Annotated in this window: 104 protein-coding genes and 1 pseudogene (1 of these 105 only partly in view); 41 read left to right on the top strand and 64 right to left on the bottom strand. The window is 54.7% G+C overall.

Annotated elements, in window-relative coordinates:
• The 5 genes from LT85_RS00510 to alaC form a co-directional block, all read right to left on the bottom strand.
• Positions 1-399, bottom strand: partial view of a TssQ family T6SS-associated lipoprotein gene (locus tag LT85_RS00510; protein ID WP_052134448.1) — the 5' portion only. Its footprint begins 84 nt before the window's first position; the window shows 399 of its 483 coding nt (coding positions 1-399); it begins with the start codon at positions 397-399; the stop codon falls past the left edge of the window.
• Positions 400-420: 21 nt separating this feature from the next.
• Entirely contained in the window at positions 421-2,163 is a 1,743-nt protein-coding gene (locus LT85_RS00505) for a serine/threonine-protein kinase (RefSeq protein ID WP_081991861.1), read from the bottom strand.
• Between the two features lie 85 nt (positions 2,164-2,248).
• Entirely contained in the window at positions 2,249-3,034 is a 786-nt protein-coding gene (locus tag LT85_RS00500) for a PP2C family protein-serine/threonine phosphatase (protein ID WP_156117383.1), read from the bottom strand.
• A gap of 236 nt (positions 3,035-3,270) precedes the next feature.
• Positions 3,271-4,473, bottom strand: coding sequence for a type VI secretion system-associated FHA domain protein TagH (tagH, locus tag LT85_RS25740; protein WP_156117382.1), 1,203 nt, complete (start codon positions 4,471-4,473; stop codon positions 3,271-3,273).
• A gap of 561 nt (positions 4,474-5,034) precedes the next feature.
• Entirely contained in the window at positions 5,035-6,234 is a 1,200-nt protein-coding gene (gene alaC / locus LT85_RS00490) for an alanine transaminase (RefSeq protein ID WP_038484027.1), read from the bottom strand.
• Positions 6,235-6,623: 389 nt separating this feature from the next.
• Here alaC and LT85_RS00485 point away from each other — a divergent pair, with 389 nt between their 5' ends.
• Both LT85_RS00485 and LT85_RS00480 read left to right on the top strand, forming a co-directional pair.
• Positions 6,624-7,061, top strand: a complete 438-nt coding sequence (locus tag LT85_RS00485; RefSeq protein WP_038484024.1) for a universal stress protein — start codon at positions 6,624-6,626, stop codon at positions 7,059-7,061.
• Positions 7,062-7,142: 81 nt separating this feature from the next.
• Positions 7,143-7,805: a phosphoribosyltransferase gene (locus tag LT85_RS00480; protein WP_038494526.1), complete on the top strand. Its 663-nt coding sequence runs from the start codon at positions 7,143-7,145 to the stop codon at positions 7,803-7,805.
• Between the two features lie 47 nt (positions 7,806-7,852).
• Here the strand turns inward: LT85_RS00480 and LT85_RS00475 are convergent, their stop codons facing one another.
• The 3 genes from LT85_RS00475 to LT85_RS00465 form a co-directional block, all read right to left on the bottom strand.
• Complete coding sequence (locus LT85_RS00475) at positions 7,853-8,470, bottom strand: tRNA-uridine aminocarboxypropyltransferase (RefSeq protein ID WP_038484021.1); 618 nt, start codon at positions 8,468-8,470, stop codon at positions 7,853-7,855.
• Between the two features lie 215 nt (positions 8,471-8,685).
• Positions 8,686-8,958, bottom strand: coding sequence for a hypothetical protein (locus LT85_RS00470; RefSeq protein WP_038484018.1), 273 nt, complete (start codon positions 8,956-8,958; stop codon positions 8,686-8,688).
• A 115-nt stretch (positions 8,959-9,073) separates the two neighbouring features.
• Entirely contained in the window at positions 9,074-10,066 is a 993-nt protein-coding gene (locus LT85_RS00465) for a LysR substrate-binding domain-containing protein (RefSeq protein WP_038484015.1), read from the bottom strand.
• A gap of 112 nt (positions 10,067-10,178) precedes the next feature.
• On the opposite strand from LT85_RS00465, the gene LT85_RS00460 reads away from it, so the two are divergent.
• Positions 10,179-10,445, top strand: a complete 267-nt coding sequence (locus LT85_RS00460; protein WP_038484012.1) for a hypothetical protein — start codon at positions 10,179-10,181, stop codon at positions 10,443-10,445.
• Here the strand turns inward: LT85_RS00460 and LT85_RS00455 are convergent.
• Positions 10,432-11,346 carry a 1-aminocyclopropane-1-carboxylate deaminase/D-cysteine desulfhydrase gene (locus tag LT85_RS00455; RefSeq protein WP_038484009.1) on the bottom strand — a complete coding sequence of 305 codons (915 nt, stop codon included), beginning with the start codon at positions 11,344-11,346 and terminating at the stop codon, positions 10,432-10,434. The two genes, LT85_RS00460 and LT85_RS00455, sit on opposite strands and share 14 nt — an antisense overlap.
• Before the next feature lie 17 nt (positions 11,347-11,363).
• Positions 11,364-12,359, bottom strand: a complete 996-nt coding sequence (locus LT85_RS00450) for an LLM class flavin-dependent oxidoreductase (protein WP_038494523.1) — start codon at positions 12,357-12,359, stop codon at positions 11,364-11,366.
• Positions 12,360-12,561: 202 nt separating this feature from the next.
• Between LT85_RS00450 and LT85_RS00445 the strand changes: the two genes are divergently transcribed.
• Together LT85_RS00445 and LT85_RS00440 are read left to right on the top strand one after the other, a co-directional pair.
• Positions 12,562-13,041: an HAD domain-containing protein gene (locus tag LT85_RS00445; protein ID WP_038484006.1), complete on the top strand. Its 480-nt coding sequence runs from the start codon at positions 12,562-12,564 to the stop codon at positions 13,039-13,041.
• A gap of 62 nt (positions 13,042-13,103) precedes the next feature.
• Entirely contained in the window at positions 13,104-13,967 is an 864-nt protein-coding gene (locus LT85_RS00440) for a cysteine hydrolase (RefSeq protein ID WP_038484003.1), read from the top strand.
• 186 nt (positions 13,968-14,153) lie between these two features.
• Here LT85_RS00440 and LT85_RS00435 read toward each other — a convergent pair whose 3' ends face one another.
• Positions 14,154-14,438 (bottom strand): HU family DNA-binding protein, encoded by a 285-nt coding sequence (locus LT85_RS00435; RefSeq protein ID WP_014004094.1) that lies wholly within the window; start codon positions 14,436-14,438, stop codon positions 14,154-14,156.
• Positions 14,439-14,616: 178 nt separating this feature from the next.
• Between LT85_RS00435 and LT85_RS00430 the strand changes: the two genes are divergently transcribed.
• Positions 14,617-15,240, top strand: coding sequence for a glutathione S-transferase family protein (locus LT85_RS00430; protein WP_038483996.1), 624 nt, complete (start codon positions 14,617-14,619; stop codon positions 15,238-15,240).
• Positions 15,241-15,267: 27 nt separating this feature from the next.
• Here the strand turns inward: LT85_RS00430 and LT85_RS00425 are convergent, their stop codons facing one another.
• A complete protein-coding gene (locus LT85_RS00425) occupies positions 15,268-15,927 on the bottom strand; it encodes an epimerase (RefSeq protein WP_038483993.1) in 660 nt (219 codons plus the stop codon).
• A 125-nt stretch (positions 15,928-16,052) separates the two neighbouring features.
• Between LT85_RS00425 and LT85_RS00420 the strand changes: the two genes are divergently transcribed.
• Positions 16,053-16,673 (top strand): TetR/AcrR family transcriptional regulator, encoded by a 621-nt coding sequence (locus LT85_RS00420; protein ID WP_038483990.1) that lies wholly within the window; start codon positions 16,053-16,055, stop codon positions 16,671-16,673.
• An 18-nt stretch (positions 16,674-16,691) separates the two neighbouring features.
• Here LT85_RS00420 and LT85_RS00415 read toward each other — a convergent pair whose 3' ends face one another.
• From LT85_RS00415 to LT85_RS00405, 3 genes are all read right to left on the bottom strand, one after another.
• Entirely contained in the window at positions 16,692-17,096 is a 405-nt protein-coding gene (locus tag LT85_RS00415) for a hypothetical protein (protein ID WP_156117381.1), read from the bottom strand.
• Positions 17,097-17,192: 96 nt separating this feature from the next.
• Positions 17,193-17,732: a hypothetical protein gene (locus LT85_RS00410; RefSeq protein ID WP_038483984.1), complete on the bottom strand. Its 540-nt coding sequence runs from the start codon at positions 17,730-17,732 to the stop codon at positions 17,193-17,195.
• Between the two features lie 155 nt (positions 17,733-17,887).
• Positions 17,888-18,892, bottom strand: coding sequence for an SDR family NAD(P)-dependent oxidoreductase (locus tag LT85_RS00405; protein ID WP_052134447.1), 1,005 nt, complete (start codon positions 18,890-18,892; stop codon positions 17,888-17,890).
• Between the two features lie 96 nt (positions 18,893-18,988).
• On the opposite strand from LT85_RS00405, the gene LT85_RS00400 reads away from it, so the two are divergent.
• On the top strand, positions 18,989-19,882 hold the full coding sequence (locus tag LT85_RS00400) for a LysR family transcriptional regulator (RefSeq protein ID WP_038483981.1): 894 nt from the start codon (positions 18,989-18,991) through the stop codon (positions 19,880-19,882).
• Positions 19,879-20,748 (top strand): GNAT family N-acetyltransferase, encoded by an 870-nt coding sequence (locus LT85_RS00395; protein ID WP_038483978.1) that lies wholly within the window; start codon positions 19,879-19,881, stop codon positions 20,746-20,748. The genes LT85_RS00400 and LT85_RS00395 overlap by 4 nt, the downstream gene beginning before the upstream one ends.
• Before the next feature lie 23 nt (positions 20,749-20,771).
• Here the strand turns inward: LT85_RS00395 and LT85_RS00390 are convergent, their stop codons facing one another.
• The 5 genes from LT85_RS00390 to LT85_RS00370 all read right to left on the bottom strand — a co-directional run bounded on the left by LT85_RS00390 (position 20,772) and on the right by LT85_RS00370 (position 26,189).
• A complete protein-coding gene (locus LT85_RS00390; protein ID WP_038483975.1) occupies positions 20,772-21,533 on the bottom strand; it encodes an IclR family transcriptional regulator in 762 nt (253 codons plus the stop codon).
• A 21-nt stretch (positions 21,534-21,554) separates the two neighbouring features.
• Complete coding sequence (locus LT85_RS00385; protein ID WP_038483973.1) at positions 21,555-22,412, bottom strand: N-formylglutamate amidohydrolase; 858 nt, start codon at positions 22,410-22,412, stop codon at positions 21,555-21,557.
• A 37-nt stretch (positions 22,413-22,449) separates the two neighbouring features.
• Positions 22,450-23,868, bottom strand: a complete 1,419-nt coding sequence (locus LT85_RS00380; RefSeq protein ID WP_052134445.1) for a YfcC family protein — start codon at positions 23,866-23,868, stop codon at positions 22,450-22,452.
• A 96-nt stretch (positions 23,869-23,964) separates the two neighbouring features.
• Positions 23,965-25,176 (bottom strand): porin, encoded by a 1,212-nt coding sequence (locus LT85_RS00375; RefSeq protein WP_038483970.1) that lies wholly within the window; start codon positions 25,174-25,176, stop codon positions 23,965-23,967.
• Positions 25,177-25,571: 395 nt separating this feature from the next.
• A complete protein-coding gene (locus tag LT85_RS00370) occupies positions 25,572-26,189 on the bottom strand; it encodes a TetR/AcrR family transcriptional regulator (protein ID WP_038483968.1) in 618 nt (205 codons plus the stop codon).
• A gap of 601 nt (positions 26,190-26,790) precedes the next feature.
• Here LT85_RS00370 and LT85_RS00365 point away from each other — a divergent pair.
• From LT85_RS00365 to LT85_RS00355, 3 genes are all read left to right on the top strand, one after another.
• On the top strand, positions 26,791-27,219 hold the full coding sequence (locus tag LT85_RS00365) for a DUF4148 domain-containing protein (protein WP_038483965.1): 429 nt from the start codon (positions 26,791-26,793) through the stop codon (positions 27,217-27,219).
• A 321-nt stretch (positions 27,220-27,540) separates the two neighbouring features.
• Positions 27,541-27,789, top strand: a complete 249-nt coding sequence (locus LT85_RS00360) for a helix-turn-helix domain-containing protein (RefSeq protein WP_081991858.1) — start codon at positions 27,541-27,543, stop codon at positions 27,787-27,789.
• A gap of 41 nt (positions 27,790-27,830) precedes the next feature.
• Positions 27,831-29,123, top strand: a complete 1,293-nt coding sequence (locus tag LT85_RS00355) for a type II toxin-antitoxin system HipA family toxin (RefSeq protein WP_253273632.1) — start codon at positions 27,831-27,833, stop codon at positions 29,121-29,123.
• Between the two features lie 212 nt (positions 29,124-29,335).
• Here LT85_RS00355 and LT85_RS00350 read toward each other — a convergent pair whose 3' ends face one another.
• Complete coding sequence (locus tag LT85_RS00350) at positions 29,336-30,760, bottom strand: PLP-dependent aminotransferase family protein (RefSeq protein ID WP_038483960.1); 1,425 nt, start codon at positions 30,758-30,760, stop codon at positions 29,336-29,338.
• Between the two features lie 169 nt (positions 30,761-30,929).
• Here LT85_RS00350 and LT85_RS00345 point away from each other — a divergent pair, with 169 nt between their 5' ends.
• Complete coding sequence (locus tag LT85_RS00345) at positions 30,930-32,216, top strand: aspartate aminotransferase family protein (protein WP_052134443.1); 1,287 nt, start codon at positions 30,930-30,932, stop codon at positions 32,214-32,216.
• Between the two features lie 226 nt (positions 32,217-32,442).
• On the opposite strand, the gene cysS is transcribed toward LT85_RS00345, so the two are convergent.
• Positions 32,443-33,819: a cysteine--tRNA ligase gene (gene cysS, locus LT85_RS00340; RefSeq protein WP_038483954.1), complete on the bottom strand. Its 1,377-nt coding sequence runs from the start codon at positions 33,817-33,819 to the stop codon at positions 32,443-32,445.
• 243 nt (positions 33,820-34,062) lie between these two features.
• On the opposite strand from cysS, the gene LT85_RS00335 reads away from it, so the two are divergent.
• A complete protein-coding gene (locus LT85_RS00335; RefSeq protein ID WP_038483951.1) occupies positions 34,063-35,055 on the top strand; it encodes an aldo/keto reductase in 993 nt (330 codons plus the stop codon).
• 11 nt (positions 35,056-35,066) lie between these two features.
• Here LT85_RS00335 and LT85_RS00330 read toward each other — a convergent pair whose 3' ends face one another.
• Complete coding sequence (locus LT85_RS00330) at positions 35,067-35,759, bottom strand: right-handed parallel beta-helix repeat-containing protein (protein ID WP_038483948.1); 693 nt, start codon at positions 35,757-35,759, stop codon at positions 35,067-35,069.
• A 14-nt stretch (positions 35,760-35,773) separates the two neighbouring features.
• Positions 35,774-36,142 (bottom strand): DOPA 4,5-dioxygenase family protein, encoded by a 369-nt coding sequence (locus LT85_RS00325; RefSeq protein WP_038483945.1) that lies wholly within the window; start codon positions 36,140-36,142, stop codon positions 35,774-35,776.
• 337 nt (positions 36,143-36,479) lie between these two features.
• On the opposite strand from LT85_RS00325, the gene LT85_RS00320 reads away from it, so the two are divergent.
• On the top strand, positions 36,480-37,700 hold the full coding sequence (locus LT85_RS00320) for an AI-2E family transporter (protein ID WP_253273631.1): 1,221 nt from the start codon (positions 36,480-36,482) through the stop codon (positions 37,698-37,700).
• A gap of 115 nt (positions 37,701-37,815) precedes the next feature.
• Here the strand turns inward: LT85_RS00320 and LT85_RS00315 are convergent, their stop codons facing one another.
• A complete protein-coding gene (locus tag LT85_RS00315) occupies positions 37,816-38,406 on the bottom strand; it encodes a BPSL1445 family SYLF domain-containing lipoprotein (protein ID WP_038483942.1) in 591 nt (196 codons plus the stop codon).
• Between the two features lie 392 nt (positions 38,407-38,798).
• Here LT85_RS00315 and LT85_RS00310 point away from each other — a divergent pair, with 392 nt between their 5' ends.
• The 3 genes from LT85_RS00310 to LT85_RS00300 are packed head-to-tail and all read left to right on the top strand — an operon-like array spanning position 38,799 to position 40,631.
• Positions 38,799-39,269 (top strand): MaoC family dehydratase, encoded by a 471-nt coding sequence (locus tag LT85_RS00310; protein ID WP_038483939.1) that lies wholly within the window; start codon positions 38,799-38,801, stop codon positions 39,267-39,269.
• A 42-nt stretch (positions 39,270-39,311) separates the two neighbouring features.
• Complete coding sequence (locus LT85_RS00305) at positions 39,312-39,722, top strand: VOC family protein (RefSeq protein ID WP_038483937.1); 411 nt, start codon at positions 39,312-39,314, stop codon at positions 39,720-39,722.
• A gap of 27 nt (positions 39,723-39,749) precedes the next feature.
• A complete protein-coding gene (locus LT85_RS00300) occupies positions 39,750-40,631 on the top strand; it encodes a CPBP family intramembrane glutamic endopeptidase (protein ID WP_038483934.1) in 882 nt (293 codons plus the stop codon).
• Positions 40,632-40,667: 36 nt separating this feature from the next.
• On the opposite strand, the gene LT85_RS00295 is transcribed toward LT85_RS00300, so the two are convergent.
• A complete protein-coding gene (locus LT85_RS00295) occupies positions 40,668-42,074 on the bottom strand; it encodes a DUF3999 domain-containing protein (RefSeq protein ID WP_038483931.1) in 1,407 nt (468 codons plus the stop codon).
• Positions 42,071-44,965 carry a DUF2339 domain-containing protein gene (locus LT85_RS00290; protein WP_038483929.1) on the bottom strand — a complete coding sequence of 965 codons (2,895 nt, stop codon included), beginning with the start codon at positions 44,963-44,965 and terminating at the stop codon, positions 42,071-42,073. Before LT85_RS00290 ends, LT85_RS00295 begins: the two co-directional genes overlap by 4 nt.
• A gap of 224 nt (positions 44,966-45,189) precedes the next feature.
• Here LT85_RS00290 and LT85_RS00285 point away from each other — a divergent pair, with 224 nt between their 5' ends.
• The 3 genes from LT85_RS00285 (at position 45,190) to LT85_RS00275 (ending at position 47,504) form a co-directional block, all read left to right on the top strand.
• Complete coding sequence (locus LT85_RS00285) at positions 45,190-45,768, top strand: HNH endonuclease (RefSeq protein WP_253273630.1); 579 nt, start codon at positions 45,190-45,192, stop codon at positions 45,766-45,768.
• Between the two features lie 348 nt (positions 45,769-46,116).
• Positions 46,117-47,325, top strand: a complete 1,209-nt coding sequence (locus LT85_RS00280) for an RtcB family protein (protein ID WP_038483927.1) — start codon at positions 46,117-46,119, stop codon at positions 47,323-47,325.
• Between the two features lie 2 nt (positions 47,326-47,327).
• On the top strand, positions 47,328-47,504 hold the full coding sequence (locus LT85_RS00275) for a hypothetical protein (protein ID WP_253273629.1): 177 nt from the start codon (positions 47,328-47,330) through the stop codon (positions 47,502-47,504).
• A 51-nt stretch (positions 47,505-47,555) separates the two neighbouring features.
• On the opposite strand, the gene LT85_RS00270 is transcribed toward LT85_RS00275, so the two are convergent.
• The 4 genes from LT85_RS00270 to LT85_RS00255 form a co-directional block, all read right to left on the bottom strand.
• Positions 47,556-50,570, bottom strand: coding sequence for an FAD-binding and (Fe-S)-binding domain-containing protein (locus LT85_RS00270; RefSeq protein WP_038483921.1), 3,015 nt, complete (start codon positions 50,568-50,570; stop codon positions 47,556-47,558).
• A gap of 118 nt (positions 50,571-50,688) precedes the next feature.
• Positions 50,689-51,456 carry a 2-keto-4-pentenoate hydratase gene (locus LT85_RS00265; RefSeq protein ID WP_038483918.1) on the bottom strand — a complete coding sequence of 256 codons (768 nt, stop codon included), beginning with the start codon at positions 51,454-51,456 and terminating at the stop codon, positions 50,689-50,691.
• Positions 51,457-51,468: 12 nt separating this feature from the next.
• Positions 51,469-52,752, bottom strand: a complete 1,284-nt coding sequence (locus tag LT85_RS00260; RefSeq protein ID WP_038483916.1) for an MFS transporter — start codon at positions 52,750-52,752, stop codon at positions 51,469-51,471.
• Positions 52,753-52,922: 170 nt separating this feature from the next.
• Positions 52,923-54,140, bottom strand: a complete 1,218-nt coding sequence (locus LT85_RS00255; protein ID WP_038483913.1) for a pyridoxal-phosphate-dependent aminotransferase family protein — start codon at positions 54,138-54,140, stop codon at positions 52,923-52,925.
• 262 nt (positions 54,141-54,402) lie between these two features.
• Here LT85_RS00255 and LT85_RS00250 point away from each other — a divergent pair, with 262 nt between their 5' ends.
• On the top strand, positions 54,403-55,128 hold the full coding sequence (locus tag LT85_RS00250; RefSeq protein ID WP_038483910.1) for a GntR family transcriptional regulator: 726 nt from the start codon (positions 54,403-54,405) through the stop codon (positions 55,126-55,128).
• A gap of 156 nt (positions 55,129-55,284) precedes the next feature.
• Here LT85_RS00250 and LT85_RS00245 read toward each other — a convergent pair whose 3' ends face one another.
• The 3 genes from LT85_RS00245 to LT85_RS00240 form a co-directional block, all read right to left on the bottom strand.
• Positions 55,285-55,881 (bottom strand): SIS domain-containing protein, encoded by a 597-nt coding sequence (locus LT85_RS00245; RefSeq protein WP_038483907.1) that lies wholly within the window; start codon positions 55,879-55,881, stop codon positions 55,285-55,287.
• Positions 55,882-55,912: 31 nt separating this feature from the next.
• Complete coding sequence (locus LT85_RS26310) at positions 55,913-56,089, bottom strand: hypothetical protein (protein WP_156117380.1); 177 nt, start codon at positions 56,087-56,089, stop codon at positions 55,913-55,915.
• Between the two features lie 86 nt (positions 56,090-56,175).
• The gene (locus LT85_RS00240) at positions 56,176-56,538 is read right to left on the bottom strand and encodes a winged helix-turn-helix transcriptional regulator (protein WP_052134442.1); all 363 of its coding nucleotides are present in this window, start codon (positions 56,536-56,538) and stop codon (positions 56,176-56,178) included.
• 119 nt (positions 56,539-56,657) lie between these two features.
• Here LT85_RS00240 and gstA point away from each other — a divergent pair, with 119 nt between their 5' ends.
• Entirely contained in the window at positions 56,658-57,263 is a 606-nt protein-coding gene (gstA, locus tag LT85_RS00235) for a glutathione transferase GstA (RefSeq protein WP_038483904.1), read from the top strand.
• A gap of 63 nt (positions 57,264-57,326) precedes the next feature.
• On the opposite strand, the gene LT85_RS00230 is transcribed toward gstA, so the two are convergent.
• Entirely contained in the window at positions 57,327-58,037 is a 711-nt protein-coding gene (locus LT85_RS00230) for an alpha/beta fold hydrolase (protein ID WP_081991857.1), read from the bottom strand.
• Positions 58,038-58,226: 189 nt separating this feature from the next.
• Between LT85_RS00230 and LT85_RS00225 the strand changes: the two genes are divergently transcribed.
• Positions 58,227-58,553 (top strand): hypothetical protein, encoded by a 327-nt coding sequence (locus LT85_RS00225; RefSeq protein ID WP_038483897.1) that lies wholly within the window; start codon positions 58,227-58,229, stop codon positions 58,551-58,553.
• 205 nt (positions 58,554-58,758) lie between these two features.
• On the top strand, positions 58,759-59,790 hold the full coding sequence (locus tag LT85_RS00220; RefSeq protein ID WP_038494503.1) for an alpha/beta fold hydrolase: 1,032 nt from the start codon (positions 58,759-58,761) through the stop codon (positions 59,788-59,790).
• A 123-nt stretch (positions 59,791-59,913) separates the two neighbouring features.
• Here LT85_RS00220 and LT85_RS00215 read toward each other — a convergent pair whose 3' ends face one another.
• From LT85_RS00215 to LT85_RS00200, 4 genes are all read right to left on the bottom strand, one after another.
• Positions 59,914-60,108 (bottom strand): hypothetical protein, encoded by a 195-nt coding sequence (locus LT85_RS00215; protein ID WP_038483894.1) that lies wholly within the window; start codon positions 60,106-60,108, stop codon positions 59,914-59,916.
• Positions 60,109-60,277: 169 nt separating this feature from the next.
• A complete protein-coding gene (locus tag LT85_RS00210) occupies positions 60,278-60,586 on the bottom strand; it encodes a hypothetical protein (RefSeq protein WP_038483891.1) in 309 nt (102 codons plus the stop codon).
• Positions 60,587-60,718: 132 nt separating this feature from the next.
• Complete coding sequence (locus LT85_RS00205) at positions 60,719-61,111, bottom strand: RidA family protein (protein WP_038483888.1); 393 nt, start codon at positions 61,109-61,111, stop codon at positions 60,719-60,721.
• A gap of 15 nt (positions 61,112-61,126) precedes the next feature.
• Complete coding sequence (locus LT85_RS00200) at positions 61,127-62,092, bottom strand: threo-3-hydroxy-L-aspartate ammonia-lyase (protein WP_038483885.1); 966 nt, start codon at positions 62,090-62,092, stop codon at positions 61,127-61,129.
• Between the two features lie 99 nt (positions 62,093-62,191).
• Between LT85_RS00200 and LT85_RS00195 the strand changes: the two genes are divergently transcribed.
• Positions 62,192-63,226 (top strand): LysR family transcriptional regulator, encoded by a 1,035-nt coding sequence (locus tag LT85_RS00195; RefSeq protein WP_253273628.1) that lies wholly within the window; start codon positions 62,192-62,194, stop codon positions 63,224-63,226.
• A gap of 151 nt (positions 63,227-63,377) precedes the next feature.
• Here the strand turns inward: LT85_RS00195 and LT85_RS00190 are convergent, their stop codons facing one another.
• Positions 63,378-63,698, bottom strand: a complete 321-nt coding sequence (locus LT85_RS00190; RefSeq protein ID WP_052134441.1) for a hypothetical protein — start codon at positions 63,696-63,698, stop codon at positions 63,378-63,380.
• Between the two features lie 269 nt (positions 63,699-63,967).
• Entirely contained in the window at positions 63,968-64,201 is a 234-nt protein-coding gene (locus LT85_RS00185; protein ID WP_038483882.1) for a hypothetical protein, read from the bottom strand.
• Positions 64,202-64,828: 627 nt separating this feature from the next.
• On the opposite strand from LT85_RS00185, the gene LT85_RS00180 reads away from it, so the two are divergent.
• Positions 64,829-65,878, top strand: coding sequence for an aldo/keto reductase (locus LT85_RS00180; RefSeq protein ID WP_038483879.1), 1,050 nt, complete (start codon positions 64,829-64,831; stop codon positions 65,876-65,878).
• Here the strand turns inward: LT85_RS00180 and LT85_RS00175 are convergent.
• On the bottom strand, positions 65,865-67,307 hold the full coding sequence (locus LT85_RS00175) for an aldehyde dehydrogenase family protein (RefSeq protein ID WP_081991856.1): 1,443 nt from the start codon (positions 67,305-67,307) through the stop codon (positions 65,865-65,867). The two genes, LT85_RS00180 and LT85_RS00175, sit on opposite strands and share 14 nt — an antisense overlap.
• A 123-nt stretch (positions 67,308-67,430) precedes the next feature.
• A complete protein-coding gene (locus tag LT85_RS00170; RefSeq protein ID WP_038483876.1) occupies positions 67,431-68,036 on the bottom strand; it encodes a 2'-5' RNA ligase family protein in 606 nt (201 codons plus the stop codon).
• Between the two features lie 124 nt (positions 68,037-68,160).
• Between LT85_RS00170 and LT85_RS00165 the strand changes: the two genes are divergently transcribed.
• Together LT85_RS00165 and LT85_RS00160 are read left to right on the top strand one after the other, a co-directional pair.
• The gene (locus LT85_RS00165; protein WP_038483873.1) at positions 68,161-68,793 is read left to right on the top strand and encodes an ABC transporter ATP-binding protein; all 633 of its coding nucleotides are present in this window, start codon (positions 68,161-68,163) and stop codon (positions 68,791-68,793) included.
• Between the two features lie 669 nt (positions 68,794-69,462).
• Positions 69,463-70,518 (top strand): GSU2403 family nucleotidyltransferase fold protein, encoded by a 1,056-nt coding sequence (locus tag LT85_RS00160; RefSeq protein WP_052134440.1) that lies wholly within the window; start codon positions 69,463-69,465, stop codon positions 70,516-70,518.
• Positions 70,519-70,770: 252 nt separating this feature from the next.
• Here LT85_RS00160 and LT85_RS00155 read toward each other — a convergent pair whose 3' ends face one another.
• The 4 genes from LT85_RS00155 to LT85_RS00140 form a co-directional block, all read right to left on the bottom strand.
• Positions 70,771-72,141, bottom strand: a complete 1,371-nt coding sequence (locus tag LT85_RS00155; RefSeq protein ID WP_081991854.1) for an MFS transporter — start codon at positions 72,139-72,141, stop codon at positions 70,771-70,773.
• A 183-nt stretch (positions 72,142-72,324) separates the two neighbouring features.
• On the bottom strand, positions 72,325-73,011 hold the full coding sequence (locus tag LT85_RS00150; RefSeq protein WP_052134439.1) for a DUF4286 family protein: 687 nt from the start codon (positions 73,009-73,011) through the stop codon (positions 72,325-72,327).
• A gap of 85 nt (positions 73,012-73,096) precedes the next feature.
• On the bottom strand, positions 73,097-74,050 hold the full coding sequence (locus LT85_RS00145; RefSeq protein WP_301280514.1) for a LysR family transcriptional regulator: 954 nt from the start codon (positions 74,048-74,050) through the stop codon (positions 73,097-73,099).
• A 131-nt stretch (positions 74,051-74,181) separates the two neighbouring features.
• Positions 74,182-74,967, bottom strand: coding sequence for an SDR family NAD(P)-dependent oxidoreductase (locus tag LT85_RS00140; protein WP_038483868.1), 786 nt, complete (start codon positions 74,965-74,967; stop codon positions 74,182-74,184).
• Between the two features lie 228 nt (positions 74,968-75,195).
• Between LT85_RS00140 and LT85_RS00135 the strand changes: the two genes are divergently transcribed.
• On the top strand, positions 75,196-75,519 hold the full coding sequence (locus tag LT85_RS00135) for a helix-turn-helix domain-containing protein (protein WP_038483865.1): 324 nt from the start codon (positions 75,196-75,198) through the stop codon (positions 75,517-75,519).
• Between the two features lie 124 nt (positions 75,520-75,643).
• On the opposite strand, the gene LT85_RS25735 is transcribed toward LT85_RS00135, so the two are convergent.
• Positions 75,644-76,066: a very short patch repair endonuclease gene (locus LT85_RS25735; RefSeq protein WP_081991852.1), complete on the bottom strand. Its 423-nt coding sequence runs from the start codon at positions 76,064-76,066 to the stop codon at positions 75,644-75,646.
• Positions 76,067-76,129: 63 nt separating this feature from the next.
• Between LT85_RS25735 and LT85_RS00130 the strand changes: the two genes are divergently transcribed.
• Positions 76,130-77,659 (top strand): DNA cytosine methyltransferase, encoded by a 1,530-nt coding sequence (locus LT85_RS00130; RefSeq protein WP_038483862.1) that lies wholly within the window; start codon positions 76,130-76,132, stop codon positions 77,657-77,659.
• 30 nt (positions 77,660-77,689) lie between these two features.
• Here the strand turns inward: LT85_RS00130 and LT85_RS00125 are convergent, their stop codons facing one another.
• From LT85_RS00125 to LT85_RS00110, 4 genes are read right to left on the bottom strand one after another with little or no spacing between them, the layout of a single operon-like run.
• Positions 77,690-79,771 carry an AIPR family protein gene (locus LT85_RS00125; protein WP_038483848.1) on the bottom strand — a complete coding sequence of 694 codons (2,082 nt, stop codon included), beginning with the start codon at positions 79,769-79,771 and terminating at the stop codon, positions 77,690-77,692.
• Complete coding sequence (locus tag LT85_RS00120; protein ID WP_081991851.1) at positions 79,771-80,778, bottom strand: PD-(D/E)XK motif protein; 1,008 nt, start codon at positions 80,776-80,778, stop codon at positions 79,771-79,773. Before LT85_RS00120 ends, LT85_RS00125 begins: the two co-directional genes overlap by 1 nt.
• Entirely contained in the window at positions 80,723-83,458 is a 2,736-nt protein-coding gene (locus tag LT85_RS00115) for a Z1 domain-containing protein (protein ID WP_038483842.1), read from the bottom strand. The genes LT85_RS00120 and LT85_RS00115 overlap by 56 nt, the downstream gene beginning before the upstream one ends.
• Complete coding sequence (locus tag LT85_RS00110) at positions 83,451-84,875, bottom strand: ATP-binding protein (RefSeq protein WP_052134436.1); 1,425 nt, start codon at positions 84,873-84,875, stop codon at positions 83,451-83,453. Before LT85_RS00110 ends, LT85_RS00115 begins: the two co-directional genes overlap by 8 nt.
• A gap of 302 nt (positions 84,876-85,177) precedes the next feature.
• Between LT85_RS00110 and LT85_RS00105 the strand changes: the two genes are divergently transcribed.
• Together LT85_RS00105 and LT85_RS00100 are read left to right on the top strand one after the other, a co-directional pair.
• Complete coding sequence (locus tag LT85_RS00105; protein WP_156117379.1) at positions 85,178-87,175, top strand: SIR2 family protein; 1,998 nt, start codon at positions 85,178-85,180, stop codon at positions 87,173-87,175.
• A gap of 236 nt (positions 87,176-87,411) precedes the next feature.
• On the top strand, positions 87,412-88,005 hold the full coding sequence (locus LT85_RS00100; protein ID WP_038483836.1) for a hypothetical protein: 594 nt from the start codon (positions 87,412-87,414) through the stop codon (positions 88,003-88,005).
• A gap of 215 nt (positions 88,006-88,220) precedes the next feature.
• Here LT85_RS00100 and LT85_RS00095 read toward each other — a convergent pair whose 3' ends face one another.
• From LT85_RS00095 to gyrB (LT85_RS25730), 3 genes and pseudogenes are all read right to left on the bottom strand, one after another.
• A complete protein-coding gene (locus tag LT85_RS00095) occupies positions 88,221-90,200 on the bottom strand; it encodes an ATP-binding protein (protein WP_038483833.1) in 1,980 nt (659 codons plus the stop codon).
• A 280-nt stretch (positions 90,201-90,480) separates the two neighbouring features.
• Entirely contained in the window at positions 90,481-90,939 is a 459-nt protein-coding gene (locus LT85_RS00090) for a hypothetical protein (RefSeq protein WP_038483830.1), read from the bottom strand.
• A gap of 372 nt (positions 90,940-91,311) precedes the next feature.
• Positions 91,312-91,611 (bottom strand): annotated as a pseudogene (gene gyrB / locus LT85_RS25730) (DNA gyrase subunit B); the annotation flags it as partial.
• Positions 91,612-91,744: 133 nt separating this feature from the next.
• Here gyrB (LT85_RS25730) and LT85_RS00085 point away from each other — a divergent pair.
• On the top strand, positions 91,745-92,095 hold the full coding sequence (locus tag LT85_RS00085) for a hypothetical protein (RefSeq protein ID WP_156117378.1): 351 nt from the start codon (positions 91,745-91,747) through the stop codon (positions 92,093-92,095).
• A 364-nt stretch (positions 92,096-92,459) separates the two neighbouring features.
• On the opposite strand, the gene LT85_RS00080 is transcribed toward LT85_RS00085, so the two are convergent.
• Complete coding sequence (locus LT85_RS00080; protein WP_253273626.1) at positions 92,460-93,560, bottom strand: Fic family protein; 1,101 nt, start codon at positions 93,558-93,560, stop codon at positions 92,460-92,462.
• Positions 93,561-94,562: 1,002 nt separating this feature from the next.
• Between LT85_RS00080 and LT85_RS27015 the strand changes: the two genes are divergently transcribed.
• Positions 94,563-94,781 (top strand): DUF6434 domain-containing protein, encoded by a 219-nt coding sequence (locus LT85_RS27015; RefSeq protein ID WP_367379787.1) that lies wholly within the window; start codon positions 94,563-94,565, stop codon positions 94,779-94,781.
• Between the two features lie 101 nt (positions 94,782-94,882).
• Here the strand turns inward: LT85_RS27015 and LT85_RS00070 are convergent, their stop codons facing one another.
• Positions 94,883-95,131, bottom strand: a complete 249-nt coding sequence (locus tag LT85_RS00070) for a DUF3297 family protein (RefSeq protein WP_038483821.1) — start codon at positions 95,129-95,131, stop codon at positions 94,883-94,885.
• Positions 95,132-95,344: 213 nt separating this feature from the next.
• Here LT85_RS00070 and LT85_RS00065 point away from each other — a divergent pair, with 213 nt between their 5' ends.
• From LT85_RS00065 to LT85_RS00040, 6 genes are all read left to right on the top strand, one after another.
• Entirely contained in the window at positions 95,345-96,157 is an 813-nt protein-coding gene (locus tag LT85_RS00065; protein ID WP_038483818.1) for a crotonase/enoyl-CoA hydratase family protein, read from the top strand.
• A 120-nt stretch (positions 96,158-96,277) separates the two neighbouring features.
• Positions 96,278-96,715 (top strand): GNAT family N-acetyltransferase, encoded by a 438-nt coding sequence (locus LT85_RS00060; protein ID WP_038483815.1) that lies wholly within the window; start codon positions 96,278-96,280, stop codon positions 96,713-96,715.
• 171 nt (positions 96,716-96,886) lie between these two features.
• A complete protein-coding gene (locus LT85_RS00055; RefSeq protein ID WP_038494475.1) occupies positions 96,887-97,510 on the top strand; it encodes a LysE family translocator in 624 nt (207 codons plus the stop codon).
• 358 nt (positions 97,511-97,868) lie between these two features.
• Positions 97,869-98,138, top strand: coding sequence for a hypothetical protein (locus LT85_RS00050; RefSeq protein WP_038483812.1), 270 nt, complete (start codon positions 97,869-97,871; stop codon positions 98,136-98,138).
• A 509-nt stretch (positions 98,139-98,647) separates the two neighbouring features.
• Entirely contained in the window at positions 98,648-99,295 is a 648-nt protein-coding gene (locus LT85_RS25100; RefSeq protein ID WP_052134430.1) for a CPBP family intramembrane glutamic endopeptidase, read from the top strand.
• 348 nt (positions 99,296-99,643) lie between these two features.
• A complete protein-coding gene (locus LT85_RS00040) occupies positions 99,644-100,690 on the top strand; it encodes a restriction endonuclease (protein ID WP_253273625.1) in 1,047 nt (348 codons plus the stop codon).
• 64 nt (positions 100,691-100,754) lie between these two features.
• Here LT85_RS00040 and LT85_RS00035 read toward each other — a convergent pair whose 3' ends face one another.
• The 7 genes from LT85_RS00035 to dnaA form a co-directional block, all read right to left on the bottom strand.
• A complete protein-coding gene (locus tag LT85_RS00035) occupies positions 100,755-104,006 on the bottom strand; it encodes a type I restriction endonuclease subunit R (RefSeq protein ID WP_038483800.1) in 3,252 nt (1,083 codons plus the stop codon).
• Positions 104,007-104,044: 38 nt separating this feature from the next.
• On the bottom strand, positions 104,045-105,436 hold the full coding sequence (locus tag LT85_RS00030; protein ID WP_038483797.1) for a restriction endonuclease subunit S: 1,392 nt from the start codon (positions 105,434-105,436) through the stop codon (positions 104,045-104,047).
• Complete coding sequence (locus LT85_RS00025) at positions 105,433-106,458, bottom strand: PDDEXK nuclease domain-containing protein (RefSeq protein WP_052134428.1); 1,026 nt, start codon at positions 106,456-106,458, stop codon at positions 105,433-105,435. Before LT85_RS00025 ends, LT85_RS00030 begins: the two co-directional genes overlap by 4 nt.
• Positions 106,455-108,788, bottom strand: coding sequence for a type I restriction-modification system subunit M (locus tag LT85_RS00020; RefSeq protein ID WP_038483794.1), 2,334 nt, complete (start codon positions 108,786-108,788; stop codon positions 106,455-106,457). The genes LT85_RS00025 and LT85_RS00020 overlap by 4 nt, the downstream gene beginning before the upstream one ends.
• A 413-nt stretch (positions 108,789-109,201) precedes the next feature.
• Entirely contained in the window at positions 109,202-111,682 is a 2,481-nt protein-coding gene (gene gyrB / locus LT85_RS00015) for a DNA topoisomerase (ATP-hydrolyzing) subunit B (protein WP_038483791.1), read from the bottom strand.
• Positions 111,683-111,883: 201 nt separating this feature from the next.
• A complete protein-coding gene (gene dnaN / locus LT85_RS00010) occupies positions 111,884-112,990 on the bottom strand; it encodes a DNA polymerase III subunit beta (RefSeq protein WP_038483788.1) in 1,107 nt (368 codons plus the stop codon).
• Between the two features lie 305 nt (positions 112,991-113,295).
• Entirely contained in the window at positions 113,296-114,744 is a 1,449-nt protein-coding gene (gene dnaA, locus LT85_RS00005) for a chromosomal replication initiator protein DnaA (protein ID WP_038483785.1), read from the bottom strand.

The raw sequence follows: 114,744 nt of genomic DNA, 5'->3' as shown, positions 1-114,744 counted from the left end.
CAGGTCGAAATTCGGATCCAGTCTCAAGGCCTTTTCAAACTGCTGCCGGCACAGCTTCTTCCGGGAAGTGACGCAATAGCTGAACGCCATGTATTTCAAGGCTTCGGTCTGGAAACCAATATCCGCCGTCCAGATTTCCGGGGCATTGGCGAGACGCTTGACGGCAGCGCTGTAGCTGCCTTTGTTGTACAGGGCAATACCTTCATTGAGGGCCGTGGGCGGTGCCGGCGGTTCAGGCGCAATCACGGCCGCGACCGGTGCTGCCGCGCTTGGCGTCGCTGCCGGCGCTGCGGTTTTTTGCGCCGGGTCCATGCCGTCGCAACCGGCAAGCGCTAACAATGCAGCCATTGTGGCGGCGCTGCCGATGCGGTAGAAAAGTGTATTCAAAGATGTGGACATTCAGTGCTCTTGACGAAAATATTAGCGGGACGAAAAATCGTAGTCGATACTACGCGATTTTTTCTGGTTGACGTCAATTTCAAAGACACGATCCGGAAAACTCGGATTCACCACCTTGATCTGGTGCTTTCCTTCCGGCAGGACCAACTTCTTCAACGGCGGACTGGCGCCTTTCAAATTGCCATCCACCACAACGTTACCCCAGGGCTTGATCGTCAGCGTCACCACACCGGTAGCATCGACGGGTTTCACCTCAACCGCCTTGGCGTCGGCTGATTTGGCTTCCGCCGTTTTCACTTCGGCACCTTTCACTTCGGCCAGCTTGGCTGACGTATCGGCAGCGCTCTTTCCTTGCAACTCCGCCAGTCGGGCGCGGGCAACTTCAGCGTGCTTGCTGCCAGGGTATTTTTGCAGGAAAGCGGTAATTTGCTGCGCGGTGACGCCTTTCAGCTCTTTCAGGGTTTCCCAACTGATGGTTTCTTCATCCAGGATTTGCTCGCCGGCCACTGCGGCGTTTGGCGCCGGCTGCGGCGCGACAGTTGCGGGTAGCGCCAGACTCGCCGGCATATGAGACGCAACCAGCGATACCTCAGGCATCTGCGGCTGTGCCGGCCTGAGCCAAAAATAGGCGCTGGCGAGCACCACGCAAACCGCTCCCGCAATCCATAAGGCCGGCGCATGCAACGGCCGCTCCATCACGTTGACGACGGGTGGCGTCGCATGGCCATTTCCACCGTGCTTACCGGCAGCAGCGGCAGCGCCCGCGCCAGACCGCGATTTGCGTTTGCCAGCGCTGGAGATGACAAGCGGCACGACATCACTATCAGGCATTGGTATCGGCACCGACAGTTCCAGGTCGAGCAGTTTGCGGAATTCTTCAATCGATTGCGGCCGGTCGTCCGGCTTGACTGCCAGCCCCTTATCGATCGCAGCAAGGAATTCCTTGCTGAAACCGCTGTGCTGGCCGTTTTGCAGCAGCTCGATCGGGTCCTTGATCATGCGTGCGACGGACGTCGGCGGCGCCGTCTTGAGGATGGCGAAGTAAATCACCGCCGACAAGGAGTAGATATCGGTCCACGGCCCTTGCTTCATCATTGCATCGTCGGCGTATTGCTCGACCGGTGCATAACCCGGCTTCAGGATCACTGTTAGCGAATGCGTCATGTCGCCGATAATCTGGCGCGCCGCGCCGAAATCCAGCAGCACCGCTTCGCCGCTTTTCTGGATCATGATGTTGTCGGGTGAGATATCGCGATGCAAGATCTGCACACGGTACATGGCCGCCAGCGCTTCCAGCATCGGCTTGAGCATGCTTTTGAGCCATGCTTCGGTCACCTGGCCCGGTGTGTTCTGCACCACGCTCTTGAGCGTGCGGCCTTCGTAATAACGCATCGCCATGTAGGCGGTATTGTTCTGTTCCCAGAAGCGGTATACCTTGATCAGCGCCGGATGGTCGAATTGCGCCAGCAGGCGGGCTTCCTTGATAAAACTCTTGAGACCGATGGTAAAGGTTTCGCGATGGCGCTGCGAGCGCACCACCACTTTCTTGTCCGGCCCGCGCCCGGCGAATGCGCCCGGCATATATTCCTTGATGGCGACCATGCGCCGCAGCGAGCGGTCGAAGGCAAAATAGACGATGCCAAAACCGCCTTCGCCGATCACGCCGATGATTTCAAAATCGGCCAGGCGCGTACCTTTCGGCAGGCAGTTCTCGACAGCCGTTGCCGATGATTCTTGCGGTTCAACCGATTGGGCGTTTTGCATGTTCAGTTGGATTCGACGTTAGTCATATTATTCAATGTGTGATCAAGCCGTCTGTCATGGCCAGCTAATGATTGTTTGTTACCGGTTATGGGTTGCCGACGTAAATCGTGAATGCCGTACAGTTATCCAGCGGCACGCTGGAAGCCCGGCCATTTTGCTCCACCACCGTATGCATGATGGTGAGCCAGTCCTGGGCCGAGCCGGCCTGGGTCGCTGCGCGCACCATTTCCGCTTCGCTGATCCACTCCCAGAAACCGTCGGTACAGATCAGGAAGGCATCGCCGTCTTGTATCTGGATCGCGTTCTGCATGACCTCCGCCGGTCCACTACCCTCGACGCCGGCAGCCGCGCACAGGATGCTGCGGCGCGGATGGCGACGCAACTGGTCCGGCGAACAATGACCGGCATCGACGAATTGCTGGATCAGGCTGTGATCCTTGGTGTAGTTCAACAATTGGCCGCGGCGAAACTGGTAGATCCTGGTATCGCCCATATGCGCCCATAGCGCGCAGCGATTCTTTTGGTCGATCAGCAACGTCGCCACTGTCGCACTCATGTCTTTGAGGCGCGGGATCTGCGCCTGTCGCCGGTACAGTTGCGCGACGGCGTGATCGACATAGGATTGCAGCGCGCGCGGTCCGAAGGATGCTTCTTCGACAAATACTTCCATGATCGAATGGACCACGACATTCGATGCAATTTCACCGCCGTATTCACCGCCGACGCCGTCGGAAACAATGATGCAAGTCAGGTCGTCCTGCTGTGCGCTGCCCCAGGAATCCTGGTTGACTTGCCGCCCACCCGCATGACTCAGCTGCGCCAGGCTCAGCACCACCGGTACCGCAGTGTCGCTGAGCAGCCGAGAACTCATTTCACCCATAGCCGTGAGATGCGTTGTTGCCAGAAACGGCGCCGGCAAGGAGTGCAACGCGGCCAGCGCCGGTTCTGGCAACAACCCGGAGGGAACGGGCTATTTGGGCGTATTGCTGCGTTGCGTGGGGCGGCCATCCGTCGCTTGCCAAGAGAACCACCCTTGGCTGCGCGACGCGCCTTGCACTACCTCCCAAATAGCCGCGTTCGCACTCACGGCTATGGGTGAAATGAGTTCTATGCATTCTGAATGACCTTCTTCATCTTTTCGATTTTTCGTTCATAGGCTTGCAAAAAAGCTTTGCCGAACAAGGTCTGGAAATCGTCCTGCGACGATTCCGCAATGATGCGTTGATAACGCACGACATAGGCATCCCATAGCTTGGCTTTGCGCGTACCCGGCAGCAATTTATCCAGCACGCCGCCTTTTTTCGAACGTTTCTCCATCACTTCCGGACTGAAGCGCTGCAAGACCTCGTTCATGCTGGCGCGCATGCCCGACACCACGCCTAGCTGATGCACATGCAGATCTTCGTAAGCGTCCTGCATGGCTTCGGTGGCGGTCATGAAACCGGGCATTTTCTTGCGCAGCATCTGGCTCAGCACGGTTTGGCTGTCCGGGAAAAATTTCAGCGGATTATTGTTGCGCACCACCACCTTGGTGACATCGGCGTGCGCTTCGCGCTTTACCAATGAACGGGCGGCATTCAAATCAATCGTGCCTTGCACGGCAATCGCCAACAACTTGCCGACGGTTTCCATGAACTCGGGCGTCAGGTTTGACGGCAGCGTGTCAGGCGGCAGGCCTGCGCCTTTCATGAATGCCTGGACCAGTGCATCGCTGGAAGCGGCCGGTTCGGCCTGCTGCTGGCTGTCGTCGCTTTGGCTTGGCGCTGTGAGCGCATGGGCGGCCGGCGCCTGGTTGGCCAGGTTCGCAGAACGCGCTACCGCAGCTGCGGCAGCCGGAGAAGTCGGCAACGCCGCATTGGCGGTGGCGGCCAACTCCAGATTCAGTTGCGCCAGGGCCGCCAGGCGCGTCTCGGATACGCTAAGCAGCGGTTTGCTGGCATTGACTCGGCGCGCCGGATTGGTCGAGATCATGTCTGAGCTATCTTTCATTAAATTGAGCTGCGCTTCGGCACGCAGCAAATACAGTCCGATCTGCAGTTCATCGCCGATCTGCAAATCGTATTCACATTCGGCGTCGATCTCGCGACCGTTCAGCAATATCGGATTGGCACGACTAAGGTTAGTGATGGTCTGGCGGATGCCATCGCTTTTGATTTCGGCCTGGGTGCGCGAGACAAGATTGCGCGGATCCGCCAGCACGAAATAATTGTCTTCACTACGGCCCAGGGTTTTCGGCTCACGGCCGAACACAGCCGACATAGGCAGTTCGGGCGCAGTATTGTTGTAAGAAATAACACTAATTTTGATCATCGATACGGTCCAGGCCAAATTTTTTCAGACACAGTGCAAACACACAGAATTTGCGCAAATTTTGTGTGTCTATCATGTTTGCCTGACTGCAAGTTTCATGCCCAAGTCATGCCGCCGGAAATCGGCGCGAGAAGCCCGAAAAACCTGGTAATTGGCGGGATCGCGACCTGCAAAACTGCCCTCTCTTGTCAGCTTTGGTGACATTTTGTGTCAGCTTGAAACACAAGCCATATCCCAGAGACAACAAAGGATTTGCTTGCGATTTGTCTATGGGTGGATTTAGTTGGAAATACAGGGCGGGAAATGCGCCATTGTCCAAGTGCCGGCAAGGCGGAAGAGGAAAGGCAACGATGAAAGACAGGACACTTGGCGAAGCTATACCCGTCATGCGAGTCAAATGCTTGACAACATTCTCACGGATGGCGAGCAGAGCGATCTGCTGATCGCTCTGCGGCCAATGACCTTAGACCTTAGCTTTTAGGAAAGCCGGCGCTAGACATCATTGCCGGCTGAAGTGACGCTAGTAAATAACCCAAGTAACGGACGTGGATTTCCGTTTCCTCAGGCCTTAGGCTCTCGCAACATTGTCTTGATGCCACGAATCGCCTGCCGGATCCGGGCTTCGTTCTCAATCAAGGCAAAGCGCACATACTCGTCACCGTACTCGCCGAAGCCGATGCCGGGAGAGACGCAGACCTTGGCCTTTTCCAGCAACTGCTTGGAAAATTCCAGCGATCCCAGATGCCGGTACTGCTCCGGTATGCGGGCCCAGATGTACATCGACGCCTTCGGAATATCGACCATCCAGCCGGCTTCGTGCAAGCCCTTGGCCAGGACATCGCGCCGGCTCTGGTACTTGGCGCAAATATCCTCGACGCATTGCTGGTCGCCTTCCAGCGCGGCAATGGCAGCCACCTGCACCGGCGTGAAACTACCGTAGTCGTGATAGCTCTTGATGCGCGCCAAAGCCGCCACCAACTCCTTGTTGCCGACCATGAATCCGATGCGCCAGCCTGCCATGTTGTAGCTCTTGGAGAGCGTAAAGAACTCCACCGCAACATCGCGTGCGCCCGGCACCTGCATGATCGACGGCGCCTTCCAGCCATCGAAAACGATATCGGCGTACGCCAGGTCATGCACCACCAGGATGTTGTGCTCCTTCGCCAGCTTGACCACACGCTCGAAAAACTCCAGCTCGACGCATTGCGCGGTGGGGTTGGAGGGGAAACCCAGCACCATCATTTTCGGTTTGGGATAGCTTTCCCGTATCGCCCGCTCCAGTTCGGCGAAAAAATCGACGCCTGGACTCATGCGCACCGAACGGATATCGGCGCCGGCGATCACCGCGCCATAGATGTGGATCGGGTAGCTGGGATTTGGCACCAGCACCGTATCGCCGCGGTCCAGGGTCGCCAGCATCAGATGCGCCAGCCCTTCCTTGGAGCCGATGGTGACGATCGCTTCGGTGTCCGGATTGAACTCGACGTCGTAGCGTTTTTTATACCAGTGGGCGATCGCCCGCCGCAACCTGGGAATCCCTTTGGATGCCGAATAACCGTGGGTGTCGGGACGTTGCGATACCTCGATCAGTTTCTCGACAATGTGCGGCGGCGTGGCGCCGTCCGGATTGCCCATCGACATATCGACGATATCTTCGCCACGACGGCGTGCCGCCATCTTCAATTCGGCGGTGATGTTAAATACGTAGGGAGGGAGGCGTTCGATGCGAGAAAATTTACGCGGAGCTTGGGATTCAGACATGGATTTCTTTCACGTTAGCGCCCGGAACCGTCCGAGCGACGTTGGAACCTGGTTACCCTTGGCGGGCATGTTCCAGCGACGATTCTATTGGACATACGGCAACTGCGCAATGCTTTCACATGCGGCGAACGCAATTGAAACAACCGCTGGCGCCAATTCAAACAGCATGCGCTATCCAGCTTTGCAAGACATGCCATCCGGATAATGTTTTACATCTGCCAACGGCTGAATTGACGGCCCCGGCGGGGGATAAACTTCACTGGAATTCCTTCTATATTTTTCATATTCTTTAATGTGGAACCAGCCAGTTTCGTCATGGAACATCGCGATGAAACAAGGCTTTCCAGGCAACCTCGCTACACCGAGGGATTGAACTGAAGGAGAAGGAAATGTTCAAGCATCTGCTATTACCGACCGATGGTTCCGTAGCATCCGAAGCAGCGATCAAGCAATGCATGCAATTTGCCAAGGAAAACCATGCCCGGGTAACCGGCATGCATGTCATCCCCGAATATCACGTATTTAGCCGCCATTTGCATACGCTGGTCGATACCAAGGAGCAATTCGACAGCGTCGGCATCGCTCAGGCCGGCAGGTTCCTGCAGGCGATAGAACAGGCTGCAAAAGAAGCCGGCGTGGAGTGCGAAACGGAATATGTCATCAACGATCATCCTTATGAGGCAATCATCAAGGTGGCGGAAGACAAGCATTGCGACCTGATCGCCATGGCCTCGCATGGCAGGAGAGGCGTGAAAGGACTTTTTGGCGGCGGTGAAACGGAAAAAGTACTCACGCACAGCAAAAATCCGGTGCTGGTATTCCATTAGACAACATGTAGGTTTGAATCTTGCGCCTTCTTCAACGTACAAAATGGCGCTGCACCGCGATCAAATCAACATCTGATGAATATGCTGAAGATTTTTGCAAATCGGACGGAAGCAGCGCAAATGCTGGCGCATGATTTGCACGAATATAAAGGGCGAAACCCGTTGATCCTGGCGATTCCCCGTGGCGCAGTCCCCATGGGGAAGGTGCTGGCGCAGCGGCTGGATGGCGAGCTGGATATTGTCTTGGTGCATAAGCTCGGCGCACCCTTTCATCAAGAATGTGCGATCGGTGCGATCGACGAGACCGGTTGGGTCTATATCAACTCCTTTGCCGACGAGGCAGGTGGAACCGGCGCTTTTCTCGAAGAAGAAAAGCACCGGCAACTTCTGCTGCTCAGAGAGCGCCGGCTTCGCTTTACACCGCACCAGCAAGCCATCGATCCTCGCGGCCGTATCGCGATAGTAATAGATGACGGCATGGCAAGCGGCGCGACGATGATCGCCGCCTTGCATACGGTCCGCGCCAGACAGCCGGCTGAATTGATATGTGCGGTGCCTGTCGCGGCGCCGGAGAGCCTGGAGCAAGTCCGGCCGCTGGCCGACAGGATTTTCTGCCTCCTCGCGCCGACGGGCTTTTTCGCGGTGGGGCAGTTTTATCGGGATTTTCGGCAGGTCGAAGACGAGGAAGTGATTGCCCTATTGTCCCGGAATCACAAGGATGAGAAATCCGGTACGCATCCATGATACGGCTACGAATCGACGGATGAATCCACTTACACAATACTGTCCGCCTAGGCTTCTGCATAAGCAGATTGCTGCGCAACAAAGCCGGTAAACGCATTGAGCAAAGGCTGATATTTCTGCTCGCTTCTTTCCAATTGCGTCAAGGCATAACAAGTTGCTTCGAGCGTCGACAGCTGCCCCGGAGCCTGCGCCTTGCGAATCGCATATAGGGATGGCGGCGGATTGCGCAAAGGCAGGCGCGGCAACGTCTGTAGCAAAGGATTGAGATACAGCATTTTGCGGCTTTTGCGCCAAGTGCCATCCAGGACAACCAGGCGCAATCCTGTCGGATCCTGCAGCAACGTCGCATCTAAAACCGGTGGGATCGGCAGCTTGAGACCTTCATCTTCGGAGCTGTCCGGATACAGCAGGATCGACTGTTTTCCATCCTGCGCGAGCCGCAGCCTCAGTAGCGGTTCGGCAAACGTCTCGCCGACCAATACCTCGCTATGCGGTAAACTCAGGTTGAGCAGGCGTACGCTGCCTTTTGCGTTATGTACTTCCAGCGGGTGCTGCAGGATCAGCACTTCCACTGCATGCGGCGTGGGCGTAATGAAACCGCAGATGCAGGTCCGTTGCGGGCGCTGGCATCTGGCGCAGGTGAGGCGTTTGGTGTGCTCGGTCATGGCATGAATAAACTATTTCAGCCGCCATTCTAACCACCGTTTGCCGCCAGCGCGTCAACTCGCTCAGCACATGAGATTTCCTGAAACCATCTCCAGCAAGAAATCCGGCCGCAAATCATCCCGGTGGCAAAGGGACAGTAGTCCCAGCAACAGCAGCCATCCAAGCAGGATAGCCAGCCATTTCACAATGCGGGCGGATGATGGTTCAGGCATATTCAAGCGTGCGCCGGCCTGGCTTGCACCGCCCGGTCATCGATCGACAGGCTGATGATCGCGGCCACTGCGCTGAGGCCGATTGCGATCGCCCAGACCGCCTGGTAATTCCCGGTCATGTCGAACAGCACGCCACCCAGCCAGACGCCGAGAAAGCTGCCTAGCTGATGACTCAGGAACACGAAGCCGTACAGCGTGGAGATGTATTGATAACCGAAAATCTGCCCCACCACGCCATTCGACAGCGGCACGGTGCCCAGCCATATCAGCCCCATGACGGTGGCAAAGACATAGGTGGCAAGCGGTGTCGCCGGCAGCAGGACATATTGGAAGGCAGCATCGCAAACTGACCGAGCGAGCCGAAGGCGCCGACCATTCCCAGCGCTGACGCTATGGTTTCGGCTTTGCAGCTTTAACACGCGTCGCTTTTTTCGGCGGAGCAGCATCGACCGGCGCGATGACCGGCGCAGCCGGCGTCATGTTTTTCTGTAAATCGCATACTTCGTCATGCAGCCAGCAGCGCAAGGCTTGCAGCGGCGCCCAGTTACTCAGCGCGGGCGGATACACCAGAAAGTAAGAGGCATGATCGACCTCCGGCGCCAGCCGCTGTTCGGAAAGCTGCACCAGCAAGCCGTCGCGCAAAGCATCGGCCACCATGAATTCACGCCCCAGCGCGATCCCCAAACCCTGTTCCGCGGCTTGCAGCATCAAGCCGGCATCGTTGAAATTGGCCACAGGATTGCTGCGTATCTTCAATCCTGCTTCGCTGAACCAGCGGTCCCAGTATTCAGCAGCGCCGAGCAGCGGTTCGTCCGCTAGCGTGGCGAGACTGCCGCCTTGCAAGCGGCGCGCAGTGCCGGGTGAGGCCACCACCACCAACGGACTATCGATCAGGCGTTCGTCGCTCAAACCGGGCCAGCCGCCTTTCCCCTGGCGCAAGGCGGCATGAAAGCCGTCGCGCTGCAAATCCATCAATTGCTGCGACGAATGTAGTTCCAGCGCGATATCCGGATGACGCTCACGCCAACGCTGCATGCGCGGCAGCAGCCAGCGTTGCAGAAATGACGGCATCACTGTCAGCCGCAGGCGTTGCGCTGTACCGATCGCGGTGGCGGCAGCGGCCTGCACTCCCGCGTCGAGCTGCGCCAGCGCCGATTCGACGCTGCAGAGAAAGGTATGACCCGCTTCGTTGAGGACGATGCGTCGACCGCGCCGCTCGAACAGCGCAAAACCAAGCTGCTGTTCCAGCACGCCGATCTGCTGGCTGACGGCGCTGTGGGTCAGGTGCATTTCGACGGCGGTGGCGCGCAAATTCTGCAGCCGGGCGGCGCTGCGGAAGACGGGGAGGGTATGGAGTGGGAGTCGGCTCATACTGGTAAGCATAGCTGACCAAGATGGTTAGAACAAGTAGTTTCCCTAAGTGTCGTTGGTTGGATATTCTTACCAGTACTGAAGTTGCTTTTGAAAAACCCTTCAATTTACCTGTGAGGCCGCCATGAACTGCGCATCGACATCTTGCCAAACTGCTACAGCATTATCTGGTTCATCCTTCGCCGCGTTGCCTCGTGTGCCGGGCTCGCCATTGCAAAACCTGCCGTCGTTTTTGAAGCTGATTGGCGGCTGGTGGGCACAACGGCTGGAAACGCAGCCGGCCAGGCCGCTGATCACTCTGGACGATCTGAGCGATCATGTATTGCGTGATATCGGCTATCTCGATTCAGTGCCGCTACGCAAACACACCCATCGGACTAAAGACTATTGAGCGCGGCAAAACCGCGTGCTCCCTGCATGCCGCCGGTATGCACCGCAAGCACGCGTTCTGTCTCGCCAAACGCATGCGCCCGCTGCAGGTTTCTTAGCGCGTGGAATAGCTTGCCGGTGTAGACCGGTTCGATGGGCACATTCAATGCCTGCGAAAAATCGCGGCAAAACTGCAGCAGCTCAGACGGCGCCTTGCCATAACCGCCATGATGGGCGTCTGTCAGGAGCTGATAATTCTGGTAGGCGGGATAACCGGCTTGTTGCAGCAAGCGCGCAATCTCCTGATGCAGGTAGGCGGCGTTCTTCAGCACAGCGACGCCGACCACCCGGCCGCGGCCGCGCAAACCCGCCAATATTCCCGCAAGGGTCGCCCCCGTTCCGCAGGCAACCATGATGACTTCGGGAATGAACTGCAGCGCATCTTCGATTTCGTCGACCAGCTCGGCCACGCCGCGCAACGCTACCGGTGAACTGCCGCCTTCCGGCAGCCAGACATGGCTGTCGTCGACATTGTCGATATGCCGCCGCCAGGCTTGCGCGTCCTCCCGCAGTTGCCGATAGTCTTCCCGCGACACGAACCGGATCTGCATGCCAAGACGGCTACAGTCGTCAAGCGTAGCGGTTGTCATTCCCGGCGCGCCGCGCACCAGTCCCGTGCTCTGCCAGCCGCTCAGTGCAGCGGCATGGGCCAGCGCATGCAAATGGTTCGACCATGGGCCGCCCATGGTCACCAGGACCGGATGTTGTCCCTGCAACGCTAACAAGGGATATTTGAGCTTGCGGAATTTATTCCCGGATACTTCGGGATGCAGCAGATCGTCGCGCTTCAGCCACACCCTGCGTCCAAGGAAAGCCTCGCTTTCGATGAGCTGGCAGGGCGAGGGCAGGCGAGGAAAGCGCATCCGGCGAGGCAGATCGATCAGATACGTTCGACGCTGCGGGCCACATCGGCGATGATTTCATACGAATGCAGGCGGGCCTTGTGCTCAAATACATCCGAAACAATCATCAGTTCGTCGGCGCCGGTCAGCAGCAGGAATCGTTCGATTCCCTCACGCACGGTCTCGGGCGAACCGATGATCGAATGCGCCAGCATGTGTGAAGCCTGGGCTTTTTCCAGCGGCGTCCAATAGGTTTCGATATCGTCGATCGGCGGCTTGCTGAGGCCGCGCACGCCGCGGTGCATGTCGGTGAACGACATTTGCTGGGTAGTAGCCAGGCGACGCGCTTCGGCATCGGTATCGGCGGCGATGATGTTGACGCCGACCATGGCATGCGGCTTGGATTCCTGCCTGGAAGGCTTGAAGCGCGCGCGATACATCTGCAACGCCATTTCCAGCGAATCCGGCGCGAAGTGCGAGGCAAAGGCGTAGGGTAAGCCAAGCTCGGCCGCCAATTGCGCGCCAAAAGTGCTCGATCCCAGTATCCACAGCGGCACGTTGGTGCCGTGGCCCGGTACGGCGACGATGCGCTGGCCGGTCTCGGCCGGCGCCAGGAAAGCCTGCAGTTCCAGCACGTCTTGCGGAAACGATTCGGCGCTGGCCGGATCACGCCGCAACGCACGGGTGGTGACCTGATCGGTACCAGGTGCGCGTCCCAGGCCGAGATCGATACGTCCCGGGAACAGCGAGGCCAGCGTGCCGAACTGTTCGGCGATTACCAACGGCGAATGATTAGGCAACATGACGCCGCCGGCGCCGACGCGGATGCTGCTGGTGCCGGCAGCCACGTGGCAGATCGCCACGGCGGTGGCGGCGCTGGCGATGCCGCGCATATTGTGGTGCTCGGCCATCCAGAAACGGCGATAGTTCCAGCCTTCGGCATGCAGCGCCAGATCGCGTGCATGATCGAGCGCGACGCGGGCATCACTGCCTTCCCGGATGCGGACCAGGTCCAGAATAGAAATTGGGATCACGGGTACTTCCTTGTTCGACTGTTTGTGCGGCTTTCGAGTATAGCCGCAGCGCTTCAAGCCTGCTGGCGCGGCGCCGTTTTGGCGGGATCGCATTCCCTTGGAGTAAACTTGATGGTCTAATAGCGCCATTAGCAGCATTCCTGCAGATGCGATCTCTTTGCGCAGCACGCCCAACGGGCCAACCAACCAACAAAAAACCGCCATGAAAATCCTATATCTCGACTACAACGGCGTTTTGCACGACTCCAAGGTCATCCGTAATCGCAAGCGTGGCTTGTACATCGCCACGCCGGACCGCGACTTCTTTGAATGGATGCCGATCCTGGAAGAATTGCTGGCGCCGCACCCCGACGTCAAGATCGTCTTGTCCACCAGCTGGGTACGTGCACTCGGCTTCGACGATACTAGGCAAGAACTCAGCGAAACCTTGCGCGAGCGCGTGATCGGCTCGACCTTCCACCATCCAAAACTGACGCCGGCGGAATTCGACACCATGCCGCGCGGCATGCAAGTCTTGCGCGATGTCGAACGACGCAAGCCGACCAGCTGGCTGGCGCTGGACGACGATGCGTTCGGCTGGCCCGCCGCCTGCCGCGACCATCTGATCGAGACCAAGGGACATCTGGGATTGACCGAACCGGCCGTGCAGGATGCCATGCGCAAGATGCTGGCCGCGCTGTGACCAGGACATAATTCCGGCGGTGGCTGATAGTCGCCACCTCACCGACTGCAAAGGAAATGCCGATGCCGCCCAATGTGCACTTGTTGATCATCGATCCGCAAAATGATTTTTGCGATTTGCCAGACGCTTATCTGCCCGGCGGCGTCGATGCGGCAAGGCCATCGCTGGCGGTATCCGGGGCGCATGCGGACATGCTGCGCGTGGCGGAAATCATCGGGGCCGGCGGCGACGCCATCAACAATATCAGCGTCACGCTCGACTCCCATCATCGACTCGATATTGCGCATCCAGGCTTCTGGAGCAGCGCGGCGAACGCCGCAGTCGCACCCTTTACCCAGATCTCGGCAGCCGATGTGCGCGCCGGAAAATATCTCCCGCAGAACCCGCAAGCGCTGTCAAGAGTGCTGAACTATCTCGACCAGCTTGAAGCAGCGGGGCGCTACCAGCTGATGGTGTGGCCGGTGCATTGCGAGATCGGCTCCTGGGGCCAGAACGTGCATGCCGCAGTCAGGCATGCCTATAACCGCTGGGAAGAAAGCACGCTGCGCAGCGTGAACATGATCTGCAAGGGAGCCAATCCCTGGACCGAACACTATTCAGCAGTGCAGGCGGAGGTGCCGGATCCGGACGATGCCGCCACCATGCCGAACCGCGATTTTCTCGACAACCTGGCGCAAGCGGATTGCATCTACATCGCTGGCGAAGCATCCAGCCATTGCGTCAGGGCCACCGTGGAACATATCGTCGCCGATTTCGGCGCGGCCAATATGGCAAAGCTGGTGTTGATTACGGATTGCATGAGCCCGGTGAACGGCTTTGAACGACAGGCCAGGGACTTCATCGCCGCCATGACGGCAAACGGCGCACGCAGCGTCAGCGCAGCGCAGGTGATGGCGGAACTGCGGCATAAAGCAGCTGGCGGTTAATCGATTCCACAGAACATCGGGACTTATGCAAAATCGTCCTGGCAAGCTATATCGACGAAGACAGTACGAACGGCCAGCGAGGAGATGCAACGCGCTCAGGGCAGTTTTGCGTAAGCCCTAAAAGAAAAGCCCCTTGAATTGCTTCAAGGGGCTGGCACTCAGTCTGACTGAATGACGATTGTTACCTTATTTCTTCTTCTTGTTCACTGCATCTTTGAATGCTTTACCAGCCGTGAATTTCACGGTCTTGGCTGCAGCGATCTTGATTGCTTCGCCGGTACGTGGATTGCGGCCGGTGCGAGCAGCACGCTTGCCGGAAGAGAACGAACCAAAGCCAATCAATTGAACAGTACTGCCCTTAGTAACAGCCTTGATCACGTTGTCGACGACGGACTCCAACGCGCGCTGTGCAGCGGCCTTCGAGATTTCGCAGTCGGTAGCAATGGCGTCGATCAATTCGGTTTTGTTCATTTCGTTAAATCCTCAAAAAAAGTGGTGAGTTGCAAATTCTAGCACCGTATTTGCTTGGAATCGGCGATGTAGACTACCGCAATCGCGGGTTTCAGACAAATTGCTTTTAAAATTCCGCTTGCAGCGGTGTGTATCTTTAGCATAAAAACCGGTTGTGCGACAAAAAAAGAGAGTCCTCATGCTGAAAATTTTGGGAAAAGCCTCGTCCATCAATGTCCGCAAAGTGCTGTGGGCCTGTGATGAGCTGGGTTTGCCGTTCGAACGGGAAGACTGGGGCAGCGGCTTTCGCGCTACCGATACGGCAGATTACCTGGCCTTGAATCCGAACGCGATGGTGCCGGTTCTCTGCGATGGCGATTTCGTTTTATGGGAATCCAACGCCATCATCCGCTACCTGGCGGCGGCCTACGGCGACGGCCGACTGTTGCCCGTCGCGCCGCGCGAGCGGGCCAGAATCGAGCAATGGATGGACTGGCAGGCAACCGAACTGAACAACTCCTGGCGCTACGCCTTCGTGGCGCTGGTCCGGAAAAATCCCGACTATAGCGACGCCGCTGCGCTGGCGGCATCGGTGGCCAGCTGGACCAGACACATCGGCATTCTTGAACAGCAACTGGCGACTACCGGCGCATATGTAACAGGCAATTCGTTTTCGCTGGCTGACATCCCGCTCGGCTTGTCGGTCAACCGCTGGCTGATGACGCCGCTACAGCATGCGCACTATCCCGCCGTCGCCGCCTATTTCGACAGACTTAGCCAGCGTCCGGGATTTCTGCGGCATGGCCGCAACGGTTTGCCCTGAAGCTGGCATCTCCGCCGATATTGCCGCTTAAACGGCATTGATGTCGGCGGTCTCAAGCACCTGCCTGGGGCCGCCGTAGCGCGCCAGCTTGATCATCGCCCGGCCGATTTGCTCGGTGCTGGTGATGTATTTGGGGAAGATGCGCTTCAGCAACGGCAACAGTGGCCACGCGAACATATAGAACACGCGATAGGAGCGGGTCTTGGACACCACGCCATGCATCGGCTGGATGATCCCCGGACGGAACATGAAAGCCGCTTTGACCGGTAGCCGCAGCAGGGCATTCTCGGTACGTCCCTTCACCCTGGCCCACATGCTGCCGCCATGTTCGCTGGAATCGGTGCCCGCGCCCGACACGTAAGTCAGGGTCATGCCCGAATTGCACGCCGCCAGCGTCTTCGCGATCGTCAGCGTGAGGTCGTAAGTCAGCGCGCTATAGCATGCTTCCGACATGCCGGCCGAAGATACGCCGAGACAGAAAAAGCAGGCGTCATATCCTTGCAAGGCGTCGGTGTGACTAGCCAACGAACTCAAATCCGGCAAGATGATTTCACTCAGCTTGTCATGCGCGATGGCAATCGGCGCGCGTCCGATCACCAGTATTTTTTCAACGTCGCCGTCAAGCAGGCACTCGCGCAGCACGCCTTGTCCAACCATGCCGCTGGCCCCAAACAGTATTACTTTCATTGCGCATTCCGATGTAGTTAGCCGGTTGTCCGGCAAATTATTACACTGCACAGTGTAGTTTCTATTTTTCAGAAAGTATACTGTCTGGTGTAAAATTAAACGATCCGACATTCAGAAACAACACCATGGCCACGACGCAACGCCTCACCGACCGTAAACGGGAGGCCATCATCCGGGCAGCAATCGCCGAATTCCGCAGCAACGGCTTCGAAACCACCAGCATGGACAAGATCGCCGCCCGGGCCGAAGTATCCAAACGCACGGTCTACAACCATTTTCCGGGCAAGGAAGAATTGTTCGCTGAAATCCTGACGCAGTTATGGCAGACCAGCGCTGACCAGATGGCGCTCAGCTATCGTGCCGACCGGCCACTGCGCGAGCAGCTCTACGAGCTGATGCAATCCAAGATGCGCATGCTCAGCGACAACAATTTCCTCGACCTGGCGCGCGTGGCGATTGCCGCCACCATTCACTCGCCAGAACGAACGCAAGATATGGTCGCCAGGATGAACCAGCGGGAAGAAGGGGTTAACGTCTGGATCAGCGCGGCGCAAGCCGATGGCAAGCTGAAGCCGGTCGATCCGGCTTTCGCGGCGCATCAGTTGCAAAGCTTGTTGAAAACCTTCGCATTCTGGCCGCAGGTCACGATGGACCAGCCGCCGCTGTCGGAGGCGATGCAGCAGCAGGTGCTGGATTCGGCGGTAGATATGTTCCTGGGGTATTACCAGGTTGCAGCAAAACGCTGACGGCAGCAAAGCGCCGTCTTAGCTGGCAGCGCCCGCCGGCTGGCGCCGGGGTTGCGGCTGATGCCCGGGTTCAGTGGCGCAAGCGGCAAAACTGGCGGTCGGCAAGGCTACCGGACCATACCATTCATAGACGCCGGCGAAGCCGCCCGTGCGCAAAATCCAGACCCGCTTCTTGTCCTTGTTAATCAAGGCGCTATGAGAAAAACCGTCGCTTACCTGGCCGTTCTGGTTGGGCAGCGCCAGCGTAACCAAGGCGTCCGGCCCGCTTTGCTGTTCGGCAGGCAGGGCTACGCGTGGCAGTGCATGGGTAAAGCCGGAAAAAGAAATGCCGTACTGGCCGATCAATGCGTCGGCGACCGCGCAGCCGGCCCAGGCGGGAAAAGTAGCCGTGGCGGCAACAATCAAAAGAAGTGCTCGAACCATACTTGCCATCTTCATGCTTGCCATCTTTTTAGAAACTGCGATTTGATAAATACTGCTGCCCAAGATTAATCCTGGGCCGCAGCAACGGCAACGCAATCAGAAATGCCGTTTGATCACTTCGCCGAACGCATCCGCTGCCGAGCTGCCCTTGAGCATCAGTTCGGTGATTTCAGCGGAGTGTTCGCCGATGCCGTCCGGCATGATTTGACGGTTGCTTCTGAAATACTCATATCTTGCTGCGTCGATCAGGTCCTTGGCTTTCATCGCCACCGAACCGCCGCGCGGGCTGCCGCCACTGCTGGCGCTACGCGTGCCGCTTGAACTGCGAGTGCCGCTGGTGGAACGGAAACCGCCGGCGGCGATAGCTGCCTTGATCTGCTCCAAAGAAAATATCGGGGTGCTGTTGACGCCGACAAACTCATCTTCTTTCGGGTGCAACAAATGATTGTTGCCGTCAAAGGCCATTTTCTTTTCGGAACTATTGGTGAGCTGATAATACGGACGCGGGCCCGGGCTGGTCAGTCCGAACTGTACGCGGTCGCCGTACACTTCCATCTTGCCCATGACATCTTTCAGATAATCTGTTGTCAGGGAATCCATCTTGCCGGTCCAGCGCTTGGTTCTTGTCGTGTTCAAAATGCGTTACTTCCAATATTGATGGCCGCATCCGCCTGTCGCCTCCGGGGAGATGCATGCGGTTGCAGCCGATTGTGAATCAGGTTCAAGACGCATTATCCCCCGACATGAATTCCAGGGCACCAGTTGCAGCAAAATATATTGTTGCCTGCCAATCATTCTTTGATGCAGGCCATGCCCGCCAGCGTGCTGTGCACTGCCTGGTCCCAGCCGGTATGAGGCTCGTTGCCCAGCAGTTTGAGCAAGCGCCGGTTGTCCAGCCGCAACGGTTGGCGCCACAGATAGCCGACCTCGCGCAACTCGCGCATCAAAGGCAAAAAGGGCGCAGCCAGCGGCAGCAGCCACCAAGGGAAACCTTTCACTTTCAGATCCGCCTGTCCGGTAACGCGGCCGATGGCGGCTACCATTTGCGTGCCGTCGGCATCCCAGTGGCCGTTCATGTGAAAGGTGTCGAACGCGGCGAGGGCCTCTTCGCGCTCAATCAGTTGCATCATGGTCTCGGCCACGTCCGGCAGATAAGCCCATTGATGGCCGATGCCACGCTTGCCGGGATAGGTGACCGCAGTCACCGGCTGGCCCGGCTTCAGCATGCCTTGCGAGAACCAGGCATTAGCCATATGCGGCCCGAAAAAATCGCCGGCCCGCACCACCAGCGACCGCACGCCGCTCTGCGCCGCAGTGCGCAGCCGGTTTTCGAGCTGGACCCGGATTGCACCCTTGCGCGTGCTCGGATTCTGCGGTGAAGTCTCTTTCAGATCCGGAAAGGCGTCAGCGCCATAGTTATACACGGTGCCGGGCAGCACGATGCGGGCGCCACAAGCCCGCGCTGCCGCAATGCTGTTCTCTATCATCGGCACGACCAGTGTGGCCCAGTTGCGGTAGCCCGGCGGGTTGACTGCATGAACGATGATCGCGGCGCCCTCGGCGGCAGCGATTACGTCCGCCTCTTGCATGGCGTCGCCCTGACGCCAGACGATGCCGCTATTACTTCCATTGGCGCGCTCGGCTGCGAGCATCTGGTCGGCGCGCCGGTGCAAGGCGCGTACTTGCCAGCCACGCTGCAACAGTTTTTGCGCCACGGCATTGCCAATACCGCCAGTGACGCCGAGAACCAGGGCTATCTTTGGTTGCTGCTGCGTTTTCAGGGTTTGCTGTTCCATGATGAATCTCCTTGAAAAGAATGTAGGAGTCCAGCGTAACAGTGCCATCATTAGTTTAAAATTGGCTATCTCAACATAGCTGCTATACATATTTGTATGACTACCCAAGAACCCGACTGGGATCTATACCGTGCTTTCCTGGCCGTGCTGGAAGAAGGCTCGTTGTCCGGCGGCGCCCGTAGCCTGGGCCTGACCCAGCCAACGATCGGGCGCCAGATAGAAGCGCTGGAGCAGGCGCTGGGCGTAAAATTGTTTACGCGCTCGCAAACCGGGCTCTCGCCAACCGACACCGCGCTGACCTTGCGTCCTTTCGCCGACAACCTGCGCGTCACCGCCAATGCGCTGCGACGCGCATCGACTGCGGCCAGCCATCGCGGCACGGTGCGCATCACCGCATCCGACGTGGTCGGTGCTGAAATATTGCCGCCAATCCTGACTGCCTTGCGCGAAGCCCATCCGGATATCGTTATCGAACTGGTGCTGTCGAACCGCACCCAGGACCTGTTACAGCGCGACGCCGACATTGCCGTACGCATGGTGCAACCTAGCCAGGGTGCGCTGATTGCGCGCCGGATCGGTGCCATTCCGCTCGCGCTGTTTGCGCATCGCCGCTATCTGGAGCGAGCTGGAATGCCGGCCAGCGTGGCCGATCTCAGGCAGCACGCGCTGATCGGTTTCGACCAGGAAACCGGCTACATCCGCGCCATGCAACAGCGCGGCCTGGCGCTGTCGCGCGACATGTTTTCCCTGTGCACCGACAACCAACTGGCGCAGCTGGCCGCGATCCGCGCCGGCTATGGCATCGGCATGTGCCAGACGCCGCTGGCCATGCACAATCCCGATTTGCAGCCGGTACTGGCAAGCGCCGTCAGCAGCGAACTGGAAACCTGGATAGTGATGCATGAGGACTTGCGCTCCAGCGAACGCTGCCGAATTGCCTTCGATGCGCTGGTGACAGGGCTATCCGGCTATATTGGACAAACAGCATGAACAGTCCGACACTGAGGATCAGCACGCTGAGTCACCCCGCATTGCCTGCTCTGCAACAGCTATGGGACGCGCAACTGACGCCCTGTACCGGAAATCCGCTGGCGCATGATTTGCTGGGGCCGGCACGCGCACATGGAGAACAGGTCGCCATGATCTGGCGCGGTCAACAAGTTGTGGGATGCGTAGGCTGGGTTACCCTGGGCATTGCCGAATACGGCTGCGCCTATGCGTCGCCCTTGGTCGCCGCCGATATGGAAGCAGCGTCTGCCTTGATTGCGTTTGTCAGCGAGAAGGTTCGCGCAGCCGGCGCGCAACGGCTCCGGGGCAGCGTGCGGGCGGGTGAAATGGCAAAGCGCGACGGCTTGCAACAGGCTGGATTCAAGCCCTTGTTTGAATTTGTCAATTTTTCACGGGCCTTGCCATTCGCCGAGCCGGTCGGGTTGCCGGATGGCCTGCAGATCGTCCGCATCGGCAACCCAGACTGGGGCGAACTGCATCGATGCTATGCAGAATCATTCTCGGGCGTGCCGAATTCACCGATTCCCGATCTGGAAACCATGCGCGAAGAATGGGCTGCAGCCAATCAGGATGCCAGCCTGATATTGATGGACGCACACGGTAAATACCAGGCGTTCATCCTGGTTGACGGCTGCACCGTCGAGGCCGTCGGCGTGCTTGGCCAATGGCGAGGCAGAGGGCTGGCTGAAAAACTTTATCATCTGGCGGCCATGGAGCTGGCGGCAAAAGAGCAACCGGAAATGCGGGCCTTGGTAGCAAGCAGCAATGCAGCGTCCATGCGCTTGCATCAAAAACTCGGATTCACCGAATATGCCCCACGCTGGACCGTGTATGAACTGCACCTGTAAGAATTGACGCCAGGGATAGCCTTTTACCGGTACGCATATCCCAGCCCGAGCGACAGGTCGCGCGCGCGCTGTACCACCAGATCAATGAAACCCTGCAGGTTGTCGCTGGTGATGCGGCTGGCTGGGCCAGCGATGCTAAGCGAAGCGATTACTTCGCCATCGGCGTCCATGATCGGCGCGGCAATCGCCACTGCACCGCTGGATCTTTCGGCAAACGAGACGCTATAGCCCTGCGCCAGCACTTGCTGCAATTCTTTCTCCAGGGCGGTGCGATCGATGATCGTATTGTCGGTGAAGCGCGTCAGCGTACTTTCCAGCACCGCCTGTTGCACCTGCTGCGGCGCATGCGCCAGCAGCACCTTGCCGGACGCCCCCGCATACAGCGGCCGCCGGTTGCCGACATCGGTATGCACGCGGATTGCCTGGGTCGATTCCCAGCGCGCCACGCACACCATCTCCAGCCCATCGCGCACCCGCACCTGGACGTTTTCATTGCAAATGCCGCCGATGTCGCGCAGATGGCTGCGCGCCACCCGCACCAGGCTGACCTGCTCTTGCGCGGCAACGCCAAGGTAGAGCGCCTTGTAGCCGAGGTGATAGGTCGGCGTATCGCCCTCGCGATGCAGCAGGCCGCGCTGTTCAAGCGTGTAAAGCAGACGGAAGGTGCGAGCCTTGGTATTGCCGGAGCGAATTGACAATTCGGTCACGCCCAGTCCCGGGCTTTGCGCTACCAGCAAAAGCAGCGCCAATGCTTCATCTACTGCGGCAACGGTGTAATCGGCCATGCTGTCCAAATTCTAATCAAGTTAATTTCGGGTTAATTTGTCGCTAATATACCTCGACATCCCCTCTGCCAGTTGCGTCAGATTGTTCTGCAGTGTGGCGAAGCCAGCGCTGCGCTGCAGGCTCTGTTCATCCATGTACAGGGCACGGTTGATTTCTATCTGCATGCTGTTGCGGCCATGTTGCGGATCGCTATAGGCGCGCACCAGCTCGGCGCCGCGATAAGGATCGTTAATCTTGACCGTATAACCTTGCGCTTGCAGCTGTTGCGCAACCCATTGCGTGAAGGCCGGATCGGCGGCGCTGCCATCACGGTCGCCCAGCACAAAATCCGGACGCCGCGCGCCGTTATCGATATTCATCGCATTGCCGACCGATTTCATCGAATGGCAATCGATATGCCAAACCTGGCCGAAACGCGCGTGGGCGTTGTTGATCCACTGTTGTAGTTCGGCGTGGTAGGGATCGTAATAACGGCTTATGCGCTGCTGCACTTCCGCCACGCTCAGTTTGCGCTCGTACATCGGCACACCGGGCAAGGCATAGCGGCGGATCAGCCCCATGCCGGCCTTGCTCTTTTCCGACACCTGGATCGGTTCGGGCCATGGCTCGGCCATCAGCGCCGGATCGATGTCGCTACGGCTGCGGTTTAGATCGATGTAGCTGCGGTGTACGCGCGCCGCCAGCAAGGTTGCGCCAGATTGCCGCGCACCGCTCCATAGTTCATCGACATACGCGTCCCAGCCCGACATCAGCGCGGCTTCCGGCGCTACCGCCTGCATGTCCGGCGGGCAAAAGCGGCTGCTGTGAGGCGAATCAAATATCAGTGGAATCTGGCCGGCGGCATCCGGCCGGGTGAGAATATACGCGTCTTGCATCATCGTGTCCTTCGTACTTGGTAACTCTGTAAACCGTGGCTCAATAGCCGCTATACACCGCAAACGCCATGAAAATCATCGCCAGTAATGTGAAGACAGCGAACAGCGGCAAAATGAAACGCATCCACGTGCCATAACCAACCTTGCCGGTTGCCAGATAAGCCAGCAACATGCCGGAAGTAGGCGTCACCATATTGGTCAGGCCGTTGCCGAATAAAAACGCCAGCACCACGCTCTGGCCGCTGACGCCGGACAGGTGGCCGATCGGGCCAAGGATGGGCATGCTGATGGCCGCTTTGCCGGAGGTTGATGGAATCAGCACGTCAAGCAGCATCTGCACCAGGATCATGCCCTCGGCGGCAAAGATCTTGCTGCGCCCTTCGACGATGGACGCCAGGTGATAAATCACGGTATCCAGCACCAGGCTGTCGTGCAGGACGATTTCAATGGCTTTGGCGAGGCCGATCAGCAAGCCAGCCAGCATCATGCCTTTCATGCCTTCGACGAAAGCGTCGCAGGCAGCCCGCACCGACATGCCGGCGGCGATGGCGATGATGATGCCTTCGAAAATATAGAACGCGCCGAGCTGGATATCGCCCCATTTCCAGACGCTGGTGCCGATCACCAGCGCGACCACGCTGGCGCCGACCACCAGCAGCACGAAGCGGTGCGACAACGAAAGACGGCCATGGTTATCCAGTCCGGTCGGTACCGTGTAGCCCTGGCGCTTCACGTAGTACAGCAGATAGGCGATGCCGATTGCCAGGAACACCACGAATACCGCCAGCCGCAAACCCGCGCCGCTCAGCAGAGGCACTTGCACGATCGGCTGCGCGATCACCAGCGCCAGCGGATTGGTGACCGACGCCAGATAACCGACTTTTGCCGCGATCGCTACTAGCGCCGTAGCGTACAACGGGCCAAGGCTCAGGCGTTCAGCCAGAATCAGCATCATGGGAATGATCACCAGGTATTCCGAGATCAGGCCGAGAAAGGTGCTGCCGGCGGCGATCGCCAGCATCAGCACCGGCGTCAGCACGTAGACGTTGCCGCCGGTACGCGCCAGCAAGCGGTCGATGCCGGCATCCAGCGCGCCGCTCTTGCGCAGTACGCCGAACATGCCGCCGATGAACATGATCATGAATATCAACGGCGCACTTTTGGCCAGACCGGCCGGAATTGCCGCCATCGCCGAAAACAGGCTGGCGGGATAGGCGCGCTCGGCGTTGCCGGCCGGCAGACTGGCGGCGAGCAGCGATGTGAGATCGCGCTCTTTGGTGATCTGCTGGTAAGTACCGGGCACCACCAGCTTGGCATGGCGCTGAAACTCACCGGAATCCAGCACATAAGTCAGGCCGATCGCCACCAGCATGATCAGCAACATCATCGCCACCGGATGCAACATGCGGCTTTTGCCGTGCGCGTCTGGTTTTTCGCTGTCCGTCGTGCTGGCACTCATGCTGATCTCCGTCTACCGACTTGCAGAATAGTATCTTTTCGATACGCGGGCCGGAAAAGCTCCGCGCCTTTCCGGCCCGCCTTACGTTACAACGCTTTAGAACTTGTGACGTAAGCCGACGGTAAATGCGGTTTGCGCATTGTCCGCACCAGGCGCGCCGCCGGTAATTCCCGGGTTGTACATGTCAGATGCACGCAGATTCGCCACGTAGCTATACAGATCCGTGCGTTTCGAGAATGCATAGTCGATGCCCAGGTTGACCTGGTTCAAACGCCCTTTGGTACCTGTGCCGACAAAACTGTAGCGCGATTGCAGCACGCTGGCGACCAGGCGCAAGGTGTCTGATACGGCATAGTTCACGCCGAGGTCGAAGACATTGGTGCTGTTGTTGTTGGAGCCGCCGGCCGTGAACGGCGCCAAACCTGCCGCACCCGCAAACTTGCTTGCCAGCGGCGCATCGCTGCCCCCATACGTTGCCAGCGGTTGCAGCACTTTCGACCAGGCGCCGAAGAAGCGCCACGGCCCGGTCTTGTAGCTGGAGCCCAGCATCCAGGTTTTGATACAGGTATCGCCGGGATGGCCATAGCTTGGCGTGCAACCGGCGCCAAGCGTCGCACCCTGATCACTGGAGGTATTCACGCCGCCCGTCATGGTGCCGAGCTTGGATTGCCAGTAACCGATGCCGATGCCGAATGGGCCATTGGAATAGTTCGCTCCCAGTCCGATCGATTGGCCGGTGGAAGTCGAGCCGGCAGTCTCGCCGAAACCGTAGGTTGCATTCAGTACCAGTCCCTTCATCAAAGGCGTATCGTAGCGAATCTGGTTGTTGGCGCGGTTGCCGCCGACGCGGTCGAGGTTGTTGTCGTGGACGCCATTGATGAATACGCCAAAGTCGTAGACGCTTGAATAGTAAGTAGCCACTTCGTCGATGAAGTCCTTGCGGCGACCCAATTGCACCGTACCGAAGTTACCCGACAAGCCTACTATCGAGGTGCGGCCGAACGTCAGGCCACCCTGGCCGGAAGCGCCGGTATCCACCGCAAAGCCCCCCTCCAGATTAAACAAGGCTTTCATGCCGCCGCCCAGGTCCTCGGTCCCCTTGAAGCCGAAACGCGATTGCTGCAAATCGCCGGAATCAACGCTGAAGCGGCTGCCGGTACCGCGCGCATTGGCAGCGGTGGGCGCGGCGATCTTGTTGACATAGGTCACGCCCGAATCCAGCAGGCCATACACGGTGACATTGGTTTGCGCTTGCGCGGCGTAGCTGCAGCTACCCAACATCGACAATACAATTAACGACTTCTTCATGACTCACTCCTCCCGGTTGAAAAAAATTCAAAGGCGGCTTCGGGTCTCCGCTATCGCAATGCGCTACATGCGCATCAGGCGATAACTGGTTCCGGCCACTCTATTGTTTCATCTAATAAAACAACGTATTGATATATGAAACAATGGTAGGGGCGATATTTTCCCGTGTCAATCCAAATTGCTGAAAATCTGCACACGCTCTATGTGTATCTGTTGTGCAAATGGGAGAAGCGTGAGGCGTCTGGTATTGCTAGGAGGGCGAGTATTGTTGTCAGAAAAAGACAGGGAGGGGTAAGCGGAGGCCTGCGAAAAATCGAGAGCCCGACGTCAGGCAATACGGCAAAAGATCGGGCCAGGCTCGCTGCGCAAACCCGCAAGTTTGCGCGGTGATTGACTCAGGAAGGCAGAACGGCAGCAGCTTCACCCACTTGCTGTTTGCCACCTTCGGGCGTAATCGCGGAACGCAACATGGCTGATGCAGCATCAAGCCGGCAAGGCTTGCCAAACAAACGCGCTGAAATCAGGCCGCTTTGCAACGCGCCCAAAATGGTCATGGCATACATCGACGGCGTAGCCGGCAGCTTCACGCCTTTTTCTGCGACGGCGCGTTCCAGCCGTTGGGTAATCCAGGCTTCGTGCATGCTGTAGAAAGTCTGCAAGGCAGTCAGTACATTTTGCGGCAAGCTGGTAGCTTCGGCGGCCAGCATGCCACACAGGCAGACACGGCCGGTGCCAAGGTTCTTGCGCCACAGCGCCAGGTATTTTTCAATCTGTTCCTTGAGCGGCCCGTTGACATCCATCTCGCGCATAAGATCGCCGATGTTGGTCGCATAGGCCTGCACTGCCGCCAGCGCCAGGTCTTCCTTGGTTGGGAAATAATAATGAATACTGGAGGTCTTGACGCCGACCAGTTCGGCCAGGTCGCGATAGCTGAAACCGTTGTAGCCGCGCGTGCCCAGCAGGACCAGCGTGTGTTCCAGCAGTTGTTCGCGTACAGGAGAGACGGCTTTCATGATTTCATTACCTATAAAGAGATAGGGACACCATTCTGTGGTGAACAAATTTCAGGCGACGCTGGCATCTGCAATTCCCAAACCCCGCCATGCTACGTCTTTTATCCCCAGGCCGGCAAGAAACGAATGGTTGAGGTGCGCAAGTAAAAATCACAAAGACGCCACGCTGTTATATTATCTACTGAGAGATAGACAATCAAGAGATTTCTAAGCAATCTCGCTTCAATGTCTCTGATTCGGTAATGACTTTAAATCATAAGCAAATAATGTTTGACTACCTATCGATAGATAACTATGATTCATCTTACAGTAGTTGCAGACACGTTGTTTCAAGCCGCACACGACCCAGATTTTCTCCTCGGCAATATCAGGACTGGATCACGCAACGTGCCCGGGCTAAGGGATGAAGGTAGGGCATCAGAAGGCGTCGCGTAATTAAGGCGCTTTTTATTTCTACCGATTATCTACCTAGTGATAGATATAATTCATTCAAGCCCAGCACCGACGGTGACGCCAACATCAGGTCCCGTCAGTACATGCGATGGTTGACCGCTGTATTTGACACTTTGTCATCAACTCGAAAATTAAGAAAGAACACATCATGAAAACCAATCTGATCGCCGCTCTGGCACTGACAGCAATTGTTTCCGCTCCTGTATTTGCAGCCGATAACGTCACCCCGCTCACCCGCGCCCAAGTCCAGTCTGAACTGGCAAGAGCACGCGCCGCTGGCGAACTCGATTTCGCAGGTTCGAACTATCCGACTTTCCTGCCTGCCCGTACACAAAGCAATGTAACCGGCAAGACCCGCGCTGAAGTGCAAGCAGAACTGGCGAAAGCCCGCGCCGCCGGTCAACTCGATTTCGCCGGTTCGCAATATCCGGTGTTCGTCAGCCCCACCGCTGCGGACTCCAGCGTTCCCGGTAAAACCCGCGCTGAAGTGAAGGCAGAATTGGCGCAAGCCCGCGCCTCCGGCCAACTCGGTTTCGCCAATGCGCAATATCCGCTTGACGCTTATTCCGGCAACTGATTGCCTGCATGCAGTTCTCGCCCGCATAAGGGAAAGCTGCCAATGACAAAACCCGCGCCTCGTGGATGAGTGCGCGGGTTTTTATTTTCTGCTGGGTATTCATGAGCAGATGGCCGGTTAGTTTTAGTATTCAGATAGCCAGCTGAGGCAAAGCACAAACGTACTACCGGTTGATTTGCAAGCTCAACATACTGAGGCGAGTGCATTTTTCAACGATCTATAATATTTTATCTATAATCACATATTATAGAGTCTTATCTATAATTTGATTATATGTACTTTCCTCTATATAGTGAATTTATAGACTTATAAAGGTGCCTTATGGACTATCCAGTACGAACAACCGAGCAATTAACCCATATTCTTAAAGGCGTACGAAGCCAGAAGAAAATGTCGCAAGAGGCAGTCGGTGCGGTCATCGGGATGAAGCAAGAGGCCGTCTCCACGCTAGAGCGCTCTCCGGGCGCAAGCAGTGTTGACCGCTTGCTGAGCGTTTTATCGGCGCTTGGCATGGAGTTGGTAGTGCGCGACATCCCAAAAACCGGCACTACTTCTCGGGGAGAGTGGTAGCGATGGGCCGCAAGTCGCACTCGCGCCGACTCGGAGTCTGGATGAATGGGGACGCCGTTGCAACGTGGGAGCTGAAGGGAAACGGCGCTTCAGAATTATCCTACGACGAATCGTGGCTCGGTTCTGTCCGCAGACGTCCTATTTCCCTGTCAATGCCACTGCGACCGGCTGCAGACCCTTACCGTGGTCCCTTGGTGGATGCTTTCTTCGACAACCTTCTTCCCGATACGAAGAAAATCCGGGAACGCATCCGGTCTCGCTTCCATGCTGCTTCGACTGACGCATTTGACCTTTTGGAGCAAATTGGTCGAGACTGTGTCGGCGCTTTGCAATTGCTCCCGGAAGGAGTTCAGCCGATCGACGTTCACCGCATCCAAAATGCGGCGCTGTCGGAATCGGATGTTGAGCAGATTCTGGACGATTGTTTGACACCGGCTCCGCAGCAGGACTATGAGGACAGTGCTGACACAGACTTCCGAATTTCCTTGGCAGGAGCGCAGGAGAAAACGGCATTACTGAAATTAGGCGACAGTTGGGAGCGCCCTCTGGGGCCAACGCCGACCACGCATATTCTGAAGCTTCCGATAGGCACGGGAAACAGGGGTATCGACCTGACAACATCGGTCGAAAACGAGTGGCTGTGCTCCCGGATTCTGGCTGCGTTTGACATCAAGGTCGCCAATAGCGAAATCCGGACCTTCGGTAAGCACACCGTGCTGGAGGTCGAACGATTCGACCGTGAACACGCTGCGGACGACAGCTGGATTATTCGTTTGCCACAAGAAGATTTTTGCCAGGTAACGGGGACGCCTGGAAGCTTGAAATATGAAGCGGATGGAGGGCCAGGCATCTTGCAAATCATGAAATTGCTGTTAGGTTCTATTGCGTCCGAAGAAGACCGCATAACTTTCATGCGCACGCAAATTCTGTTCTGGCTGCTTTGCGCCATCGATGGCCACGCGAAAAATTTCAGCGTATTCCTTTTGCCAGAGGGCCGCTTCCGGTTGACCCCCAGTTATGACGTGTTGTCCGCATATCCTGTTATGGGAACCTCCAACAATCAGCTCTCGTCCCAAAAGGTCAAAATGGCCATGGCGATAACAGGCGAGAACCGGCACTACAGATGGACTGAATTCCGCCGGCATCACTGGGTCCAGACTGCGCAGAAGTGTGGGCTCGGAACGAGAATTGACGAATTGCTTGATGCTATCCTGGCGCAGTTGCCAGAAGCGCTCGACAACGCAGCCGCACAAATTCCAACGAACTTTCCGGCTCAGGTCGCGGACACTATTTTCCAAGGCATCCGGGAAAGCGCCAAGAAACTGCGGACTTAGGCAAGTAGCGCAAAACAATCCAGAAACGGATGCGCGAAGACTCGATCAGCAAATGGAAACTACACAAATCCATATGCGTACTGGCTGGAGAGTTGCCCATGTTGGCGACGTTGGAAGTTGCTAGATCTGCCTGTGTAAATCAATGCTACTTTTATGTTTTGGGGTCAAAGGCTAGTTAATACCCTTTTCGCTACAGGCAAACAATTCCAGTCTCATTTGAGTTTACTGAAAAAATCAGACAATTTTGCGACATCCGAAAAGGCGACATTGAAGCGGAACCAGGGACGCTCGGGCTGCGCTACGTGGAAGAACTCTCCGGGCGCCAGCCAGATGCCTTGTTGCAGCGCCCGGTCGGCGATTTCCGTGGCGCTCAATGCGCTGTGCGGCATGCTGGCCCAGTAAAACATGCCTCCGCGCAGCGGCCCGAAAGGCTGCAGGCCGGCGTCTTGCAGGCGAGCGCTGACCTGCGCCTGTGCTGTCAGCAGGGTGCCGGCCAGCCGTTCGACGTGACGCCGGTGATGTCCCTCTGTCAGGGCGTTGTATACCAGGCGTTCGGTGATTTCGGAATTGGTCAGCGTCAGAACCATTTTCGTGCGCGCGAACTCCCTGGCGAGATCGCTTTGGCAGACGATGAAACCAAGCCGCAACGACGGCGCAATGGTCTTGGAAAAACCGCTGACATAGATCACGCGCCGCAAACCATCCAATGCCGCCAGCATCGGATCGGTAGCTTGCGCCAGCTCACGGTAAAGATCGTCTTCCACGACCCAGAAACCATGGCGCTCGGCGGCTTGCAGTACCTGCATCGCGCACGCTGGCGTGTAAGTGGTGCCGGTGGGATTTTGCAACACCGGGTTGGTGAAGAAAATCTTCGGCTTGTGCAACCGCGCCAGCTGTTCCAGCGCGTCCAGGTCGACGCCGCTCACCGTGCGCGGCACGCCGATGACGTTGATAGCGGCCAGCCGCAGCATGGCGATCAGGTTGCAGTATCCGGGCTCTTCGATGAATACCGTATCGCCCGGCTTGACTAGCGTGCGCATGATCAGGTCCAGCGCCTGCGTCACGCCGTGGGTGGTGACGACCTGATCCGGCGCGATATCGAGCGACCAGTTGGCGAACGACTTGGCGATGGTCTGCCGTAACGGTCCGTAGCCGAACGGATGGCCGTAGCCGACCTGCTGCGCCCCGGGCGAGCGGATGATGCGCCGTTCCGCCGCATGCAAACCCTCGCCGTCCAGCATGCTGCTCGGCAGCCAGCCGCAGCCGGCCTTGATCGGCACCCGCTCGTCGGCAAACACTTCCGAGAACAGCCAGGCCGAATCGATCACGGGATTGAGCCGGATCGCCGGCATGCCGCTCGTCCCGGCGACATCTTGCTTGGCGATGAAAAAGCCGGCGCCGCGCCGCACGTGCAGCATGCCATTGGCCACCAGCCGTTCATAAGCCTCGACAATGGTCGAATTGCTGACGCCCTGTTCTTCCGCAAACCTGCGTATCGATGGCAACCGTTCGCCGGGCCGCAATTTGCCGCTATCGATCAGCTGGCTCAGGGCTGCAACCACCTGTTCCACCAGCCCCAGCGCCGATTGGCGATCCAACGGAAGGGGTAGCGGCAATGTCTTTTGCGGAACGGTCATGGTGGCCTCAAGTGTATTCAGTACAGATTGCTATTCATAACAATACACTTTAATCATTTTGTATGAAGTGTACCTATCAATACGGATTGTAACTGCAATAATCGACGCCATTACCCACCACCTTCTAAGGGCTCCCGTGAACGCGAACCAAGACCTGTCGGCATTCTGGATGCCATTTACCGCCAACCGCCAGTTCAAGGAGGCGCCGCGCATGTTCGTCTCGGCCAAGGGCATGTATTACCAAACCGATGACGGCCGCCAAATACTGGATGCCACCGCCGGCCTGTGGTGCGTCAACGCCGGCCATTGCCGGGACGAGATCACCGCCGCAGTGACCCGCCAGATCGGCAGCATGGATTACGCGCCCTCGTTTCAGATGGGCCATCCGCTGGCGTTCGAGGCGGCACGCAAGGTGGCGGCGCTGATGCCGGAAGGCCTGGATCGGATTTTCTTCGCCAACTCCGGCTCGGAAGCTGTCGACAGCGCGCTCAAGATTGCCCTGGCTTACCATCGCGCCCGCGGCGAAGGTCAGCGTACCCGCTTCATCGGCCGCGAACGCGGCTATCACGGCGTCGGTTTCGGCGGCATTTCGGTGGGCGGCATCCTCAACAACCGCAAGGCGTTCTCCGGCAACCTGATGCCAAACGTCGATCATTTACCGCATACCCTGAACATTGCCGAAGCCGGCTTCAGCGACGGCCAGCCGGCATGGGGCGCGCATCTGGCGGATGAGCTGGAGCGCCTGGTAACCTTGCACGACGCTTCCACCATCGCCGCCGTCATCGTCGAGCCGCTGGCCGGCTCCACCGGCGTGCTGGTGCCGCCGGTCGGCTATCTGGAACGCTTGCGGGCGCTGTGCAGCAAGCATGGCATCCTGTTGATTTTCGATGAAGTGATCACCGGTTTCGGCCGCCTCGGGGCCGCGACTGCCGCCGAATATTTCAAGGTAACGCCAGACCTGATCACGCTCGCCAAGGGCATCAACAACGCCGCGATTCCGATGGGCGCGGTAGCGGTCAAACGCGAGATCCACGATACGGTGGTGCAGGCCACAGCCGTAGGCGGCATCGAACTCATGCACGGCTATACCTATTCCGCCCATCCGGTCGCCGCAGCAGCAGCCATCGCCGCCATCGACCTGTATCAAAGCGAGCGCCTGTTCGAACGCGCACGCGAGCTGTCGCCGCTGTTCGGCAGGGCTGCTCACAGCGTGGCTGGCGCGCCGCACGTCAAGGACATCCGCAATCTCGGCCTGGTGGCCGGTATTGAACTGGAGCCGCGGCCCCAGGCGCCGGGCGCGCGCGCTTTTGAAGTATTCCGCAAGTGCTATGAAAAGGGGGTGATGGTGCGTTATACCGGCGACATCCTGGCCTTCTCGCCACCACTGATCGTGCAGCCGGAAGAAATCGAGCGCATGTTCAGCACGGTGCGTGAAGTATTGCAGGAAACGCCGTAACAGGAAAAAATGGATCGATTGCCGCCGCTGCGCATTGCTTCATGCGCAGCGGTGACGACATTTTCCCGTGCTACAAAAATTTCAGGTCAGCATCCTGATTGAGCCTGCGTAATCCCGCAGATTCATTTTCACGGCTTGCAGCGCTTTTATACTGCAGCTCGCATGGCGTATTTCGGCGTCCTCGATAAATTTTCCTGATGCCCAGTTTTGCGGCGTGTGACCAGCGTCAGCGCTCCGGTTTAAGCAAGGTCCCCGATGCCGTATCCTCCACCAGGAATCCGTGCGCCTTGATCGCCAGCCGCAAACGGTCCGCTTCGGCCCACCGTCGCATTTCCCTTGCGGCCTGGCGTTCTTCGACCAGGCGCGTCACTGCCTCGGGGATCTCAAAACTGCCTGGCTGCCACGCAGCCAAACCCAGCCCCAACACTTCATCCATGGCGCGCAAGGTGGCTTTGCATGCCGCCGCTTCGCCATCGCTGCGCACCAGCTCCCATACCAGCGCCAGTGCACGCGGAAAATTGAGATCGTTATTGATCGCGTCGCGGAAACGAAGCATCCAGGCTTCATCGGCAACACCGCCATCCGGCCAGCGGTGATACGCCTCGCGCAAACGCTGCAAGCCAGTTGCCGCCGCCTGCAAACCATCCCAGCTGAATTCCAGCTGGCTGCGGTAGTGCGCCATCAGGCACAGGTAGCGATAGGCCAGCGGGTCGATGCCTTGATCGAGCAGCGATTGCAAGCGCAGGAAATCGCCGCCGGACTTGGACATTTTTTCGCTGCCTGTCTGCAAGAAGTAGCCATGCATCCAGAAGTTCGCCAGGCGGGTGCCGTGGCAAGCCTGGGTCTGGGCGATCTCGTTGCTGTGATGGACAGCAATGTGGTCTTCGCCGCCGCAATGGATATCGAACCATGCGCCTAGGTGCGCAGCCGACATCGCCGAGCATTCGATGTGCCAGCCGGGAAAACCACGGCCCCAGGGGCTGTCCCATTCCATCTGGCGCTGCGCTTCGGGCGGGCTGAATTTCCACAGCGCGAAATCGGTGTTGTTGCGTTTTTCTCCGACTGCCACCCGTACGCCAGCCTGCAAGGCGCTGCGATCGAGCCGCGCCATGTAACCGTAGTCGTCCTGCTTGCTGGTGTCGAAGTAAATACCGTCTGCGGTGCGGTAGGTATAGCCCTTCTGTTCCAGCGTCTGGATGAAGCCGATCTGCTCCGGCAGGTAGTCAGTGGCGCGACACCAGGTTGCGGGTTCCAGCAAATTGAGCGCGCGGAAATCCGCCATGAATGCGGTGCTATAGAATTCAGCGATGTCCCAGGCGCTCTTGCCGCTGCGGCGACTGCCTTTTTCCATCTTGTCTTCACCGTCGTCGGCGTCCGAGACCAGATGGCCGACGTCGGTAATGTTGACCACATGCTGCACCTTGTAGCCGTTGAATTGCAGCGCACGCCGCAGCAGGTCCTCGAAAATATAGGTGCGCAGATTTCCGATGTGGGCGTAGTCGTACACCGTCGGTCCGCAGCAGTACAAACCCACTTGACTCGGGGCAATGCTTTCGAAACGCCGGACGCGACGTTCCCAGCTATCGTATAGATGGAGTTCCATGCCGTTCTTTTAAAAATTGACTAGATATGCCGACAACAGAGTGTGGCGATGTGCGGACCGGGCCGCTGGTATTTCAGCTGATATTTCAGGCGTGTTGAACTGCCGTCGTGCGACAACAGCGTGCGCAGACGTGAGAATGAAGGCGGGTGATGGATTGCTTAAGCATCGCTTATACTAACTTGCGGCGCTTTGCACGGTCAAGCCTCGGGCGACGCCGATCGTATCTTCACTTCGGAGCAGACAATGGACGAACAACGCATCAAGCATCGCAAGCTGGGATCGGGCGGCCTGACGGTATCGGCAATGGGCCTGGGCTGCATGGGGATGAGCACAGCCTACGGCGCCGCCGACGAAACCGAATCCATCGCCACCCTGCATCAGGCGCTCGATCTCGGCATCAATTTCTTCGATACCGCCGAACAGTACGGCCCCTACACCAACGAATCGTTGCTAGGGCGGGTCTTCAAAGGACGCCGCCACGAAGTGGTGCTGGCGACCAAATTCGGCTTCAAGATAGAAAACGGCGTCACTACCGGCATCACCAGCGAACCCGGTCACATTCGGCGCGCGGTCGAAGCGTCGTTGCGCCGCCTCGATACCGATTACATCGATTTGCTGTACCAGCACCGCGTCGATCCGGCGGTGCCGATTGAAGAAGTAGTCGGCGTCATGGCGGACCTGGTGCGCGAAGGTAAAGTGCGCTATCTCGGGCTGTCGGAAGCCGGCGTCGCAAATATCCGCAAAGCGCACGCAGTACACCCGATCAGCGCGCTGCAAAGCGAATACTCGCTCTGGGAGCGCAATCTGGAAGCCGATATCTTGCCGGTCCTGCGCGAACTCGGCATCGGCCTGGTGCCGTTCAGTCCGCTTGGCCGCGGCTTCCTGAGCGGTACTGCGCAACGCGCGGAAACCTATCCTGCCACCGACTTCCGGCATCTCGACCCGCGCCTGCAGGGCGACAATTTTGACGCCAACGTGCGCGCAGCAAAAGTAGTCGCCGATATCGCCGCCACCAAGGGCGCCACCGCCGGCCAGGTGGCGCTGGCCTGGGTGCTGCAGCAGGGCGACGACATCGTGCCGATTCCCGGCACCAAGCGCCGCAGTTACCTGGAGCAAAATGTGGGCGCCGTCGACATCACGCTAACGAAAGCAGAAACCGAATTGCTGGAAAGCGCGCTGCAAAAGGTAGCGGGCGAGCGTTATAGCAAGGAACGCATGGCCTGGGTGGATCGCTAGCCCGCTAGACGCTACGGGCAAGCCGTTGCGTTGCATGTATTCCCGGCAGCCGCCGCAGACTTGAGATTGGTCTGCGCGGCATTGCCGTTGTTGGCGCTGAGCTTGTTGCCGCTGAAGCTGGACTGGCCATGCGCGGCAAGTCCCAGCAACTGGTTGCCCCGCATGATGTTGCGATTGACTTTGAGATCGACGCCAAAGATGCCGTCGCCGCCATTGGTTTCGGCAACGCTGTTGCTGATCACGCCGCCGAAGAAGACCGCACCGCCATGGCCATTGCGGGATAGCACCACGTGGTCGAGATTGGCCGAATTACTCTCCAGATAGATGCCATAGTTTCCCATGCCCTGGACGATGCCGTTCCTGACCGTGACGTGGCTGCGATTTACCGCATGAATGCCGTTGCCGGTGCCAAGCGGCCAGCATGGCGCCGGCAATTGCTGGCAACGCGTCGCGCCCTGGATAGCAAAGCCATGCAGGTCGATGATAACGTTGTCGGCGTTGATTTCAATCGCCGTGGTGTTGGCGTCAGTAACCTTCAGGTTGCCGGCCAATTGATAATGTCCCGGCGCCTCGATCACCACCATGAAACCGGGTTTATCGGTACGCGCCGGATCAATCGGAATGACCCGCTCCGCCGCCAAGCTTAACGATTGCCAGGCGAGCAGAATAATCGTCGCGCATTGCTGCAAGCTAGGATGACGCATGACAATCTCCCCTCTTATTCACTCAATGCCTCTGAGTCATTCATGAAGATCGATAATTTCAAAGGCCGCACCGCACCCATCCAGATTGCATGGTCGCGATGATCTGCCAAATCGTCCCCGGTCAGCGGATGGGTAAAAATAACCAGGCCTGCCCGGTTCATCGCTAGCCAGGGAACCAGCTCGCCGAATATCTCCGGCTCAAACGCCAGCTGGCAACTCCAGTCAGGATGCGGTCCCACCGGTTTCTGATGAGCGCGGCCCATAGTCAGGCTAAACCGGCGCGCAGCTTCTTCGCACAAGGCGATTGCTTGCGGCATGGTAGCGGCGTCGTAATAGATATGGGCGTGATAGCTGGTGATGCGCGGCTCGGGCGATACGGTCATGCGAAAGACTCCGGACAGGTTGTGCAAGAATGATCGCAGAGCGGGTCGGCAAAGCCGATTCCGTTCCACGTTAGTCTTCCAGAATACGCCTTTTCGGCGGCCAGAGGAATTGCTTGGAAGATATGGGAATGTGCTTGTCTTTTTGAGCATTGTCTTGCCGACAAACCCGAATAAAAGTCCGCCTTGGTCGCAATCTGGCGCACAATCTTCCTGGAAAAACCATACGGGCTTTGTGCGGTGACGTACCGAGATGCCGTTTCAGCCTGTATATGCTGCGCCTATCAGATTGGCCTAAATAGTGCGCAACCAACCTTGCCAACGAAACCGATGAGCACAGATGATGAGTACAGATGCAATCGCCGCAGTTGCCGCGAATGACGACCCAAAACAGGATCCGGCGCCGGTAGAACAATTGTCGGCAGAAACGCCGATAACCGGCCCTTTGGCGCCGTTTTCCCCTCACGGCCCGACCCATGTGCGCAGCGTGTGCCTGCGGATCCTGACCGTGCTGGCCTTGGTGTTCGCTCTCCAATGGGCGCAGAAATTCCTGATCCCGCTGGTGTTCGGGATTTTTATCGCCTATACATTGAATCCGCTGGTGGTCTGGCTGGAACGCATCCGTGTGCCGCGCGTGTTCGGCACCTGCCTGGTGATGGCCGCCCTGGTGCTGGGTCTGGGCCAGGTCGGCTATTCCTTGCGCGGCGAATTCCAGTCCATCATGGAGCGCTTGCCTGCTGCCGCGCATCAGCTGTCGCGCGCCATCGTCAACGCAAAAAACCAAGGCGGACAAGCCAGCACGATCCAGAAAATGCAAGCTGCGGCCAGCGAGATCGAAAACGCCGCCGGCCAGGCGACCGGCGTAAAACCGGACTCCAAACGGCAGCCGCCAGCGGTAGTCGCGGCCGCTCCCTTCCAGTTAAGCGAATGGATCTGGACCGGCTCGATGGGCGCCATGATTTTCATCGGCCAGGCGGCCATGGTGACCTTCCTGGTATTTTTCCTTTTGCTGTCCGGCGATACATTCAAGCGCAAGCTGGTGAAACTGACCGGGCCATCGCTCTCCAGCAAGAAAATCGCCGTCAGCATCCTGCTCGAAATCAATACCTCAATCCAAAGTTACATGTTCATGCTGCTGGTGACCAATGCACTGCTGGCGGTCATGATGTGGATCGTGTTCCGCTGGATCGGGCTGGAAAACGCCGGTGCCTGGGCCCTGGCTGGCGGCTTTCTACACATCATTCCGTACTTCGGACCGCTGCTGATCGCCGTGGCGACCGGCATCACCGCCTTCATGCAATTCGATTCGTTCTACATGATGCTGCTGGTGGCCGCCTCGACGCTGGTCATCGCCACCCTGGTCGGCACCTTCGTCACCACCTGGATGACCGGCCGCATCGCCAAGATGAATGCGGCGGCGGTATTTATCGTGCTGCTGTTCTGGGGTTGGCTATGGGGGGTGTGGGGTTTATTGCTGGGGATTCCGATCATCGTCATCGTCAAGGTCATCGCCAAACGGGTCGATGGTTTACATGCGGTGGCTGAGCTGCTGAGCGATTAAAGCGACAAACTGAAGCGCCAGATAGTGGATGCCGGATGACCGACAAAAAAATACGGCATCCTAAGATGCCGTATCGATAGCAGAACGATTCGCTGCTACGTTGAGATTGCCTTGATTACAGTTCGATCTTGGCGATCTTGGCGCCTTGCAGGGAAACGCCGGCAATCAGGCCGCCATTGGTGGTCACGAAGCCAATAATCGGCTGTTGCGCGGTGTTGGTATCGATGTTGCCGTTGGCGCCGATATTCGCCAGCGCCACGGTGGCGTCGGCGCCGACCGTCCAGCCATTGCTGTTGCGGAATTTATCCAGAGCGTCCTGGGTCATGAATAACAATATGATGGCTTTCGATTGCGCACCAGCCTGGAAGCCGACCGACCCTGCGGTAGTGCTGTAATAGCCCGCATTGCGGCCACCGACGCGCAATGCGCCCTTGCCGTATTCAGCGCCGATCACAAAACTGGCTTGCAGCACTGCCGGGAATACCAGGACGCCCTTGGCGCGCGCCACCAGGTCACGTGATGCAGGCGCAGTCTGGTACAGTTTCGACAAGGTAGCGTCCACGCCTGCGTTGACGTCATTGCGGCTGGTTTGGGAACTGGCATCCTTGCCCGGCATGGTGGTGGTGCAACCGGCGAAGGTAATGCTGGCCAGGGCGACGGCGATAGCTGCAAGACTTTTACTTGGGAATGATGATTTTTTTTGCATTTTTTTCTCCAACGGAAAGGTGGATGACAAGCAGGATGACAATCGGACAACGCTATAAATTATATATCGCAATCAAGATGCATGTACAAATTGACAATGTCGAGCCATCGTCAATTCTTCCAGTTCCGGACAATATCCCTGATCGGATAAGGCATCCATGAACGACAACCATCCGCCAGAATGGCAACCGCGTCGCAGCGGTCGAGACGAGGCTGCGTCTTTATCCGCGATCGTAGGTTCACTGTAGGCGCAGTGCAAGATTGACACTGTACGGTAGCACACATTCAAGCGATGTTTCTTCGGCATGGTTTTTTGCGCGCCTGGCAGCCGATTGCGTCAGGTCTTATCATCAAGCCTTGCCGTCAAGTTTGATTACCCCTTAGGAAACTGTAATGAGCGAACATACCCCTTCTCCAAAGTCCGCGTTGTATCTGGACGACCTCGCAGTCGGCCAACGCTTCACCAGTGGCGAGCATGCGATGGACGAACAGCAAATCCTGGCGTTTGCGCAGCAATTTGATCCGCAGCCATTCCATCTGAGCGACGCTGCCGCCAAAAACACCTTGTTTGGCGGGCTGGCCGCCAGCGGCTGGCATACGGCAGCCATCACCATGCGCCTGCTGGTGACCAGCGGCGTGCTGCTGCAAGGCGGCATCATCGGTTCGGGTGGTGAGCTGAGCTGGCCGATGCCGACCCGCGCCAGCGATATCCTGCATGTCGAGAGCGAAGTGCTGGAAATTACGCCGTCGCGCTCGCGGCCGGATCGCGGCATGGTGAAACTGCGCAGCGAGACGCGTAACCAGCACGGCGACATTGTGCAGCTGTTCGTGGCCAAACTCGTGGTGTCGCGCAGGACGCAATAGCACGCATCGATTTACAATGGGTTTTTTTTGAGCGGCCCCAAGATGATACATATTCGTGAAATCGACCATCTGGTATTGCGCGTGGTCAACCTCGACAAGATGCTGCATTTCTATTGCAACGTGCTCGGTTGCACCGTGGAGCGCCGGCAGGAGGCGATCGGCCTGGTGCAACTGCGGGCCGGCAATTCCCTGCTCGACCTGGTGCCGGTCGACGGCAAGCTCGGCAGCGCCGGCGGCGCCGCTCCGGGAAAAGAAGGGCGTAATCTCGACCACTTCTGCTTTCGGGTCGAACCCTTCGATGAAGCTGCGATTCGCTCTCATCTGCAAGCAAACCAGGTTGATGCCGGGCCGCTGGCCTCCAGGAATGGCGCCGAAGGAGAAGGACCGTCCATCTATATTACTGACCCGGAAGGTACCGTGGTTGAACTGAAAGGACCGCCGGATGGCCGCTAAAAACCAAGCACAACACTACGCCGCCACATGCCTTTATCTGAACTGAGTTTCCTTGCCTTTACCCTGCTTGCTGCCGCCATTTGCGCGGTCTGGCTGCATCCCGTTCGCATCAATGACCGGCTCGCTGTGCCGCCGTGGATGGGATTTTTCATTGCCGCGGCCGGGTGCGGCCTTGCCGCAGGCGTGCTGAACCTCTTGGCGGTCGCGGAACTCGGGATTTTTTGCGTCATTGCCTATGTTGCATCCAAGGCCAAGCGGAAAGTCTTATCCTGCATTTTGTTGACCATCGCCGCCATCGTGGCACTAGCGATGGCCATGCATCGCCTTCCCGGATTCAACAACCCGATCGTCATTTCGAACCTGAAACTGTCTGCCGACGCCATTGCGTTCACCCAATACGCCAATTTCGACAAAGGCGCAGCCGGCCTGATTTTGCTAGCCTTCCTGTGCAAGCGGGCGGACACCGTCGCTGAATGGCGCGCGGTATTGAAAAGAACCTGGCCGGTGGGAATTGTGACGGTGCTTGCAGTGCTCGGCGCCGCAACCTTGATCGGCTATATCAAACCGGATGTCAAACTGAGCCAGGCCACTGCGCTGTTCCTGGTCACCAATCTGTTTTTCACGGTGGTGGCGGAAGAGGCATTTTTCCGCGGCATATTGCAAGACCGCCTGGCGTCGTCGCTGGCGCGCTTTCGTTACGGACACCTGGCGGCGCTGATCTGCTCCGCTCTCTTGTTTGGCGCGGTACATGCGGCCGGCGGCGGCACTTACGTATTGCTGGCGACGATTGCCGGCTTTGGTTATGCCTATGCCTACTTCGCGACACAGCGCATCGAAGCGCCGATCATCGTCCATTTCGCCGTCAATGCGGTGCACTTTATCGGCTTCACCTATCCCCATCTCAATTGAAACAGGCGAAACAGGCCGCCAAGATACCGCCGAAGATCATTGGTCTTCGGCGGCTGCCTTGTTGTTTTGCTTGAGCAGCACCCACGCCATCGCGCCCAGCGCCAGAGCGGCCACCAGAAGCACCCCCCAAAGTATCAGCGTACGCGTCGGCATGCCATCGCGGCTGGCAGTTGCCTGCACTGCAGCAGGCGAACTGTCGATAGTCGCCAGCGGCAAACTGTTTTCCTGCGCAGCCTGATAACCAGGCATCAGGCTTTGCATCGGCAGGTACGGGCTGGCGGCATTGGCAAGACCTGCCGCCAGCGTGAACGGCGGCTGGCCGTTCACCAGCGCCACAATCTGCGCGGGTTCAAATTCCAGAGCGATTGCCGGCAGCGCGCTGAAACCGGGGGTTTTCTTGTCGGCTTCGATCTTGATCTGACGGAATGCGGTGGGCGGCAATTCGATCGCCGCGCTGTCTTGCACTTTACCCGCGGTCTGCAAATGGTAGATAACGCTGGCAGCCAGTACAGCCCATGGCTGGCCGGGATCGTTGCGGCCCAGCACACGCACCGGTATCAATACGTTGTCGCCTGCCGGTTTGATGTCCAGCGCCGCCACGGGAGTGGCAAAGGGCAGTGAAAAACGCAGTTCATAGGGATTGATCAGCACCGGCCTGGCCAGGGCGGCGCTGACTCTTGGCAAGTTGCTGACGCCACGCGCGGTCGTGAGGGTGGCGCTACGCATCAGCACCGGCGCTGTATGCCCGGCGCTGTCGGTCCAGGTGACGCGCACGTAGTGATCCTTCATCTCGGCGAACTGCAACGCTATGTGACCGGCGCCAAGATGATCTGCCGTGGCTTCGGCCCGATAAAGAACGGTTTCCGCCAACGGTCGCCAGTCTTTCAAGTCCTTGCTCATTTGCAGCGTAAAGGTAATCGGCTGCGCATCAGGTAAATCCACATCCAGCACCATTCCCACCACCGCATCGGTGATGGCGCGGGTATCCAGCAATGCGCCCAGGACTGTTTTTGACTGGGCGCCACCGCTCGCGCCGCCGTCGATTTGCACCACTCGCTTGCCTTGCTGGTCTTCGATCCGTAGCGACGAAGCGGAGAGATCTTTGACGTCCGGCGTTCCTATAATTGGCGACGACTGCACGACGATTTTTTGATTTTCAGTTTGTCGCAGGCTGGCGCTATCTGACATCGCCATAGACAAAGGCTGGCCTTGTCCATTGAAAATCCGCAAATCGCTCATGCCGCCGGTTTGCAGGCTCACCAGCACCTGCGCCGGCAACACCAGCCGCTGCAACGGCGCACCGCTGTTGAACTGTACCGGCAGCTGCAATGCGTAAGATTGCGGGGTATTCGAATCGCTTGCCGGCCATGCCGCGAGCGGCGCCGCCAGCACGCAGGCAACGGCTGCGGCACGCAGCCAGTTCAAACCAGGAAAATGTTTCATGCTTGTGTTTTCTCCACAGGATCAGGATTCGCCACGGCGGCTTTCGGCGGCAAAGGGGCAAAATAACCAACCACCAGCATCAGGATGCCGACAGCGATAAAGGTGACGATGCGCTCGGCGCCTCCTGCATTCGACAAATCGACCAACAGCAATTTCACCACCACCAGCCCCAGCAAGCCGGCGCCGGTCAACCATAAACCACGCTGCACGCGGCGGTGCGCCAGCAACATCAGGCTAAGCGCCAGCAAGGTCCACAAGATGGCAAAGCCGGTTTGCACCACAAAACTGTCGAATAAGGCCGAAGCATCCCAGCTGACGCCAAAGAAATGGTGGACGATGCGCAGCCAGACCGTATTAATGGCCACGAAGGCGAGCGCCGCCAGCGTCAGCAAAGTCTGCTTGCGCGGCACCCAGCCGGCGGCAACCGGCAGCGGTTGCGCCGCCGTCACCGCGCGACGCCAGAACAGCAGAGCGCCGAGGGCAAGCGCCAGCGTCAGATCGGTAGGATTGAGCAAAGGAATATACGGCAGCGGCTCAGTATGTCCGGACGAGAACAAAGCCATCGCCAGAGCGCCGGCAAACACCAGCAGCACCAGCGGCAACGCCGCATGCCAGTAATACGCGACGGCATGCGGATTGCGCGGCCAGCTGAATGCCGATAAGGCCGTCATCCGGTTAGCCTTGCCGGCCCAGACCGATAACAGCAGCAACACTGTGATGGCGCTGACCAGCAATACCACGCCAGCCCACGAGGTTTGCCACAGACCGGCGCGGTCGATCCCGAACCACAGGCAATCTGCCAGCAACAGCGTCAGCAACCAGACACTGCCGACGTGCATGGCGCGGTTAAGGCGGAGCATGCCTGTACTCGCCGCAGGCGCGGTATCGTTCTTGTAAAGCATCCAGAAATGCAGGCCCAGCGCCAGCAGCCATATGGCCCAGGCCGGCGTATAGAGCACGCGCTCATCGGACCATTCCTGCGCAATGAAAACCAGTGCCAGCGGCAACAGGGTAAGGCGGCCTGGCCAGCCGGTGATCGCCCAGCCGGTCTTGCGGCCCAGCAGCGATGACAGCCAGGCGCTCGCCACCAATGCAAACATGGTCAGCATTTGTTGCGTACCGGCTGCAAACACCGGCGAAGCCGCCATGCCGGCTTCGCTACCCGGTACGGCGCGCCACGCTTCCAGGATCCAGGCCAGGTACCAGAACAGGAAACCATACAGATAGACCGGCTGGCCCAGCAGCGCTTCGACTTTTGCATAGGCCTTGGCCCAGGTCGAATCGCTATGCGGCAACACGCTGCGCAGCCACCAGGCAATCGCCAGTGCGGGCAACGCAATCAACATGGCGCCGATGAACATGGGGTTAGCCAAGGGCCACGTCGATACATTGGCATCGATCCCGCCCAGGAAAGCGCAACCTGCCACTACTTGCAGCAACAAGCCGAAAGCGCGCGGCATCCATCGCGCCTGCCGCATGCCGACCCAGAACGCGCCGGCGCCTTCCAACGCCCACACCGCCGAGGTCCAGCGCGCATCCAGCGCCAGCGGCACCGCCAATGTCACAAAGCCGATGCCGATGACCAGCATGGACTCAATCATCAGCCGATAATTTTGCCGGCCACGCCGCATCAGCACAGTTGCCAGCACCAGATACAAGGCGGCGAAGCCCAGCGCCGAAAACGCCGTGCCCAGCTTGAATTGGCTGACCAGTCCGACTTGCAAGCCAAAGCCAATCAGCGCGGTACCGAACATCAAGGTGCTATCGACCGCGTTGCCCAGTTTGGTAGGCGTATTACGGGCATACAGGATCGCCGCCGTCACATAGATCAGCACGAAGATAATCAGGAACAGTTGCGAACTGAGATACAGCGCCGGATCATACTTCAGCACACCCCAGGTCGTAGCGACGCCGAAAGTGGCGACAAATCCGACGATGTTCAGGACTCGCCACGAACGTTTGTAGGCAATGAACAGAATCGCCAGGTTCAGCAGCGTGTAATAGCTGAACAGGCCAACGCTACTGCCGCCACCGGTGGAAAGCAGCAGCGGCACCGCAAAGCCGCCGGCAAAAGCCGCCACCGCCAGGCCGCGCGAATCCTGCAGCAGCGCCAGCGCACAACTTAGCGCGCACACCACGATCATCAAGCCGAAGGCAGGCAAGGGCGCGATCAGGTCAAACAAGCGGAAAGCAGCAAACACCGTCAGGTAGATCACCGCCACGCCGCCGCCTTGTAGCGCCAGCGCAAACGCCGGCTTGGCCTGGCGCTTGCCAAAACCCACCGCCAGCAATGCAATGCCGGCGGCAGCCACCACCGCCAGGCGAAATTCCACCGGAAACAAACCGGCTGACGCCGCGTAACTGGCCAGGAAGGACAAGCCGATAAACAGGATCACCAGGCCGACGCGGACAATGGTGTTGCCGCCGAGGAGCCAATTCTTTGCCGCGCCGATGGCCAGCTCAACGACGTTAGGCTTGGCGGGGACGATTTCACGCTTGGCCGGTATCGGAGCCGGTTGGCGTGGTGGAGCTGCCTGTAATTGGGATGCAGCATCTGGCATCACCGGCGAAGCTGGTAAAACTGGTAAAGCGGGCGAAACGGGCGACACAATGGTGCGCGCAAGCTCGGCAGCCATCGCGGCTTTATCAATCGGCTTGGCATCTGTCGCGGCGGCCGAGCCATTTACACCTGCCTGCGCTTTGAACCACTCCTGCATCTGTTTGCGCAGTTTTTCATTGCCGGCCGCGATTTCTCCGCGAATGGCAAATTGCAAGCCCCAGCCCGCCACCAAGCCGAGTAGGCCGCCGATAAATATGCCGATATCGCCGAATCCCGAGCTCGGCCATAGCCAACCCAGCACTCCACCACATAAAATTCCCCATAAAATCATAGTGTTAGCTCGCTTATTGTGATTTGCTCTGGTATTGTTTGTGATGTTTCGGCAGTACCCAATATTTCCAACTGACCATTGCATAATGCCAGTTGATCGCCATTTGCGATACATGGCCTGCACGTATCAGATGACAGTACAGTGACAGCATTTTCTTGCTGCTTGCAATCGCAAGAGAGAATTCCGAAATAGGAAAATGCTGGTTATAATCAGCAGCAAAGGTAATGAAAATGACCTCCCATATCCTGACTCTCGATATCGCGGGAAACCCGTTCGACTGGATTTCGCCGCAAGATGCTGTGCTCTATTATGCGAGCGGGAAGGTGGCTTGGGAACTTGGAGACGGCGACATCGTTTTCCGCGGCGGTTATTCCCATGCAGGCATTCAGTCGCGCATCGCCGTCAAACCTATCATCGCCATCGCCGGCAGCGCCATCATGGCGCGCATGCTGCACCTGGAACTGCCGCTGGGCCATCACAACGATCTGCTGTTCCGCCGCGACCGTTACACCTGTGCCTATTGCGGCGGCCGCTTTCCCCACAATGAATTGTCGCGCGACCATGTGCTGGCGCGTTCGCGCGGCGGCCGGGATACGTGGATGAATTGCGTGACGGCGTGCAAGGACTGCAACCAGGAAAAAGGCAGCAAGGCGCTGGAGAGTTTCCGCCCGCTGCTGTACGTGCCGTATGTGCCTTGCCGCGCCGAACACTATCTGCTAAGCGGCCGCAACGTACTGGCCGACCAGCACGACTACCTGGCCGCGCGCCTGCCAAAGCACAGCCGCATGCGCGAATTGAACTAAGGCGGAACGCGATTCTTGGCGCCCGGCTGCGTGAAAAAAACAACGGAATAACGCCGCATTGCGGTGATTTGTTTGACACGCTGATTTCATCGGGTGCAGAATCGCAACTCGGTATTTTCGACTAACAATATTTTTACAGGAAAGGAACGGCCATGCCACGGACGGCTATCAACAATTCAAACAACAGATAGCCCCGCGCATGACTGCTCGGGGTATGCGGCGATTTTGCCGACCCGAGCCGGTCGTTCCAACCATGAACCCCGGTGAGGAAACTCGCCGGGGTTTTTGTTTTTTGCGGGCGCGGCCATGCGATCCGTGACGAGAACCCCGGTATGACAGAGAAACGTTATGCCAATCAAACAGAGCTTGCACAAGGGCCTGGTGCCCGTGCACATATTTACCGACGATATCGATCACAGCGCGCTCCAGCAGCTGCTCAATATCGCCAACCTGCCGATCGTGTATCCGCACGTGGCGGCAATGCCGGACGTCCATGCCGGCATCGGCGCCACCGTCGGCAGCGTGATTCCTACCCGCGCCGCCATCATTCCGGCAGCGGTCGGGGTCGATATCGGCTGCGGCATGAATGCAGTCCGTACCACGCTGACGGCCAGCCAGCTGCCGGACAACCTGGCGCGCCTGCGCAGCGCCATTGAAGCGGCGATTCCGGTCGGCTTCGAACAGCATGAGTGGAACAAGGTGCGCGGTTCGGCCCATGCACGCGTCGGCCGGCCGCTAAACGACCGGCTGGACCGGATCGTGGCCAAGCACAAGGGCATCATGAAGATGCAGCACAAATTTGCCCAGACCTGGATTTGCCAGATCGGCACGCTGGGCGGCGGCAACCACTTCATCGAGATCTGCCTGGACGAAGAACAACGGGTCTGGATCATGCTGCATTCCGGCTCGCGCGGCATCGGCAACGTGATCGGACGCTATTTCATTTCCGCCGCAAAAAAGGATATGGCCCGCAACCATGTCAACTTGCCGGACAAGGACCTGTCTTACTTCAGCGAAGGATCGCTGCTGTTCGACGATTACGTCGACGCCGTCGACTGGGCGCAAGACTATGCCTTGATTAACCGTCGCGAAATGATGCGGCGCACGGTCGACGTGCTGACGCAGCAACTGCCGCCGTTCAAACTCGATGGCGAAGCGATCAACTGCCATCACAACTATGTATCGCGTGAGATGCACGGTAATGAAAACCTGTTCATCACCCGCAAAGGAGCGATCTCGGCGCGTGCAGGCGAGCTCGGCATCATTCCTGGCAGCATGGGCGCTAAGAGCTACATCGTGCGCGGCAAGGGCAATCCGGAATCGTTCTGTTCCTGCTCGCATGGGGCAGGGCGGCGCATGAGCCGGACCGAAGCCAAGCGTCGCTTCAGCCGCTTCGACCTGGCCGACCAGACACTGGGAATCGAATGCCGCAAGGATGGCGGCGTAGTCGATGAAATTCCAGCCGCCTACAAGGACATCGACCAGGTCATGGCGCATCAGACCGATCTGGTCGACGAGGTGCACACGCTGCGCCAGGTCATTTGCATAAAAGGATGAACATGAAAATCACAATTAAACTGCCGAAGCCGCGCAATCCTCTGGTGGTTGCCGCCAGAACCCGGAAAGCCGGATCGCATGATGGCTACAACCCGGCGCGCCAGGTGCGGCGGGCTGAAAAACAGAAACTGAACCAGATCCTGTCGGGACGCAAAACCAGAGAGGACCATGACACATGACTATGTATTGACGAAAGGCCCGTGAGGGCCTTTCTTTATGGGTGAGCATTTTCAATCTGAGCGCGTTGTCACCGACGATGCCGTCAAAGACAAGGCCAGCACCCGCGCTACATGCAAAGCCTGCGTGTCCGCGCCATCGTGGATTTGATGGCGGCAACTGGTGCCGTCTGCTACCACGATGCTGTCTTTGCCGGCCTTGCGCACCGCGGGCAAGAGCGTGAGTTCGGCCATGGCCATCGACGCTTCGTAGTGTTCAGCTTCGTAACCGAAGCTGCCGGCCATGCCGCAGCATGAAGACTCTACCGTTGACAGTTCGACCTGCGGGATCCATTGCAAGACGGTTTGTACCGGCCGCAAAGCATCAAAGGCTTTTTGATGGCAGTGGCCGTGCAGCAGGACTTTATTGCCGGACAGCGGTTTCAGGTCCAGTTGAAGGCGGCCGTTGTTTTTCTCGTTCACAAGAAATTCTTCGAACAGATAAGCCGATTGCGCCAGCTTTTTCGCCTCTTCGCCGTAACCGTAATTCAAGAACTCATCGCGCAACGACAACAAGCAGGACGGTTCCAGCCCGACAATGGGGATGCCGCGCTCGACATACGGCATCAAACTATCCAGCGTCCTGCGCGCTTCGGCTTTGGCCTGGTCGACCAGGCCTGCGGACAGATAGGTACGGCCGCAGCACAAGGGCCTGCCGCTGGCGACCGTATTGAAGTGGACCTTGTAGCCGGCGGCTTCCAGTACTTGCTGCGCGGCGCGGGCGTTTTCCGGTTCCATGTAGTTGTTGAAGGTATCGACGAATAGCAGCACTTCGCGCCCGCTCGCCGCCGTCGGCCTGGCGTTCGCCAGGAAGGCCTTCTTGAACTGCGGAAAAGAGCGTTGCGGCGCCAGGCCCAGGCGATTCTTTATCCAGTTAGACAGCAGCGGAATATTTTCGGCCAATGCGATCAGGCTGCCTGCGCTGCTGGCGTAGGGCGCATAGGCCGGCATGAAGGCAATCAGGCGATCGCGCCAGCCAAGGCCATGCTTGCCGATCCAGGCGGCACGCGCTTCGATCTTGACTTTCGCCATGTCGACGCCGGTCGGGCAGTCGCGCTTGCAACCTTTGCAGGAGACGCACAAGTCCAGCACCTCCTTGACTTCCTCGCTGGCCAAGCCCTCATTGCCAAGCTGGCCGGAGAGCGCCAGACGCAAGGTATTGGCGCGGCCACGCGTGACGTGTTTCTCATCCTTGGTGATGCGATAGCTGGGACACATGGTGCCGGCGTCGAATTTGCGGCAATGGCCGTTGTTGTTGCACATTTCAACCAGCTTGGCCAGGCCGTCGGTCCTGTCGTCACCAGTACCGGGAGCGCTTTCTTCGCCGGTCAGCGGATTACGTTTGACGTTCCACGATGACCAGTCCAGCTTGGGCTGACGCGGCAATTCCTGGTAACCGGGCGCAAAGCGGAAGTTGACGGCATCGTCCATTTTCGGCGGCCGCACGATCTTGTCGGGATTAAAATGATTGCGCGGATCGAACAACTCCTTGATTTCGCCAAAGGCAGCGTTGATCTTCGGCCCGTACTGCCACGCGACCCACTCGCCGCGGCAGAGACCGTCGCCATGTTCGCCGGAATAGGCGCCCTTGTACTTGCGCACCAGCGCCGAGGCTGCTTCGGCGATTTCACGCATGTCCTTGGCGCCGCCGCGGCGCATATCCAATATCGGCCGCACATGCAGCGTACCGACGCTGGCATGGGCATACCAGGTGCCTTCAGTTCCGTACTTGTGGAATACCTCGGTCAGCTGGCTGGTGTATTCCGCCAGGTGTTCCAACGGTACGGCGCAGTCTTCGATAAAGGACACCGGCTTGCCGTCGCCCTTCATGCTCATCATGATGTTGAGACCGGCCTTACGCACATCCCACAAGGCTTTCTGGTCTGAAGCGCCGGCCATTTTCACCACCGCGCCTGGCAATTGCAGGTCAGCCATCAATTCATCCAGGCTGGACAGTTTTTGCAACAAGACGTCGTGGCTTTCGCCGGCGAATTCAACCAGCAAGATGGCTTGCGGCTGACCGCTCAGGGCTTTTTCAATGACCGGCTTGAAGGCTGGGTTACCCATGGCCAGATCGATCATGGTGCGGTCCACAAGTTCAACCGCGGTCGGACCAAGTTTGACGATATGCTGGGTCAGGTCCATCGCCTGATAGAAGGTGGGAAAGTTGACCACGCCAAGTACCTTGTGAGCCGGCAGCGGCGCCAGCGCCAGGGTGATCTGGCGGCTGTAGGCCAGCGTGCCTTCCGAGCCGACCAGGATATGCGCCAGGTTGGCCATGCCGTCATCGGTGTAGGCGCGCGGATTCTGGCAATCGAAGAGATCGATGTTGTAGCCACCCACCCGGCGCAAGACCTTGGGTATGCGTTCGGCAATCTCGCCCCGTTCGCGCCGGGCGATGCCTTGCAATCCGGTGACGATATCGCCGATGCGGCCACCGGTCGCCATTCGCTCCAGGCGGCCAAAGCAGCCTTGCGTCCCGTCCGCAAGCACGGCGTCGATGGCGACCACGTTATGCACCATGTTGCCGTATTCGATCGAGCGCGAGCCGCAGGAATTGTTGCCGGCCATGCCGCCGATGGTGCATTGGGCTGCGGTAGACACATCCACCGGAAACCACAAGCCATACGGCTTTAGCCAGGCATTGAGATGGTCGAGGACCATACCGGGCTCGACTGTCACGGTGCGCGCGGCGGCGTCGAAGTCGATCACCTGGTTGAGCCATTTGCTGTTGTCGATCACCAGCGCTTCGCCTACGGTTTGCCCGCACTGGCTGGTGCCGGCGCCGCGCGCCAGAACCGGCGTATGGTTGTCGCGCGCAATCTCCAGCGCCAGCAGCAGATCCGCCTGGTCGCGCGGCACCACCGCGCCGAGCGGCATGATCTGGTAAATCGAAGCGTCAGTGGCGTACCTGCCGCGGTCGGCCGGACCGAACAGGACATCACCCCTTAATTCGCGCCACAGCTGCTCGGCCAGCGGCGTCGTGAACGTTGCACCGCGGGGTAGCAAATGGATTGGTTTAACCAGCATGGGAAGTATCCTGTAAAAACAGTCCGGCAAATAATCGGGTCGACAATCAGATCAATAATAAGATCGATACTCAAGCCAATAACTAGATCAATAATTCGGTCAATAATCAGGCCAACAATCAGGCCAATTCGAAATGAATCGGTGGCAATCCCGCAATCTGGCCGATGACCAGCCCGGGTTCATCCGGAAAATGCATGCCGGTATAGGAACCCGTAGTAATCACCGTACCGCGAGGAATGGCGATACCTTGCGCGCTGCAGTGCTGCACCAACCATGTCAATAACCGGCGCGGATCGCCAGCCGGATTGCTGCCGTTGCCGTTGAAGATATCGCGGCCGCCCAGCGTCAGATGCGCCACGGGATTGGTAAACGGAAAACCGGCGTCATAGCCGATGAATTCACCGCCAATCAAGGCGCCGTGGTTCTGCAAATCCGCCAGCTGCAGCAATTTCGGCACTTCCGGCCAGCCGCCGATGCGGCTGGAGACGATTTCGATCGATGCCGCCATCGCGCCCACGTTGCGCAGCACCTGCGCAGGCGTCAACGGTGCGTCACCGGGTTCGATATCCCGGTCGAAGCAGAACATGATTTCCAGCTCGATACCCAGCACCGGATAGTCGCCGCGCTCGATCACCGACGTGGCGGAATAGATGCGTTCCGCCGGCAACGGCGCTCCCTGCACCGGACCATCGGCCGATCTGGCGCCGACCTTCCAGCCGCCTATCCTGGCTTGCCTGTACGCCAGCATGGCCGATTGCACCTGATAGGCTTGTTCGCTGCTGCCGGGCTCCAGTTCCGCCGGTATGCATTCGAGCGCGATGCGGTCGCCGTAGGCTTTGCTAAGCAGCGCCGCCAGTTCTTGCTGCGGTGAAGTTGATGCGGTCATCTGTCTGCTCTCCTATGCGCCGGCTTTGGCGGTGGCCGGGGCGTTGGCCGCGGCGCCTTGTTCGAATTTGCTGTCAGGTTGCATGCGGAACGCCAGGAACACGCCAAAGCCCATCAGGATCATGCTGCCGACAAACGGCAGCTCCCAATTGCCGAAGCGATCGATCAGGTAACCGGACAATACCGGCGAAATGATCGCGGCCAGCGCCGAACCGGTATTCATCATGCCGCTAGCGGTGCCGGAATATTGCGGCGCGATATCCATCGGGATGGCCCACATCGGCCCGATAGTCATTTCGGCGAAAAAGAAACCGGCGCTGAGGGACAATATCGAGATGTAGACATTGTGGGTAAACATCAGCGGCAGCAACGACAGCAAGGTCAACAACATGCAGACCGACACCATCTGGCTGCGCGCCCGCTTCAGGTTGCCGGTGCGTTTCAGGATCTTGTCGCTGACGATGCCGCCAAGGGTATCGCCCACCACGCCGGCGAAGAACACGCTGGAGGCAAACAGCGCGGATTTCTTGATATCCAGATCGTAGCTATGCAGGAAATATTGCGGAATCCAGCTCAAAAACAGCCACAAGGTCCAGCCGTAGCAGAAGTAGACGATAGTCACCGGCAGCATGCGCTTGAACAGCGGCCCCCAGGGAATTTTTGGCGTATTCTTCTTGCCTTGCGGCAGGACCGCCAGTTCTTCGGTTGTGATGCGCGGATGTTTTTCCGGATGTTCGGTAAACACGAAGGCCCAGACCAGCACCCATATAAGGCTGAACACGCCGAAAATGTAAAACGATTCCCGCCAGCCATGCACTGCCATGATGAACACCACCAACGCCGGCGCCACCGCATTGCCGATGCGGGCAAATGCGTGCGTGATGCCTTGGGCGAAACCCCGATTTTCCTTGGCCACCCAGCGCGACATGGCGGTAGTGGCGGCAGGAAAGGTAGCGCCTTCGCCTAGGCCCAGTAGCAAGCGCGCCATCAGCAACGAAAACAGGCCGCCGGCAAAACCGGTCAGGATGGTGGCGATGCCCCACAATATGCCGCAGTAGATCAGGGTACGTTTAGCGCCGAATTTGTCGCTGACCCAGCCGCCGATAATCTGGAACACCAGGTAGGGATAGGCGAATGCCGAGAACACCAGGCCGATTTCGGTTTTCGATAGATCGAATTCCTTAGCGAAGCCGGCTGCGGCGGTGCTGACATTGACGCGGTCCAGATAGGTAATGAAATACATCAGGCATAACATGATCAACACGACGGTGGTCGCGCGCAAACGCAGGTGCTTCATGGTTGTCTCCATTATGTAGGGGTGCCAAGCACTGAAGGACGCACACGCATCCATGGCCCGGCCCATCCTCTGCGGGACGATGCAGGGCCGATCCGCTACCGGGCGGCAGCGGATCCAGCCGTTCTTGTTCAACTACCTGTCGCGCCGGTCCTGGCCGGCATCAAATCAACTCATGCGGCCTTCAATACCGGCTTGCTTTTTTGCGCGCCAAGGTTGTCCATCGCCGCAACAACACCGCTGGCCGACAGCGGAACGCCCGCCAGCTTCAACCCCATTTCACAACCGGCCAGCGTCGCCATCAAGGTCAGGTCGTTGGCTTCGCCCAGATGGCCGATACGGAACATGCCACCCTTCATTTTTCCAAGACCGGTGCCAAGCGACATGTTGAAGTTTTCATAGATGGTCTTGCGGATCGCATCGGCATCGAAGCCAGGCGGCGTCATGACGCCGGTCAGCACCGGCGAGTACAACGCAGGATCGGCACACTGGATCTCCAGGCCCCAGGCGCGCACCGCGGCGCGACATGCGCCGGCCAGACGCTGGTGACGCGCGAATACGTTTTCCAGCCCTTCGCCCAGGATCATGTCCAGCGCTTCCGACAAGCCGTACAGCAAATTGGTGTTGGGGGTATAGGGCCAGTAACCGGTGGCGTTCATTTCAATGATTTCGCTCCAGCCCCAGAACGCGCGCGGCAGCTTTGCCGTCTTGCTGGCTTCGATGGCTTTTTTAGATACGGCGTTGAAGCTGATCCCGGGCGGCAGCATCAAACCCTTTTGCGAACCGGAGACAGTCACGTCGACGCCCCATTCGTCATGACGGTAATCCGCCGACGCCAGCCCGGAGATCGTATCGACGATCAGCAAAGCCGGATGACCGGCGGCGTCGATCGCCTTGCGCACTGCCGCGATATCGGAGGTGACGCCGGTCGAAGTTTCGTTATGCACCACGCATACGGCCTTGATCTGGTGTTCCCTGTCGTTGCGCAAGCGCTCTTCGATGCGCTCCGCCTGCACCCCATGACGCCAGCCCTGAATGCCCGGCAAGCCGAGAAACTCCGGCTTCAAGCCCAGCGCTTCAGCCATTTTCTTCCACAGCGTGGCGAAATGGCCGGTCTCATACATCAGCACCGTATCGCCCGCGCTCAAGGTATTCGTCAGCGCCGCTTCCCAGGCGCCAGTGCCGGACGCCGGGTAGATCACCACCGGCTGCTCGGTCTTGAAAATCTTCTTGATGCCAGCCAGCACCTGTAAACCGAGGGCGCCGAATTCGGGGCCGCGGTGGTCGATGGTGGGGTAGCTCATGGCCCGCAAGATGCGATCCGGCACCGGGCTCGGTCCCGGGATTTGCAGGAAATGACGGCCGGCTGGATGAAAGTCTAGGGTTAACATTTATGCCTCCTTTTGAACAAATTGTATTTTGCATTCAAAATACTTTAGCAGTCGACATGTCCGCCGTAAAGCGTTTTTTTGCGATTACTTGACTTGCGTCATCGGCTTTTATGGCGAGAAAAAGCTCTGAAAGTGCCATTATTTGCGCATTTACGGTAGATTTATGCGTCTTTGCATTCAAATACCCATGCTGGGAGACAAGGATTCTTGGGTGCCCTGTTTGATGTTAAAATAACGACGAGCGCGTAAAAAAGGATTTTGAATGCAAAATGCGATAATTGGCGAAGAAACAAAAGCTGCGCCGCTGGTGCCGAAACTGGAACGTCAGCGCTTGCATGACACGGTGGTCGACCACCTGCGCAACCTGATCGTCGAAGCGGTGCTGACGCCGGGAACCAAGCTCAATGAGCGGGAGTTATGCGAAACCCTCGGCATTTCACGTACGCCGTTGCGCGAAGCGCTGAAGGTATTGGCGGCCGAAGGCCTGATAGAGATTTCGCCGAACCGCGGCGCTTCGGTATCGAAGATGTCGGAAACGGAAATCTGGGAAACCTTTGAATTGATGAGCGGCCTGGAGGCGATGTCAGGCGAGCTGGCTTGCGACCGCATCACGCCGGTCGAGCTGGCGGAAATCAAGGCCTTGCACTATGCGATGCTGGCCTGCAAGGCGCAAAACGACCTGCCCGGCTACTACAGCCGCAACCAGGCAATCCACGACAAGATCAATGACGCTGCGCGCAATTCCGTGCTGCGCCAGACTTACCTGACCCTGAACCGGCGGCTGCAAGCCCTGCGCTTCAAATCGAATTTCCAGCCGCACAAATGGGATAGCGCCGCGCATGACCATGATGAAATGGTGAAAGCGCTGGAAGCGCGCGACGGCAAACGCCTGGCAACAGTGCTGCGCCAGCATTTGCTGGACAAGCGCGACGCCGTGCTCAGCGCAGCAGCCTTGCCGGCGGAAAGCCCGCCCGAACCGCAGGCTTGAATCAGGCAGTGAGATAGGCTTTCACGCGCTTGTCCACAACCGCGGATACCTCTTGCGGCCGCGCCGTCACAATTTCACGGGCGCGTTGGCAGGCGTCGGAAACCCGCACCGGAGGCCGGCGTAGCGGTGCCTGGAGATTCGCGGCCAGCGCCACGATTACGGTTTTACGGCGTAATTTTCCGGAAAAAAATGCCGCTCGACCAGCTCGATCAAAATGTGCAAAACCTTGATGTGCAACTCTTGCACGCGATCTGCAAAAGTACCGCCCGGCGTGCAGATATAAACGCTGACGAGCGCGGACAATACCTCGCTCTGCTTGCCCGACAAGATGATGACGCTCATCCCCAGCGATTGCGCAGTCTGCGCCGCCCGGATGATGTTCTTGCTGGTGCCGCTGGTGCTTAGCGCCAGCAGACAATCGCCGGGACGGCCGTGGCCTTCCAGGTAGCGCGAAAAAACCTGTTCGTAGCCATGGTCGTTGCCGACGCAGGTCAGGTGCCCGGCATCGCTGATCGCGGTAGCGCCAAGCGCGGCGCGGTCGAGACGGTAGCGGCCGGTCAGTTCCTCGGCGAAGTGCATGGCGTCGCACATCGAGCCGCCGTTGCCGCAAGAATACACACGTCCCTTGCGCTCGAACACATCGATCAGCAAGCGGCCCGCTTGTTCAATCGCGTCCAGCGCTGTCGGATTGGCGAGCAGGGCATTCAGTGATTGCTGTGCTTCGACCAGGCTTGCATTGATGTGTTGCTTCAATTTGAAAACTCCGTGTGAATGTTGGTGAGGGTTAACGGTTGATAGTGCGGGTCACGCCGGTATCGATCACGCCGTAAGGGGTGATGCTGCTGCCGCTGATGTTGCCGCTGCTGCTAGTACTACCACTGGAGCTGCTGTCGCCATTCGGCGCAATGTGACCGCAGGCAACAAGGAGAAAGCTGGTCATAACGAAAAAGAATAAGCGCATCGTGGTCTCATGAATCAAATGGGTACCCTGACTGACATCCCCTCAGCCGAAACGTTCCGGCTGGCGGCATCCCTGAATCATACTAGCTATAGCGCTGGTTCATGTACAGAAGCCTTGGTTTGCGTTGCCGGCAAATGTTCTTCTTTCAGCCATAAACCGAACTCTTGCACCACAGCCACCACCTTGCGCAGACGCTGACCTTCGGCGGTAAGGCAATATTCCACCTTGACCGGCACCTCGGCATAGACGGTGCGCAACACCAGTCCGGCCGCTTCCAGCGCTCGCAAATCCAGCGTCAGCATGCGCTGCGAGATATTCGGCATGTCGCGGCGTAAATCGTTGAAGCGCTTGGGGCCATCCAGCAGGTAGGACACAAGCAACAAGCGCCAGCGCCCGCCCAGCAACAGCATGGCTTCCTCTACCGAACAACCGGAGACGTTCTTCTTCATACGGAACCTAAGTATAATTTATGTACCTATATAACAAATTTCTGCCTTCTTTACAATAGTAACTGCCATCACCATACTCTCCTCATTCCGCGCTTGGCGCGGCTGCACAGGAGATTTGCATGAAATTGTATTTTGCCCCCGCTACCTGTTCGCTCTCGCCGCACATCGTGCTGCGCGAACTGGGCCTGCCGTTTGAACTGGTCAAGGTCGACAACAAGACCAAGAAAACCGCCGATGGCGGCGACTTCCTGGCGATCAATCCGAAAGGCTATGTGGCGGCATTGCAGCTGGATAACGGCGCGGTGCTGACGGAAGGTCCTGCGATAGTCCAATACCTGGCCGACCTCAAGCCGGAAGCAAAACTGGCGCCGCCGAACGGCAGTTGGGAACGCATACGCCTGCAGGAAGCGCTGAATTTCATCAGCAGCGAAATCCACGCGGGGATGAGCCCGCTATTCAATGCGGCGATTCCCGCAGAGGTCAAAGCCATCTTCAGGGACAAGCTGCTCAAGCGGTTGGGGCAGATAGACGCCACACTGGCGCAACAGGATTACCTGCTCGGCGCGCAATTCAGCGTGGCCGACGCCTATCTGTTCACGGTGCTGCGCTGGGCGGTGTTTTTTTCGATCGATCTTGCGCAATGGCCGGCCATCGCCGGCTATATGGAGCGCATCGGTTCGCGCGAGTCGGTAAAGGCGGCGCTGGCTGCGGAAGCCCTGGCATAACGATGCGAGCCCCCCTCAGACCGGCCTGGTAATGGCTATGGCCAGGCTTCAGTGTTCTGCGCCCTATCTGCCGCAATCAACCATCATCGTCATCAACGCATCGAATTCCGCCGGACGTTCTGCCGCCACCAGCGGGAACAGGTGGCTGTGGTCCGTGCCTGCCACCACCCGTAGCCGGCGCGAACGCGCCTGCTGTGCGGACAACAGCAGGCGGTCCGGTATTTCCAGAGGTATGACGGCATCATGCTCGGCGGCGATCACCAGCAGGTCTCCCTTGAACTTCCGGAGAATCGACCAGGCATCGCTATCGGCCCAGCTGCGGTCGCGGCGGATTACCTCGGAAAATTGCGGCCCGAACGGCAGCCCATATGCAGCCGGCGTATAGACGCCCGGCACGATCAGGATCAAGCCGGTGACCTGGTATTTTTGCGTGAGTCGAATGGCGTTATACGCACCCATGCTGGTGCCGCAAATCACCAACGGCTCGGCCAGCTTTCTTGCCGCGATCACGGCCTCCGCCTGGCGCGTGCGGCTGCTCAGCGAAGAATCCAATAACGCACCACCGGTGTCGCCATGGCCGATGCAATCGAAAGACGTCGTGGCAACGCCGCGTTGCTGTAGCGCCGGACGCAGGCCGGAACGCATCGCGGTAGCGCGCGAACTGACACCCGCGCCATGCAACAGCAAAATATGGCTGGCGGATGTCGACTCAAGAAAATCGCCTTTCAGGACGGTATTTTCATAGGGAACGTCAAACGACTCTATTGCTTGCATGATCAGGTAATGAGGCGATAGCAGGGAACGTAACGTTACCTGAATTTAAGCTGGCCAAAATCTTTTTTCTTTTTCCACTTGACCTCAAGTTAACTTGAGGTTTTACACTCGACTCCGGCAATTGATCGTTACTGCGCGAATGCGTATATACGTGTTGCGCCTCAGTCGAAACCAAGCGGAGAGCTCACAATGACTTCCCAGATTTACCGAGTAGACAAATTCATCGTTCCTGAAACAGCGCAACAGGAATTCCTGGCCAAGGTGCGCACTACGCATGCGTTGCTGCGCTCCTTGCCCGGTTGCACGCAAGAGCTGGTGCTGGAACAGACTTCGGGTCCGGGATCGTACAACTACGTTACGGTACTGGGATGGTCAGACCTGGCCTCCATCGAAGCCGCCAAGATCGAAGTACAGAAACTGCATGCCAAGACTGACTTTCATCCACAAGTGATGTTCAACCGGCTTGGCATCCAGGCCGATCTAGGCAACTACCAGGCGATCGATATCTCAACCTGAATCCGGATTTAACCGTCAGGTGTGCGGGGCAGTTCGGCTTGTAATAACAAAACCAGCCGCTTCACGCCTGCCCGGTATTCGTGCCAGAATCGGCCTGGTCTAGTTCTTTTTGGGAATTTTCATGCCCGCCAGCCGATCAGCAAATATTGTCAAATTTATTGCCACATTTAATGCCGCATTTACCCTTACGCTTTTTCTTGGCGGCATGCTCGCAACCCAGCCGTACGACGCCTTCGCGAAAGAAGCATCCGTGCTGGACGCGCCCGTCAAAAAAGTCGCCGATCAGCGCCTTGCCGTAAAGACTCCGCAAGGCAGCGGCGTGCTGCCGGTCTATGCCGACCACTCGCTCAGTACTGCAGCGCCTGAGGTGAAACGGATATTGATTGTGGTGCACGGCACATTGCGCAACGCCGATGTCTATTTTGCCGACGGTCTCCGTGCGGTCGAGGAAGCCGGTGCGGCAGGCGCTGGCAGCCTGGTAGTGGCGCCGCAGTTCCTGACGCCGGCAGACGTCCAGGCGTTCAAGCTCGCGCCCGACACGCTGGCCTGGAGCCAGGAGGGCTGGAAGGGCGGCGAACCTGCCTTGAGCCCTGCGCCTGTCAGCTCCTTCAGCGCCATGGATGCCCTGCTCGAACATTTCACCGACCGCACTCTCTATCCAGCCCTGGCTGAAGTGGTGGTCTCGGGTCATTCCGCCGGCGCCCAGATTGTGCAGCGCTATGCCGTTGCCGGCCGGGCAGAAGCGGTCCTGGTCAAGGCCGGAATCAAGGTGCGTTATGTCGTGGCCAACCCATCAACCTATCTGTATTTCGATAACCACCGGCCCGACGCGGATGGTCATTTCCAAGCCGCCGTCACCGCCTCATGTCCGCATGTGAATCGCTGGAAATATGGCATGGAACAGCTACCGGCCTATGTCTCGGAACAAGATCTGGGCAGCATCGAAGCGCGCTACGCCGCACGCAAGGTGACCTATCTGCTGGGGATGGCCGATACCAATCCGTACACTCACTTCATCGACCGCTCCTGTCCCGCCATGGCGCAAGGCCCGTACCGGCTGGCGCGCGGCCTGGCCTATTTCAACTATATGCAAGGAAGGCATACGGCGGGGCTTAATCAGAGCGTGGTGGAAGTGCCGGGCATCGGCCATGACGGCCGCGGCATGTACGGATCGGCATGCGGGCAGGCGGTCTTGTTTGGACAACAATTGCCTGCGGCTTGTCCGCAATTGCCGTGACTGATGTGAAGATAAGAAAAAAGAAAAACTAAAAGAGCTGCAAAACTGCAAAACTGAAAAGGCAAAAAAAATGGAATTTTCTCAATTGAGAAAATTCCATCATTTTTCTACATCGCCGGCAAATTAAGCTGGCTGATCAGGGACATCGCCCTCTTTGTTTTCTTCTTCTTTGTTTTCCAGGTGTTCGGTCACTGCTTCTACACCCTTGTAGCCGGCGACAGCGGCAATACCTTCAGTCAAGACGGATGCATTAGGATCCAACTTCTTGACACCCTCAACGGCCACCACGGCGCCAATGACTTCTTCCAGAATACCCATAACCAACTCCTCAAAAAATAGCGAACAACAGAATTTTTAACTGCAAAAAGGTGCTGCCGGTTCGGCGCGCTCTTTCCTGCCACGCGCCATGGCGGCCATGACTGCGGTATTTCCCGCATTCATGGCCGCCATGTTCATCATAGTCGTGGAGCGCACGACATGCAGCACTTTATTTTGTGACAGTGGCGCTGGCGGCAGCCTTTGCTTCCGGCGCCTTGACATCGGCCTTCGCTTCAGGCGCCTTGGTTTTTTCCTTGGCCTTTACCGTTTTCTTGGCAACCTTGGTCTTTGCGGCCTTGGCTTTGACTTTAGCCGGCGCAACCTTGGCTTCTGTCTTGGCGTCAGCTTTCACAGCCTGGGTAGTGGTTGCGGCTGCAGCGGCAGGGGCCGTTGGAGCAGCAGGTGCTGGTGCAGCAGCTTGCGCGAAAACGGAAGTTGCAAACAGGCCAGCGATCAGAGCAGCGATTAATTTGTTCATTTTTTGCACCTTAAGGTTATCTTGGTTAGCCCCAGGCATTTCCCGAGGTCTTGAGCAATTAACGACTGGTGCAACGGCTATGTTGACGACCATTACATACCGTTACAATTTGCTAGATATCAAGTTGAAATATCACATTGCATTGCGCCCATTCGGCAACGCTGCGATCAGCTGCAATTCCACAGCGTAACCATGATGCAAGGCCGGTACCGGCACCACCACCCGCGCCGGTTTATGCGTGCCAAGAAAACGGCTGTACACATCGTTGAAGACAGCCCAATTTTCCACGCCGACCAGATACACAGTTGCCTGCACCACATCGGCATAGCGACAGCCCGCAGCGGCCAGCACCGCCTCGCATTGGCGCAGCACCGCTTCGGCCTGCTGCATGAAATCGTGGGTGCCGGGATCGATCACGCCTAGCTCCGGCAACATGCCGGAAACAAACACCAGGCCATTGTGTTCAACGGCTTGCGAGTAGTGGCCGCGCGGCGTCGGCGCGGCATCGGTATGGATGATGTTCATGATGTCGATTGTTGCCTAGGAGATGAATTGCGCGAAGGATTGCAAATCGACGTTGCCGCCGCTGAGAATGACGCCGACTCTTTTCCCCGTCACGGGCCAGACCTGGTTAAACGCTGCCGCGGCAGCCAGGCAGCCGGTAGGTTCCACTACCATCTTCATTCTCTCGGCAAAGAATTTCATCGCCGAAATCAACTGCGCATCCGACACTGTGACGATATCTGCGACATGCTTCTGGATCACTGCAAAATTATGGCTGCCGACATGCGTTACCTTAGCACCGTCGGCGATGGTGTCGGGTACATCGATATGCACGATCTCTCCCTTGCGGAAAGACTGCCGGCCGTCGTCGCCCAGCTCTGGCTCTACCCCGATCACCTTGCAATGAGGACTGAGGCCCGACGCCGCCAACGCCGATCCCGCCAACAAGCCGCCGCCGCCCAGGCACACCAGCAACACATCGAGCTCGCCCACTTCTTCAAACAATTCCATGGCCGCCGTGCCCTGGCCGCAAATGACATCCGGATGGTCATAGGGCGGGATCAAGGTCATGTTCCTTTCCTGCGCCAGCTTGCGGCCGATTTCTTCGCGGTTTTCGGTATAGCGGTTGTAGGTCAGCACCTCGGCGCCATAGCCTTTGGTGGCCTGGATTTTCAACACCGGCGCATCTTCTGGCATGATGATCACGGCGCGTATTTTCAGCAGCCTGGCGGCCAGCGCGATGGCTTGCGCATGGTTGCCGGAGGAGTACGTCAACACGCCATTGCGCCGCTGCTCTTCAGAAAACCGCGACAGCGCATTGAAGGCGCCACGGAACTTGAAGGCGCCGATACGCTGGAAATTCTCGCATTTGAAAAACAGTTCAGCGCCAGTAAGCGCATTGGCTGTGGCCGACGTCATCACCGGCGTACGGTGCGCATGGCCTTTTATTCTTTGTGCGGCTGCTTGTATATCACTGAAGGTCAGGTTATCGGCGGTGTGCATGCAGGGCTCTCGTGCGTGTCTGGAATGAAATACGAATGAAATACGAATGAAATACAACTGTGGGATACGACAAGTGTAGAACCCATGCGGCGAAATTCAATGCAATACCTTGTTGCAGAAATCGTCGTCATTCCTGCAAACCCGGCAAGACTGGACGTTTTGCTTGCTATCATCCATAGCGGCGACAACAGAACAGGGAGCGAAGAGATGCAAGGAAGAACGTTATGGGAACTCAAGGTGTTTTGCGCCGTCGTCGACAAGCATAGCTTTGTGACGGCGGCCCGGCACCTGGGCATCTCCCCCAGCGCCGCCACGCGATCCCTGCAAGCGCTGGAAGAACAACTAGGCACCCAACTCTTGCAGCGCTCGCACAAGCTGCTGAGCTTAACCAGCGCCGGCGAAATTTATTATGATTTTGCGAGGAAGATGCTGGCAGTCCAGGCGCAGGCAGAAGAAGAAATCTCCGGCCTGCAATCGGATCCCAAAGGATGGATCCGCTTTTCCGCGCCGGAAATTTGCAGCCGCTTTTTCCTGCCCGAGCAAATCGGCATCCTGACGCGCGAGTTTCCGGATATCCGGGTGGATGTGCTCTATACGGACGCCGCCATCGACCCGATCCAGGAAAATCTGGACTTTGCCATCCGCGGCGCCTATCCGGTTTCCAGCGAGCTGATCGGTTATCCGCTATGGCAATACGACCGCATCTTGTGCGCCAGCCCCCGCTATCTGGAACAACGCGGAACGCCGGCCGAGCCGGAGGAATTGAGCGCACACGCCATGGTGCTGCATACCGCGCCGCGCATTTTGAAAGACTGGTATTTCAAGTCGGCCTCGCGCACCATGAGGATGCGCATGCAGGCAGAACATCGGATCAATTCCGGTAGCGGACTGTATGAGGCGGTATGCGCAGGCGTGGGAATAGGGCGGCTGGCGAGCTGGGTGGCGCAACCGGCGATTGAAGCAGGCACGCTGGTGCAAGTGTGCGCAGCATATCGTTTGGTCTCCTCGGCCGGCCACAGTCCGGAGATGCATGCGGTCTACGGCGCGAAAGGCCTGCCGCGGCGCGCCAAGATGCTGCTGGATGCGCTGCGCGCGAAAGCAATGCGGCAAGGCTTCAAGATGAGTGGGCAGTAATTTTTGAGAGGGCGCAGACTCGTTGGCTTCATTCCCGCCGGGTGCATAAAAAATCCGTGAAGCCAAATGACTGGCGGCCATGAAAACGGTATTTTCCGTCCTCATGACCGCCATGTTTAATCTCGTCGTGCGGTGCACGACATGCTGCACTTTATTTTGGAGCGACTGTGCTTCCAACCTTCGCTTCCGTCGTGGTCGCGGTAGTGGTCTTAGCCTCGGCCTTGGCGACAGGCGCTTTCACTTTAGCCTCGGTCTTCGCCTTGGCTTTTACAGCCTTATGCGCCACCTTGGTTTTTGCAGTCTTGGCTTTGGCGACAACTGGCGCTGCCTTGGCGTCGGCTTTCACAGCCTGGGTTGTGGTTGCGGCTACAGCAGCAGGCGCGGTTGGAGCAGCGGGGGCGGGTGCGGCAGCTTGCGCGAAAACGGAAGTTGCAAACAGGCCAGCGATCAGAGCAGCGATTAATTTGTTCATTTTTTGCACCTTAACGTTATCTTGGTTAGCCCCGGGCATTTCCCGAGGTCTTGAGCAATTAACGACTGGTGCAACCGCCGTGTTGACGACCATTACATGCCGTTACAACTTCCAACGTAAGCAAGCCAATAAGCAGGAAATGACGGCGCGGCGAAGAAAAAATGTAATCCGTCAGCCCATAAATCAAACGGCCGTGAGGGCGGAATTTTCCGCGCTCATGGCCGTTTGTGGTTCATCGCCGTGCGCAGCACGGCATGACTTGCTTCGAATTACTTAGGAGCGGCTTCTTTAGCAGCATCCTTGGCTTCGGCAGCTTTTGCCTTGGCTTTAGCGGCTTTGTGATGCGCCTTTTTCATGTGCTTGGCTGGTGCGGCAGCTTCGGCTGTAGTGCGGTCGTTACGTGCATCCGGATGGCCGGCCAGAACACTGGCAGCATCGCTCTGTGCGTGGGCGAATGGGGCAAATGCGACGAGGAGTGCAGCGATACCTAGCAGCTTTTTCATGTTCAATCCTTTGAATGGTTGAGGTTAACATCCGCGTTTGCGGCGGCATAAGCATAAAAACGCCGCAGGCGGGATTTGGTTGACAGCGCTTTCAAGTTATCAGTTCCACATCGCCTGGTACCGCATAGCAGGCAAACGTCAATCGGCATCTGGCGTTGAATCGACGATAGCGCTGCGCGTGGCTCACAGCAAAGATTCCTTGTTTTTTTGCTCACTTTCATGCCCGGCAATACGTCCTGCGGGAATATCGTACAATAAAATTACCACGCGGACACTTTTTATCCGGTCTTCTTGCCGTCTGTCGCTTCTTTACCAGGACTGACGCAAAATTTCGCCAGCAAGGCATGCCGACGAAGATAGTACGAAGGTACAGCTAGGAGGCATAACGCCGCTGGCGGAATTTTGCGTCAGTCCTATTTAGAGGCTGTTGCAAACACAGCTGGCTAGGCGCGCCGACGAAGACAGTACGAACAGTACGGCCAGGAGGGTGTAGCAGGGGTTTCAGACGACACTGTCGTCTGCCTGCGGAACGGCCCGGGCTTGTAAGCCGGGCGCGCCCTGCAAGGGCAACAACGCCAGATGTGTTTGCAACAGCCTCTTACTTCATTCGCCATCAGGAGAACCACCATGCAATACACCATGCTCGGCCAGACCGGCCTGCTGATTTCGCGCCTGGCTTTCGGCGCCATGACTTTCACCTCCGGTAACAAGGACATCGGCGCGATCTACAAGGTCGGCGCGCAACTGGCCGATGAACTGGTCGGACATGCCCTCAGCGTAGGCGTCAACCTGTTCGACACCGCAGATGGCTATGCTGGCGGCGAATCGGAAACCTTGCTGGGGCAGGCGCTGAAAATGCGCCGCAATGAAGTGGTGATCGCGACCAAGGTAGGGTTTCGCACCGGTCCGGCGCTGTCGCAGTCGGGCCTGTCGCGGCGGCATATCCTGTGGTCGATCGACCAGAGCCTGAAGCGTCTCAGCACCGACTGGGTCGATATTTATATCGCCCACCGGGAAGATCCGCATACGCCGCTGGAAGAAACGCTATGGGCGCTGGACGCCGTGGTGCGCTCGGGGAAGGCGCGCTATATCGGCTTTTCCAACTGGTCGGCCTGGAAAGTAGCGGCCGCGCTGGAAATCCAGAAAGCCAACGGCCTGGCGCCGTTCACCCACGGCCAGATGCATTACTCGCTGCTGGGCCGCGACGTCGAACGCGACGTGGCGCCGATGATGCGCCGCTACGGCCTCGGCATGACGGTATGGAGCCCGCTATCGTCCGGTTTCCTGAGCGGAAAATATACGCGCGAAAGCCTGTCCCATCCGGATAACCGCTTCTCCGGTTTCGACCTGCTGCCTTTCGACAAGGAACATGGCTTCGCGGTAGTGGAGCATATGCGCGCCATCGCCCGTCATCACAACGCCAGCGTGGCGCAAATCGCGCTGGCCTGGCTATTGGCGAAAGATACGGTCAGTAGCGTGCTGATCGGCGCCTCGAAGCTGCCGCAACTGGAAGACAACCTCGGCGCCGCCAGCATCAAGCTGAGCGCCGAAGAAGTCGCAGAACTCGACGCCGCCACGCCGCTGGCGCCGGTCTACCCGAACTGGTTCATCGACAAGCTGGCCGACCCGGCCGCCGTCGAAGCGCTGGCGGCCACGGCGCGCTTCAAACCGTCTTGATGAACAGGTTGACCAGCCTGCGCGTCATGCCCGTATAGGGCGGGTAAAACATCTTTGCCAGCATGATGCGGCCGCGCACCACGGCCCGCTCATGCGAAAACGCCAGGAAGCCATGATGGCCGTGGCCGCTGCCGATGCCGGAATTATTGACGCCGCCGAAGGGCAGGTTCCCATGCAGGAACTGCACCACGCAATGGTTGATGCAAGCGCCGCCAGAGGTGGTCTGCTGCATGACCTTGTCGATGTTTTCCTGCTTGCGGCTCCATACGTACAAGGCCAGCGGCTTGGGGTCGGCGTTGATGCGGGCGATCACCGTACTGAGCTCAGTAAAGCTGATAATCGGCAGCAGCGGCCCGAAGATTTCTTCGCTCATGATCTTGGCGTCGTCGGGAATGCCGTCGATCAGCGTCGGCGCGATATAACGCTGGCCAGCATCGACCTGGCCGCCCGTCACCACCCGCGCACCGCGTGCGGTAGCGTCATCCAGCAGCGCCTTGACGCGCTCGGCATGGCGCTCATTGACGATACGCGCCAGGCAAGGGCTGTCGATCTGCTGCGCGTCCTTGCCGTAGGCTTCTTCCAGCGCCGCAATACAATGTCTCAGGAATTCGTCCTTGACGCTGGCATGCACGTAGATGTGATCAGGCGCGATACAAGTCTGGCCGTTGTTGGTGAACTTGGCCCAAAGGATATTCTTGGCCGCCATGTTCAAATCGGCTGTCTCGTCGACGATGGTCGGCGATTTGCCGCCCAGTTCCAGCGTCACGCTGGTAAGATTTTTAGCCGCAGCCGCCATGACGATCTTGCCGACGGCGGGCGAGCCGGTAAAAAAGATATGGTCGAACGGCAGCTCCAGTAGGGCTTGCGCCACCGGCGCCGGCCCCTCGAACAACGCCACCTCATCCTCGGTAAACACCTCGCGCACAATCTTGCCGATGACGGCGGAAGCATGCGGCGTCATTTCCGACGGCTTGATGATCACCGCGTTACCCGCCGCCAGCGCCGACACCAGCGGCCCCAGGCTCAGATTGACCGGATAGTTCCACGGCGCGACGATCAGCACCCGGCCCTTCGGCTCATACTGCATGTAACCCTGGGTGCCGACCGCCATACGCGATGGCCACACCTTCTTCGGCTTCATCCAGCCGCCCAGCTTGCGGAGTGCGTCATTGGCTTCGGCGATCACCGGCAGGATTTCCGTCAGCTCGACTTCGGTGGCGGGCTTGCCGAAATCGGCAAACCCCGCAGCAATCACCGCTTCGCGATTCGCCAGCAATGCAGCTTTCAGTTTGCGGATCTTGGCGATGCGCTCGGCCTTGGTGGATTGGCGCAAGCGCAGTGCGGTAGCGCGCTGGAGCGCAAAAACGCGCTGGATTTCGCTGTTAATCTGGTTCAGCCCGCTATCGCTTCCTGTTGCAATGGTGTCCATAGTCTCCCTTTGATTGGGTTGTTATTTGAATGGTTATCTGGATTGTAATTCCGCGCCGGTTAAGGCCTGGATATGCATTGATGCGCTCATTATGTCTGACTTACGACACAGTTTCAGCAATATTCAGCGGCTCGATTGGTCATGCAAAGGCCATCTGCCCAACACGGTGTACTGACGCCGCTGGCCGATGTGCCGGTTCAGCAGCACAAACTCGCCGACGTCAAATTCGATGGGCGGCACCGCCTGCGCGACGATTTTTTCCCGGTCGTAGAGCAAAGTCATGTGCGGCGTCATGGTCGACGGCCTGCGCATGAAGCCACAGCGGTGCAAAGCGTCCGACAGGTTCCGGTGCAGCGTCTCCACGCCAAGCACGCCCTCATCGCCGCACAGCACAGTAGGATAGCGCCGCACCACGCCGGATTTGTTAGCGAAGGTCAGCACATGATTGAGCTGGACTCTAAACGGTGCCTGGATCACATGGGATGCCGCCCAGCTAGCAGCGTTGACCGTATCCTGCGGATAGCCGACGTAATTGCCCACGAACAGAACGGTGATATGCAAATGTTCCACATCGATCAGGCTGCCGTGCAAATCATGTTGCTGGCGTAAGTTCTCGGCCAATTTTTCAACACGCGCAGCGACGGCTGTGTCGGGCACGATAGCAAAGAAAATACGGTCGGTGGGCTGCGGAGGAGAGGCAACGCCAGGCAAAGGTTTGTCATGCGGCATGGCACTCCCTCCTTCAAAAAAAAGTAGTGGATCAACGGCCGCGTTTGCACCATGCGGCCCCCCATCAGCTTGTGAAAGCTGACTATATAATGTTTATAGTCCGATTTTTCTGAAAATCCACCACATGCCCGCTCAGCCAAGCCCCATCCTGCAAGCCACCAACCTGACTTTTCATTACCCCGAACGCGCGTTGTTCAGCAACTGGTCCGCCGATATTCCAGCCGGCGTCACACTGGTGCGCGGCGGCGACGGCTGCGGCAAGAGCAGCTTGCTGCAGTTGCTGGCCGGCGCGTTGCAGGCACAGGCAGGGCAGTTGCAGATCGGCGATGTGCGCCTGGACCAGCAACCCGAAGCCTATCGGCGACACCTGTTTTGGATAGACCCGCGTTCAGAAGCATTCGACCAGATCACAACGCGCGAATATTTTGCATCGCTGCCCGCCGCCTACCCGGGATTTGACGATAGCTTGCTGCCCGCCCTGGCCGAGGGATTGTCACTGACACCGCACCTGGACAAGAAGCTCTACATGCTCTCCACCGGCAGCAAACGCAAAGTCTGGCTGGCGGCCGCTTTCGCCGCCAACGCCACACTCACTCTGCTGGATGATCCGTTTGCGGGACTGGACAAAGCTTCCATCAATTTTGTCAAAAAAATGCTCACGCAAGCTGTCGCTAATCCCACGCAAGCCAGGGTCATTGCGCTGTACGAAGTACCGGACGGCGTGCCGCTGGCAGCGCATCTGGATCTGGGAGACTGAACATGCCCGAACTGGCCGTGCTGGAGATCGCGCGGCCTTTTGGCGTCTTGAAGTTCTGTTTCGCCGTTTAATCTTCCAGAGCATTGACCTCTGGATAAAGCTCGGGCAACAGAAATTGCAGCGCAATGAGTGGTAATACGAATTCATTGCCCGTACGAGCTCGCGTACGGCTTCGCCCGCACTTGGATGTGCGGTAGAGGTCAAACTCAGCGCAGACCGGACTATGCACGCTGCCTGTGCATATAGCTCGTCCTTTTGAATCCCTGGCAAAAAAGGCTCAAACCGACAAGGAAATTCATACATATTTTTCCGACATTTTTTCCACCATTAATCAGCCTTAACCTGTTGATTTATATTATATATAAATAGAAATTTCAAAATTTATGTGGAATTAATTGCCGACTTTTTTACCGAGAATTCGGAAATCATACTATTGGTGCAATATCGTGTACTTTGGTACGAAATGTCAGCCCTGACATAAAAGCTTGGGCGCAGTCGCGGCACTGAATAACGCCGCCATGCTCTCGGCAAGCAGGCTAACCGGCTTTAAGCCGGTGGTGCAAACCTTATGATCGACAATTAACTTTCTCACATTTTCGTGCGACATTTGTGTGCACATTCTCGTTTTGCCACATATAATTAAATTTTATGTGGCAAAGGCTTCCAACCATGAAACCACTTTTTTTCAGACATTCCGCAACGATTCACACCGAATTTGAAAACGTGCTTCAGTCGGCACAAGCACAAGGCGAACTGCATATCGGTACCCCCGGCAAGATAGAGGATCGAGAACGAGGCGACGGCGTCTATTCCTACCATCGCTTTTACGACGCCACAGGTAAGGCTTGCGAAAAGTACATCGGTGGTCCACTCGGCACACCCGAGGCCGATGCGGCACGCGCCAAGACGCAGCAGGACATTGACCGCGCAAAGATGGACGTCGATGCGGTCAAAATGTTTCGCAAGCTCGGGTTCGCGTGTTTAGACGACAAGACAGGTGCAACGCTAGCGGCATTGCATAACCATGGACTGTTTGGCGCCGGCTTGACATTGGTTGGAAGTCACGCCTATGGCGCCATACTGAACCGGCTCGGCGTCCGCGCACAAACCTATCTCACTGAAGACATCGATGTAGTCCGATCGTACCCGCTACATCTTGCTGCCGGCGCAAATCTTGAACTAATTAATGTGCTTAAAACGTCCGGTCTGCCTTTTGTCAAGGTTCCAACCGGTCTGCGGCCTGGCGACACATCTGTCACGCACAAACTGCCCGGCAAGGAAAGACTCATGGTCGATCTGTTAGTGAGTGGAGCAGTGACAGGGAAGGCTGTATTGGTTCCCGAGCTCGGTGTACATGCGCAGTCGGTACAATTTCTTGACTACCTGGTAGAAGACCGCATGACATCTGTCGCATTCAGCAAGAATTTCGTGGTCCCAATTTACGTCCCATCCCCGGCTCGTTTCGCGGTGCATAAACTTTTTTCGTGCATATCGCGGACGAATCAATTCGCCAAAAGCGAAAAGGACATCCTGCAGGCCGCAATTCTTATCTGCGCACTGGAAGAGAGCTATCCCGACGACGTTGCCGATGCGATGAACGTGTTTCCAGATGAGGGGCGGGTAATGATGTTGAAAGGGGCCAGTAAAGCGAAGCTTCTGATACAAGGCCATTCTGAACAAAGCGGTGCAGCCTTGGGAGATGCGATCGATGCACTTTTAGGCTGATCAGGTCGAGATCACTTTGGCTCATCGTTTTTTGTAATTTGCACTAGGTATCATCGAAACATGAAACGCCTTCATCATTAAGCCAGTTAGCGACGGAGCCCTGTACATTGCGCGAGGTATCCGCCTTCGGCGGTACAAGCAACGACTCGGCGATGCCAGGATCGGTCTTCAACTGCGGAATATGCTCGCACCGGTCTCCAATAACGGTTTGCCGACCTGGCCCCCGCCTCCATTTCCAGAACATCGCAACAGCTACTCCTCCAAAGGAGACTTCCCGGTTTCACGGGCAACAAACAATGCCACGCCGCTCATCGCCAGCGCTGCCACTACGTAAAGCGAGATGACAATTGTGTTGTGGTAGGACTGAAACAGGCTGGCGAAGATCAGCGGCGCGAAAGCGCCGCCGGCGATTCCGCCCAGGGTGTAGGCTAGCGAGGAACCGGCGTACCGTACCCGTGTAGGAAATTGTTCGGTCACAAATGCGGCTTGCGGGCCAAACATGGCGGCATGTACCACCAAGCCTACGACAACCGCCAGTACGATCAGATAAGGTTGCGCAGTGTCGAGCAGCATGAAGAAGACAAACGCCCAGATTGCGCCAAGCACGATCCCGATGGCATATACGGGACGCCGTCCGATGCGATCCGACAGCGCGCCGAATAGCGGCACTGTCAATGCGTTGCATGCGGTGCCTATCATGATCGCGGTCAGGGCCAGCGTACGCGACAGGTCCAGGACAGTCGTCACATAAGTCAGGGTAAAGACGACCACCAGCGCATACAGCACGTCCGAGCCGATCCGCGAGCCGCCGGCGATCAGCAGGCGACGCCAATGAAGGCGCAAGACGTCGCCGATGGGTGTTTTTGCGGTTGCATGGTTTTTATCCAGTTCCTTGAACAAAGGTGTTTCTTCAATACCGCGTCGTATCCAGAGTCCAAACACGACCAGCAGCAGGCTGGCAATGAACGGAATGCGCCAGGCCCAGGCCAGGAAGTCGTCAGGCGACACCAACCACGTAATCAATGCAATGACACCGGTTGCCAGCAACGTGCCAAAGGAAGGGCCGATCTGCGTCCACGATGCGTTGCGGCCGCGCTTGTCAGGCGCGCCGTGCTCGACCGAGATCAGCACGGCCCCGGCCCATTCGCCACCTAGCGCCACGCCTTGTACAAAGCGCAGCGTGACCAGCAAGATCGGACTCAGGATGCCTATCGACGCGTAAGTCGGCAGCAATCCCATCAAACCAGTGGTAATCCCCATGAGCACCAGCGTCACCACCAACACGAACCGACGCCCAAGCTTATCGCCCAGATGGCCGAACAGCACGCCGCCGATAGGGCGAGAAATATAGCCGACCGCATAGGTCGAGAACGCCAGGATAGTGCCTGACAAGGGGTCGAACGACGGGAAGAAAAGGCGGTTGAAAATGAGCGCCGCCAGTGTGTTGTACACCGTAAAATCGTACCACTCCAGCGTCGTCCCCACACTGCTTGCGGTGGCGAGTCTACTGGCCGTTTGCTTGGCAGGACCGGCTTCCGTCCCCGGAACGGCCTCCACAGATTGCGTCTCTTCACTGTGTTTACTGTGTTCACTGTGTATTGCAACTGAATGTTGATGATCCATGTGGCTTCCTTCTGATAAATCTGTCTCCACCTTCACCGGCAGTCTCTTGCAAGAATGCGTCGGACAGGCCTGCTTGACCGTAGTTTGTTGATGGTTTGTATTGCCCAGTGCGTAGCAACGGTCACATCGTCAAATCGGGATGTCAGTGACAGTTCGTCGCTACAAGGGGTGAGTTGCGATCTTTTATGCCGCCTTATCGCGTAACTGCCAGGTCAACCGCAAAATGGCGTAGTTGTCCGCGTAGTTCTCCACGCAGCTACCTAATTCCCCGCCGACTTCTTCTGCAGCCAGGCGAATCGCATTTTCTGCCGCCGCTTCCGACGATGCCTCGATCAACAGCATCGGATCAAGCACGCGGCCGCTGGGGTTCTCAGCCGGCAACGGCGTAGACAGAACGCTATCCGGCGTCAGCAGGCGCGACGCCACCACGCCATCGAGTGCTTGCAATTGTTGACCCAGCTTCACCACCTCCGCCGGATCGTTACCGATAGCACTCCTACCAAGACGCAAAACCGCCAGCCAGGCCCCTGTGCCGCTGCCGATTTCCGCATCGATGGTGCACACCCGGCGCATCGGATCCTGCATGCGCGCCAGGTTGGTCACCGACCACGGTGTCTGCTGCTGAAATGCACTGAAATAGGCGGGGGTCCTGAACGCAGCCAGGGATGTGGTGCGGTACAACCCCAGATACTGGCGCGGCCCTTTCACGCTTTGATAGCGGGTGCCGGAAACGAATCCAGGAAGGCGAACCCGCTCTTCGACGTGTTCGCGGTCATACCAACGGTTGAAATCATGGTCATGGGCCGGGTCAACATTGGTCCACACGAACAAGATGCCGGGCAATTCTTTCTTTGCTTGTGTACTCATCATTTCCGTTTATCAGTTATCAGTTATCAGTAAAGGCTGGGAAACCTGAGAATAGGTTTTCAGCCCCACCATGACAAACGGGTTATTTTTATTGCGACCGATCAGTTTTATTTTCAGCGTGGGCGGCTTCTGCCATACCCGCGTTGAAGCCATATTCAGGCTCCAGGTTACGCGCAAATAGAGCGGCCTCCTCGCAGGCCAGTTTGGCAACAAGCTGAATCGCTTCGGTGGTTAGGTCAGCGCTATAACTCACCATCAGGCGCTGCGGCGTCAGTGGCGAGGTGCACGGAATAACGCGCAGTACGCCGTTGCTGATCGCATCGCGCGCAGGCGCCAGCGGCAATACGGCGATGCCAAAGCCAGCTTGCGCCAACCGCACGATGGCGGAAATGGAGCTGACACAATGGATGCGCGGTGTGGGCACGCCCTCGGCTTCACACAACTGAATCAATGCGCAATGCGGTTGAGAGCCCCTGTTCATGGTGAATATAGGCAACCTGGCCAACTGCGCCAGGGTGACTGGCGGCATCTCTGCCGGCCAGTCCGCCGCGCGCCCGACCCAGCCCATGGCGATCGACCCGCCAGGTGTATTGCGGATGCCGTCGCCGATGACAGAATCGGTCTGCAACGCAAGATCCAGCTCGCCTTGCCGCAGTTGTTCATGCAAGCGGCGCGTTGATTCTGAGGTCAGTTGAAGCTCAATGCCGGGATACATTTCCTGCACACGCCGCAGGAAATTGATCAGCCACGTATGGACAATGGTCTCGATGACGCCGATACGCACAACGCCCGCAATATTCGCCCCGGTGCGGCCGATGGAGGACATTTCGCGGCTCAGTTCCAACATCCGCTCAGCGTAGCCTAGCAACAACCGTCCGTCGAATGTGAGCCGGATTTCGCGCGCATCCCGATCGAACAGGCGCGTATTGAAATCCTGTTCAAGCGACGATATCCGGTTGGAAATTGCCGCCTGGGTAATGCTCAGCTTTTCCGCCGCTGCACGAAAACTGCCGAGTCGTGTTATCCACACAAACGCTTCCAGAAATCGCGTGTTGATGATGTTCTCCTACACAAGCCGAACAAATAATGTTGAATCGGGTAAAAGGCGAAAATATTCATGAGGCAAATTTTCTGCATGACGCTATTCGTAGCGTCGGTCACTTCGCTGTTTATTTATGAGCGACAGCCATACCCGGCCTCAATCACAAGCTCCGTACCGCTGACAAAGCGGCTGGCATCCGACACCAGATATAAAATTCCAGCCGCCACATCCGTAGCCGAACCACGGCCTGTCAGCATCCGCACCTCAGCCATGTCGACCAGCGTCTGCGTCAGGTCGCCTTGCTTGCGCATGGCCTCCACCAGCGCCGGTGGCCGTGAAAAGCCCGGATGAATCGAATTGACGCGAATATTGCGTGCGGCATAGCGCAGCGCATTCGTGTTGGCCACACGCAGCGCCGCCTTCGCCGCATGGTCTGCCGCTTCGTGGCGTTCATCTTCCAGGGCGCACAAGGACAGCACATTGACGATAGAACCGCCACCAGCCCGAGTCATCGGCGCGATCACGTGCTTGCTGCACAGGATGCTGCCGTTGACGTTGGCTTGCATGGCCTTTTCCCACTGCTTGATTGACAGCCCCTGTGCAGATGGATTGTCAGCATCGATGCCGGCGCTGTTGACCAGAATATCGATGCGGCCGAAGTGACCTTCTACTGCAGCCATTATTCGCCGTACGGCGTTGCTGTCGCTGACATCGAGTTGCCAGAACCGGGCTCGGCCCTGATCGCTGCCGAGCAGCCGGGCGATGGCATGGCCTTCCTGCTCCCGCGCATCCAGAATCGCCAGCCGGGCACCGGCAGTGGAGAGTGCGCAGGCGATGTGGATCGCAATACCGTGTGTGGCGCCGGTGACCAGGGCGACTTTATTTGTGAGGGGGAAGTAGGCGTTAAGTGGGTTCATTGGGGCCTCGTGATTTAGGGTGCTCCTGAAATGGTGGTGGTTCTGGTCGGAGCGGACATTGACTAGCGGTTTTCAACACATAAGGATTGCTTGTGTGAAGACTTCAGGTCTACAGACTTTGAGTAGCAATGCTGTTATCCTCACTAGTACTACGATATACGTAGTATCTAGGATAGCAAAAAATTACGATTCTCGTAGTTCTTATTCATAAGTATTGAGAACTACTTGATGAGCAATGCCAATGAAATATGGGGACGTCGCCTCAAAGAAGCACGTCTCGCCGCTGGCCTATCGCAAAAGCAGCTGGGAATTCAAGCGGGATTGGACGAGTTCGTCGCGAGCACGCGGATTAATCGATATGAACTGGGAGTTCATAAGGCCGACTATAAGATCGCTCAGAATTTATCCAAAATATTGAACGTACCTACCGGCTACTTTTATACCGAAGAAGATAACTTGGCTGAATTGATGCTGACATTTCACCTTCTTTCGACAAAGAAGAAAAACGAAATTCTTAAATTTTCTCGTGCATTGGATTCAATAGATCGATAACTGAAGATCTCAAATCCATAATTTCATTGGATTCGCTCAACCGTGAATTCCTATTTACCCCGCGCATGGAATATAGCGGACAAACTTGGAGAATCTAGTTTTAAAAACAGCGTGGCCTATAGTTTTATCGATTGCCTAGAATCATATCCACTAATGAATCTAAACTTGCAATTGATCCGGCGGTTCGAACGCTGCATTCCCAAACTACGATCACTCGCCAACCGTTTGCACGAAGTTGATCCATATTACGTCGGTCTCTTTCGATATTTTGGGCAAACTTGAGCTGCCATTTTTCGGAATTTTGATCTGGAGTGGTCGCATATCGACATCCTGCGTGTTGATGCCAAAAGCAACCATGAACAAAAATTACTAACCTGTATTTGGGCAACACTAGATCCGGGCAACCTGGTAAGCTACGAACATGCAAGCGGTAACGAAAACCTTTACTATGCAAAAATTGCCGTACCGTCATTTCTGGCTTCGTGTTCTTGCCTCGAATCGACGCCATCATGCGTGACCTTACCGCTTCGCTAACGATATCGACCATTTGTTCGCCTTGCCATTACGGTTTGGAAAATTGTACCCTTTAATTTGATTGCCGATTTACCCCATGCCCATCAATATTGTCGATCTGTTCGCCGGCCCCGGAGGACTCGGAGAAGGATTCTCTTCCCTATCAAAAGGAAACGCGTTCCGAATTTTAATTTCTGCGGAAATGGAATCCTCCGCCCATAAAACACTTCGACTCCGCAGCTTCTTCCGGCTCATACGTCATGATGCTCGCTCTCTCTCCGGGTACTACGAATTCTGCAATGGCGACGCTAAACTACCCTACAACACCCGGTCTCAATCGGCGTGGGAAGAGTCTGGATTGGAAGCAAGACAGCTTACACTGGGAAATCCAAACGACAACCGTGTGCTTGATGCAGTGCTCGATCAAAAATTGCAAGAACAAGAGCCATGGGTGCTAATCGGCGGCCCTCCTTGCCAAGCTTACTCATTGGTTGGACGCTCAAGGAATATCGGGACACCTAGTTATCGCCCAGAGGATGATCATCGACATTTTCTCTATAAAGAATATTTACGAATCATTAGAGATCGTCGACCACCTGTTTTCGTAATGGAGAATGTGAAGGGCATTCTATCTTCCCGGGTTGCTGGGAAAACGATTTTCCATGACATTTTACGAGATCTCGCGGACCCCGATGGTGTGTTCGGAGTATCGAGCCTACGTCCAGGCTATCGCATTCACTCTCTGGTAACAAATACTTTCTTCGAGAGTGGAATGGATCCCAACGCAATCGATCCGCGTGATTTCATTGTCAAATCTGAAGATTTCGGCATTCCGCAGGCGCGCCATCGTGTCATCCTCCTTGGGGTTCGCACCGATATCGACGCGAATTTCAAGCGCTTAGTCGCTCAGCCAACGGTTCACGTACGCGAGGTTATCCGCGACTTACCGCCGCTTCGCAGCAAGCTAAGTAATGGTGATGACTCTGCAAGAAATTGGAGCATAACTGTTAAAAACCATCTAGTTGAGTTAGCTGAAGAGGCTCTAGACAAGAATATGGATCGTTTGTCCGCACATCTTAAGCGATACTCCAAACAGGTTCGTGTTGGTTTGTCTCCGGGCGCACTCCATTGCCCGAAAAGCGCGTTGTCGAGAGAGGTCCCATATTACACAGACTGGTATCTCGACTCGAAACTCCGCTTTTGGCTGAACCATGAAAGCCGAAGTCACATGACAAGCGATCTTCGACGATATGGATATGCCGCCGCTTACGCCGCACTTAACGACCGTTCTCCAAAAGGTCATGAAGAATTTTCTCTCGCTGGTTTGGCACCCAATCATGAAAATTGGGAAAGTGGGAAATTCGCGGATCGCTTTCGCGTCCAACGTTACGATGCACCGGCATCAACCATCACAAGCCATATAGCAAAAGACGGACATTACTTTATCCATCCCGATCCAGCACAGTGTCGCAGCTTAACGGTTCGTGAAGCTGCTCGGCTACAGACCTTCCCCGACAACTACTTCTTTCAAGGAAACCGCACTCAACAATATCATCAGGTCGGTAATGCGGTTCCACCATTGCTAGCAAAAATGATCGCTCAAATAGTTAAAGAAATTCTTACTTGAGCAAATCCGTCATCGTCAACTACACAAGGTTCACTTGATATATCCATCTTCAAGTAGCTTTTGGTGAAGTTGCCAGATCTGTCCGCATTGTTTTTCATTAGGGAGCTTGAAAGGCATCTTAGATGCAAGGCGGAGTAGATCTAACTGTTTTGGCGTGAGTAGTTTATTCTCGTCGGCCCATGCCAACATGTTTCCCCATTGACTGCCAGGTATGTTAAGAACCGCTATTTGTGTGGCGATGCCGTTATCTGCTTTTTGGATTTGCTTCGCCTCCTTCTCAGCATTGCTGATGGCATGCAAATTTTGCAATGATGCAAATGCGCCGCCACCAAGCCGAATGTCTGCAGCTTTTACCTGGTCCCAACACGCCTGCATCTTGGCCCATTCTGTTACGTTGTCTTTTGGTCTCTCTGGATCAGTTAGTATCTCGAAAACACGTTTTGCAATAACGATGATCTGATCAACTATTGCCGTTGGTACCGATTGTTTATCCCAGATTCCTCTCAAGTCCATCTGCTGACCAAGAGCTTGTTCTGAAATCATGTCATGCAGTTTTGCAAGCGTATAGGTAACTATGTTGGCACGATAGCCGCCTTGATACCAGTCTTGCTGTTTCACCAGCAACTCGGTACGTCGGAACAGAATGGCGAGTGCAATCAGATTGCGAAAGTAATCTTCATTAAACTGCTTCTCGTCTTCCGCCCAAGATTTCGCGATAGTGTCAGCGAAAAGAATGAAATTCTTCTGAGCGCCCATGCTGACTTTATTTGGCATTCCTTGCCAAGTATTCTTCAGTTTCGCTACATCCGTTTTGGTAAGCAACTGAGATCTTGGATTCTGAGTCAGGAATTGCCCCTTCTGCGCAGGTGTCAGCTTCGCTTGCTCATTTATGTATTGACCTCGAGTGCGCTCATAAAACCAATGAGTGCCATGTTGTACACCACCAGCAGGTGACGTAAACAATCGCCGTGAAAATTCCTCCAACCTGACGTGATAAGGGTGATTGGAGAAAAAATCGGCATCACTTACTTTGGTTTGGCTATTGGCATAACGAGCAATTTCGGGGATGAGTGTGCCAGCCTTGTCCGGTGGAAGAACTGACAATTTCATTTGAACCATTACCTTGGACAAATCGGCACCGTCCTTCTTGCCAGACGCCCCTCGGCCCGCGAATGCGAGCGATGCCGTTGTTTGACCGCCGTTAACAATCTGCAGATTCGTTGCACTGACAATTCTTAGGCCTGAGGCAGTCTGTTCGAGAACAACATCTTCGGCCGTAGCAGCTATTCCGTTGTTGAATGCGAAAAACATTTCCGGCTGATTCCGAATAGTTATCTGAATCTTGGCATTTACTTTCGCTCTCGTACTCAGGAACGAACGCACATTGCCTTCCAAAAGTCGACTTCCATATCGATCGTAGATTTTTGCCAAGATCGCTCCTGGAATCATGCACAAATATGCCTGATATTCGCCCACTGATTCAGCTGCAGCTAGGCATGAGAGGCCTTGGCCATCGAACTCATCGAATCGCACAAGAAGCTCATCACGTCCGGTAGCTGAAACATATGCTGTGTGAAAACGAGCGATATCCCAAATATGAAATTCCGTGGGTGTGCCGGCAACCATTTCTTCAGGCCAGTCTTTAGCTCTCATCTTCAATTGGCCATCGCTGACAAAATAGAAGCGATATCTTGTGACTTTTGAGCGCCACTCCATTAGATTTGAAGCGAGGCCATGTGCGGGTTGACTCTCTTCGATAGAGCCATCAGTCAGATTACCCTGCACCGCTTCTTCCACAAACGCACTCAGCTGACTAAACGCCTTTGTTGCCTCAGCTGCATTGAAGGTTGGTAGGATATCTTCATTTGTGAAATCCGCTATCAACAATGAAAGAGAATTATCCGCTTCATCAAACGCATATCCGTCAATTTTCAGTTTCCTCTTTCCACCCAGTCCTTCGAAGCGGCACGCTTCGAAATCAGCGAATTCCTCAGCATCGGAAAGACGTTCACCCACCTCGTCGACGAAGCCGGCTCGATTGAAGTCGAGACCAGATTCGGCGCGAGCTCGCACGGCCTCAAGTAGCTCTCTGCGAAATTCAATGAGTTCCATTAATGCTCCTTCTGCTCGGTAGAGGGTAAAGAATGAATCCGGAATCTTTCACAGGCAGACAGTAGAAGGTCATAACTGACTCCACTAATACCAAGCGCGACCATTTCACCAGTGATACGCGGAAATTCTGGATCGACAGAGAAGGTCATGGATGCGCGTTCAACGAGCACAGGTTTATCGTATTCGGGTCGGCGAAGATACCCTGCAGCTACAAGTCTTTCCTCAAATTGCTCGCCTGCGTCATGATCTGCAGACAGTCGAATACGGATGTCTTCGATCAACATGTTGAGGGTAAATGCGTTTTCATTTTCTGATTTGCTGTCTGCCAGTTCGAAGACCACGAGTTGAACAGGGCGAGCAGTAGTTTGCAACTGCGATTCAGATGAAATTGTGATCGTATCAGCGCCCGGCTGTATCGTCTTGATCTCCCATGCAGCGTCAGGGAACTGGAAATCTTGGTCAGCTCTTTTAGGTCCAACCCAAGCTTTAACGGCATCGGATTTTTCCATATGAGAAAGCGTACGTCTCAAAAAAAGTAGTTCACCACAAAGACCTCGAATCTCACTTTCGCACAGTAAATTTGGCAATCCACGCTCAAGAAGTTTTCGCCAGCTCGACAGACGCTTCAGGACAAAACTCAGAGAGTGTTCAGCTTGCAGACCAGCATTGCGGGACGACTCAATCAAATCATCACACAACATAGAAAACATTGGCGTCAGTGACTCCTCTTCAAGGGTCAGCAACAACGACCATTTGCCATCGTCGCGCTTAAATACGCGAATTTGAATTGCGCGCATATCACGCATTGCTGGAGGTTCTTCCGCTGAAATCAGCAACAAAAGCCTTTGTTGACCAGGATTTCGCCCTATGTAGAAATCCAATGGATGATTGGCGTCACAAAGCAGAAAAACTGTCCGGAATGGATCTACGGCAAGAGCATCCCAACGACTGTCAAGCCAGTTCGCCATCATCATCCTCTTCAGCATCGTCATCGTTTGCAGCTTCATTTGCCAGCATGTTGCGTAACTCAACAAGATTGATGCGATATTTCAATCGTTGACTTGCTACGTCAAGAGATGGAAAACTCAAACCAACAGCTACGAGCGCCTTACAACCTTCCGGCAAAGCGAAATCAGTAGCCGGATTTCCTTTAATCGGCTTCAACAGATGCAGTAGAAGCAGCGGATTCTGCCTCACCTTGCGATAGGCGGAAGAAGGAATTGTTTGCTTTGTCAAATTGTCTGGTTCCGATCGAAAAACGTCTTCTGCTCGAACAATATCTTCATTCGACAAACCCGCCTTCTCGTCTGCAGGAGAGCCAACACGCATTTTTTTCTCATTGACGAGAATCGACCGTTTTTCAGGTTCTACCAGAATTTTTCGCTGACGAAGACTGACCTGTAACCCTGGAATCAATTCACGTTCCTCTACGCTCCCACTTGGAATAGCCACATCCCATTGCTGCAGCTTCGGATCACTGGACGCTTCGATGAAATCAGCCAATTCGGCCGATTGAAGTTTAAGATTCAGAGGATGACTGACAAATTTTCTGAGAAAATCGGTTATGGCGGTTTTCTTTACCTCCGCCCACAGAGGATAATCGCACTTTGTGTCTCGACGCGCGTCGGATCTGACGACATCATCAGCAAATTTCTGTGCGGCCTTGAAATTTCCCAAAATGATAGTCTGATCAACCAACAAACGAGATGACTCGATGCCCTCTCCACTAATGGACATCGTCTGCACAATTTCTTCCGAATCACGCATTTTGTTCCTGGCAGTGATGAGAAGAGAATCGGGATGGGCCCTTACCTTCAATCCGAAATCAATCGGCTTGGATCGTGAAAGTTGCATCTGACGAATTTCTGCTCGTAATTCGTCCGTCGCCTCTGATACGTGTGAGTACCAGTTAGCAGACTCTTCTGTGATCCATATTCGGAACAAATCCTCGTACCCGGGCCGATAACCGAACCAACGTCCCATCTGTAGGAGTGCATCGTACATCTGTGTCCCTCGATGAAAATAACTTACGCAAAGTCCTTCTAACGTCAGTCCGCGCGCGAGGCTGTTGCCTCCAACGGCAATCACTCTCAATCCATTTGACTTGTAGATGGTGTAATCAAGACTGGCGGCACCTGTTTTCTGATTTACTGACCTGACCTCCATTGGTAATGTCGCCGCCGTCAGTGCGGCTTGAACTTCCGACCAACTAGAACCAGACCCAAAATATTCACGCATGTAAATTGCGTTTAGGGATGCCAATGTTGAGTTTTTCAACGCTTGGGCTTCGGGCAGAGAAGCATAGTTGCGTATGTCCTCCTGCATCTTTCGTAGAACTTCATCAAGAATGTCTCGAACCTGATTTTGTATTTGGGTGAAATGACTTACATTTACCAACATCGATCGGTGGCGGGGCATATTTGTGCGGAGATCCATGATGGCGTTAACCACTAAAAAGCAACCCACTGCGTCAATCATTGATGGCGGTACTCCGAAGATGGGACTATCCGATTTTTGTCCCTTCGGAAAATCTAGCTCCGCGTCTTCAATATATCGCAAACAATCCAATGGAGAATCGTCGCCAAAGATAAGCCGAGCGCCCACATAGTTGCTCGGAGCGTCTAGGGCGTATATAAAGTCACGTGGGAAAAGATCGTCACCAACCATTTCGTCAGTCGTGTCCGGGTTAATGAACACGTTGGCGAATGGCGTCGCGGTGAAGCCGACGTAACTGGAGCGCGGAAACACCTTTAGCAGACTACGGATACTGGCATTAATTGCCGTTGCCTTGGCGGGATTGGTGTTGACCGATGCGTTGTCCGCTTCATCGTCGATCAACAGGAGTGGCAAATTGATCTGGCCGCCATGACTTGCGTTGAAAGTAGTTAGCCAATCGGTTAGATTCTCAAGAATGCGCTTGTTCTTTTTTACGACCAACAGGACGGGCTCCTTGTAATCTCGAAGCTTGAATCCAAGTTGATTGACGGTCACCGCCTTAAAATCCCCAATTGTGGAAGTAAAAACGCCAGCGGTACGAGCACCATTGACTAAGCCAACACCAATTTCTCGACGAAGACGATTACGATTGACGACCCCGGAACTATCTAATCCTACAAATCCTGCGTCAAGACGCTCTTGGGTCTGCCGACGCAAGCTTTCGAGGGTTCCAGTCAAAAGAATCACGAGCTTATAGCCAGCGTCTGCCGCCTTGCAGATAAGTCCTGTGTAATTCGATGTTTTCCCCGACTGCACGTCTCCCATGACCAACCCACGTCGTGGCCATCCTGACTCACCAGCAGGATTTCCCATCAAGTCCAAGATCTCGTCTGTCACTCTGTCGAGCGCTGTAACAACTTTCGGGGCCCATCCCTGCTTGCGTAATTCAGTTTGATAACGAGTCCAGTAGAACGGGTCGATTTCAGCTTTTTTCGCCTGAAGCCATGGCTCGTGATTATCAATGATGCGACTACCAATGCCCATTTCAATCGTCAGGGCCTCATGAAGTCGTCTGATGACCTCGACAAATTCTTCGTCAGATACTGCATATAGTGGAATTTTCCGCAATTGGGCGGCAAGTTCGAGTATGTCATCTTCCGATGGAATACCGTCAACCGTTAACGCAGTTATCACGCTCAACTCCAATCGACGTCCGTTGTCAGTGAGAGTGTGGCGAATGTTCTCAGTCATTTTTTTCTAATTCCTCAACGATTTTTTTTGTAACGGCAGGGTGTTGGTTAAACGGCTCGATCAAATGCAATGTGGCGAGCAACGTTCTCCTCACTGGCGACATAAAATCAATATCTGCAAACAGAGCTGTTGCCATTTCTCTTAAGCGTCCAGATATTTCCTCTCCATTAAAAGATGACCGCACGTCGGAAGCCATTCTCGAATACAACGCTTCAGCAGGAAACGAACTTTCGATAATCGCGAGTACAGCATCGAAGGTAGCTGCATCCGCCTTGGCGAGGTGGCGCGAAAACTCCTGAATAGATGGATGGCCGCGATTGATATCGAAGCGAACACCATTCCGGTCCATGACTTCGTGCCAGCCAGGAACAAGATCACCTCTTTCTGCCGATCGGCCTCGAAACGTGATTGTGCGTCCACTGACGTGTCGAATTCGCTCGATCGTACGACGAAGGTTAAAACGCACGGCTTCTGGTGGATGGGCCGCCGATTTTTTTATATCCAGCGTCCAGAGATGATCCAATGAATTCGGTATGTCAACTCGAACTCGAGCGAGCTTACTAAGTTCATCCTTCCTTGCAAGGCGAAACCATGTTCCCCAAATAATTAGGCGCCGATTCCTATATATATAGAAGCCCTGCTGATTCCTGAACCCATCACTTCCTCCTGCACGATTGAGCTCATCCGGTGAAAGTTTACTGATATGAGGAAGGATGAACGGCTTGACGACGATCCTGCTTCCCTCCACATTAAAATTGTCCTCGTCTAGTGGTTGCGTCGCCTTGTGGTTTTGCAGAAACGGATCAATCGGCGCAAGCGCATTTTGATTGATCGAAAGCGACACCCGACTACGACCAAACTCTGGCGTGATGAATCGATGAAATACTAAAGACAGGTGACTACGTGCATGATCCATCTGTTGGCCGAGTGCCGCATCCAACGAGCTTTCGCCCGCCGTAAGCCGATCGAGATTTTGCCAGAGCACCATCGTGCCCTGTCCCTCTGCCCGCAACAGCTCAACGTGAGGAAGATCTTCAATATCATCGACATCAAGTTCAAGCATGATCCAAGAGCGTCGTTCCACGACGACATCAAGGTCCCAACAGTAGGCGCATAGGACACCATTTCGGAGAGAAACCACCGTCATGCGCCGACATTGCGACAAAGAGGAAGTCTTCAAACCTAGGCCGTATCGCCCCATGTCGTCTTTGTGCCTCATCTGCAACGGATTGGTACTGCCATGACGCATGGCGCTTTCGAGCGCGTCTTTAGACATCCCTTCGCCGTCATCTATGATGGCTATGTAGGGCACATCGGAAGGTCGAAATTCTATATTTATACGCTTTGCCTTGGCAGAGATACTGTTATCGATAAGATCTGCTAACGCCGACTCCAGCGAATAGCCAATCGATCTCATTGACTCCAATAAAGAAGGAGCATGTGGGGGGTGTTGTATCTCCCTCATAAGCTGGCAGACTCCGATTAAAGCGCATGACCATGAACGGCTTTCCGTTTGGTCCGCAAATATAGCCGCTGGAAGCCCATGGTTTCTCCGTGAGCCCCATAGCCAGAAAAATAGCAACGAGAATAAACACTCTCGTTTGTCAGAAATTTGTTCTTAGGAAAATACTAACATGCGTATAAGCAATATTGGTTGGTTTCATTAAGATTAAACTTGTAAAATTGGAACCACTCAACATTTCAAACAAGTGTCACCCGATGATTATCGAGGAACTGAATTCCGTAGAACATTGGTGGAGCCATTCGAGGGGGACAGACAAATTTCCTGGAACATCTGCACTATGGGTAGGTGCAGGTATTTCCATCGAAGCGCCGACTTGCCTACCAAATGGTGCTGTTCTCACCGAGGCGTTAATTCGCCACCTTCTTCCCGACAGCACAGCAAGCGAAATTTTGGCTGTTTTTGAGCAATGTGAGCCCGTTCTACGACGTTCACTCCCACGTCTCGAGCATGTCCTTGATAGAACATGTAATGTTTCAGCAATTGAAGATTTTTCTAGGGCGACGAACCCGAAAAATTTATTGCGACTATTTGAAACAAGAATACCGAACAACAATCATCATGTTATTGCTGAACACCTTCTTAGAACAAAAGGGTGGTGTATAACGACAAATTTCGATGATTGCATTGAGCAAGCATCTGCTCACCGAATTCCTGTACACATAATTCATCCCGACGGTAAGCAGATTGAAATTTTGTATCGAGAGTATGGAGAGAATTGGGGCTTGGTAAAACTACATGGAACTATCTCTCAAGGTGTCGAAAATCTCGGTGCTACGCTAAAGGATCTTCAACTGGGTCTGCCAGAAGCCATGAGAGCTTTATTGACAGATATTATGACAACCGTTGACGCGACTATCGTCGCTGGCTATAGCGGAACGGATCACTTCGATGTTAATCACTGGATTCGTGACCGATTAAATTCGCGAAATTCATCGAAACTTATTTGGATTTCCCATAGCTTCGAAACGGAAGATCACGATGACTTTGATGAAGATATAGAGCCTTGGGCCTCTTGGGGATCAGCATTCGCTGGCATGAATGTGGAAAGGGGACAGACAAACAGAATTCTTTCTCGTTTGATAGGCAGCTCAATTAATCATGATATGGAAATTCTTGGCAGTCAGGAGCTCTCAACATTAGACGAGCAGTTGCAAACACTCTATACGCCGTCCAAAGCCGAACGGCATCTGAATGGAGCAAGGCTAGCCGCATCAGTAGGCTTGGGACAATTGGCAGATGAGGAATTAAGATCTTTCAGATATGAATTGCAGAATGAGAGTGCAGCTCAAAGCATGTCACCCGAGGTATTTTTTATTCAAGGTATGAAAAAGGAGGCGCTTGAGCTTCACTCACATCTCACGCGGCTGCAAACAACAGCAATCTCAATTACGCGCACCAGACTATTGCGGCATAGAGGACTGAAAATTACCGCAATTATCCGACTTCTCTTAACTCAAACAATTTGGCCAAGAAAATTGCTTGACCCTGCAGAAAAAATTGAAGCCATTGCTTGCGCCTTAGATGTTGTGGAGAACTTGCAAAGTACTTCGCTTTTTAGAGCACGAGCAACAAGGAAGCTCATTGATGCAACAATGAACCTCCTATACAACATAACCGCCCTTCCAGATGCGAATGAACTTCCCATTGCTCTTCAAGGCAAACTACAAACACAAAATGTGCGGCGATTTGCATTGCTTGCAGATGATGAAAATGAGCGGGAATTCTTAGGGAAATTGTGGCTTTTGGTGAAAGAGCAACGCTCAGCTCCTGATTTCTATACTGAAGACGGCCCACTTATACCAGGTTACTTTCTTATCGAGCAAAGTACTGCCCGCGAGGAAGACAGGCTAGCAGATCTAGTGGAAATCAATTTGGAGTTAGCGACGATTTTGCTTTCAGCAATTCGTCGACGGTGGCCCAAGGGAATTGAAAGCTTAAATGAAGATAGCCAGAAAAAGGGACGGCGTACTACGAGATCACGTTTTTCTCAGGGTCAGGGCTGTGTAGACGTTGTTGTTGAATTATTGTTCGATTCAACACGTATCGCCACTGCACTGAGTGAACACGGCTTACAAGTAGCGATAGCAGAATGCTGGATTAAAGCGGAAAGAGTATTGGGAGGGATTTCATATTGGAAGCGGCAGCGCTTATTTTTGCCAAGATATATTGCGGCAGAAAAGCCCGATAATTAAATCATACATACCCAATCTCACTGATACCTATTCGTGAGCTTGGACGCCAAACATATTTCCTCGTGTGCGCCTGGTTTTACCTCTTGAATAGCCGGCATATAATCTTTTTGCGTCTACAAGCAAGCGGATTTTTCTGACAGCAATGTAGATAGCAGTGGTGTATTTAAAGTTATGCTTGGGAGACGGACGTTTGGCGTAGCAAACAAATGAGACCTAATTAAAGGACGTATCAGAGTATGAAACCTAGTTCAAATAATGAAGTGCTCTCAAAGGAAGTATTTGCTCACTTGCTTTCGATTGCTGTTTCTGAAGACGATGAGATAGACCCAAACAAAAGATGCATAGTAATTACTCTCGCACTTGGCATGTTGACTGATCCCGAAAAAATATCAATTAATTTGAATTTTGGACGCATCGACGTACGATATGGCTTTATTAAGATAAGTTTGAACCTGAACTCACATAAAGCAAGTTTTTTGGGATCGCATATTTTTCTTGACGAAAACGACGACCAAGAACGGTACCTCATTTTGCCAAATTTGGCAGAGACGTATGCGGATCATACTCGGAACATGAAAGCGCTTGGTCATCTAAAAAGTTATCTGCCACTCGCCGCTGAGCGAACTATACAAGCTGCAGTATTAGGAATTGCTTGGGCAATCTTACAAAGGATTGTGATCTCAAACACCTTTGTAGTTAGTGCCTCCGATCCCCTTGATGGGGGATTTTGGATCAAAGTAGAAAAACTTGGTGTTTCTTTGCAAATTGATAAAAATCAAATAGTTAAAGCAACTTATCCAGGAATGGCGAATTTTCAAAGTACCTACTGAATTCGTTGAAATTATCCAGCCACCATCTGAACGATGCTTGGCTGGTTCTGAATAATTTGTCGCGTGACACCAAACTTGAAAAACCAAGCCTTGACTCTAAACGCTTTTTTCAATATCAGCGCCATGTTCGATTACGGTTTTTGACACAACAAGTTAAAAATTCCGTTGCCTGTGTCACAGTAGTTGAAAATACTCGTGGACCATAGATGCGAGGCTCAGTTAGCTTCCTGCAGTTCCGACACGAGCTCTTGCTTGGTCGATGCTTCGAAGAAGTTACGCTTCAATTTCAGCTGATCTAGAAGGAAGCCATTAGCCAGCTCGAATGTGTCGAGTAGGGTGTACCAGTTTAAGACATACCGTTTCATGCGAGGGTCATCGCTGACCAGCCCAAGTTCTCCTCGTGCGATTTGGCCATTAAGTCGGCTCCTGATTTCCGTGTCAGCCGATGAGATCTGCCGCCCAATCAGGATCAGTTCAAAGCGCATCTTTTCGCTGCTGAATTCGGGATGCTTCTTGATAATGTTGGCATAGTCGTCGAGCTGGCGCAGGTGTTTGATGTTAAGCGATACACTTGGCCGCTTGATCTCAATGATTACGCAACGATAGACCTTCTGCCCGTTTGAATCTAGTACCGGAATACGACGGGCTAGAAAAAGATCCGTCTGGCGACGTGCTCCTACAATATCATCTTCGTCATCCACGTCATCGGTGCCAATGTTCTCAATTTGTGGGATCTTGTCACGCAGATCTTTGGCGATCTTTGTGAAGCTGTCTTCTTCAGCGCCGAGTATCTCGTAGCCAGAGCCAAACAACCAGGTGTTGTTCTCAATAATTTTCTGCAAGTCCGGTGTTTCCAGCACCTCGCGGTAGTGGTCGTTCATCAGTACTCGAAGCTTAGAGGCAGCTACTTGACGGCGCTGGAGTATCTCTATCGTCGCAATAATATTTTCGAGCGTCGTCTGCTTGAGCTGGTCGGCAAGCGTCTTTATTGATTTGTCGTCGAGATCGAGGACGCTGTTCAGAACCTCGAAAAGTGAGTCGTTCTCGTTGGAGACGATCAACCGATCCAGTAGCCGGATAATGATCTTGCGCTGTTTCTTGCTCGCTGCGCTAAATACAGAAGGGTCGGCCATGAAGATAGTGATAACGAGAGCCTTCGTATTGTCCAGCCGCCAAGATTGTTCATCTGGAGGAAGCTCAGTGTACGAAGGAAACAGACCTTCTTCGACGTACTTCTCGACTTCCACCGCAGCCTGTCGGCGCAAGAAATCATAATACAAAGACTGTGTCAGATCACCCAATTGGCGCACCAAGTTCTTCCATTCCGAAGAGTTACTAGTATGGGCATCTGGCTGGATGAGATCTTGGGTAGACGCAAAGGTGTCTGCCCAGAGTGAAGAGATGTAGATGCTTGTGAAGAAGCCGACCTTATTGTTTAGGGTGCTGAGCTGTTTGTGAACAGTTCTGCCGGCACTGTCCAGTAAGTATGTGTACGATTTTTCGGAACTAGGGCGCTCGTCCCATCTGATTACCTGCACGTCAAATTGATGTGCGTTGATGACGAAACTCTGCCGCGTGATCTCGTGGCGCGGCACTGGAATTGGCACAGCGTTAAGTTTTAGCGACTTCGAAGGATTCAAGGCAAGAAACCAGCCAAATTCGATCGCAAATTTCGCTCTCAGTTCTGGCAGGCTCGGCAAGTTGCAAGAAAACTCCTCAAGCTCCACTAAGGTGCCTTTAACCTGCTCCTTCAATAGGCGACTCTGCGCTTCATCAGGTATCTGCTTAGCATCGTAGTCTTTGATCGTCGTAGCATCAATGGTGATGCGTGCCTGACCTGAGGGAGTCTTGGTGTGCCAAGTCGCGAAGCGGCAGATGCGATGAAACGCTAGTCGCCCACGACCGTGGGCGCCATGCTGTGCGGCATCTTCATACTTGTTTGAGTCGTTGAACCGGCCAAAGGTCTGCTTCAAGATCGTCGGGTCAATCCCGTCACCGTCGTCCAGAATTGAGATCGCAGAAAGAGCTTGTAGATTGTTCAATGAAATGTCGACAGCCAAATGTTTTGCCTTGGCGTCGAAGCCATTCCAGATCAGTTCGAACACCGGTTGCCAAGGTTCGATGCTTTTGAAGTGCTTCTTGATACCTTCGTTTCCAATTTCCGTTGTGCCTGAAATGTCTTTATAGGTGCTCATAGCTCCCCAATATTCTTAAACGCGCCACCGACACATGACGACAGACTGGCCTTATCTATGGACCACGTTGATTAGCGTTGTGTTGCAACCAGATCTAGCGGGTGAAAATGTCCCTTCCTGCATTTATGAAAGAGCGATTGTAAAATTCTATCTCTATTTATTCCGCCCCTTTAACCTTGAACCATGGCTCAAGAAGTCTACAAAATTCGTGGCGCTCAGTCTTTGAGTTCAGTTACACGCATTCCCTTCGCATTGTGAAGTGCGCAACTAAATGAATTTGTTAGCCATTTGAACTAGTGCGTTTCATGTTAAACAGCATTTTTTCATTAACTTTGGTCCGAGTGAGAGCCTGCTTTCCAGAAAGTTTTCTCTTCCGCATTGTATCTAAGGAAAATTTGTACTCCCATTCATTTATCCAACCTTTTTGGAATGCATGTTGAATGGCCTCGGCATTCAATGATTTCTCATTGTCTTTTCGAACTCGTTTAACCGCCTGAAATATTTTGTCAGAAGGGAGACCGATGAATTTTTTGACACAACAATTGCCAACAGTCGCTGACTGAAGGTTAACTCTGTTCTTGAGTATGCAAATCTCAATAATTGGAAAATGGCCACATAAACAAGTATCTGGCTCATCAGCTTCATATACTTCGCTAAGCGCCCACTCCAACTTTGCAACATCCCAAATCTGCGCATGAGATCGCTGAATTATCTCGTTAATCAGTTTATATTCCGACATACTCGCTCCATGATGGTTAGAGACTAATGCATCCCATATTTGTTATTCAAGCAACCTAAATTGGCCTTAAGAAAAGTGGTCAACTCCACCTTTACCACCTCAAATATATATTACAATATAGCAATAATATATCTCGACAACCTAAACCTCCTTTTGCTCAGAGTTCAACACCTGTGCTGCCTGACAGAATATTTCCTTCCAAGTGATCACAGCGATAAAAATACTGGCGTCCACTCTTGCGCCTGTCTTACGCCTAGTGCCACGTCAACTTAATTTCGCAGTCCAACTTGGGGAAAAAAAAGCCAACCTCGGCGGCTGGCTTTTTCTTACTAACTTGGCACAGATTTCACTTTCCGTGGCATCCGACATAACTCAAACATCAATATTCCCAGCCTGCAGCGCATTCAACTCAATAAACACCCGACGCGGTTCAACATCATCCCCCATCAGCGTCATGAAGATCTGATCCGCAGCAATAGCATCCTCAATCTGCACCTTCAGCAAGCGGCGCACTGTCGGGTCCATCGTGGTTTCCCACAGCCGCTCTGGGTTCATTTCTCCCAGACCTTTATAGCGCTGCTTGCTGACGCCGCGTTCTGCTTCGTCGCGCAGCCAGGCTATGGCCTGGTGGAAGTCGATAATGGCTGACTCTCTGACTTTTTCACCTTTGCCGCATCAAGAACCAGGGGTGTTCCTAAAATCTCATATAGGTAATTGCCATATTGCCTACTAGCAATTATGCTTTCACTTTCGTTTCAGACCAAGAGCAGCCAACCGTACTCCACCACCAATAAAAAGGATGTTCATGAAGCCATTGTTTCGCATATCGCTTACCGTCGCAGCGCTGCTAGCGGCTTCGGCTACAAAAGCAGCCGACGCTCCGCCTCAGATGGTCGACCAGTACGCGGTCTCGTGTGTGAAAGCCGCTGATGTTCCAAAGCCGCACGGAGAGTCTGATTTAAAGGGCAATCCAAAATTATCGGAATACTGTAAGTGTTTCGGTCAAAAATTTGCCGACAGGGCCATGGTCGCTCTTTCAAATCCCAATCAGGGTTCCATTAAGCAGGGTTCCTTGGATGACAGCGTAAAAGAAGAACGGGCGCTACGAAATAGCTGCCGCGCAAAACTCAACCTCCCGCTCAGTAAAGGTGGATAAGGCAGCTTCGGACTGCGCGGGCTAACATGAGACACTGCAATGTCGTCTTGAAATAAAAAAACCTCGGTTCAGCACCGAGGTTTTTTTTCAACGCATGAAAATTTACGCTAGAAAAAGTAGGTTCTTTTCACTTTCTGCGCGACTTAATTTTCACTTGAGTGCAACCCTGCACGATAACAAATCTGTCGGGTGTCATTCATGTTGAAAACAAGGGCCTTGAAAAAGAATGAATTTTTCAAATACTTTGTCACACATATTTCAGGAAGTGACACGCAAAATTAAAAATTCTATTGTTCATGTCGCCATATCTGAAAAATTCCAAAAGGGACGATTGAACTGAGTAGTTCTGGCACTTCTGTAAACCTTAACTCTCTGGGTTCCTGGTATTTGCCTCTGGATACAGTTCAGGAAGTAAGAGATAAAGTGCGTCCAAGGGGAGGCCAAAATTGACCGGCCCACGTGCTGAATCACTCACTACAAGCTTGGTTGCCAATAATCGGGCCAATAAAGTTCTACCGGTTCGCTCTCCCAGACCGGTCATCTGAATAAAATCCCCCCGAGATACCAGACCTGCGGCAAAGAGATGATGAAGTGGCAAAATCGCCTCTGACCGAATGTCTTTATCGTGAGCGGCCCGATAGGTTATGAGAGCTTCAATACGCTGCTTCATACCATCCAAATCCAACATCCGAGTCATGAAGTTCACTTGGTCTTCACAGATCCCGAGAAAGAAATCGACCCATTCCGTAAGACCGGCTGCTGTCAAGTTACCTCGCCCATCCAGATCCCCACGCCGAGGTGCATCTGCATTGATTAGCTTCGCATAGTAATCTTGCTGTGCTCGAGCCAGGCCTCTACTTGAGGACCATAGCCCCCCAGACAAAGGCCAAAGGGCACAATGAGTCTGAAGACGAGTAGCGCGCCCATTTCCATCAAAAAAAGGATGGACCCATGCAGCTCTATGATGCGAGCAAGCGATTGCGATTAGCTTCCGTTCCCATCCCTTTTCTTGCCCATAGACCTCATCCATTCGTTTGAGGAAGCTTGGTACGGACTCAGCAGTGGGGGGAATATGGTTACCGACTTCGACAGCCTCTGTTCTTAGTACCCCTGGCTCTACTATGTGACCATCTTTTGTCGTTCGGTCCGCTTGAGATAACCTGGAGTAGAGCGCTTCATGCGCTGCTAACAAGAAATCAGACTGAATAGCACTTTGTCCTTTTTCTGCACGTAGCTCTAATTCTCTTTCGGCACCAATGTGTGCCAGCGCAATATCAGGCTGGTTAGAGAAATCCTGATTTAACGCTCTTTCGATGTTAGCTGGATGAGTTCCTTGCCCTTCGATCCGATTGCTGTAGTAAAAATTTATTGATCTTACGAGTTCTCTTACTGCATCACGACTCGTGCGGTGACCAACTGATGTCAGTGCAATCGCTGATTGAACGATGCTGCTGGCTTTGTCCAAGAGAGCATCTACATTCCTCGTTGGCAACAAAGGCTCAAATTGACGAAGGGAATCGTACATTTTTGCCGGTTATTTTTCCGTTAGTCGGTTTTCGTAAGATACTGATTTTAATAGTTTTTAATATAAAAATATCATAAAAGACAAAAGAATTTTGCCGGTTCTTTTGCCGATATTTTTTCCGTTAAAATTACCAGAAAATGTTTTCTTACATACACAAACTTTATATGACATGGGCACTAGCAGAATCCAACTAGCCAAACTGGCGATCCTAGAATACTTTGACAATCAACCGGTAAAAATCTTTAAGCCAGTCGACTTAGGAGCGATCCTTGCAGAGCAAAGGCCCATCTGGGCATTGGCAAAAGCACCACCCTCAGAGACTTTATTGATTTCTTGTCGAAGGAAGCGCATCTTACAACTCACGATTTCCCCTTTCTCAGCACACGGGTCATTTTACTGACGGTATCCGATACGTCCAATCCCATAATTAACGGACGGACGTTCGCCAAATCATCGTCTTCATCGTATTCGACGAATATTTTCAGACGAACACACAGAGGAACGTATTCTGACTCAGGTGTGACCGATGGCTCGTTGATGGAGGCTTCCAGGGCTTTGGCCGAGGCTTCTGCATCTGCCAGGGTGATGTGCTCCTAAAATCTCATGCGGGTAATTGCTATATTGCCTACTAGCAATTATGCTATCACTTTCGTTTCAGACCAAGAGCAGCCAACCGTACTCCATCACCAATAAAAGGATGCTTCATGAAGTCATTGTTTCGCATATCGCTTGCCCGAACTGGCGCGTGTCTCAGACTTCGCTAAATCGTCTGAGGGAGAGCTCGCAGCGAAGTACGGCGTTGGTTTCTTTGACGTTAGTTCTGAAAATGGCGAAATATGGTTGCCTATCGAAGATGAGGGGCTTGTTCTCGCGCATTCTAAGTAAGTCGGACCGGCATGAACCGGCCAGGAGTCGCCGTTCGCATTTTGAACCCGATGGAGTATGAAGATGAAATTTGATTGGCATAGTGGGATGATATCGCCCACAACTGAAATCGATTCCGACTACAAGAACACGCAAAACGTTCGGCGCTTTCTATCCAGTCAATGTGGGGGGGATTTCAAATTTGACCGCGAACTGATGGCCTGGATACGTAACGGACTAGCGAAGAATATGGGTGATGTAGTGGACGAATGGAAGCGCCGCCGCGGGCGTCGGTAACCGGCCAAAAGCGGACCTGTAATCGCTATCGAAAAAATGTTAGCGCACACGCCCTTGCAGGCAATCAAAGAAGTTAAGAAATGCCAATCAAAGAACAGCACCTACCGATAGAAAGGTTCGACAGTGCCTTTTACTTTAGTCATTAAGGGGTTGCCCTTCCGATCTAGCGCCTTTCCGGCCGGGACTTTAATCCATCCCTCGCTGATGCAATATTCCTCAACTTCGAAGCGCTCTTTATCGTTCAGTTTAATACCAACATCATGTTCAAATATGGCGGCGTTATAGTAAGGGCTACGAGGATCGACTGAGAGCCGATCGGGAAGTGGTGGGCGGTTTTGGGTATCGTTCATAGCTACAATTATCAACTATAAGATTAAGCAAAACAATTTTTTTGCTTGGTTTCGCTAAATCACTTGGTTGAGCGCACCAGGCTAGAAGCAGAAGTAGCGGGGCGAGGGCAATACATGTTTTACAAATTCTCGATGGCGACATGCCTCCATGCCTAAGTCGGGCCACCCGACCTGCATGCATTATCTTTGCACAATCGTATTGAAAGCTTTCAAATGACTTATAAAACTTTATCTGTCAGCCTGGCACAGAATATCGCCATTGTCCGCTTGAATCGCCCTGACAAGGCCAATGCGATGAACATGGAGATGTGGCAAGAGATTCGTACGGCTTTCGAGTGGGTGGACGCCACTCCAGAGGCACGGGTGGCTATTCTCGAAGGAGAAGGAAAGACATTCACCTCAGGTATAGACCTGCAAATGATGATGGGGCTGGGAGCACAAATCCAGAACGAGTGCGATGGTCGCAAGCGCGAAGCCTTGCGCAGCTTAATTTTAAATTTACAAGACACGCTAAGCAGCCTGGAGCGCTGCCGCAAGCCGGTATTAGCCGCCGTGCATGGCGCCTGTGTCGGCGGCGGTATCGATTTGATCACCTGCGCCGACATGCGTTATTGCTCCAGCGATGCTTATTTCACCATTAAGGAAATCGACATCGGCATGACCGCGGATGTCGGCACGCTACAACGGCTGCCAAAGCTCATAGGTGAGGGCATGGCGCGTGAGTTGGCCTACACCGCGCGCAAGGTAGATGCTGCGGAGGCCCGCGAAATTCATTTGGTTAACCGTGTGTTCGAATCCCGCGAAGCGCTACGCGAGGGGGTGTTGGAGATTGCTGCCAACATCGCTGCAAAGTCGCCTCTCGCCATTCGTGGTACCAAGGAGATGATTACCTACGCACGCGACCATTCGGTGGCCGATGGCCTGAAATACATTGCCACTTGGAACGCGGCAATGTTGATGTCCAATGATTTGCAAGAAGCTATGATGGCCAACGTTGGTAAGCGCCCTCCTGAATTCAAGGATTGATTAGATGTGGCAATTTATGTGTAACCGCCTTCGGTCGAAATTTGCTTGTCCCGATCGGTTCAAAGCGGCCAATACCGGACCTTGAGCAGCGGATGAAAGTATCTATTAGAGATTACAAAAATGTTTAAAGTACGTGCTGCGACATTATCCGATTCTCATGCAGTACAAGAAATCTTTCGGGCGAACATTGAAAATGCCGAATGGTTGCCCGAACTGGCGCGTGTCTCAGATTTCGCTAAATCGTCTGAGGGAGAGCTCGTCTTCGTTGCATCTTCAAATGACGAAGAAGTGGTTGGTTTCGTATCGGTGCATGTCGACGGCTCGTTCATCCATCACCTCTACGTTCGTTCCGATTTCCAGAACAAGGGCATTGGTCGCTCATTACTGTCGTCGCTGCAGCATTGGTTGCCGGTTCCCTGGCGACTCAAATGTGTTCAGAAAAATCAACGTGCATTATCTTTCTATCTCAGGAATGGCTGGCGCGAAGTAGGCGCAGGCGAGTCTGAGGACGGCGCCTATGTCGTACTTGAATGGCGCCGGGAATTGACAGTGTCATGAGTCAGAGAACGGCCAGTAACGGTCATTCAAGATCTTGCCTAGATATCCCAAAAAATATTGGCAGATTTAAACTAGACCCATAAGGCTGTCCAGGAATTGGGAACTCGCCGCCCAATTTTTTGGTACCGGTCAAATTTACGAAATGAACTTTAAATGACGTTAGGGCTCAAGATGATCGAACTCTCCACACTCCTGGCTTTCACTCTACTCAATATGAGCTTCGCTCTGATTCCAGGACCCGACGTTATCTGCATCCTGTCTAATTCAGTCTCACGAGGCGCGTCGGCCGGTGCACAGGTCTGTGCCGGCATCGCTTGTGCGGCGTTAGTGCATGTAGGGGCTGCGACCTTTGGAATCACTGCGTTCCTGGCATCAATACCCACGGCATTTGTCGTTGTAAAGACCATTGGAGCTATCTACCTCTGCTGGCTCGGTTGGCAAATGCTGCGCAGCCCTGTCTCTGTCGCCATGGAGCCATCCAAAATCCGTCGGGCATCACCTTTCGCACAGGGCGCTGTATCCAATCTGTTAAATCCAAAGGTAGCTCTCTTTTTTCTCGCTATTCTTCCTCAGTTTATAAATCCGTCTCTGGGCAATCCTGGGCTACAAGCGGCCGTTCTTGGCCTAATCTCCATCGCATCGGGCACGGCGGTAAACCTCTGCACCGCCGCGCTTGGCGGCCGCGCAAGGCATTGGCTACTGGCCAAGCCAATGCTTTTCCAGCGCTTTCAGCAGTTTGCCGGTGCCGCACTTGTTGGTCTTGGAGTCAAGGTTGCCTTGGAGCGCGCACGATGAGCGCTAACCACTCCGTCGAGGGAACCTGCCAGCGACGCGGCCCTTACGTCGGACGTTAAAGTCTGCTCTTTGGAATCGTCACAGGCCGCTATAGGGCGAAATCAACCTGTTCCGGCCGCCTCGAAACGACCGAGGCTGTGTAAAAACGTAGAAATTTTCATTCAACTGAAAATCGGCCTTTCAGATCGATCGCTATTCAATTTGCCGATGGCGGGAAGGGTCTCCCTACCCATGATTTTTTGTGAATTTGTGTTTTTACACAGCCTCGGCCAAGAGCGGCCATCCGTAAAGAGTTTTTCGAAGTTGAGCTATGTGGTGAAGGTCGCTGTACGTGTTTTTCACTAATTATGGAGTCAACTTGGATAATGCTGTAAGCAAAATCAAAGAACTGACGGTTAGTCGTCGATATGAAGAGGCTTTTCAGCTTGGGAGAATGGCATTGGCAGAAAATTCAACCAATAGCGAAGTTCTTGATGCCTTGTATGTGCTCACTGCAAAATTAAGAAGTGAGTGTATTTACCTTGCCTGTAAGAAGATGGATTGCGGATTAGACTATCAGTTACTGGAAACAGTTTTGCGTAAGACGAACGCATTAACCGGAGAAGATATGTACGGCCGCTTCGTTTGATTTGCTATCTATGAACGGCGGCTTCGGGGCGAGGTGAGTGTCTCTTAAGGGTCGAAAGCGGAAGTTCACAATCTGACATATCCTGTCAGATAAAGTAACGACTTATACAGATAAGGCAGCTTCGGACTGCGCGGGCTAACATAAGGTACCGCAATGTTATCTTGAAATAAAAAACCTCGGTTCAACCCCGAGGTTTTTTATTTCAACGCATGAAGATTTACGCTAGCAAAAGTAGGATTTTTTTCACTTTCCCTGGGACTGAATTTTCACTTGAGTGCGACCCTACGGTACAAAAATCATGTCGTGTGTCACTGAATCTGAGAACGTGCCCACTGAATACAAAGGCTTTTTTCGCATGCCTTGACACGAGATCATCCTGGTTGTGACAAAGATGGTGAAAACTTTCGTAGTCTGTGACACCGCAACTGAAAAACTCCGAAAAAATCAGGCAGGTCAGTGATATGCGGACGCCCGGTTTTTCCCCGCACAAAACTAGTTAGGACTCAAGAATGCGTTCCACGCTGCGCACGAATACAAGCCCGCTCGAAGCTTTTGCAATTTCGGTGATCTGCTTCGGTTGGGCAATTTACTCGTCAATTCAGGCAGTATCCGCAGGCTTCAACGGCGGCGCATTTACAGACGCAAATTTAATGTCCACTACCGTCATCGAGATAATCTTCGGAGGTATAGCGTTTCTGATTCTTTACGTCCGAGGGTTTGCGATCTCTACGCTCTATCCAACGCCGTCTCTAACCGGGATTGCTGTTGGGATCGCTACTTATGTCGTGGCATTGGGAGCAGTGTGGATATTTACAGTCCCATTCACGTCAAGCCAAGGGGCTCAGCCTATCGATAGCATGGTGGCTCAAGCATCTGTTTCCTTGTCGACCGTTGTCCTATCGGCGCTGATAAACGGCGCGTACGAGGAGATTTTTTTACTGGGCTTCCTTCTTCGAGGAATGAGAGGCTATGGTCTTTCAATTGCGATGGGTGTATCACTGCTAGTGCGCGTGCTTTATCACCTTTACCAAGGGCCGCTTGGAGCAGTCTCGATCTTTGCTTTTGGCCTCGTCCTGAGCCTCAATTACGTCCGAACAGGCTCGTTATTTTCCGCGGTGTTTGCACACGTTCTGACCGATATCATTCCGTTCCTATGATCTGTCTGAGCTCTGTCCCTTCGTTCGAGTAGACAACTAAGGACTAGCCGACACGCGGATTTTCGGAGGTTGGCGCCGGAACTGTTCGTTTGCTAGCAGAATTGACCCGATCAGCTTGACCCGCCCGCCATACTCTCGCGAACGCGGCTACCCTGTCGCAAGAGCTCTTAAATCCCAATTCCTTGATATCTTCGTGGATCTGTATCAAAAGGGAGCCAGGGTCGTGTCTTCCCATATCACATTCCTTTTTTCGTCCATCCAGAGAAATCGAAGGTCAAAAATTTGGGATCGCGATCGAGCATCAACTCCTTTGCGAGGAGCAAGATAACAAAGTTGTAGGGTGCATATATGGTACGGAAAGACCTGATCCTCAGTTTCGCGCCACAATGGTTATACGAGGAATTGTTCGGATTTCATGTTGCCCTTAAAACACTTTCGTGGCAGCATACATTTGTTATTCAACAACATCTTTGCTCAATGCCAATCCCAGACTATCAAACCTGCATGCTTCCCTTACTCCAATTTCTGGGAGACGGCGTCGAACATTCTCTGCGTGACGCGGAGGAAGCGCTTGCAGAACAATTCCATCTTTCGCCGCTGGAACGAGCAAAACTTTTACCGAGTGGTCAGCAGGGTGTTTTTAAGAATCGCATTGGTTGGGCCAGAACTTACTTGAAGAAAGCAGGCCTCATCGAATTGCCAAAGCGAGCAGTGTCCAAGATTACAGAACGCGGTAAGCAGGTACTCGCCACCAACCCTGGCAGAATTGACGTCAAATATCTGGAGCAATGGCCCGAATTCATCGAATTTCGAGACATCTCAAAACAGAGCGGCAAGGCAACGCTATCCGAAGAACTGACGTCGGTAGAGACCACCCCAGAAGAAGCGATTGAACTCGCATCCCAAGGCTTACGCGAACAACTCGCTCAGACACTTCTATCTCGAATTCTTGGTTGTTCACCTACATTTTTCGAGCAACTCGTCGTTGAACTCTTAGTAAAGATGGGATATGGGGGCTCAAGGAGTGACGCAGGGGAAAGAATTGGCCAAACCGGGGACGGCGGGATAGACGGGATCATCAAGGAAGATCGCCTCGGGCTTGATACGATTTTTATTCAGGCAAAACGTTGGCAAGGCTCTGTTGGCCGTCCGGAGATTCAGAAATTTGTTGGCGCGCTTCAAGGGCAACGTGCGAGAAAAGGCGTGTTTATTACAACCTCCGTGTATACCGCCGAGGCAGTGGACTACGCATCAAGAATAGACACCAAGGTTGTTTTGATCGATGGGAAGCAGCTCGCTGGTCTTATGATCGATTTTGATGTCGGTGTATCGGTCTCCGCGTCATATGTTGTGAAACGTGTGGACTCCGACTATTTCGAAGAAACTGATTTTTAGTTTGGCCGGCCGCGCGCTATATCATTCGCGTGATCAATAATTTACGTTTTATCAGCACTCAAAACTAACGCTCCGATCCTTGAGTCAAAATATCAAAAATAACCTTGGAAAACATCTTCGCCTTACTAGGATCAGACAAGAGCTGCATCATCTGATTCTGATGTGCGGCGCTGCTGTCCATAACGGCATCGTCCACTGCCTTAGGGAAATCGCCCAGCATCGCCTGCTCCGGACTATTGGAGAGTAACTGACGCATCACCAGTTCGTTCTCACGCACCTTGTCGCTGATGGTAGTGGCGTAATTCACCATATCCGCTTCGGTCAGTTGATCGGTGATGAATAGCTCGTTGAGGCGGTACACGATCTGCGATAAAAACTCGACTTGCTTGTCTTTGGCCTTGGCCGTACCTACGGCATCGCCTGGTTCCAGCTTGTACTCATCCGACTCTTGCATGATCAAATGCTGCTGGCGAATTTTCGATATGCGGTAGTGACTTAACACGATACTGCTGAGATCAATCTCATCTTCATCCATGATGGTTTCTCGCAACATGGGGCGTAGATTGCGGGCGTAGAGGCTTAACTTTTCCAGGTCTTTGTCGTCGTAATCGACAATCTGCGACATGAATTCATAAAAGCGCACGAAGGTAGCTAGATCCTTTTTAAAAATTTCTAGTGCGTCCTTTTCTTTCTTGCACTCTTTTAAACTGTTCTCAGCGTTGGCAATCAAAACTGCATCGGCAGTTTTCTTGGTGCGTTCAAACATGTCGCGAGCGTATTTGTAGGCCTCTACTGCCGATTTATAACGCTTCTGCCATCGTTCGACGGCGGGTTTGCAGATATTCGCGATCGCTGCATTGCTTTTGCTCTTGACGAAGAAGGCATCGCAAAACTGCTCCACCTCTGTCCAGGTAAAGATGCCGGAAGCACGTAGCTTGTCGTTCAGATCAAAAATCAAATCCGAATCAGACACATCGGCCAGCTCCGCCGTCTGGAAGTATGGCTGGAAGGCGGCAAGGATGTCTTCTGGCTCGTTAAAGAAATCCAGTATGAAAGTGCCGGTCTCCTTCTTGCTCGGGTAAATACGATTCAGGCGTGACAGGGTTTGCACACATTCCACCCCGGCCAGCTTTTTATCGACGTACATGGCGCATAGTTTGGGTTGATCAAAGCCAGTCTGAAATTTATTCGCCACAATCATCACTTGATAATCATCGGTGTCAAAGGCTTTGCGCATGTCGCGCCCTTTTAACCGTGGGTTCATATTCATTTCAGTGTATTTATTACCCAGTACCGCTTCTGAATTTGGATCTTTATCGGTAAATTCCACCTCGCTCGAGAACGCCACCATCGCATGGATCTTTTGATAGCCCTGCGTTTTGATGTAGTTGTCGAAAGCCAGCTTATAACGTACTGCCTCTTTGCGTGAGCTGGTCACCACCATCGCCTTGGCTTGACCATTAAGCAAACCCATCACATGGGTTTTAAAATGCTCGACGATGACTTGCACTTTTTGGCTGATGTTGTAATCGTGCAGGCGTACCCATTGATTCAGCTTGACCTTGGCACGCTTACTCTCGACCTCTTGATCGGCATCCTTCATCTTCATCGCCAGGTTATAGGCGACTTTGTAATTGGTGTAGTTCTTCAGCACATCCAGAATAAAACCTTCCTCAATCGCCTGGCGCATGCTGTACACATGGAAGGCTTCGGGCTTGTTGGTTTTGGACGGTGCTTCCTGCGGGCGCGGCAAGCGACCGAATAGCTCTAAAGTCTTGGTCTTGGGCGTGGCGGTGAACGCCAGATAACTCAGATTTTTCGAAGCACGGCGCGAAGCCACTGCGGCATCCAGAATATCGTCGGTGGTCAATTCGGCTTCATCATCGCCAGTGGCTTCCACCATCAACACTTCTTTAAGCTGTCTTGCGGTAGAGCCAGTTTGTGAAGAATGCGCCTCGTCGGCAATTACAACGTAGTTACGTTCTTTCAGGCTGACGCTGTTTTCTATCGCCTTCAACACAAAGGGAAAGGTCTGTATCGTGACGATAATAATCGGCTGCGAGTTTTCTAAAGCCTTGGCGAGTTTTTCTGATTTAGAACCATCACCTTCCTGATTATTAATGCGCCCGACCACGCCATCGGTGTGCTCAAACTGGGCAATGGTGTCTTGCAACTGCGCATCTAGCACAGTGCGGTCAGTAACCACAATCACGGAATGAAACTGTTTATTCCCGTTGCCGTCATACAAGGACGACAGTTGATGTGCGGCCCAGGCGATGGAATTCGACTTACCCGATCCTGCACTGTGCTGTATCAGATACTTCTGCCCAGGTCCTTCAGCCCGCGCCGCCGCCAGCAGCTTATTCACCACATCCCACTGGTGATAACGCGGGAAAATCAGGCTTTCCTTCTTATATTTGAGGCCTTCCCAATTCTCTTTTTCTTCTATCTGCAAATGCACATACCGTGCCAGAATCGTCAGCAAGTTTTTCGGCAATAAGACTTCATTCCACAGATAGTCCGTCGCGTATTGCGTCAGTACCTCCGGTACATCATTGCCAGCGCCGCCCTCAGCCGTGCCCTTATTAAACGGCAAGAAATAAGTGTTATCACCCTCCAACCGCGTCGCCATATATACCTCATACTGGCTTACGGCAAAATGCACCAGCGCGCCGCGCTTAAAGCTCAGTAAAGGTTCTGGCTTTTTGGCGATTGGGTCGATCGGCAAGCGTGTAGTACGATACTGCGTCATTGCACTATGTACAGCTTGCTTGAATTCTGATTTAAGCTCCAGCGTAGCAACCGGTATGCCATTGACGAACAAGACCAGATCAATGCGCCATGCCTTGGCTTTGCTACCCGTCTCAGCCAATTGCGCTGCTGTCGCCCACGGGCTATACACCAGCTCAGGCACCACCCGCAGGCGGTTTTGCTGATAGCGCGCCAAGGTGTCCGGATTCAAATCATGTTCAGGCGCAAACTGACAAAGGGAAAAGCGCGTACCGCGATCCCGCAATTCGTGGCGCAATACACCCAGCGTGCCAAAGGTGCGCATCTCCTTATTCGCTGCATTCGGGTCGGCTTTATTGAGTTGCGTAGCCACCCGCTCCAGAAATTTTTGTTCGGGGTTATTTGGATAAAGCGCACAAAATTTTTGCCATTGCTCATCTTGCGTGTCTTTGACAAAACCGAGCACATCTTCCGGATACAAGGCCAACTCACGGTTGTAGTGTTCGGCTTTGCCGAGCAGCCAGCCATTGGCCAGCAGCTGGCTGATCATGTCGTTCTGGAAAGTGAGTTCGTTTGCTTTGCTCATAGACTTTGTTTTTCTTGGCTTATCCGGGTGATCGTATTTTACGCAGCCGCGTCTTCTAGTTCAGGCGCAAGTTGCCGTGGCTCTTGCCAATCACGTACATCGATTTTTCCGGTGACGGCAGCAGAAATTAGGGCTGTGCGGCGCTCTTGAATTAACTCAATAGTGCGTTCCGCATTTTTTTGCACCTCATCATATCTAGCAAGAACTCGATCCAAATGTTTTACGATTTGATCTTGTTCGTCCAACCCTGTTTCAAACAAAGGAATGTTGATGATGTCTGCCATGTTCATATGACTTACAGTACTCCCTTGCGATAGTTGTTTAATGAAATCATCTGCCAATCCAGAGTAAATTGAATATAAAACAAATTGTGGATTCATTCTTGATTTATTCAATTTAAACAAAACCATACGCTGACCAAGACACAGAATCGGCTCTTCTGGGACTATGCACGCTTCGCCAGCTGGTGCCTCTCTAGTGAATAAAATATCGCCCGATTCAGGTACTCCGCGCTTGATCCATTCCAGATATGTTTCTTGATTAGTATATTTCCCGCCGTCGAGTTTTAAGATGCCATCGCGAACATTTGTAGTTCGGCAAACTAGATAAGTACCGTCGTCAAAATATTCAGCAGTTTTATGCTCGGCATCAATGATCGCAATCAAAATATGTTTCATTTTTATTTGATTCCAATGCGTCGGCACTTCGCCTAACCACTCCACACCCGAGTTGCGCATGGTAGCGTTGGGGTTGAGGCCTTTGGTGACGGCATGACTAATCACTGCCTGCCGCTTTTCTTTGAGCAGCTTGATCAGCCCTTGCTGCTTCTCTATCAGGGTATCGATCTTAGCGGTTTCGTGGTCGAGGAAGTTGGCGATTTGCATCTGAACTTGCAAGCTCGGAAAGCCAAATTTCTCTGATAAATATGAAGCAGAATCTAAATTCTGGATTCCGGTATTTTGTTTAATAGAACAATAATTAATATTTTCATCGTAAAACCGACTAAAAACATAATTCAAATATCGACTGTCAAAACCGATATTCGGCGTCATTTTGGCAACAAAGTTAGACGTAACAGCCTCAAAATCTTTATCGAACAAAACTACCTGACCAACGAGCGTTTTTTCTCCACCACCAGATTTCTCTAGTAATAGATCTCCACGTTTTAATCTTCGTGTTGTTTTTTCTTTTTCTTCGATTTTGCGATATGTGTACCCGTCCTCATTTACTGACAACCTTGGACGATCAAAATCAGCAACTCGGATTACTATCGTATCGCTTCCGTCATTCGTTGGCTCGCCGCCCCAGATTCCATTTGTGCATCCTTCTACGCTGCGCTTCATCTGCATTACTTGCCAGCCCTTTGGTATTAAACCCAGTCCATCAATCCCTGAATTTACATATTCTGAATACTCCTTATATCGACTCATAGTGCCTCCCCCTGTGCAATATTCAACAGATAAAATTCATGCAATTTCGCTTGCAGCAGTTTTTTATCGGGCAATTGGGTTTGGTATTCGGCGATCATGGCTGGTGACAGGCTACGACTAAGTGCGTACTCCACCACTTCATCATCTTTACTGGCGCACAGCAGCACGCCGATGGCAGGATTTTCATGCGATTTGCGGTGATCACGATCCAACGCTTCCAGGTAAAAATTGAGTTTGCCTAAGTGCTCCGGCTCGAAGCGGTCTACTTTCAGCTCAATCGCTACCAAGGCATTTAAGCCGCGATGAAAGAACAGCAGATCTAGCGCAAAATCTTGTGTGCCGACCTGAATTGGGAATTCACTGCCCACAAAACAAAAGTCACGACCGAGTTCTAACAAAAAATGCTTCAATTTGGCCAACAGGCTATGATGCAAATCGGCTTCGCTATGATGTTCTTGTAAGTTTAAAAAATCGATAACATAACTGTCTTTAAATACACTCAGTGCTTCAGGATGCGTTTGTGTCAGCACTGCTGACACTTTTGCCGGATTAAGTACCATCCGTTCAAACAATGCCGCCTTAAACTGACGCTCAAGTTCACGGCTAGACCATTTCTCCTTAATTGCCATCTTGATATAAAACTCGCGCTCCTCAGGATGCTTACTGCGGCTGAGGATGGTGAGATTGTGCGTCCAAGGCAATTGTGTCAGCAGTGCTGACACAATTTGATCATGTTGATAGGCGTCATAAAACTGGCGCATACGGAATAGATTGCGACGGGTGAATCCCGTTAAATTTGGTTGCGTGGCAGCAAGATGATTAGCCAGCGCATCAACAACGCCATCACCCCATTCTGCAGCTTGCAATTTACGACTGATATACGCGCCTATTTGCCAATATAGTTCGATTAGGGCAGTGTTGACGGCCTGATAAGCATGCTGGCGTGCCGCATCAATGAGTTGCACAACTTCAGCAAACTCTTGATGTCCCGTACTTTCCTGGATCTTGCTTACTTTCGTCATGAATGCACCTCTTGCAGCAGCTTCATGATTTCGGCACTGACCGCATCGAGATCGGCATCAATTTCAGCCAGATCACGCGGCGGCTGGTATTGGTAAAAATGGCGATTGAACGGAATCTCATAACCGACGATGCCGATTTGCTGGTCTTTGCTGTCTTTCTTGCTGGCATCGATCCAGGCGTCTGGTACATGCGGTTGTACTTCTTTTTTGAAATAGGCTTCGTTGATTTCGTTGACATTTTTACTCGGATCGAGCGCGACGTTTTCTGCATCGCGTAGATCGCCGTCGGCTTTGTATTCGACGGTTTTGCCAACGTTATCGCCTTCGCCGGCAAACAAACCGTAAATCGGGTCAGTTTTGCTTTTGTGGATTTTCTTGATGACTTTTTGCGCGTCAGGGTTCTTCCAACTAACGGCCGCTTCGATGATTTTTTTCTCTTTGGCGTCCAGGCTGATACCTTGTTTTTTTGCGGCCTTGGCGAGTACATCGTCAAAGGCATTCATGTCATCAAACTGAGCGCTGCCGATGGTCACTTGCAATCTGTATGCTTTGAGCATGATGGCCAATTGATCGCACCATGTATGGCGATCCAGAAGGTCTTTGATTTGCTTCTCTTTGAGATCGGCAAAGTGCAGTTTGATGTAACGGCGTATGGCGTCTTGGTGGTTGCTGAGGTCGCCATAGTTTGCGGAGAGTTCTGCATCTATCCATACCGCGCCGTATTCTGCATACGTCCATTGCATCACCGCGTTGAGCGCGCCCGATTCAAAACGCAAACTAGCAATACGTTCATCGCTGAATTGGTAAGACATGCGCAGCGGGCGTTCTATGGTGATACGGCGATAGCCAAACTCGTGGGTTTTAAAGATTTTGGCAGCAAAGGTTTTGGCTGCTTCAGTTTTGGGATTGGCAGATTGGCGGCCGCGATTGCTCTTTTGTTCGGCAGGTTTATCCAGTTCACGCGCATCGACCACTTCAAAATCACCGAAGCATTTGGTGATGGTGGCGATGTCGCTGTCATCCATGACATTGCGCTTGCTGCCCAGAGATTTGCGCATCTTGCCGCACAGGTTCACGCCATTGATCAATTGCACCAGCCCTTTGCGTGCCTTGGTTTTTTTATTCGATAGCACCCAGACATAGGTGGAGATGCCAGTGTTGTAGAACATATCGGTAGGCAGCGCGACGATGGCTTCGAGTAAATCGGCTTCCAGAATATAGCGGCGGATTTCTGACTCGCCCGAACCGGCGCCGCCAGTGAACAAGGGCGAGCCATTGAGGATAATACCGATGCGTGCTCCGCCATCGGCTGAATCACGCAACTTGCTGATCAGATGCAGCAGAAACAGCAGCGAGCCGTCCGAAACCCGTGGCAAACCTGCGCCAAAGCGGCCGTCAAAACCTTTGTGGTTATGTTCATCATTGATTTCTTGCTCGATCTTTTTCCAATCGACGCCAAACGGCGGATTCGACAGCATGTAATCAAACTTGTCGGCAAACAACTGGTCATTCGTGAGTGTATTACCCAGCTTGATGTTGCTGACATCTTGCCCTTTGATGAGCATGTCTGCCTTGCAGATAGCATAGCTTTCTGGATTCAGTTCTTGTCCATAGGCACGCATGACAGCTTTTGGGTTAAGTTCATGCACGTATTCCATGCCAGACGACAAGAAGCCACCGGTACCGGCCGTCGGGTCGTAAATGGTGCGAATAATGCCAGGCCTGGACAGCGCATCATCATCTTCCATGAACACCAGTGAGGTGGTCAGGCGCACGATGTCGCGTGGGGTGAAGTGTTCGCCGGCAGTCTCGTTCGAGCCTTCAGCAAAGCGGCGGATGAGCTCTTCAAACACCAAACCCATATCGTGGTTCGATACTGCCTTAGGGCCGAGATCAATGGTGCGCACTTTTTGCACGACCTTATAGAGCAAATTGGCGTCGTTCAACTGGCCGATGAATTCGGCGAAGTTAAAGTATTCAAATATCTGACGGGCGTCTTTGGAAAAGCTTTGGATATAACTTTCTAGGTTGGCCTTGATGCCCGCTTCACCCAACTTCGACAAATCCATCTTGGACGTATTGAAAAACGACAATCCACCCGTAGCGCGCAAGATCATTTTCTCTTGCGCTTCTTCCGGCAGATTCATCGCCTGTATTTTTTGTTGCTCGGCGAGTACCGCCTCTTTGGTCGGTTCCAGCACACATTCCAGACGGCGTAACAGGCAAAACGGCAGAATGATACGGCCATATTGGCTTTGCTTGAAGTCACCACGCAGAAGGTCAGCGATTGCCCAAGAATCTGAGGCCAGGTTGTTGGTGGTTTGAGTCATGGATTGTTGTTTGAGACAAATAGGGTGGATAAAGCGAGGCGGTAAAGGGCTTGAATACGACTGGCAAGCTCTGCATTACTACCATTTTATGGTGAGGAATATATTACTCTATGGGCAACAAAAAACATAAAACATATGGCATTGAAATAACGACTAGCCCGCTTATGTGGGTATGTCCGAGGCGAAAGCGAATATGCGCAAGAAAAAACGCCAGAGCATCCCAAAAAATTTTGTTGGAGGGTAAATTCCAAAAATGAAAAAGGCCAATCCGAAGACTGGCCTAAGTCATTGATTCGATTGGTCGGAGCGAGAAGATTCGAGCTTCCGCCCCCTGCATTCCATCTTGATATTAACCGGCATATATTTCTGTGCAACGCATTGCGGGTGACCCAGAGATAGAACAGCATGGCTAATCAGACGTCAATATTCCCAGCCTGCAGCGCATTCAACTCAATAAACGCTCTCCGCGGTTCAACATCATCCCCCATCAAGGTCATGAAAATCTGATCCGCAGCAATCGCATCCTCAATCTGCACCTTCAACAAGCGGCGCACTGTCGGGTCCATCGTGGTTTCCCACAATTGCGACGGGTTCATTTCTCCCAGACCTTTATAGCGCTGCTTGCTGACGCCGCGTTCTGCTTCGTCGCGCAGCCAGGCCATGGCTTGGTGGAAGTCGATGATGGCTGACTCTTTGGTTTTTTCTCCTGCGCCGCGGCGGATGACTGCGCCGGCGCCGATCAGGCCTTTGAAGGTTGCTGCGGCGTTGGTCAGCACTGCGTAGTCGGGGCTGGCGACGAAGTCGCTGTCGATGGCGCTGGCTTTGATGTTGCCGTGGTAGCGGCGGTTGATGCGCAGGGCGTGCTTGTCGGAGAGTTCGTCGGATTTGAGGACGACCTGGACCGATGGCTCGTTGATGGAGGCTTCCAGGGCTGCGCGCGAGATTTCTGCATCGGCCAGCGTATCGAGCTTGAGGGTGACGCCGGTCATGATGGAGGTGAGGGCGGCGCCGTCGATTGCGCGGGTGAGGCGGGTGATGATGGCGTTGGCGGTGTTGTACTGACGCACCAGCTCGGCCAGGGCCGGGCCGCTGATCGGGTCGGCGCCTTCGCTTGGGACGAGGGCGGCGTCGTTCAGGGCTACCTGCATCATGTAGGAGACTTCTTCGGCGTCGTCTTTCAAATAGCGCTCGTCCTTGCCGTGCTTGACTTTGTAGAGCGGCGGCTGGGCGATGTAGATGTGGCCACGCTCTACCAGTTGCGGCATCTGGCGGTAGAACAGGGTCAGCAGCAGGGTGCGGATGTGGGCGCCGTCGACGTCCGCATCGGTCATGATGATGATGCGGTGGTAGCGCAGCTTGTCGGCGTTGAATTCATCGGCGCCGATGCTGGTGCCGAGGGTGGCGATCAGGGTGGTGATCTGCTCGGAGGACAGCATTTTTTCGAAGCGGGCTTTTTCGACGTTGAGCACTTTACCGCGCAACGGCAGGATGGCCTGGAATTTACGGTCGCGGCCTTGCTTGGCTGAACCGCCCGCGGAGTCACCCTCGACGATGTAGAGTTCGCACAGGGCGGGGTCTTTTTCCTGGCAGTCGGCCAGTTTGGAGGAGAGGCCGAGGCCGTCCATGACGCCTTTGCGGCGCGTCAGTTCGCGCGCTTTACGGGCGGCGTCACGGGCGCGGGCGGCTTCGACGATCTTGCCGCAGATGATCTTGGCGTCGTTCGGGCGTTCTTGCAGGTAGTCGTTAAGCGTCTTGGCGACGATTTCTTCTACCGGCAGGCGCACTTCGCTGGAGACCAGCTTGTCTTTGGTTTGCGAGCTGAATTTTGGCTCGGGTACTTTTACCGACAACACGCAGGTGAGGCCTTCGCGCATGTCGTCGCCGCTGGTTTCTACCTTGGCTTTCTTGGCGAAATCATGCTCTTCGATGTACTTGTTGAGCACGCGGGTCATCGCGGCGCGCAGCCCTGTTAAGTGGGTGCCGCCGTCGCGTTGCGGGATGTTGTTGGTGAAGCAGAGTACTTGTTCGTTGTAGGCGTCGTTCCATTGCATGGAGACGTCGACGGAGACGCCGTCTTTTTCGCCGGTGGCCTGGAAAATGGTCGGGTGCAGGACGCTCTTGGCTTTGTTGATGTATTCCACAAAGCCGCGGGTGCCGCCTTCGAAGGCGAAGTTTTCTTCCTTGCCGGTGCGCTGGTCGGTCAGCTTGATGTGCACGCCGTTGTTGAGGAAGGACAGTTCGCGGATGCGCTTGGCCAGGATTTCGTAGTGGAATTCAACATGCGTGAAGATTTCTTCGTCGGCCCAGAAGTGCACTTCGGTGCCGCGCTTGTCGGTGTCGCCGATGACTTTGATTGGCGAGACGAGCATGCCGTCGATGGTTTCGGTTTCGCGGTTTTGCGGTACGCCGCGGACGAACTCCATGTAATGCACTTTGCCGTCGCGGCGGATGGTCAGCTTGAGCAGCTTGGACAGGCCGTTGACGCAAGACACACCCACACCGTGCAGACCACCGGATACCTTGTAGGAGTTCTGGTCGAACTTGCCGCCGGCGTGGAGCTCGGTCATGACGATTTCGGCTGCGCTGCGCTTTGGGTCGTGCTTGTCGTCGAACTTGATGCCGGTCGGCACGCCGCGGCCGTTGTCGGTGATCGAGATCGAGTTGTCGGAGTGGATCGTTACGTGGATTTCGGTGCAGTGGCCCGCCAGCGATTCGTCGATGGAGTTGTCCAGCACTTCGAACACCAGGTGGTGCAGGCCCGTGCCGTCAGAGGTGTCGCCGATGTACATCCCGGGGCGTTTGCGTACCGCTTCAAGACCTTCGAGAATTTGGATCGAGGACGCTCCGTATGAACTGGATTGCGGCTGATTGGTGTTATCTGGGGCTGATGACATGGCTACCTTCTGAAAAACTGACTTCGGGACTGCGTATATAAACACTAAGTAGAAACTATGTAAGTACTAAGTAAGAACTAAGTTGGGGCTAAGTGCTTGTTTTACAAGTGAATTGCGGGTCGATTACTGGTCGATTGCAATGCATTTGGAAATGCGCAGGGCGGACAAGCGCTTTGCTTTCCGCCCTGCTTTTGCAGCGGATCAGATCCGCATCGGCATGACGACATATTTAAAGTCTGCGTTTTCCGGCACGGTGATCAATGCGGAGGAATTGGCGTCGCCGAGGGCGATGTTGACGTTGTCGCCCTTGAGGTTGTTGAGTACGTCGAGCAGGTAGGTGACGTTGAAGCCGATGTCGACGCTGTCGCCGCCGTAATCGATTTCGAGTTCTTCGATCGCTTCTTCCTGGTCGGCATTGGTGGAGCTGATCTTGAGACTGCCTGGCGTGACTACCCAGCGCACGCCTTTGAACTTGTCGCTGGTCATGATGGCGGCGCGTTGCAGCGAGCGCAGCAGCTGGTCGCGGCTGATGGTGAAGTCGTTCTTGTAGCCCTTCGGCACCACGCGAGTGTAATCAGGGAACTTGCCTTCCACCAGCTTGGAGATCAGTTCGATATCGGCGAACGACAGCTTGACCTGGTTGTTGGCGATTTCGAGCTGGACCGGTTCGTCGGTTTCTTCCAGCAGGCGTTGCAGCTCGATGATGGTCTTGCGCGGGATGATGACTTCCTGGCGCGCGAACTCTTGCTCGGTGGCGACCTGGCAAAACGCCAAGCGGTGGCCGTCGGTAGCAACGGCGATGACGTTCTTGCCGTCGAGGACCAGCAGCAGGCCGTTGAGGTAGTAACGGATATCTTGCTGCGCCATCGAGAAGTGCACCATGTTGAACAGGTGCTTGAGGGTCTTTTGCGGCAGGGTGACGGTGGCGTTGTAGTGGTCTGCCTGGGCGACTGTCGGGAATTCTTCGGCGGCCAGTGTTTGCAGCGCAAAACGCGACTTGCCGGACTGCACCGTCATGCGCTTGTTGCTCAGCGTGAGCGAGACTTCGCCGGTATCGGGCAGGGCGCGCAGGATGTCGAGCAGCTTGCGGGCGGCAACCGTCGTCGCGGCTACTTCGCTACCGCTGCCGACCTTGGCGTTGGTGGTGATTTGCACTTCGATGTCGGTAGACAAGAAAGAGACCTTTTCGCCGTCTTTGCGAATGAGGATATTGGCCAGAATCGGCAATGTGTGCCGACGCTCGACAATACCGCTCACGATCTGCAGTGGCCGGAGAAGGGTATCTCGGTTGGTTTTGACCAATTGCATAGCTATATCCTTGTTATTTAAAAATCAAATATTGCTGCTTGCGAATCTGCTGGTGGGCGTGTTCGTTGGAATGCTGGGTAAGCAGTCTGTAAATGTAACTTAAATCGACCCTCTACGACTCACAAACCGTGTAAAACAGCACCGCTTTGCGGCTTTTTTTGCTATTTTTAACAAGCTGCTTACTAGCTGGTTGATTTAACCAAATCAGCAAAAAAACCACACTTCCTGTCTTTTGTTAAATTTGCCTTATACAAACTTATCCACAGGGCGATGGGCAAAGTGCACAATCGCCCAGGATGCCGAAATCAACCCTTCAGGGTCTGTTCCAGCACATGCAATTCGTGGTTGCATTCCGGATTTTTTGTGCGGTCGCCAGCGATCTTGCGAACGGCGTGCAACACCGTTGTGTGGTCGCGGCCACCGAACAATTCGCCGATTTCCGGCAAGCTTTTCTGCGTTAATTCCTTGGCAAGATACATCGCGATCTGGCGCGGACGGGCGATATTGGCCGGCCGCTTTTTCGAGTACATATCGGCAACTTTAATGTTGAAGAAGTCCGCTACCGTCTTCTGGATATTCTCTACCGAGATCTGGCGATTCTGTACCGAGAGCAAATCTTTCAGTGCATCTTTGACAACGTCGATGCTGATGTCTTTGCCATGGAAACGGGAGTAAGCAAGAATCTTGCGCAGCGCGCCTTCCAGTTCGCGGACGTTGGAACGTAGGTGTTTTGCAACAAAAAAAGCGACGTCGTCGGAGAAAGTCACGCCTTCGGATGCTGCTTTTTTGAGCAGAATCGCGACCCGCATTTCCAGTTCCGGCGGTTCGATGGCGACCGTCAGACCGGAGTCGAAACGCGAAATCAGGCGGTCATCCATACCGGTGATTTCTTTCGGATAGGTGTCGCTGGTGATGATGATTTGTTTCTTCGCTGCAATCAAAGCTTCGAACGCATAGAAGAATTCTTCCTGGGTGCGGCTCTTGCCGCCGAAGAACTGGATATCGTCGATGAGCAGTAAATCGAGCGAGTGGTAATAACGCTTGAAGTCGTCGAAACCCTTGCGTTGGTAAGCAGTCACTACGTCGCGAACGTACTGTTCTGCGTGGATGTAGCGAATCTTGGCGTTGGGGTTATCGGCCAGCAACTGGTTGCCGATGGCGTGGATCAAGTGGGTTTTACCGAGACCGACGCCGCCATACAGGAACAGCGGATTGTAGGAAACACCGGGATTATTGGCGACCTGGATCGCTGCCGCGCGGGCCAGCTGGTTGGCTTTACCGGTGACGAAACTGTCAAAACTGAGTGCTGTATTAATACGCGACTGGTCACGCCGGGCGCTGACGGCGCTGTTCTCGGTCTGCACTTCCGGCAGGCGGTCGAAGTTGCTATTGCCATAATTACCGCCGCTGGCTGCCGACGCCTGGGCGCCGGACTGTTCGCTGCCGTTGCTACTATTATTAGTGAGCGCTACCGGCATGCTGGAGATGGCCGAGGCCGGAGCCGCCGTCGACTTGCGCGGGTCGAGCACGAACAGCACCTCGATCGGCGCTTCCCAATATTGGTGCGCCAGGGTGGTGATGCGGCTGGCGAATTGCGTTTTGACCCAATCCAGCTTGAAGCGATTTGGCGCCGCTATGCGCAAGCGGCCGTCCTCGTAGTCGAGGGGCGTCAGCGGTTTTATCCACGCGCTAAATTGTTGAGGCGTCAATTCCTGCTCCAACTGGGTAGAGCAGCTCTGCCAGAAATTTTCCAT

It is taken from the genome of Collimonas arenae (assembly GCF_000786695.1).
GTDB classification, from domain to species: Bacteria; Pseudomonadota; Gammaproteobacteria; order Burkholderiales; family Burkholderiaceae_D; genus Collimonas; species Collimonas arenae_A.
The sequence above is the reverse complement of the archived record's forward strand: the minus strand, read 5'-3'. Positions and strand labels throughout refer to the sequence as shown.

What these genes read in the sequence shown, in the direction of transcription:
- LT85_RS00505 (WP_081991861.1), bottom strand. Translation starts at nt 2,163, where the DNA reads ATGCAAAACGCCCAATCGGTTGAACCGCAAGAATCATCGGCAACGGCT.
- LT85_RS00500 (WP_156117383.1), bottom strand. Translation starts at nt 3,034, where the DNA reads ATGAGTTCTCGGCTGCTCAGCGACACTGCGGTACCGGTGGTGCTGAGC.
- tagH (WP_156117382.1), bottom strand. Translation starts at nt 4,473, where the DNA reads ATGATCAAAATTAGTGTTATTTCTTACAACAATACTGCGCCCGAACTG.
- alaC (WP_038484027.1), bottom strand. Translation starts at nt 6,234, where the DNA reads ATGTCTGAATCCCAAGCTCCGCGTAAATTTTCTCGCATCGAACGCCTC.
- LT85_RS00485 (WP_038484024.1), top strand. Translation starts at nt 6,624, where the DNA reads ATGTTCAAGCATCTGCTATTACCGACCGATGGTTCCGTAGCATCCGAA.
- LT85_RS00480 (WP_038494526.1), top strand. Translation starts at nt 7,143, where the DNA reads ATGCTGAAGATTTTTGCAAATCGGACGGAAGCAGCGCAAATGCTGGCG.
- LT85_RS00475 (WP_038484021.1), bottom strand. Translation starts at nt 8,470, where the DNA reads ATGACCGAGCACACCAAACGCCTCACCTGCGCCAGATGCCAGCGCCCG.
- LT85_RS00470 (WP_038484018.1), bottom strand. Translation starts at nt 8,958, where the DNA reads ATGGGGCTGATATGGCTGGGCACCGTGCCGCTGTCGAATGGCGTGGTG.
- LT85_RS00465 (WP_038484015.1), bottom strand. Translation starts at nt 10,066, where the DNA reads ATGCTTACCAGTATGAGCCGACTCCCACTCCATACCCTCCCCGTCTTC.
- LT85_RS00460 (WP_038484012.1), top strand. Translation starts at nt 10,179, where the DNA reads ATGAACTGCGCATCGACATCTTGCCAAACTGCTACAGCATTATCTGGT.
- LT85_RS00455 (WP_038484009.1), bottom strand. Translation starts at nt 11,346, where the DNA reads ATGCGCTTTCCTCGCCTGCCCTCGCCCTGCCAGCTCATCGAAAGCGAG.
- LT85_RS00445 (WP_038484006.1), top strand. Translation starts at nt 12,562, where the DNA reads ATGAAAATCCTATATCTCGACTACAACGGCGTTTTGCACGACTCCAAG.
- LT85_RS00440 (WP_038484003.1), top strand. Translation starts at nt 13,104, where the DNA reads ATGCCGCCCAATGTGCACTTGTTGATCATCGATCCGCAAAATGATTTT.
- LT85_RS00435 (WP_014004094.1), bottom strand. Translation starts at nt 14,438, where the DNA reads ATGAACAAAACCGAATTGATCGACGCCATTGCTACCGACTGCGAAATC.
- LT85_RS00430 (WP_038483996.1), top strand. Translation starts at nt 14,617, where the DNA reads ATGCTGAAAATTTTGGGAAAAGCCTCGTCCATCAATGTCCGCAAAGTG.
- LT85_RS00425 (WP_038483993.1), bottom strand. Translation starts at nt 15,927, where the DNA reads ATGAAAGTAATACTGTTTGGGGCCAGCGGCATGGTTGGACAAGGCGTG.
- LT85_RS00420 (WP_038483990.1), top strand. Translation starts at nt 16,053, where the DNA reads ATGGCCACGACGCAACGCCTCACCGACCGTAAACGGGAGGCCATCATC.
- LT85_RS00415 (WP_156117381.1), bottom strand. Translation starts at nt 17,096, where the DNA reads ATGGTTCGAGCACTTCTTTTGATTGTTGCCGCCACGGCTACTTTTCCC.
- LT85_RS00405 (WP_052134447.1), bottom strand. Translation starts at nt 18,892, where the DNA reads ATGGAACAGCAAACCCTGAAAACGCAGCAGCAACCAAAGATAGCCCTG.
- LT85_RS00400 (WP_038483981.1), top strand. Translation starts at nt 18,989, where the DNA reads ATGACTACCCAAGAACCCGACTGGGATCTATACCGTGCTTTCCTGGCC.
- LT85_RS00395 (WP_038483978.1), top strand. Translation starts at nt 19,879, where the DNA reads ATGAACAGTCCGACACTGAGGATCAGCACGCTGAGTCACCCCGCATTG.
- LT85_RS00390 (WP_038483975.1), bottom strand. Translation starts at nt 21,533, where the DNA reads ATGGCCGATTACACCGTTGCCGCAGTAGATGAAGCATTGGCGCTGCTT.
- LT85_RS00385 (WP_038483973.1), bottom strand. Translation starts at nt 22,412, where the DNA reads ATGATGCAAGACGCGTATATTCTCACCCGGCCGGATGCCGCCGGCCAG.
- LT85_RS00380 (WP_052134445.1), bottom strand. Translation starts at nt 23,868, where the DNA reads ATGAGTGCCAGCACGACGGACAGCGAAAAACCAGACGCGCACGGCAAA.
- LT85_RS00375 (WP_038483970.1), bottom strand. Translation starts at nt 25,176, where the DNA reads ATGAAGAAGTCGTTAATTGTATTGTCGATGTTGGGTAGCTGCAGCTAC.
- LT85_RS00370 (WP_038483968.1), bottom strand. Translation starts at nt 26,189, where the DNA reads ATGAAAGCCGTCTCTCCTGTACGCGAACAACTGCTGGAACACACGCTG.
- LT85_RS00365 (WP_038483965.1), top strand. Translation starts at nt 26,791, where the DNA reads ATGAAAACCAATCTGATCGCCGCTCTGGCACTGACAGCAATTGTTTCC.
- LT85_RS00360 (WP_081991858.1), top strand. Translation starts at nt 27,541, where the DNA reads ATGGACTATCCAGTACGAACAACCGAGCAATTAACCCATATTCTTAAA.
- LT85_RS00355 (WP_253273632.1), top strand. Translation starts at nt 27,831, where the DNA reads ATGAATGGGGACGCCGTTGCAACGTGGGAGCTGAAGGGAAACGGCGCT.
- LT85_RS00350 (WP_038483960.1), bottom strand. Translation starts at nt 30,760, where the DNA reads ATGACCGTTCCGCAAAAGACATTGCCGCTACCCCTTCCGTTGGATCGC.
- LT85_RS00345 (WP_052134443.1), top strand. Translation starts at nt 30,930, where the DNA reads ATGCCATTTACCGCCAACCGCCAGTTCAAGGAGGCGCCGCGCATGTTC.
- cysS (WP_038483954.1), bottom strand. Translation starts at nt 33,819, where the DNA reads ATGGAACTCCATCTATACGATAGCTGGGAACGTCGCGTCCGGCGTTTC.
- LT85_RS00335 (WP_038483951.1), top strand. Translation starts at nt 34,063, where the DNA reads ATGGACGAACAACGCATCAAGCATCGCAAGCTGGGATCGGGCGGCCTG.
- LT85_RS00330 (WP_038483948.1), bottom strand. Translation starts at nt 35,759, where the DNA reads ATGCGTCATCCTAGCTTGCAGCAATGCGCGACGATTATTCTGCTCGCC.
- LT85_RS00325 (WP_038483945.1), bottom strand. Translation starts at nt 36,142, where the DNA reads ATGACCGTATCGCCCGAGCCGCGCATCACCAGCTATCACGCCCATATC.
- LT85_RS00320 (WP_253273631.1), top strand. Translation starts at nt 36,480, where the DNA reads ATGATGAGTACAGATGCAATCGCCGCAGTTGCCGCGAATGACGACCCA.
- LT85_RS00315 (WP_038483942.1), bottom strand. Translation starts at nt 38,406, where the DNA reads ATGCAAAAAAAATCATCATTCCCAAGTAAAAGTCTTGCAGCTATCGCC.
- LT85_RS00310 (WP_038483939.1), top strand. Translation starts at nt 38,799, where the DNA reads ATGAGCGAACATACCCCTTCTCCAAAGTCCGCGTTGTATCTGGACGAC.
- LT85_RS00305 (WP_038483937.1), top strand. Translation starts at nt 39,312, where the DNA reads ATGATACATATTCGTGAAATCGACCATCTGGTATTGCGCGTGGTCAAC.
- LT85_RS00300 (WP_038483934.1), top strand. Translation starts at nt 39,750, where the DNA reads ATGCCTTTATCTGAACTGAGTTTCCTTGCCTTTACCCTGCTTGCTGCC.
- LT85_RS00295 (WP_038483931.1), bottom strand. Translation starts at nt 42,074, where the DNA reads ATGAAACATTTTCCTGGTTTGAACTGGCTGCGTGCCGCAGCCGTTGCC.
- LT85_RS00290 (WP_038483929.1), bottom strand. Translation starts at nt 44,965, where the DNA reads ATGATTTTATGGGGAATTTTATGTGGTGGAGTGCTGGGTTGGCTATGG.
- LT85_RS00285 (WP_253273630.1), top strand. Translation starts at nt 45,190, where the DNA reads ATGAAAATGACCTCCCATATCCTGACTCTCGATATCGCGGGAAACCCG.
- LT85_RS00280 (WP_038483927.1), top strand. Translation starts at nt 46,117, where the DNA reads ATGCCAATCAAACAGAGCTTGCACAAGGGCCTGGTGCCCGTGCACATA.
- LT85_RS00275 (WP_253273629.1), top strand. Translation starts at nt 47,328, where the DNA reads ATGAAAATCACAATTAAACTGCCGAAGCCGCGCAATCCTCTGGTGGTT.
- LT85_RS00270 (WP_038483921.1), bottom strand. Translation starts at nt 50,570, where the DNA reads ATGCTGGTTAAACCAATCCATTTGCTACCCCGCGGTGCAACGTTCACG.
- LT85_RS00265 (WP_038483918.1), bottom strand. Translation starts at nt 51,456, where the DNA reads ATGACCGCATCAACTTCACCGCAGCAAGAACTGGCGGCGCTGCTTAGC.
- LT85_RS00260 (WP_038483916.1), bottom strand. Translation starts at nt 52,752, where the DNA reads ATGAAGCACCTGCGTTTGCGCGCGACCACCGTCGTGTTGATCATGTTA.
- LT85_RS00255 (WP_038483913.1), bottom strand. Translation starts at nt 54,140, where the DNA reads ATGTTAACCCTAGACTTTCATCCAGCCGGCCGTCATTTCCTGCAAATC.
- LT85_RS00250 (WP_038483910.1), top strand. Translation starts at nt 54,403, where the DNA reads ATGCAAAATGCGATAATTGGCGAAGAAACAAAAGCTGCGCCGCTGGTG.
- LT85_RS26310 (WP_156117380.1), bottom strand. Translation starts at nt 56,089, where the DNA reads ATGCGCTTATTCTTTTTCGTTATGACCAGCTTTCTCCTTGTTGCCTGC.
- LT85_RS00240 (WP_052134442.1), bottom strand. Translation starts at nt 56,538, where the DNA reads ATGAAGAAGAACGTCTCCGGTTGTTCGGTAGAGGAAGCCATGCTGTTG.
- gstA (WP_038483904.1), top strand. Translation starts at nt 56,658, where the DNA reads ATGAAATTGTATTTTGCCCCCGCTACCTGTTCGCTCTCGCCGCACATC.
- LT85_RS00230 (WP_081991857.1), bottom strand. Translation starts at nt 58,037, where the DNA reads ATGCAAGCAATAGAGTCGTTTGACGTTCCCTATGAAAATACCGTCCTG.
- LT85_RS00225 (WP_038483897.1), top strand. Translation starts at nt 58,227, where the DNA reads ATGACTTCCCAGATTTACCGAGTAGACAAATTCATCGTTCCTGAAACA.
- LT85_RS00220 (WP_038494503.1), top strand. Translation starts at nt 58,759, where the DNA reads ATGCTCGCAACCCAGCCGTACGACGCCTTCGCGAAAGAAGCATCCGTG.
- LT85_RS00215 (WP_038483894.1), bottom strand. Translation starts at nt 60,108, where the DNA reads ATGGGTATTCTGGAAGAAGTCATTGGCGCCGTGGTGGCCGTTGAGGGT.
- LT85_RS00210 (WP_038483891.1), bottom strand. Translation starts at nt 60,586, where the DNA reads ATGAACAAATTAATCGCTGCTCTGATCGCTGGCCTGTTTGCAACTTCC.
- LT85_RS00205 (WP_038483888.1), bottom strand. Translation starts at nt 61,111, where the DNA reads ATGAACATCATCCATACCGATGCCGCGCCGACGCCGCGCGGCCACTAC.
- LT85_RS00200 (WP_038483885.1), bottom strand. Translation starts at nt 62,092, where the DNA reads ATGCACACCGCCGATAACCTGACCTTCAGTGATATACAAGCAGCCGCA.
- LT85_RS00195 (WP_253273628.1), top strand. Translation starts at nt 62,192, where the DNA reads ATGCAATACCTTGTTGCAGAAATCGTCGTCATTCCTGCAAACCCGGCA.
- LT85_RS00190 (WP_052134441.1), bottom strand. Translation starts at nt 63,698, where the DNA reads ATGAACAAATTAATCGCTGCTCTGATCGCTGGCCTGTTTGCAACTTCC.
- LT85_RS00185 (WP_038483882.1), bottom strand. Translation starts at nt 64,201, where the DNA reads ATGAAAAAGCTGCTAGGTATCGCTGCACTCCTCGTCGCATTTGCCCCA.
- LT85_RS00180 (WP_038483879.1), top strand. Translation starts at nt 64,829, where the DNA reads ATGCAATACACCATGCTCGGCCAGACCGGCCTGCTGATTTCGCGCCTG.
- LT85_RS00175 (WP_081991856.1), bottom strand. Translation starts at nt 67,307, where the DNA reads ATGGACACCATTGCAACAGGAAGCGATAGCGGGCTGAACCAGATTAAC.
- LT85_RS00170 (WP_038483876.1), bottom strand. Translation starts at nt 68,036, where the DNA reads ATGCCGCATGACAAACCTTTGCCTGGCGTTGCCTCTCCTCCGCAGCCC.
- LT85_RS00165 (WP_038483873.1), top strand. Translation starts at nt 68,161, where the DNA reads ATGCCCGCTCAGCCAAGCCCCATCCTGCAAGCCACCAACCTGACTTTT.
- LT85_RS00160 (WP_052134440.1), top strand. Translation starts at nt 69,463, where the DNA reads ATGAAACCACTTTTTTTCAGACATTCCGCAACGATTCACACCGAATTT.
- LT85_RS00155 (WP_081991854.1), bottom strand. Translation starts at nt 72,141, where the DNA reads ATGGATCATCAACATTCAGTTGCAATACACAGTGAACACAGTAAACAC.
- LT85_RS00150 (WP_052134439.1), bottom strand. Translation starts at nt 73,011, where the DNA reads ATGATGAGTACACAAGCAAAGAAAGAATTGCCCGGCATCTTGTTCGTG.
- LT85_RS00140 (WP_038483868.1), bottom strand. Translation starts at nt 74,967, where the DNA reads ATGAACCCACTTAACGCCTACTTCCCCCTCACAAATAAAGTCGCCCTG.
- LT85_RS00135 (WP_038483865.1), top strand. Translation starts at nt 75,196, where the DNA reads ATGAGCAATGCCAATGAAATATGGGGACGTCGCCTCAAAGAAGCACGT.
- LT85_RS25735 (WP_081991852.1), bottom strand. Translation starts at nt 76,066, where the DNA reads ATGGTCGATATCGTTAGCGAAGCGGTAAGGTCACGCATGATGGCGTCG.
- LT85_RS00130 (WP_038483862.1), top strand. Translation starts at nt 76,130, where the DNA reads ATGCCCATCAATATTGTCGATCTGTTCGCCGGCCCCGGAGGACTCGGA.
- LT85_RS00125 (WP_038483848.1), bottom strand. Translation starts at nt 79,771, where the DNA reads ATGGAACTCATTGAATTTCGCAGAGAGCTACTTGAGGCCGTGCGAGCT.
- LT85_RS00120 (WP_081991851.1), bottom strand. Translation starts at nt 80,778, where the DNA reads ATGAAGCTGCAAACGATGACGATGCTGAAGAGGATGATGATGGCGAAC.
- LT85_RS00115 (WP_038483842.1), bottom strand. Translation starts at nt 83,458, where the DNA reads ATGACTGAGAACATTCGCCACACTCTCACTGACAACGGACGTCGATTG.
- LT85_RS00110 (WP_052134436.1), bottom strand. Translation starts at nt 84,875, where the DNA reads ATGAGATCGATTGGCTATTCGCTGGAGTCGGCGTTAGCAGATCTTATC.
- LT85_RS00105 (WP_156117379.1), top strand. Translation starts at nt 85,178, where the DNA reads ATGATTATCGAGGAACTGAATTCCGTAGAACATTGGTGGAGCCATTCG.
- LT85_RS00100 (WP_038483836.1), top strand. Translation starts at nt 87,412, where the DNA reads ATGAAACCTAGTTCAAATAATGAAGTGCTCTCAAAGGAAGTATTTGCT.
- LT85_RS00095 (WP_038483833.1), bottom strand. Translation starts at nt 90,200, where the DNA reads ATGAGCACCTATAAAGACATTTCAGGCACAACGGAAATTGGAAACGAA.
- LT85_RS00090 (WP_038483830.1), bottom strand. Translation starts at nt 90,939, where the DNA reads ATGTCGGAATATAAACTGATTAACGAGATAATTCAGCGATCTCATGCG.
- LT85_RS00085 (WP_156117378.1), top strand. Translation starts at nt 91,745, where the DNA reads ATGAAGCCATTGTTTCGCATATCGCTTACCGTCGCAGCGCTGCTAGCG.
- LT85_RS27015 (WP_367379787.1), top strand. Translation starts at nt 94,563, where the DNA reads ATGAAGATGAAATTTGATTGGCATAGTGGGATGATATCGCCCACAACT.
- LT85_RS00070 (WP_038483821.1), bottom strand. Translation starts at nt 95,131, where the DNA reads ATGAACGATACCCAAAACCGCCCACCACTTCCCGATCGGCTCTCAGTC.
- LT85_RS00065 (WP_038483818.1), top strand. Translation starts at nt 95,345, where the DNA reads ATGACTTATAAAACTTTATCTGTCAGCCTGGCACAGAATATCGCCATT.
- LT85_RS00060 (WP_038483815.1), top strand. Translation starts at nt 96,278, where the DNA reads ATGTTTAAAGTACGTGCTGCGACATTATCCGATTCTCATGCAGTACAA.
- LT85_RS00055 (WP_038494475.1), top strand. Translation starts at nt 96,887, where the DNA reads ATGATCGAACTCTCCACACTCCTGGCTTTCACTCTACTCAATATGAGC.
- LT85_RS25100 (WP_052134430.1), top strand. Translation starts at nt 98,648, where the DNA reads ATGCGTTCCACGCTGCGCACGAATACAAGCCCGCTCGAAGCTTTTGCA.
- LT85_RS00040 (WP_253273625.1), top strand. Translation starts at nt 99,644, where the DNA reads ATGGTACGGAAAGACCTGATCCTCAGTTTCGCGCCACAATGGTTATAC.
- LT85_RS00035 (WP_038483800.1), bottom strand. Translation starts at nt 104,006, where the DNA reads ATGAGCAAAGCAAACGAACTCACTTTCCAGAACGACATGATCAGCCAG.
- LT85_RS00030 (WP_038483797.1), bottom strand. Translation starts at nt 105,436, where the DNA reads ATGAGTCGATATAAGGAGTATTCAGAATATGTAAATTCAGGGATTGAT.
- LT85_RS00025 (WP_052134428.1), bottom strand. Translation starts at nt 106,458, where the DNA reads ATGACGAAAGTAAGCAAGATCCAGGAAAGTACGGGACATCAAGAGTTT.
- LT85_RS00020 (WP_038483794.1), bottom strand. Translation starts at nt 108,788, where the DNA reads ATGACTCAAACCACCAACAACCTGGCCTCAGATTCTTGGGCAATCGCT.
- gyrB (WP_038483791.1), bottom strand. Translation starts at nt 111,682, where the DNA reads ATGTCATCAGCCCCAGATAACACCAATCAGCCGCAATCCAGTTCATAC.
- dnaN (WP_038483788.1), bottom strand. Translation starts at nt 112,990, where the DNA reads ATGCAATTGGTCAAAACCAACCGAGATACCCTTCTCCGGCCACTGCAG.
- dnaA (WP_038483785.1), bottom strand. Translation starts at nt 114,744, where the DNA reads ATGGAAAATTTCTGGCAGAGCTGCTCTACCCAGTTGGAGCAGGAATTG.